The following is a 115,343-nucleotide window of genomic DNA, read 5'->3' as shown; positions in this document are numbered from 1 at the left end:
CCTGGCCCGTAGAAAAAAGTTTTGCCCTGCTCCACCACCAGATTGGCACACGGATTCGGTACAACATGCTGCCAATAGGAATCATTCTGTTCCAGATTCCACTGAACCATCCAGTAATGCTTGATAAAAGGCGACAATACCTCCGAAGCCGGATAACGTTCCAGCCGGAATTGGTCCCCTGCTCCATTTAATCCGAGAACGCCCATGCTGGGCCGGGTTTGCGGTTGGCTCATCCCTTCACTCCTGTTCCTGTCGCGTTTTTACAATACTTAGAAAAAGGCCTCATCTATAATGAGTTTACCACAAGCATAGAAGAACCTATTGTGGGAATTCTTTTTTAGGAGGATCACTTAAAGATGGAACTCAACTATGTATTCTATATTGACGCCTCGCCTGAGCAAGTGTGGCAGACGCTTGTCAGTCCCGAAGGAACCCGGAGCACCTTTTTCGGAACTGTCCTGAACTCTACCCTGGAGCCTGGCTCCTCCTTCGAATACGTTGGCCCCGGAGCGGACGGCGAGAATACGGTTCATGTATACGGCACAATACTGGAGGCGGACCCGGGCAAATCGCTCAGCTATCTGGAGCATCCGGGCCCTTCTTACAGGGACAACCATGACGAACTTGAATCCCGCGTGACCTTCACTCTGGAGACGGTAGGCTCTTGCACCAAGCTGACGCTCGTTAATGATCAGTGGACGCCGGATCACCCTTCCTTTGCGAATTCGAAAGAGCACTGGTGGATGATGCTCAGCAACATTAAGACGTACACGGAAACGGGTAAAACGCTCGACTTCGGCTGGTAATAAGCAAGCGTAAACGGCTGTATTCTCTAAAGCCGGCGAGAACAAGCATAGGACAAAAATAGGCTGTCGGGGAAACCCGACAGCCATTTCGCTATTATTTTGACAGTTTGCCCTTCCATGCGCTAATGCCGCCTTGCAGGTGGGCAAGATCGCTGTATCCGTTTTTGCGCAGTACTGCGGCCGCGTTTTTGCTTCTCATCCCGCTACGGCAGTAGAGCAGCAGCGTTTTATCCCGTGGAATATCGCCAAGTCGGCGGGAGAGCTGGGACAAGGGAATGTTCCGTGCGCCGGGAATAAATCCGCCCTTGAATTCTCCGGGCTCCCGGACATCAATAATCATCGCTCCGTATTTAACGCTTTCTTCCTTAAACACTTCCGCATTCAGGTTTCTCAAGCCTTTGGCCGGTTTCATGCGGGTATAGGCAAACCATGCGATCAGCACGATAATGACAATATTGATAAGGGTCCCCGTACTCATTAAACCAGCCCGCTTGTCCAGGCGTTTAATCCGCCCGTCATATTCACAACATTAAAGCCCTTTTCGCTTAATAATTCGCAAGCCAGTCCGCTTCGGTTGCCGCTGCGGCAGATCATAATGATCTCCGCGGAAGAGTCGAGCTCATGCAGCCGTTCGCCAAGCTGGCCAAGAGGAATATGCTTTGCTCCTTCAACATGGCCTGCCGCCCACTCGTTAGGCTCGCGGACATCCACCATACACAATGTCTCACCTTGCTTAAGCTTCTCGGCCACTTCTGCCGGCGAAATCGTTTTAGTTACTTGAAATGCCATAACGATTCTCCTTTTCTCATATTCGATCGGAAAGCATCAGCGGCTCTTTACCAGCAGCTCTACCGCTTCCTGTACAATTTTACTCGTATCCTTATTGCCTGCGGCTTGCTCAGCGAGAATGCACTGCTGCAGGTTCTCCGCGACAATCTGCGCAATCGCCTTATCCGATGCGTTTCGTATCGCAGACAGCTGCGATACCACGTCCTTGCAGGATTTTCCTTCCTCCATCAGACGAAGCACGCCTCTGATTTGCCCTTCAATTCTTCTTAATCTAGTTTTCATCGCATCTGTATAGTTGTAATCCATTTTCAATCTTCCTCTCTATATCATACCGGTATAGGTATAGTATAGAGCAAATTTCTTCTATACTAACACCTTTAAATGAAAAGATTTACTTTCGCATCAACCGCATCTCCGAGATAAGCCGCTACGCCTGCGTATTCCAGTCCGTCAATAAGCTCTTCCTTTTGCAGACCGAGCAGGTCCATCGTCATCGTGCAGGCGACAAGCTTAACGCCTTGCTCTTGAGCCAGCTCAATTAGTTGCGGCAGAGATAAGGCATTATGCTTCTTCATCACATGCTTGATCATTTGCGGTCCAAGGCCGCCAAAATTCATTTTGGACAACCCCAGCTTCCGGGCGCCTCGCGGCATCATCCAGCCAAAGGCTTTTTCCAGAGGACCTTTGCGCGTCTTGACGACCTCGTCTTTCCGAAGCGTGTTTAGACCCCAGAACGTGAAAAAGATCGTAACTTCATGATCATAGGCCGCTGCCCCGTTCGCTATAATAAAAGCCGCAATCGCCTTATCCAAATCGCCGCTAAACAAAACAATCGTCGTTTTTTCTGCCATGTCCTGATACAGACACCCTTTCGGTTTATTATTCTCTTATTATTCTCTCCTCATACCAATACCCCTATAGGTATTATAAATGCCGAAAAACCTCTTCTGCAATAGCTGCATTCGCTCCAATTACAGGATAGTCAACCACGTCTTCACAGCCGTAAACGCAATAAGCACGACCAAACCGTATCTCAACAATTTCACATTGATTTTTGAGCTCACCTTGGAACCAAGCGGCGCCCCGATCAGACTGCCGATTACGGTAAACACCGTAGGCCAAAGCGGGATCCCTCCGCCGGTTAGTTTGCCGGCTACTCCCCCAATCGCCGAAATGAATACAATGGCAAGTGAGGACGCTATAGTGGTTCGCGTCGGTATCTTCAGCACCGTTAGCATGATCGGAATCAGAATAAATGCCCCGCCCGCTCCCACAATACCGGACACAATCCCTACAAGGAATGAAGCTCCTACCGCGATAAACTTATTAAAGGACAGATCCCCTGCCTTTTCTTCCGTCCCTCTGCGGGGAATAAGCATAAGGATAACGGCAAGCACGGCAAGGATCCCGTAAATCAAATTAATCATGTTTCCGTCGAGCATTCCCGATAAGAAGCCGCCGATCAAGCTTCCTGCGAGAATGCTGCTCCCCATATAAGCAACAAGCCCTTTATGGAGAACCGCTTGCGCTCCGCCGCCCTTCTTGCGAAAGGCGAGTACGCCGGCAAGCGAGGCGAAAAACACCTGAAACATACTTATCGAAGAAACCTCATGGGCCGAAAAGGATGCGGCGCCAAACAGAGGCGGCACATATAATAACAGCGGAAAATTAATGATCGCGCCGCCGATACCAAGCAAACCTGAAAAGAAGGAGCCAACAACCCCAAGGGCTGCCATGATGATGTAGAGCAGAGTATCCATTGTTCCCCTCCTTCCAAGACAACGTTTTTTGCACAAAAACCTGTATACGCAGCATATAAAAGAAGCTATACTAATACCAAGTAATTTTATATGAAATGAGGTATAATGATGCTCAATAAAATAAAAAGCTGGTTTGAAGATAAATGCCCGGTTTGCGACGATAAGCTTCAAGCTGTGTCGAATACGGCCTGCACAACTAAATCTTGCCCGCAGGGACACTACAAAGAAGAAACCTACTGCACGCTTGGCGTTACCATCGTCTATGACGGCTTGAAATAAGCGGATGCGCAAAGGCGTATTCGCTTATTTCCTATCATTTAAATTTTTCGAACGTAAAATTTATAAATGCCGTTGTCTTCTTCGTGGCTGAGCAGCTCATGCTTCGTTTGCTTTACCCACGCTTGAAAATCGTTTACCGAGCCCTTATCCGTAGACAAAACCTCCATAACCTGGCCTACCTGCAGGCTATCCAATGCTTTCTTCGCTTTTACGATCGGCATCGGACATGCCATTCCCTTTGTATCTACCGTAAGATCTGTTTTCATGTTTATTTCCTCCCGGAATGAATGATTTTGTTGTTCCTTATTATTTATCATGAACGGCGCAGCGGTTAGGGCCAATTTCCATATCGCGCTGCTCGTCCTCGCTTGGATTTATTTTCCCCATATTCGTTTGACGGATTTGCTGATAAGCATTAGGCTGCGGAGGCAGATTCTCCGTTACCGTACGGCGGAATTCCGTTTCTTCCGCAATATTGAGACCGGGGTTGCTAAGGTACAAATCGGACAGCTTCGCCATGACTCTTCCGCCTTCTCCAAGCTCCGTGACTTTGCCGAAATGGGCAGGCAGAACCATCAGATCCTCCGACAAGGATTTATAACGCTTGTACAGCGTCTCCCGCAAATCGCTCACCCAATCCTCAGCTTGGCCAGCCAAATCGGGTCTGCCGATCGATTTGATGAACAAGATGTCTCCGGTTAACAGATATTGATCGTCAATGATAAAGGACGTACTGCCAATCGTATGGCCAGGGGAATAGACCGGCTGAATCCGGATTGTTGTGTTTCCGACCGTAATATCGCGGCCCTCTTCCAGCTTCTCGTAACCGAAAGTTACCTCTTCCGCATCCTTTGGCGGCAGCCAATACGTAGCGCCCGTTGTCTCGGCCAGCTTCCGGCCTCCGGATATATGATCGGCATGCAGATGCGTATCCAGCGTATGCTTGATTACAGCGCCCTTCTCCTTAGCGAATTGCTCGAAAACGTCCGTCATTCGCAGCGCATCGACCACCGCGGCTTCCCCATTCGATACAGCCATGTAAGACAAGCAGCCCTTGCCAATCCGTACGAACTGGTACAGCTCGCCGCCGTCCTTCAGATCGCCGATCTTTACTGGCTCCAGGTATTCGCTCCACGATTTCATGCCGCCTTCGAGATAAAATACGTCGCCGCGGCCAGCTTCCGCCAGCTGTTCAGCCACGAATTTCGAAGAGCCTTCCTTCGCGCAGACAACAAGAATCTTTTTGCCTACCGGAATGCGGGGAAGAATGTCGTCAACGCCTTCCAGCAATTCGAAATAAGGAATATTGATGATTTCAATGCTGTCGCCTTCGATTTTCCAATCCTGAAAATCCGTTTCGTTGCGCACATCGAGAATAAACAAATCCTGCTTATCGAGAACCATGCGGGTAAGCTCTTTCGCTGTCATTTTTTCAATTGTTGTATCCGTCATTATTGAAGCCTCCTTAGGAGAATATAAAATTAGGATTATGGTTTAGAAAGTCAAAGAAACGTTAGCGTCCTTGGCAAAGTCGAGGAAGGTAACGGCTCCTCCGACTTCGATTCCGTCTACAAAATCTTCTTTTTTCAAATTCATGACATCCATCGTCATTTGGCAGGCAATGATTTTTACGCCCATTTCCATCGCCATTGCAAGCAGCTCCGGAATAGCCGGAACATTGGCTTGCTTGAAGCCTTCCGCAAAATGCTCCGCTCCTGCCGGAAGCGGCAGCTGGCGATGCATCTCCTTGTGAATCAGGTTCAAGCCTTCGAAGGTGAAGAAAATAGCCACTTCTGCGTCCGTTGCCGCAGATGCCGTTGCAATGTTAAAAACCTTGTACGCGTCAAACATTCCGCCGTTGCTTGCGATAATCGCTACTTTAGTGCTCATATTAGATAACCTCCGTTTATTGGTTGTTTGTTTACAGCTTTTCCGTTGGTCCCGTCCATTCCGACATGCCCGGTATCACATTCTTTACTTGCTTGAAGCCTTTGCTTGCGAGCAGCTGACAGGCCAAATCGCTTCTGGCGCCAGTTCTGCAAACGACATACAGCTCATCCTCCGGCTTCAGTTCACCTAGTCTATATTCCAGCTCGCCAAGCGGAATAGATACGGCACCGGGTATGCGATTAAACAAATATTCGGCGGACTACCGCACATCGAGAATCGTTATGTTCTCTGCCGCTTGCAGCCTCTTCAAAAGTTCGTCGTTGGACGCCGTAAGAGGATGCTTTTTCTCTTCCTTCACTTCATTAGGACTTGATTTACGGAGATAATGCTTAAGCAAATCTCCCTCTTCGACAGTTCCCAAATATTGATGGCCCGTGTTTCTCGCCCAGCCTTGAATATCAGCAAGCGAACCTTTGTCCGTTGCCTGAACCTCTATCACTTGACCGGATTCAAGCTGATCCATCGCTTTCTTTGTTTTGACAATCGGCATCGGACATGCCAAGCCTTTGCAATCCAGCACCTGATTTACTTTAATATCAAGCAATGTTGTAGCCTCCTCAAAATGTAGGTTTTTTGCCACTATGAAAAACAAATATTGATTTGCTTTGCCCGCCGGGATGTAAATTTGAGTTTAATACGTATACCCCTATAGGTATATTACGTTCGGGATGATTTCTTGTCAACCGCTCGGAAGTATACTTATTTTCCCAGACTAATTAGCGGATAGATCATGTATCGCCTAGGTACTATATGAGAAAAGGTTATGTATTGAAAAAAGCAGCCTTTCGGCTGCTCTACAACAAAATGGTTATGAAGGCGACCAATACCTTCCGCCCTTAAGATCCGTATCCTCCAGTGCACCGTCTGCTTCCTGCAAGACAAACAAGTTCTCGCCTTCGGCACCCGCCCAAGCGATCCCCAGCAGCACCCCTTCATCCGAGTGGGCCAGGAACAGCACTTCGAATCTTCCAGGGTCGTCGCCGCCGTCTACCCGCCAAGTACCGGATTCGTTATAGGTTGCGGGGAAATCCTTGAACAGCACCTTGTCGTCATTGATGTAAGCGATGCTTGCCAGCATGTCGTCTCCGTCACGCTCGAATACAAACAAGGCTACCTTCTCTTGATCCGATTCGGAGAGTATGCTGCTCGACGTCACTTTTCTGCCCATTAATCCTTCCACGCGGGCTATCGTGTCGGCATCCGCTTGTTCGTATTGCCCGTCTTCGGCGCTGGTTATGTCAACGAGGGAATCTTGGCTGACGACGCCTTCCTTGGCGAGCAGATACGATTTATTCGGCATAAGTATCCCTTCGCCTTTTATCTTATAGATATCCCCCGCCATATTGTTGAAGTTGTCGATCGACTGTCTATTGGTATCCTGATCATTGGCCTCTTGTCGGCGGACATACTCGATCTCAACGCGATCCCCGCCGTTTCCGACAGCCGTGACAAACTGCTCGGGATCCTCGACTTCGTCCCCGTTTTCGCTTGGAATCGTAATCAACTGCTGCCCCGTTTCGTCCGCGAACGCAAATACGTTCTCCAGACGGCTCAGCTCCAATTGTCCGTTAACCGATCCGTCATCCGTTTCTACTGGCGTTTCTATGCTTGGCACCGGCGTTTCAGCAAGTTCACTAACCACTGGTGTTGGTGTTGGCGTGGGTTCGTTTGACTCCGAATTCGTGCATCCGGCAAGCAGCAGCAAGCCTATAGCCCCACCTATCCACATGCCCTTCTTTCTCATCATTTCCCTCCTGTTCATAGTGACCCCGTTCTTATGATTACCTTACCACACCTTGGAAAATATAGAAAACGGCCGTACCTTATTGCTAAGGGCGGCCGCATCGGATAACGAAACATAGTCAACGTAAAATAATTTAGCCGTACTCAAAAAATTCATTAACCACCTAAGCATTAAAACCTATTAAATATAGTAGTTTATGGTAGAATTAATATGGATTTTCATATTGACTCAGGGGGGATATTCGTGTATAAAAGGCAACTTGTCATTATTGCCGTTATTATTCTACTAATTGGAAATATGTTTACGGGCATAGGCTTTGCCAAGGAAGCTTCTGCAGCAGAAAGAACGAACGGAAACGGACTGCCGCTGGGCGATACGACATCGCTGGCCGGCGGACCTGACCGGATCGCACTCGCGGAACTGGATGATGCATACCGCCAGCCAAGCAGCATTGCGCAGTTGAAGGATGGATCTATATTGGCAGCGGATACCGCTAATCATGTCATTCGCCGCATTGCCGGCGGCCATAGCGAGATTTATGCCGGCGCTTCTTTGTCCGACAAGCGTGCGGACACCGGCCTTCCCGCTGGCGGTTTACTGGACGGACAAGCCAAGCTGGCGTTCTTTAACCAGCCTGCGGGACTTGCCGTTAATGCGGCCGGGGATGTATTCGTAGCCGACGCGGGCAATCATGCCATTCGAAAAATCGATGCAGCCGGCAACGTAACCACGATTGCGGGCAATGGCGTTCAAGGCTTGAAGGATGGCAAAGGCGGCGCCGCCTTCTTTAATCATCCGCAGGATGTCGTTGTTGCCGCGGACGGTACGCTGTATGTAGCGGATACGCTGAATCATGTCATCCGACGGATCAGTCCGCAAGGCGATGTGACCACAATCGGCGCTGCCTCTTCGCGCGCTGTAGAGCTTCGTTCCGGCGTTGCCTCGTTTGCCGGAAGCTACAAGAATGGCTCACTGGCTGAAGCCCAGTTCAATGAGCCGGCAGGACTGGCGCTTGATGGGAAAGGCAATTTGTATGTCAGCGACTCCGGCAATCAAGCGATTCGTTATATTGATTTCTCAAAAGGAACCGTAACAACGGCAGCGGGTCCGGGGCCTTCGGATTCCGCTTTCCAGCCTGGAGCGCTTTACGCCGGCTACGGCTTTGCGGATGGGTCGGCTTCAGCAGCGCGTTTCCATTCCCCACGGGGTCTTGCATGGTCCAAAGACTCCGGCCTTATCATTGCGGATGCGCTTAATCACGCGGTCCGCCAACTGAAGGATGGCCAAGTGACAACGATTGCCGGTTCATTAAGCGGACAAGCCGGCTTCTCCGAAGGTATTGAGAGCGAGGCTCTTTTCAACACGCCTTCGGATGCGGCCATTACGGCAAGCGGTAAGCTGTTGATTGCGGACACCAACAATTCGGCAGTCCGGGAGTGGACCAGCTATTCCCCTCCCGCTTCGTGGAAGAAAGGGTCCATTGCGGTCGCTTACGGCAATAAACTGCTTGCTTCGGACGTTGCTCCTCAAGTCAAGCAAGGAAGAGTTATGCTGCCGCTGCGGGCGGTTGGCGAGCTTCTTGGTTTCACCCTTGCTCCAAGCGATAACGGCAGAATTCAACTGAAAAAGGATAGCCGGACCGTGTGGCTTACTCCCGGAGACCGGAACGTTGTGATTGAAACGGCCGGAAGCGATAAGCGCGTTTTGACCGCGGATGTTGCTCCGTATATCGTGAAGAACAGAGTCATTGCGCCGCTTCGTCTAATGGCGGAAATCATGGGCAAGGATGTGCAGTGGGCAGGCAGCGACAAGCTCGTCATCATCCGGGATCTGAAGCATGCAACAGAGTCCGGCGCGGCTTCAACAGCCGGTACGAAGTACACTCCGCGCTTCTTCGAAATAACCGCCCTCCGGGGCGTGTCGAAGGTGAGCTTTGGCGGCCTGCTTACCGTTGATGCTTACGTAGGCATGAAGCTTGGGGAAGGCGCCGTACTCTCAACGGGGGCAAAAGCGACAGCCGAGCTGCGCACGCCGGATAAAGGGGATGTAATTAACGTTGGATCGGGTACCGTTCTGGCTGCAACCGAGCTGCGGGGCACGAACGGTAATAGGACTACGCGTCTAAACGTGCTTGCCGGACATATTTTCTCGCATGCAGCAACCCTGACTCATTCTTCTGACCGTTTCGAGGTCCAGACCGGTCTTGTAACAAACGCGGTAAGAGGCACTCAGTTTTATACTTCCGTTAATCCCTTAACAGGCATTGTTGAGGTAGTTCTTGCGAGCGGCAAAATAGAATCGGCTGGAAACTTTTCGGCAACGCAATTTACGATGCCGCAGTCGATACCAACGTTAATCCTGCCTGCTCAGCAAATTACGCTTGGCGCGCTTCCTCCTGCAAGGTCTATGAATCAGAATGTTAGCCAATTGAATATAAACGATCTGATACAAAATGCCTCTCCTGACGTTATTGCAGCCATCATTAAGGAGAAGGCCGCAATTGACGAAGAGAATGCTCAATACTTGGAAGAGTTGAAAAAGCAGCTTGCCGCCAGTTCAACTAACCCAAGCACTCCAAGCTTGACGGACCAAGAGTCGCTGGATAAGATCAAGAACAACTTGGACCAGCTGCTCGGCAATATCGCCAAGGATGCGCAGAATCAAAGCAAGCTATCCAACGACGAGTTAACCAAACTAATTGAAGAGGCCAACAAAAAGTCTGGCGGCAGCGGCAACAAGCTGGATCTTGGCACCGTGAAACCAATGGATCCAACAGCGGGTCTCGACCCTTCTTTGGAAGCAGAACGCCAAAAGGCGCTTCAGAAAATTCAGGAAGAACAGAAAGCAAAGCTTGAGGAGCAGCAAAAGCGCCAGGAGCAGCTTCAATCTCAGCTGGAGGACAGGAAAAACCAGTATGAAGAAACCAGCAAAAAACTGGATGAAGCGAACAAACAAGCGATGGAAGAGGCAAAGAAATTAGCGGAAGCCGCTTTGCTAAATACGCTTTCGGGCTTGCAGCAGACGGAATTTCAGAGAGCCCAACAGCAAGCGGAGCTGCTCATGAATATGCAGCAATCCGGGCAGCTCGTAACCAATGAAACAAAGCCCGTAGTCCCTCCTGCATCGCCGGTCGTTACGCCGCCTGCAACGCCGGAACCACCCTCAACGCCAAAGGTTGAGATTCATTACAGCGATGACGCGTCTACGGAGCTTCGAGCGGGCAGCGATAATTATGTCCAATCGCTGTATTTCGGAACCGAAAATATTGATCCGGATACCAAGGTTCAGGTCAAGGTGACGATGCAAAAGGATGGTGAGCCGGTAACCGGACTACCGGTGCAATTTAACGATTCGGTCGTTGAATCGAACTTTGAAGGAAGCTTTATTTTACGCAAATCCTATGATGAGAACTATACGCTTGCCGAGCTGCTAGATCGGGAAGACAGCTTGATCAGCTACAGCTCGTCATTAAAGGACGCCGGACAATATACCGAGAAGACCGAATTACTGAAGGTAACCGATGGAGATCCGGTTGTTCTCGGCAGCTTTACCCGTACGCTTACCGTTATTCCGGATGCCGCGTATGCTTTCAACTATGAGCAAGTGGAATTCTATCAGAATGTAGAAGGACTGTGGAGGTTCCAATCCAACGCATACGGTCTTGCGGATGAAGCTGAAGTCGGCTATCGGTTTTCCTTTACGGGACCGGATAACGAACCGGTTGCAGGCCAGGTGATGCGTATCTACGTTGGCCCGCATGTTGCGGAGGGAGAGCCTCAGCATGGAGATCCGGTTCTAATCGAAACAAACAACGAGGGATCAGCTTTGCTGCGATTATCCGATACGGGCACGGGTACGGCAGGCGGTTGGGATCTGGCAGGCCGCGGAATCGATATTTCGCTAATCAGTACGTTGACCGTTGAAGGAAATTATCAGATGTCCGTTCAGCTTGTTCAATTAAACGATAACTCGAGCATTGGCGATCCCCTGTTGTGGAGTTTCAACGTTTATCCTACTTCGTAAATCACATGCAAAAAAAGCAGCCGACTCGGCTGCTTTTTTCTATTTTGCAAGCATTAATCGAGAATAGCGCCTTGCTCTCTCACTGCCGGTCCTCCCCATGGTTCAACACGTTCGTTTGGGTTGATGCCCCCTATTGTACACGCTTTCTTTTTGAGGCGGAAGTGATAAATTAAGGGGCTTAATAATTAATCACGTGTGGATAAAACGACCTGTGGATATGTGGATGAAAGCTGTTGAAAGTCTAATTTTCCCGTGTAATCAGCCCGTTGATATGTGGGTAACTATGTGAATAACTTTACGAAACTTTAATGAACCTAATTCGGCAGGTCGTGTATATTTAACCAGACATGAACGGAAATCTTCCGAGAATACACAAAAAAACAGCGGTGCAAGGCACCGCTGTTTTTAAACGTTCTTATTTAAATACCAGCGTTCCAAAGCTGTCGCTGCGATGAAAATTAGGGGTATCCGACTGAACCGGCGACCAGCTCAAGTAATGAGGGGCCGGCGTCAGATCGCCGCATTTATAGAAATTGCCCTTCATCACGGCACCGGGCTCCGCCCGGAAATCCGGAAACCAATATTTAAGGAAAGCAAACGGGATACGCAGGTTAAGCTCCCAGTACATTCTCCGGCATTCGGGATTCCATAAGCCAAGGACCGTGCGTATGCCGAACTGGCTGGCGGCTTCCGGCAGAATCCGCTTGCGTTTCGAGCCGCCGCTCTCCCCTATCTCCAAGAGCAGCACACCGGCGGCGTTCAGCTCGAAGTTGAGATAACGCGAATCCCTGGCGGGCAGCGGTTGAACGAAAAACTCCACGCAGCTGTCCTGATAGACCGGGTCGCCATGCTGCCTGTGACGCATGACAGGCGATTCCTCGTAAACCCGGAACTGCAGGTACAGCGCCTCTTCATCGTATACGCCGCGAACCTCCGTCTCAGGTGGCTGCTCTATATGAAGCCACTGCTGATAAGCAACCTCGGCGGGCGGCAGCGCCTGCCATTCTTTATCCGTATAGCCGGCAGCGCCCGCTGCAAATGAAAACTCATGCTGTTTGCTCATGGCTTGGCGATCCTTTACGGTACGGCAATCCAAGCGCCGCGTTGATCCGCCGATTCCCGCTCCGCCGTTACGATCTCGATGCTGCCCTTTGTGCTCTCCGGAGTAGCCGTATCCAGCGGCAAGCCTTGAATAAGCGCTTCGATGAAATATTTTTGCTGATAGTAATAGCCCTGATCAGCCGGCAGCTCGGCCGTGAAGCCTGCTCCGTCATTCGGATTTACTTTGACGGAAGCGCCGTCGAACTGCACGTTGCCGTGCTCAAAGTTAACCTTGTAGCCCATCTCAAAGCCGAAGTCGCCATTTAACGTCCAGTCCACTTGGGCGGATACAATCTTGTTATCCGCATAACGGTAATGCGTGGAGACGATATCGTAGCCGCTTCCCGCGATCACGTTTCTGCCGTAGCACGATACCGCTTCCGGTTTCCCGAACAGCCAATTCACGACATCCGTGTCATGCACGTGCATATCGAGCAAAGCGCCGCCGCCCTTTTCGTTCACCAGTACCCAAGGTCCCCAGGATGGCGTGCCGCCGCCGCGGTAGAAGTACGCGCTAGTTACATCGCCGAACCTGTTGCTGCTGACGAGCTCCTGCAGGTAGACATAAGCCGGCCAGAAGCGCAGGCATTGTCCGATCATCAGCTGCTTGCCGCTTTCTTCCGCAGCCGCAATCATGACGTCACACTCTTCCGCATTCATAGCCATCGGCTTCTCGCAGAGAACATGAACGCCGCTGCTTAAGCATTGGGTAGTGACATCGCGGTGCAGGAAGGTAGGCAGCGTTATATCCACCGCATCAAGCTGCTCGCTCTCCAGCATCGCTTGTACCGACGTATATTTGTTGAAACGGCCGTAATCGATCGCGTTCTCCGAGGAAGTATCGATATTGCCGCCGCTGCCGCCGCCGTTCAGCTTCACTTCGTCCACGTCGCAAAGCGCTACGACGCGAATCGGCGCTCCTTCTCTTTCAAGGCGCAGGTAGTTCTCCAGGTGTGTCTTGCCCATAAAACCGAGTCCAATCAGTCCAATTTTAAGCATTAGCGTTCCGTCCTCCCCAAGATGGCATCCATTGCAGCCGAAGTGTTATACACGATTTGTTTCGTATGATGGGTGTATGGCGGGATCATCTCCGCCGTTACGTAATCGTTATAGCCTATCGCTTCCAGCGCTTGAATCACGACCGGATAGTCCACATCACCAGCAAGCAGATCCACAAAGCCGTGAAGTCCGCCCGCTTGTCTGCGGTAATCCTTGAAATGCACCTTCTTGATCCGTTTGTTCAGGATCGAGATCCAATGCTCCGGATAGCCGGAATAAACAACATTGCCTACGTCGAAGTAAGAACCAACGTACTCGGAGCCTACCGCGTCGATAAATCCACGCATCTCAAGCGGAGACAGCAGGAACTTGTTCCAGACGTTTTCGATGCCAACGGCTACCTTCACCGCTTCCGCTTCCTTCGCCAGCTTCGTGAAGAAAGCCAGCGCATTGTCATACGCCCGGTCATAAGGAACCACCGGCGCATTCGGAATAAAATCAACGCCGACCGCTCCAGGCACGATCAGCACCGAATCCACGCCCAGCGCAGCCGCGTGCTCAAGCTGCTTTCTTGCAACGTCAAACGCTTTCGCGCTCACTTGCTCATTCTCGCTGGTTGGCGGGTAGTCCCAATACAAGCCGCTTGCCAGGCTCGACAGCTCGATACCGGTGTTATCCGCAAATTGGCGGATTGCTCGTACTTCTTCCGTTGTACTTTCCAGGCTCAGCGGGCCTGTCTCGTTCAGCGACAGCTCGATGCCGTCAAAACCCGCATCCTTCGCCAGTTCAATACTTTCCTCTATACTCATGCCTGCCGGAAATGACCAAATATTAATCCCTTTTTTCAAGTTGGGCAGCCTCCTTTAGCTCTTTATATTGCCATTATAAAGCCCGCCGCCAGGCCCTTCTTTAGCAAATCAGCCGGACCTTTTGCACAGGGCGAAAAGGATTTATAATTAGTGCAAACGGACATGAAAAGGGAGAGAGCCGAAGGTGGAATTCACTCGCCATACGCTGAAAGAAATGCTTGCGGTACGCAAGCTGATTTCGTTCCATTACTTTGAATTTGCGAAAGGCTACGTGTTCGAGGGAGAGCAGCACGACTTCTGGGAGCTGCTTTACGTGGACAAGGGAACCGTCGAGGTAAGAGCCGATGAGCAGACGCATCAGCTCGAGCAAGGCATGATCATCTTCCATAAGCCCGGAGAGTTCCATACGGTGAAGGTCGGCAGCCAGCATAAGCCGCCTAATCTGTTCGTTCTATCATTCGAGTGCGCTTCCCCGTGCATGGAAAGCTTCGAGAACCGGATCTTGCAGCTGGGGACAAAAGACCGGAATCTGCTCTCATTACTTATGCAGGAAGGCTTTTATTCCTTTGAACCGCCTTACGACAAGTCGGATATCCACGAGCTTGTTACCCGGGAGGACGCCCCTTTCGCCAGCGAGCAGGCGATGCGCAATTACTTGGAGATCCTGCTCGTTCAGCTGATCCGGCAGCAAGAGGATTGCGACCGGCAATCCGCTCGCAAGCCCGCCTCCTTCCAGACGGAGAAAGCCGAGCAGCGGACGGCCGACCGGATTATCTCCTTCATGCGCGGACACTTGGGCGAGCAGTTGACCTTGGACAGGCTGTGCAAGGAGCTTCATTTGGGGAAAAGTCGGCTCAAAGAAGTATTCCACGCGCAGGCCGGCATTGGCCCGATGGACTACTTCAAGCAGCTCAAGATCGAGGAAGCAAAAACGATGATCCGCGAGCACCAATACAACATGACCGAGATTGCCGCCATGCTCGGCTATAGCAGCATTCATTATTTCTCGCGCGATTTCAAGAAGGCGACCGGCATGCCGCCGTCCGATTATGCCCGCACCGCCAAGGCCCGGGCGCAGAGGTGAGAAATCCCTTGGTTTATGTTGCACGATATGCAGTGTAATCGTACATTTGGGGCTCTCTAATAGCCATATCCTGCACGGAGTGCAGGATATCATGGGAAAAACGGTTTATCTGAGCTCCTTACGAACAATATACTGCATTCCATGCAGCCTATCTCATCAGCAGCCACTGTTTTGGGTCATTATCCTGCACTTCGTGCAACGTAACTCAGCGTTTGCTATAGCCAGGCGGAGCGCAGTTCTACTTGCAGAGTTCTATGCCATGCGCATAAAAAAAGGCGTCCCTTAAGCCATCAAGGATGACTTTAGGACGCCTTTACTCTTTTATTGCACGCTGCTGACGGCCGGCTGCTGAGACTCGGAAGAGCGGCGGTAGACCATCCGGTACGGAATCGTCATGCGCACCGGCAGCGAGTATTGATGATTTAAATAATCGAGCAGCAGCTTCACCGCGTACATCCCCATCTCGAGCTTGGGTACATGAATGGTCGTAAGCGGCGGCGAAGTGAACTCGGAAATTTCGATATTATCGACGCCGGCGACCGCAATATCCTCCGGGATGCGAAGACCGCGCTCCGAAGCGGCGCGCATTGCAGCAATCGCCATCATATCGCTGGCCGCGAATATGGCGGTTGGCGAATAGCCTTTTTTCTCGAATGCCTGCTTGGTCAACTCGTAGCTGAGGGATACATCCCACTTCACGTCGATGATCCAATTGTCGTTCAGCTCCAGCCCCGCTTCGCGCATCGCGCTTTGGTAGCCGAGGAATCGCTTCTCCTGACGGAAAGGATCGTTCAACTCCGGACCGCCAATATAGCCAATTTGCTTATGTCCCTGCTTGATCAGATGCTGCACGGCTTCCTTCGCCGCGGCTTCGCGGTCGTAACAGACGACCGGAATCGTTCTGTCCGCCAAATCCACGCCAACAACAGCCTTCACGTTCTGCTTGATCCACTGGTACGCATCCGCATCAATCCGCTCGACAATAATCATGCCGTCAATCCGGTGCTCCTTCACGAGGGACTGCAGCTGCTGGATATCCTGCTGATTCTCGATGCTGTATACAAAATCCAGCCGCAGGCCGGACTCCGTCAATGCTTTCTCGATACCCTCCAGAATAACGGAGAAATAAGGATTATTATATTTGTTCTGAGGAATGGCAACGACACAGCCGATATGAACCATCAGCTTGTTATCGGATTTGCCCAGCTTCTCCGCACGGTTCGCCTTGTAGCCGAGCTTCTCCGCAACTTCCCAAATTTTCTTACGGGTCTCTTCGCTGACGGAACGGGTGGAGTCATTCTTCATGACCCGCGATACCGTCGAGATCGATACCCCGACCTGCTCTGCAATATCCTTCAACTTGGCCATCATACGTTCCTCTCTGTTCCTATATCGAATATATGCTCTCTATAATTGCGGCAACAACGCAAAAGTTGCGGCAAATTCTATTGTATAGCCCTATTCATCAATAGTCAAGAAACACCGTCATTTCAGGCTTTCAGGCCTAAGCAAAAAAGGGAAAAGAAGCGACCAAACGCCTCTTTCCCCCGCTCTTTCCTTAACCCTCTTATTTCAGCTTGGATTCCAGATCCTTAATGGCCGCATCCACGTTGCCGTCGCCGGCAAGCGGATTCTTAAGCGATTGCTCGCCGTATGTCCAGACCAGATCCGTCTTCTTCACCGTGAACGGCGAAATGATGCCGAACTGCTGCGCGTCGAGGAAGATTTTATTCGCTTCGCCTGCGGTTGCGATATAAGCGTCGGATGCCGCTTTATTCGCCGGAATCGAGTAGCCTTGCTTCGCCAGCTCGGTTTGACCTTCAGGACCTGCCAGCCATGCCAGCAGCTTGTAAGCTGCCTCTTCATGCTTCGTGTTGCTCGAAATCGCGATACCGGCCGGTTGTACAACCGTTTTGTTTTCTTTGAATTTCGGGAGGTACGTAATGCCGTAATCTACCTTAGCTTCCTTGAAGTTGGTTGTATTCCAGTTGCCGCCCGGGTTCATCGCAACCTTGCCGGTTGTAATGCCGAGGTTCACCTGGCCGCCAAGACCTTCGATTTGCGCAGGCGTTGTATTGATTTTTTTCTTCGTTGCGTCAATAAAGAAGTCCAGTACTTCACGTGCTTCAGGGGTATTCAGGGCAAGCGATCCGTCATCGTTCACAAGCTTCGCGCCGTTGGACCACAACTCCGGCTCCAGGAACCAATCCATGGAGGAACCAGGCGATACGGACATGCCCCATTGCACGATGTTGTTGCCGTCAAAGCCGGCTTCGCCAGGGTTCTTGCCGTTCTTGTCGAGCGTCAGCTTGGTTGCGATGTCGATAATCTCATCCCAAGTTGGTTCAAGGGAAGGAACGGGCGCGTTCTTCGGATTTTTCTTCGGATCCGCAAAGATCGCTTTATCGTAATACCAGACGATAACGTTCGCGTCGATCGGAAGCGATACCTGCTTGCCGTTGTATTTATGTAGCCCGAGCAGGCTTGGGTCAATATTGTTCAGATCGAAGCCGTTGTCCGCAAGCGGACCGTCCAGTTCTTTGAATATGCCGAGCTCGGCATATTTCTCAATAAAGGCGTAGCTGGTTTTGAATACGTCGGGAAGCGTGCCGCCAGCGGCGTTAGCCGTCAGACCGTCCCAATAGCTGCCCCAGTCCTTGCCTTCCAGCTTAACGGTAATGCTCGGATTGGCTTCCATGAATTTGTCCAGAAGCTCTTGCGTACGCTGCAGCTCTTCCGCCGTTCCCCATTGCGAATACGTAATCGTAACCGGCTCGGCTGGCTTCTCTGTCTGCTCGGCACTGCCGTTATCGCTTTGCCCGCCGTTTGCCGCGGTGTTCGAACCGCCATTATTGTTGCTGCTGCCGCAGCCGGAGATAATCATCGTCATGGATAATACCAGCGTAAAAAGACCCAATAACCACTTTCTGTTTGTTTTCATATCCAGTTCCCCTTTAGATTATTTTGAAAACAGCAGTATTGAAAATCTTATGCCTGCCCGTGTTGTTCTCCCTATCGTCCTTACCCCTTCGAACCCGTGAGCACCACCCCCTCAACGATATAGCGTTGCGCGAACAGGAACAGCAGACCGATTGGCACAATGCTGATAAAAGCGCCGGCGGCAAGCGCCGGGAAATCCTGACTCGTCTGGCCGATGAGCAGCTGCAGACCAACGCTGAGGGTAAACATGTTGTTGCTCTTGATGTAAAGGAATGGTCCGAGGAAATCGAGCCATGAGTTCACGAAAGCAAAGATTACGGTCGTGACGACAATCGGTTTGGACAGCGGCATGATAACCTTCGTAAACACGGTCCAACGGTTCCCTCCGTCGAGATAAGTCGCTTCGTCAAGCTCTTGAGGGATCGTCATGAAAAATTGCCGGAACAGGAAGATGTAGTACGCGCCGCCAAGCCATGCCGGAACGATGAGCGGCAGCCACGTATCCACCCAGTGCAGCTTCGTAAAGAGCACGTAGGACGGGATCATCAGAATGGACGGCGGGATCATCAGCGTCATCAGGACGATCGGGAACAGCCGGTCCTTGTACTTGGTTGAAAAACGCGAGAAGCCGTAAGCTACGATCGAGCTGGACAATACCGCGCCAAGCACCACAAGCGCGGAGATGGCGAAGGAGTTCTGGATCCACCTCCACATCAGCGGCTGTACATCAAACAGCCTGTTGAACGCTTCGAAATTGAGCGATTCCGGCAGCAACGTCGGAGGAACCTTGTACGTTTCGGCTTTTGTCTTGAGCATCGTCGACAGCATCCATACGAGCGGTCCCGCGAACAGCACCAGCGCGGCTGTCAGAAGCGCGTATTTGCCGGTTTGCTTCATCACGCGTCTGTTAGACGTAGTCATCTTGTATCCCCCTTCTATTTCTCGCCTTCATAATAGACAAACCGCTTCGACAGCTTCATCAGAACAAACGTAACCAGCGAGATCAGCGCGAACAGGAAGATGGACTGCGTCATCGCCATGCTGAATTTCAAATCCGTAAATGCCGATTTGTAGATGTTATAGACAAAGGTGTACGCCGCGTAATTGGGCCCGCCCTTCGTCAGCAGCAGCGCTTCCGTAAACATCTGAAAGTTGTACATCGTCTGGATAATGACAACAAACAGAATGGAAGGACTGATCATCGGAAGCGTCACGCGGAAGAACGATTGAACCTTGTTAGCCCCATCGATGAGAACCGCTTCATACAGATGCTTCGGCACGTTCTTGAGAGCGGCCAGGAAGATAAGCACCCCGCTCCCCGAAATCCATACCTGCAGCAGGATAATAACCGGCTTGATCAATCCTTCGCTGCCCATCCAGTCGATCTTGCCGATCCCAAACACGGACAACCCCGCGTTCAGAATGCCGAATTCCGAGTTGAAGACCAGGCGCCAGATGATGACGGTCGCCACGATCGGCACCAGCGTCGGCAAGTAATAAAAGGTCCGGTAAAGGGCGATGCCTTTGACGTTCATATTGAGCAGCAAGGCCAGCAGCAGCATGCCCGCCGTTACGATCGGAACGCCAATGATGACGAAGTAGGCGGTGTTGCCCAAGCTTTTGCTGAAGATCGGATTATTGAACATGTCCACGAAGTTCGATAACCCGACGAAGTTATAGTTCGCCGCGCCCGGCAGGCGGGCATCGGTAAACGCGTAAAACACGGAAGTACCGAAAGGAACAAGGAAAAAGAGCGAGAATCCGATTATCCAAGGGGAAATAAATAAGAAGAAAATAAGTGTGTCGTATCTTCTCAGCTTGCTTTTCATCCGGGCACCCCCTTACTTCATTAGTTCGTTCACGTATACATAGCGTTCTTCCACGATGGATTTCTCCGCCGCCAGTGCAATCAGAAGCGCGTCTCTGCCGACATAAGCGGAGGCAAAAGGCTGCTTGCCTTCCTTCACGCTTTTCACGAATTCGATCCGCTGCGTTTGTCCGCCGGTATGTCCGCCCATGATGGAGTCCGAGGTAACGTCGATATCGAGATGATCGCGGGTAAAGTTTTGTCCGCCAACGATGTCGATCGTCTTGTCGTTCTTCGCTACCATCTGGCCGCCATTCTCGCCGATCAGTCCGATCTCAAGGCCGTCCCCCATCAAATTGCGAGGCTTCAGATACATGCAAAGGCCAAGATTCGCCTTGCTTCCGTTCTCGTATTCAATCGTTACCCAGGCATGGTCGACGATCGAGACATCTTCGATTGGCTTAGCCGGATAGTGGCTGTAGGAGTTCGTAATCAGGTTCGGCTGCCCCTGCTTCATCACGTGTTGGCCGCCGGTTGCGAATACCCGTACCGGCTTCGAGCCGATCATCCAGTTGAAAATATCAAAGTGATGGCAGTCCTTCTCGACCAGCGCGCCGCCCGATTTGTTCTTGTCATAGAACCATTCCGTCGGAGGGAACGGATCGCGGAACTCCTTGCACCACATCAGCTTTACGTCGCCAAGGCGTCCCCGCTCAAGCTCCTCGGCCATTCTCCGGTATACGTTGGAGTAACGGTACACGAGGCCAATCTGCAGAATGCGGTCGTTTGCCTCAGCTGCCTCAATAATCGCGTTGCAGTCCTCAAGGGTATGGGCAACGGGTTTTTCCAGAAAGACATGCTTGCCGGCTTCGAGAAAAGCGACCGCTACTTCACGGTGCAAATAGTTCGGCACGCTGATGACAACCGCATCGATGTCTTCTTTATGTAAGAGCTCTTTATAGTCGGCTACGATAACCGGCTTGCTGTTCTTCAGCTCCGCAAGCGTACGGTCCACGTTTGCCTGGTTCATGTCGCAAATATAATTCACCTTGCATTCCGGCAGCAGATCAAAACCGATGCAATGATGCGAGCCCATATCTCCCACGCCGATAAATGCCATTCTCAGTTTTTCCATGTCTACACTCTCCATCGATAATTTTGCGCCAAATATGATCCGGATCGTTACAACTCATGGCGAGTAGTCGTTTTCATGTTCTGATCATAACGCAGCCTTCACGACAAGTCAACAATTTTTGGGTAAAATACCTGACATGTTTGCGCCAAAATTTTTTTATTTGTTTTTATCAGTAATAACGCGGGTTTTTAGCTGAATATTTAAACATATCGCTCCATAAAATTTGGAAATATGACACCAATAAGTCAAGTTTCGTTTAATTATTTGCGCCAAATTAATCTCGCATTAAGCAAAATTCGCCAAGAAATTTCTGCCAAACATTCTTGGGGCAAAAAGAGACTGCCCGGTTTTCCGGGCAGTCTCTCGTGCACGCTCTTATTTCAACAGCATTTCCATCAATCGAAGCGTAATGACTGCCGCTTCAGCGCGCGACACGCCTTCCTGAGGACGGAACCGGCCGTCCTCATCGCCAATCATAAGACCAAGCTGCTTCGCCTTCATTACGCTGTCGGCAGCCCAATCGCTAATCTGTTCCGCATCCCCATAGCTTGCGTCTTCATGATTAGGTGAAGTTACCGCAGCTGCTTCCCCGGAAATCTTAGCGGCCACCCGAATCGCCAGAACCGCCAGCTCCTCCCGGGTGATTTCCGCATTCGGCCGGAACTTATCGCCGTAACCATTCATTAATCCCGCTGCCAAAACTTCCTTCAACTCCTCCGTATACCAAGCCTGTGCCGGAACATCCCGGAACGGCGTTTGCGTTCCGCCGTCCGGCACCGTCCCAAGCCCCAGTATTCTTGCAAGCATGGCGGCAAGCTCTACGCGGGTAACGGAACGGTTAGGCGCAAACCTGTCGCGGTCTACTCCCTGCATCACTTGCTTGGCCGCCAGCGCTTCGATGGCGTCCGCCGCCCAATGTCCTGCCTCGACATCACGGAAGACCTTCTCGTAATTCAGCCATTGATAGGTTCCCGGGGCTGTTATTTGCGCCGTTAATACCCCGCTACGGAAGCTCGCAGAGGCCGCTTTTAACCGTTCATTCTGAATACCGTAAAGATTAACGGCATTTACATCCGTCGAATCGGGCTTCAAGGACACTTTGACGGGCGTAGCCGCAAAATCAATCGTCTTCTCCCCCGTAGCCGTAGTTACCGCAAGCCCAAAGGAAACCGCCTGCCCGATCCCTTGCGCCGCAGCGTTATCCTTCGCCGCATAGGAAGCCAGATCCAAGCCGGGCTTAAACGTAATCGTCAGCCAAGCCGCGCCGCTTCCAGCCTTCTCCTTCGCCTTGGCCAGAAGGGAACCCGGCAGCTCCCAGCTTATTTTCCCGCCCGAAACAACAATGGACGGATTATCCGCGAGAGCCGACGCCTGAAGAGGCACCTCGAGTTTCTCTTTGCCTGTAAGCAGCGTAACAGCAAGCTTACCGTCCGTGAGAACCGGATTGTTCAGGCGCTGAACCTTGCCGTCATCCGCCGCCGGGGCCGAGCCGTTCCCGCTGCCCGTACTGCCGGATGAGCCGGTCACCGTCAGACTGCCAACCCCGTATCTTCCGTCCGGACGTTTCCCGTCAATCGCGAGCTCCATGCCCGGAGAATCCGTAGCCGGATCAATGACGGCAATAAGCAGCTTGTAGCTGCCTGCCGCCAGCGTACTTGGCAAATTCAGCTGCTGCTCCAGCACATGCCGGCCCGGCAGAAGCGTACGCAGATCGGTATCCTGCCGCTCTTTGTACACGATTGTTCCGTTGGCGTCGGCAAGGCTGTATTCCAGCTTCCAATCCTGATAGAACGGAGCAACCCCTTTATTATTTAGAACCGTCTCGAAGGAAACCGATGTTCCGTGCGCCGCGGAGTCCGAATGCTTAACCGCCTCGATAACATAGCGGTAGCCCATCATTTTCTGCATCGTCTCGATGTTGGACTGAATGTCGGTTCCGTAAGCCGTGCGCGCCGGGGAAGACGGACCAAGCCACGAGGTATGGCTGACCCGCATCTGGCGCAAAGATTCCATTACGGCATCATCGGTCAGCCAGCTTTCCGGGTTGCCGTTGGCAAACTCTCCGCCGGAGTACGCATACTTCCAAAAGTCCGGCATCGCCGAAGCCGCTTGCGCGGATGCCGCATCCGCCGGATTATCCACGAATTCTCCGATGCCCGACCAGCCGTTTTGCGTCCAGCCGACCCACTCGTCCGTGCTGGATTTGATGCCGAATACGTCGTTAAACAATCCGGTCCGCTGCTCGCTTGCGATCGGGAACGGCTTTCTCATGCCAATCTGCTTATGCTTAAACGCGTCCAGGTAGTGCTGAACGTACTGATCGGAAATACTCAGCTTCGGAAACACGCCGGAGCCGCTTGGCCACGTATGCCACTCTCCCCAGTGACCCAGGCTTCCCAATTGCACGAAAGCAATCCGCGGATCATTGTCATACCGCTCGGCTACATTGGCAATCATCCGCTCATGCTCGGCCAGCAGCGTCTCGCTGTTGTAATTCGGGCTAAAACCGGAGCCAACCTCCTGCGTATCGTACCAGGTGCCGGCATTCCCTTCCGCGGCAAGCTCGTCGTACAGCCAATCCGGAATATCCTTATGAGACGGGTCGGCCGTAGGCGTATCCATTACAATCCGCAGATTGATCCGTTTGCCCTGCGAAGCCCAATAAGCGAACTGATATTTCTGCTCGATGCCCGCCCAGTCGAACTGCCCTTTTACCGGCTCCAGCTCCCGCCACGAAATCCCCGCATACACCAGACTGTGCTGCTGCGGATACGGAGTGCCGTCCGCTTTGGAAGAATCCTTCGCCCAAGCCACCCATCCCATAAAAGGATTGTTCAGCAGCTCAAAGCTTTGGCGCGGGTAAAATACGCCCTCCGTCTCCTGCGTCCGCACCGCATTGTCCACGGTCAGCGGTGCGCTGCCGCCCATCGGCAGCTGCAGCATGCCGCGGTTAGCATAACCAAGCTTGATTGGAGCCGGTTCATCAAGACCCAGTTGATCCAGGTATACGTTAATTTCAATCGCATCGTCCGTTACGGCCAGATAAACCGGACCCTTCTCCTCCCAGGAGCCGTTCTGTTGGTTGTATTCGTACAACGTCCCCCGGTCGATTTTGTAATCGAAGCCTTCCTCGGTCCATAGGCCGGTTGACGCTCCCGTAGCGGAATCGCCATCCGTATTCAGATAATAGACGTTACGCAGATCGAGGTTCTTGCCCTTCACCCGGACGTACAGCTTGCGCTCGTCCTGCACCGCGTCCAGCACATAGGAGGAACCGCCAGCGGCGGCGCCAAGCTCCACCCCGCTCCAATCGCTGTCGTCCCCGTCTACCGTTATCGAAGAACCGCTGCTGCGGAGCTGGATAACAGCCGGATCGCCGCTTGCATCTGGCGCGGCATAGCTGTTGCTCAGAAATCCGGCATGAATGGACTGCTCATCGGTAATCCCCAGCTCGCTAAGCGGCACGGACCATTCAATCACTTTATGATCGCCCGTTCCCGCACTGACATAAGGGAATACCGCAGGCGTCTGATCCCAGCCGCCGCTTCCGTTCGAGGCGTACAGAATGGCCGTCTGAACCAGGTATTCGGCGCCGAGCTTGCCCGCCCACGCCCAGCTGGAGGTACCGGTGGAAGGATTTTTGTCCGTATCCAGGAACAGATGCTCCCACAGATTAGGGAACTCGGCATTATCGATTCGGCCATCAATGAGTGCAAATAACTTGTCGTCCGTCACGTATGTTTTCACCGTTGTCAGCCCGTCCGCCGTAACCGTCAGCGGCTGAATCCCCGTCCAATCCGAGGGATCGCCGTCCACCGTTAATTGCGGCTTCGCCATGAGGCTAATCTCCGCGGGATCACCGGCTGGGTCCGGCATGGCGTAATTATTGCTTAGAAAAGCCACATGAACCGACTTTGCGTCGCCGGCATGCAGGTCGGCAAGAGGCAGCGTCCATTCGATCGTCTTGGCATCTCCCGTTCCGGAACGGGCATAGCTCAGTCCGGTCGCCGCCTCCTGCCAGCCGCCGCTTCCGTTTGCCTCATAGAGAAGGCCGGATTGGACGAGATATTCCGAGCCCAGCGTGCCCGCCCATGCCCACATCGCATTGCCGGTGGAAGGCTTGCGGTCAACGTCGATCAGCAAGTGCTCCCACAAATCCGGGAATTCGCCATTATCGATACGCCCCTCAATCAGCATGTGCAGGGCATTCGCCGATACCGCGTATTTCACCGTTGTTTTCCCGTCTGCGCTGCGAAGCAGCTCAGGCACGTCAGCCCATTCGGCACTATCCCCGTCAATGGCCAGATTGGTTGGAGGCGGAGGAGCCGCTTGCGCCGCGCCGCCGGAGGAGGAAGGCTGCACCGGGACCATTAACTCGCCAAGCTCCGGCAGCATCGAGCCTTCCGACAACAGGCCCACCTTGATTTTGCCGGCAGGATCGGCAGCCGGAAGCGCCGTCAGGTCAATCTCGTATTCCGCCACGGTGTCGTTATCCTTCAGCACAACCTGTCCCCGCTGCACCCAATCTCCATTCTCGTACGCATATGCCGCATCGCCTTCGATCTTGTAATCAATGCCGCCAGAATCCTTCCATCCGGCTATATTCGCTCCCGTTGCCGCATTATTATCGGCATTTATGTACAGCGTCTTGGCGCGGTTCATCCCGCTTCCCTTCGCCATGACATAAAGCTTGCCGTCCTGATTAACGGCTTTAATGGATTCCATCCGGTTATTAGCCGTTGCCTGATTCGTGTGCCCGCCATTCCAATCCTCGAAATTCCCGTACAGCGGCGAGACACCGGAACCGGCTTCCGCGGCTGTCGCAGGCAGCCCGACAGCCGGAAGAGCCCCCATCATTGCCGCCAATGCCGTTAACGCTATCTTTTTCCCCGTCTTGCCCATCGTTTCCCCATCCCTTCGGTTTGTCCTTCCGTTTGAAGCGATTCTCGACGAACTCTCCCCTAGACGTTGCTCTGCCAATCGCAGCCTCCTTTGTTTGTATAAGCGCTAGACGCTTGTTGCCCCTCATTCTAGTAAATATTTACACAAATATCAATCATTTTTAGGAAAATATTTATATTGTTTGCGGCAAATATTTTATCTGACTAATTACTAATCATTTCATCCTTTAAGGGCACTAAACGTTGAAACAGTGAGCCTGTCTCTTGGGAAACTATGAATTTATTTGTTGTATTCCTGTAAATGCTCGATTATAATGGCCTCGTTGGTGCATGAGCATTTCATTTGTCTTGTTAATTTTCTTGATTTTTTGCGCCAAATTCATGCAAGGATTCAGGGGGTGATTTGTCCGAATTTTCCGACGAAATACAGTTCAAAAAAAGAGGAGTGACTATTTTGCTTACAGCCTTCCATCGTTTGGCTCGCCGAATGCTCACCGCATCCCTTGTCCTGCTGCTGTTGTTTCCGACATTCCGCGCTCCCGGCCTCGCGCCGTCCGCACACGCCGCCATCGGCAAAGATCCCTTGTACGGCAAAGTACCCGGTCTCAGCGAATACAGCCGGGTTATGATCTGGTACGGCACCAATACCGCTACCCAGACTCAGCTTGATACGTTAAAGACGTACGATCTTGTGATCCTCGAGCCTACCATCCGCATCATTAACGTCGCAAAGAACCAATTCTACTTCGAGACGTTCACCCCCAATCAGGTTAACGAAGTAAAACGGGGCGTTGACGGCATTCTCGGTACGGCCGACGACGTCATCGTGCTGGCCTATATGTCGGTTGGCGAGCTGGCTACCTCCAGCGTATTTACCGGTTTTACCGGCGATATGACGATTCAGAACGGCAAGGACGTCGGCCTGCTTCCGGCGGATTACAGCGGACCAAGCGGACCGCTGCACGGTCCTAATCCTTGGAATTACAACAGCTCCGGCAATTACATAAACGTGGAAGGCGGCGCAACGCCGGACGGCACTTATAATTCCGGTTACAACAGCTACGCGGGCATCTCGATTGCGAACGACTACTCCTCCACCGGCAATCTGCTCAGCTGGAGCAATAACGGTCTGATGCCTTGGTATCTGGATCAGCAAGGAACCTGGGTGAACGACTCCCGCTATATGTACGGAGGGTATTGGAAAACGGGGGACGGCGTTGCCGACAAGAACAAAACCTATGGGGGCGGCTATATAAACGGCGGCGATCCGACGTGGAAGAAGCTTATTACCTTCATGACCGACAAGCTGGAGCATGATGCCGGGTACGACGGCGTGTTCCTGGATACCGTCGATACGCCCGATCCGGTCGGCGGCGCAGGCCCAACCACCTCCTGGGGTCCGCGCGGCAACTTCGGTTTCACGGCCAAAGGCATGGTTGAGCTGGTCGAAGCGGTCAAAGCCGTTGACCCGACCAAGATTGTCGCGGCGAACCGGGGCTATTGGTATTTCAACCCGGACGAAGGCACCTCCCAATTCGCCGAGCGCTATCGGCATGCGATTAACATTTTCCTGACCGAATCCTGGTATTACAACCCCTACATCACGTCAGGCTCCAAATTCTATGACGAGAACGCGGCATTCGCGGACAACTGGAACACTAATTCCGCCTCTCCTACCTACCGCAGCCGCGACAACTTCGGAGGCTTCTGGAAAGACTACATGAACGCCCAGGCGAATCAGCCGGACGGCTTCAACATCATCATCTGCGACTTTACGATTCCTTCGGCAAGCACGAACAAATGGATGAACGAAATCGTGAATAACAGCCACTACATGGGTTACGACGTAAGCGGCGCCACCAATTTCACCAATATGTACCAAGACGCGAAAAACTGGCTGGATGCAAGCGGCCAGCCTTCTTCCTCGCTCGCCGGCATGCATCCGACCGATCTGCAGGGCGGCTTCAATGTCGACGGGCAGTTCTCGGACTGGGCCAGCGAAACGCCAATCTACAGCGATCCGGCGGGCAGCAACGCCAAAGGCATTACGAAGGTGTACGCCAAGTTCGCCGGCGATAAATTCCTGATGAAGATTGATGCCTTATCAGCGATAAACATGCAAGGGGAAATGCTCTACTTCGATTACGACAAAAAAGGCTCGACTGGCTGGCAGGGCGTGGCCTGGCCCATTACGCCGGATTCCCGCATCTATTTCGAGAACATGAACAAGGTGTACCTCGCCCCGCATGTAAGCGGGCAGGCCGACGTGTTCAAGTTCCCTACCACAACGGTGGGCAACAACGGATGGCCGGTCATTGCGAAGCAGTCCGGCAATTCGGTAGAGCTGATGTTCGACGCGGACTATATTTTCCCGGATTCGCTTGCCGGGCAGGACATCTGGATGTGGTTCCGGACAGCCAACTTTGGCGGCTCGTCGCTTAAATTCACCGTTCCGGGCTCGCCTGCCGTGCCAAGCGCTCCAACCGGACTTACGGCTTCCCCGGGCAATGGCCAGGTTGCCTTGAGCTGGAGCCCGAATTCCGAGTCCAATCTGGCTGGCTATAACGTCTATCGCGGCGGCACAAAGCTTAACAGCACCCTTGTAACCAGCCCATCCTATACCGCAACGGGACTAACAAACGGCACCAGCTACAGCTTCCAGGTCGCAGCCGTGAATGCAAACGGCGTCCAATCGGCGCTCAGCTCAGCCGTATCCGCCACTCCCGCTGCCCCTGTTGCGCCGTCTGCTCCTGCCGGATTGACCGCAGCCGCAGGCAACGGGCAGGCCGTCTTGAGCTGGACCGCCAATACGGAAGCGAACCTCTCGGGGTATAACGTGTACCGGAACGGCACGAAAGCAAACAGTTCACCGATAACCGGAACCTCTTACACCAATACCGGTTTAACAAACGGCACGGCCTACAGCTTCCAGGTATCCGCGGTGAACAATGCCGGTCAGGAGTCTCCGCTGAGCTCTGCCGTATCCGTAACGCCTAGCGGTACTACGCAAGCGACAATAACAATCGACGGAGCAGCCTCTGACTGGAGCGGCATCCCTGCGCTTGCTTCCGGCACCTCCGATGTGCAGGTGCTCAAAGCGTCCAATACCGCAAGTCAGCTGTACCTGCTTGTCCAAGGCAATAACCTGAATGTCAAAGGCCAGCTGTTCCTCGATACGGACAACAACCCGCTGACCGGTTATAACGCGGCCGGCTGGAACACCTCCGGCGCGGAAAGCGGCGCCGAATACATGATCGAGAACAATATCGTGTACCGCAACAACGGGGCAGGCTGGTCGTGGACGTCAGTTCGTACGCTTAGCACCGCCGAGTTCCAGCGCAACAACACTGTCGTTGAGCTGTCGATCCCGCTGAGCACGCTTAACCTCGCAAACGGAAACACCATCCGGGCCGGCTATATCAGCAACGACTCGGCGGTGAACCGGCTGCCCGGCAGCAGCGGCGTTCTGCCCGGCTATACGCTTGGCAGCGGCGGAACCGGCGGAGGCGGCACAACGCCGGATACGACAGCGCCTTCCGTCCCGGCTGGTCTAACCGCTTCCGCAGGCAGCGGCCAGGTCACGTTAACCTGGTCGGCCAACTCCGAATCCGATCTGCAGGGCTACAACCTTTACCGGGGGACAACAAAGTTAAATACGGCTCCCGTGACGGGAACCGCTTATACGGCTTCCGGGCTGACCAACGGCACTTCTTATTCGTTCCAGATCAGCGCCGTGGATACAAGCGGCAACGAATCCGCCAAATCAACCGCCGTGAACGCGACTCCGCAGGCAGCGACTACGATTACCGTTGACGGCAGCGCAAGCGACTGGGCAGCGGTCCCGGCGCTAAACGGCAGCGCGGGCGGAACCCTTACCGCCATGAAAGCGAAGAATGACGGCACCAACCTGTATCTGCTTATTCAGGGCAGCGGCTTGAATGTGAAAAGCCAGTTCTACCTGAACACGGACAATAACGCATCGTCCGGCTACAATCCGGCGAATTGGGCAACAAGCGGCGTGGATACCCTGCTGGAGAATCAGAATCTGTTCGCTTACAGCGGTACGAACAACGGCTGGACCTGGAGTCTGGCTTCTACGCTCAGCTCCGCCCAATATGTCCGCAACGATACGGTTATCGAAGTCGCAGTCCCTCTTTCTTCTCTCGGATTAAACGCAGGCAGCACCATTCGCCTGGGCTTCATTACCAATGATTCATCCGTAAACCGGCTTCCGGCCGCAAACGGAACGTTGTTAAGCTACACGCTGTCTTAACAGCCGGCTTGAACGACCGCCGCCGTAACAGCATCGCGGGCATGGAGGCAACCATCCCGAACAAACAAAGGGCAATCCCGTCACGGGATTGCCCTTTAAGTATTTTATCAGGTTAACATGAATGAATTAGAGCTACAGTGGATTTCATACAGCATTAAAAGTCAATTTTGGCTTGTCTAGAATCCAACGCAACCTCTACGTTCTACCCTGTCAGCCGCTTTTTATTGGAAGAATTCCAACGTACGAGATTATAGATAGTCATCTCTCGATGACCTCCTATCAAGCCGTTACCAACACTTTCGGGAAGTAACCGATTTTCACGGCATGATCCAGCATAGCCCCCATAAATCGGCTGTCCGGCGCGGCGCATGTCACGTTAAGCTCCTGCAGAATTTCATACGTGTATTCGCATCCGTAGCGGTACCCAGAATCCTTCGCGCCGTCCCCTTCCAGCTGGGCAATCGCCAGCTTGACGCCTTCCGCGTTTTTCGGAATGGATGAATCAAACAGCCATTTGGTATAAGCATCCGGCTCCAGAAGCTCTACGGCATAACCGTAATTGCGGATAAGATCCACCCATTTGGCATACGGGATGGTCTCCGGATTGCAAATATGGAACAATCGTCCCGAGTGAGCCGGCTGCAGCGCAAGCGTTACGATTGATTTACCGGCATAATTGATTGGGGTAAAGTCAACCTCCCACTGCACCTTTGGCGCCTTGCCGAGCAGCAGCATCGCCTTCAGCATGCGGTAGAACGAATTGCTGTCGATATTCCGCTGGAACAGGCCGCTCTCCGAATGGGAGGACAGATTGCCCGCCCGGTAGATGTTTACGCTCAGCCCTTCCTCGGCCGCGGACATCAGCGCTTTCTCCGCCTCCATCTTGCTGTTCGTGTACAGATTCTCTACCTTCAGATCAGGCCATAACGTCTGCTCGTTTAATACCTCTTCCCATTGCCCGCTCAACGCCAAATCCTCCGGAATGCCCAGTGTGGAAATATGGTGGAAACGAACCGGCTTCCCGCATGCTTTGGCCAGATGGATCAGGGCAAGCGTACCCGCGATATTCGTCTTCGCGAATTGCTCTTCTTCGCCAAAATGCCTTACGTCGGCAGCGCTGTGAATAATGGCATCCAGCGTACCCAGAAGCTCCTGCCGCGTCTCGGCCGAAATCCCCAGATCCTCTTGCTCCAGATCGCCTTCCACCGCGATCACCCGCTCCTCGATGCGTTCCTTGCCAGCTTGGCCAAAGAAATATTCCATATGCGCCTGAATGCGGGCCAGACCGGAGTCGATACCCGGACGGACGAGGCAATAGACCTTCGCATCGCTCTGCTCAAGCAGCTCATGCAGCAGATAAGCGCCAAGATAACCCGTAGCTCCCGTTAGCAAGAAAGCTTTAGGCTCAACGTATTCGCCATGCGTCGTCCATTCCGTTCCCCGTTCCGGGATCGGAGGCTCCTCATTAAGCGGCACAATCGGTCCGGTTGCCCGCTTCGCTGAGCTTTCCTCGCCTTGAGACTGTTCCGCCCGCAGCTGCTCAATCCGCAGGGATAGAGCTTCCACCGTCCGGAAGGTGAAGAAATCATTGATTTTCAGCTCCGGATATTGCGGTTTCAGCAGGACAAGCACATGAATAATCGCCAGCGAATCGCCGCCAATCGAGAAGAAATCATCATTCCGGCCGACTCGCTCCAGACGCAGTGCCTCCTGCCAGGATGCCGCAACGTCCTGCTCAATAGCCGTAGCCGGCGGCGCAAAGCCTTCATCGGCGGCCGCATTCTCCATATGATTAAAGCGCTGTAGACCTTTACGGTCGATTTTGCCCGTTGGCGAGATCGGCATCGCCTCCAGTTGAACGATCCATTTCGGAACAAAATAGGAAGGCAGCTTAGCTCCCAGCATCCGCTTGATAACCGCCGACGGCAGCTCGCTGCCGTCTTGGGTCGTGAAATAACCGACCAGCATATTTTGGCCGTCGGTATCCTTCTTGCAGATGACCGCTACGTCCTGCACGTTCGGAATTTTGGAGAAGCTGTCCTCGATTTCCCCGATTTCAATGCGGTGACCGCGGATTTTGATCTGGGAGTCGCGGCGCCCTACGTATTCGACCGTTCCGTCCGGCAGCAGCTTGGCGATATCGCCGGACTTGTAGATCTTTCCTTCGCCAAACGGATTATCGATAAAGGCTTCGGCCGTTTTCTCCGGCTGGTTCAAGTACCCTTTCGCGAGACCTACCGTTGAAATATATACTTCGCCATGCACGTTAACCGGGCACAGCTGATTCTCTTCGTTTACAATATAAACCTTGTAATTATGAATCGGCTTGCCGATCGGAATGCTCGTTACCTCATCCGGAATAAACCCTCTAACCGTAAACGTTGTCGTGCAAACCGTGCATTCGGTTGGGCCGTACACGTTAACGATATCGATCGCGTCATGGAATTTGCGCTGGAAAGCCCGCACCTGCTCGCCGTATAACGCCTCGCCCGCAACGGTGATGAGCTTGACGCCGGACAGCTTGCGATAACCTTCTTCCGATAAATACGCGGACAGCTGATTGAAGAATACCGTCGGGAGAATCGTTATAATAGTTGTCCCCGTTCTCTCGATCGCGCTTGCGAATTCCTCGACGGATACCCGCTCCTCCGATGACAGCAGATACAGATGCGCCCCGTAAAACAAAGCGCCAATCGTATCCCACACCGAAGCGTCAAAGCTGTAGGTCGCGAACTGCGTAAGCACGTCCTCCGGGCCAATGCCGCAATCCGCGCGGACCGTCTCGCCTAAGTTGACGACGCCTTCGTGCGCGATCAACGCGCCTTTCGGCCTTCCCGTTGAACCGGATGTGTAGATGATATAGGCCAGATCCTCCGGGGCAACCCCGTTCTCGATGTTGTAGATCCCTTCATAGACCTCGGTCATGCCGGAGTCTAACGCAATGATCTCTTTGACGGTGTCCACGCCTTCGCAGAGCAGGGCCGCTTGTGCTTCATAGGCGGATTTGGTCAGGATAAAGGCCGATGCGGTATCCGATAAAATATAGCGGTTGCGGTCCTCCGGGTGCTCCGGGTCAACCGGAACGTACACGCCGCCCGCCTTAAGAATGCCAAGCAGGCTGACGATCAGCTCCAGGCTTCGCTCCATAAAGATGGTGACGAAATCTCCTTTGCCAAGACCGCGGTTTAGCAGCATTCTTGCCGTGCTGTTCGCTCTCTCGTTTAATTCCTTGTAAGTCAGCTGACCGTAAACGGAAGAGACTGCGATACGGTCCGGGTAAGCTGCCGCCGCCTGCTCGAACATGCCGTGAATCGTTTTAGTCCTATCGTAAGGGTAAGACGTATCGTTCATGCGATCATAGACGGCCCGGTCTGTATCCAGCAGAATATCAACCGCGGCAATCAGGCTGTTCTCATCCGAAAGAGCCGCCTCCAGCAAGGCCATGAAATATTGCGCATACCTGCGGATCGTAGATTCGGCGAGCACCGAGCTGTCGTAATCCACGCGCAGCATCCACCGGCCGCCCTCATGAAGCAGCTGCCAGTTGAGCAGCTCCTGCACCGTGCCGATCGGCTGACCGCACGAGAACCGGGTATCGAATTGAAGCTCCGGCGAAGCGACAGCCCCGGCTGCTGCCTGATTGTTAATCGTCTCTTTCAGACTAGCGAAAGTCTGCTTCCGTTCGAAGCTTAGAAGAAGGGGTACCGGCGTCCCGCCGCCCGTAATCCACTCCGCCATAATGTCGGTTTCCCCGGATAAACGATACAGCAGCGCCATAAAAGCCGCTGCCGCCATTTGCTCTCTGCCATCCTTCAAAGCCAGCAGCTTCGCGTTTAAGCGGTCTTCGAAAGCTGCTTCTACTGTTAAGTAGGAATAAGTGCGGCTGTGACGTGATGAATCGAGCGGGATAAATAGCAGCAAATTCTCTGTTACCTTAGGGTGATGATTAATCTCCGTCATATCTCTCTTTACTCCTTCCGAGCAGTAAAAATGTCCCCGCATCGAATCCGATGCGAGGATGGAACAGGTTTAACCTTTAACCTGGAATTGGTTAAGAAGCTTCTGAAGTTTTTCCGAAAGAGCGGTAAGCTCCGTTGAAGAGTCCACGATGGCGGACATGCTTTCCTTCTGCTCTTCGACGGAATCGGATATTTTGGCGCTGTTTACGGCCGTAACGCTTACCGCCGACGACAGGCTTTCGGATGTTGCCGTAAGCTCCTCCGTACCTGCCGACAGCTCCTCTGTCGAACTCGACACCTCTTGAATTTGCATCGTTACGTTTTGCGTAGCCTGCAGAATCTCGTTCAACAGCTGCTCCGTGGCGTTCGTAATCTGAAGGCCGTCATTAACCTCGTAAGTCCCTTGCTCCAGCGCCTCTACGGCAATCCGGATGACGTCCTGAATTTCCTTCACCAGCTCGGAGATTTGCTTCGCGGACTGATCGGACTGCTCCGCCAACTTCCGGACTTCGCCGGCAACAACGGCAAAGCCTTTGCCATGCTCGCCTACGCGCGCGGCCTCGATCGCGGCGTTTAACGCGAGCAGGTTCGTCTGGCCGGAGATGCTCATAATCATCGAAACGATATTTTCGATCTCCTGCGAACGGCTGTCCAACAGCTTGATTGCACTCGTAGACTTGCTGACCACGGCCTGGATTTGCTCCATCTGCGTCATAACCTGCTTAACGGCCGAGTTGCCCTCGATGGATTTTTGCTCCATGTCGTAAGCCTCGTGAGCGACCTTCGAAGAGTTCTCCGCGATCGTCTGAATAACGGCCGCAAGCTCGGTCATCGCTCTTGCGGTATCCATGGTTGCCTGCTTCTGTTCCCCGATGCCACCCGAAATTTCCTGTACGCTTGCCGTGATCAGGCTTGTATTTTTACTGTTCAGCTCCGAGATTTCATGCAGATTCTTGGCAGAATTCGTAACGGCATGCGAGGTGTGCTGAACTTGAAGCATCATATCGTTAATCTGGCTAACCATTCCGTTAAACTTCTTGTTAACCGTTCCCAAATCGTCAAGACCGGTCTTCAGTTCCACGCTTAGATTGCCTGTGCTTACCTCTTCAATGCCGCGCACCAGCTCTTTAATCGGCTTCATCGCACGACGCGACACGACATATTGAATCAGGAAAATGATCAGCATGAAAATAACCATAATGGTAATGCCGTTCACAAGAAGCTTGTGCAGCCCCTCTGGAACCGCGCTGGCATCCACGTCGGCAGCGAAGAATCCAAGGCTGTTGCCCTGGCTGTCAACGATCGGGTAAAGAACCGACGTCCATGTTCCGAAGCTGTCGGAATAGAAGCTTGTAAAGGTCGGCTTGCCGGTCTTCAGCATCTTGGCAACGGCGCTTGCCATGGCGGACGGCTGCTCGTACATGTCGCCGATATTAATGTTCTCGGACGAGAACGCTTCTACGAGACTTGTAGGCATGGCGACCAGCGAGGTTTTATTGCCATCCGCAAGCTCCGTGCCGAATATGTAGGCTTGAGCAATGTTCGGGTTGTATTTATGAATTTGATCGAATAAAACCTGAAGCTTAGCTTGCGCCGAGCCTTGGTAGCTCTTCTGCTCGATCGCCTGCGCAACGACAGCCGGATCGATTTCTTTTGCCCACTCCTGCGTAATGGCGATAATTTGGCCGCGCAGCTGCTCAATCAGAATGTCTTTTTGGGTCATATAGCTGGAGGAGATTAGAATCGTGCCGATTAAAATAATGTTAATAAAGGCTAACGACAACATCTTGGTGAAAAAGGACATCCGTCTGATCAACAACATCTGTAAAACGCTCCTATTTATGATTTAATTGTCTATTTGGCTGCATTATCAAATCGAAATGTAATTAACCCCCCTTCCTCAAATGATGATATGGAATAATTTCTGAAAAAAGCGAATTCATTCTCGTAATGCTGCCAAATTTCGACATAGACTATTTTTATATTATCGTACTAAATAACTACAAGTTGAATAGCAAAAAGAAAAAAACTGTGTAAATAAATTATACATTTTGTAATAATTTCGTGAAAAAATTAAGATTAGTAGTTCTTTAGATCTAATTTACAGGAAATATCAGGATGTTTTTTCAACTCCTGTATCCTGCCGGCCTTATGTTTTGATAATAAAAAAGCAGCATTTCCGTAAAAGGAAATGCTGCTTTTTTCCGTTCTTTCTATCGATTATAAGCGTTCATTAATTTTAACCAACAATTCCTTTAAGGTTTGCTTCTCCTCTTCGGTCAGGACGTGAACGATTTCGTCTTCCACCTTTTGAAAGGACTCATTAAAATCTTCAATCAATTCAACGGCCTTTGGTAAAACATAAATATTTTTTTGCCTTTCGTTATTGGCTGGAATTTTCCGCTCGATAAATCCTCTTTGCTCAAGACCTTGAAGCATGCTTGTAATGCTGGCCCCGCGCAGATGAAACCGGTCGGCAAGATCCCTCTGAATTAAATCGGTTTCTTGATTCTCGTAGATATAGCCGATTATTTTTCCTTGTTGAGCGTTTAAACCTAACTCTTTTATGCTCTCGTCCGCTTTTTTCTTTAACTTAAGGCCAATAATCTGAAACAAATCCAGATAAGGCGTCTCCTTACGGGGCTTCATGACCGTTCCTCCCTTATTGTTAGAAAGCTAACTATAAGCAAATAAACTATACAGATAACCAGCTTCCCTGTCAAACGAATATTAGTTTATTGACAGTTAGATATCTAACAGTTATACTCCGAATTGATCCGAATACAACTTCAAGGAGGAACGCAAAATGAAAAATTCAGTCCAAAGCTCTTCTGTAGAAAAGGTTACCGCTATTACGAATGCGCGTATTTTCGATGGCGAAAAAGTAATCGAATCAAGGAGTATTGTCATCAAAGGGGAAAACATTATTGCGGTGGGCGGCGACATTCCGGCGAATGCAACGATAATCAATGCCGAAGGCGCAACCTTGCTGCCCGGCTTGATTGATGCGCATGTCCATACATCCATCGGTGGATTAAGGGATGCGTTAAATTTCGGAGTGACGACGGAACTCGAAATGAACGGTGATTTTACGGGGAGAGGACGCGCGATTCAATTAAAAAATGCGGATGACGTCGCCGATGTCCGCTCTGCAGGCACGGCAATCACCGCTCCGGGAGGTCATCCGGATGAGCTGCTGCCGGATGGAGACGAGATTCCGGAGTTCGTGTTAAAGGAATTGGAGAAGTTATCGGATGAAGACCGGGAAGCCATGCTGGCCGCTTACGCCCACGATCATGAAGAGGTGCCGCAAGTAACGACGGTGGAAGAAGCGATTAAACATGTGCATGCTCAGGTGGATAATGGCGCCGACTATATAAAAATCATGATTGAAGAAGGAACGGTCATGGGAGCCCCCGGCCTGCCTGTTTTAAGCGACGAGATTCTGAAAGCAGCCGTGGAAGAAGCCCATAAGTTCGATAAAATCGTCATCGCCCACGTCTTGACTGCCCATTCCTCGCAAACCGCCATCGACCTTGCAGTGGACGGATTGGGCCACCTGTTTATCGACAGGCCCGAGTATACGCCGGAGTTAGTGCAATCCATCGCCGATTCTGGCGCGTTTGTTACACCGTGCTTGGTGCTAAACTCATCCATTCTTGGGAACCCGGCAGCGGAATTGGCGAATGATCCCCGTGTTCGTTCCAAGCTAAGTCCGGAATGGATTGATATATTGAATTCAAGCTTCAATACTTTCCCGCAGGGCAAACTGGAAAATAGCTTTAAAAACGTGATGGATCTTCACAATGCCGGAGTGGATATTCTAGTCGGGACGGATGTCGCCCCCGTCCCCGTTCCGAATCTTGGCGGCCTTGCCCACGGTGCCAGCGTCCATCATGAATTGCAATTGCTGGTAAAGGCCGGGTTCACTCCGATAGAAGCTCTTCAGTCGGCTACCTCGAAGCCGGCCCGCCGGTTCGGTCTTATTGATCGCGGCCGTATTGCGGAAGGAGCGCGCGCGGACTTCATACTGGTGAATGGCGATCCTACAACCAATATCTCGGATACTTTATCTATTAAAGCCGTTTGGTTTAAAGGTGCGCAAAAACGGACTTAATTATTTCTTTTGGAAGGATATATTCAAAATTTCTTCATAAAAAAAGGGCAGCTGGCGAATAGCCAGCTGCCCTTATATTCAAATCGCAAGAACCAAGAGGCTTCATTGCGCTGTCTTGATGCCCACCGTGTAGATCTCGCACGGCCCAAGCTCCGCCGCGAACGAGCCGTTCGCGCCTTCGCCGGACGGCTGAAGGCGTTCGCCCGCCTGCTCGAGCACATCGCTCGCGTAAGCCGCCGCGGCAGAGCCGACGTTCGGCAGCGCCTGCAGCTTCGCGGCTTCCGGCCGCATGTTGAACCAGCGCAGCATGAGGTCGCCCGATGCTTCCGCAATTTTAGCCGAGGAGAACGCGATGCCTTCGCCTTCCCACGCAAGGAACGCGTGCTCCGGCGAAAGCGTTCCGCCGTGTACGCCGGTTTGCGCGAGGGTCCACGGGGCTTGGAACTGATACGCGGCCGCATAAGAGCCCGTCGCCGCGCCGTCTCCGCCATGCGGAAGAATCAAGAGCTCCACCGTTTGCTCGCCGAGGCATTGCGCTTCCGGCGTCGGGAAAACGCCCCAGTCGCCCAGTTCGGAGACGGAGCGAAGCAGCGTAACGGCAATCGTATTGCGGCCGTCGCGGAGCACTTCGTATTCATTCAAGCCCAGGTTCGCGATCGTGAGACCCTGCGTGCCGTCGCTGACATCGGCAAAGGCTTGCTGATGCTGCGCGTTGCTCGGGTTCTCCCATTCGGCGGCAGGCTCGTTATCGCGAACGGCTACTTCAAAGATCGCGTCTGCCCGATGGACGGACGCGGCCAAGTCTGTCGGGAACAAGGCGCGTACGCGATGGTCCTTCGCTTGGTTATTAAACGTCGTACGGATGCCTACGCCGCGCCCGGAACGCTCCAGGCTGACGACGGTGCGGATCGTGAATGGCACGTAGTTCGTCGAACGGCCGGCTTTGCGCTCGGGATAATAAACGGCTTCCTGCTTCTCCTGCTCGAACAGCTCGTCGGCGGACGCCGGAATCGACCAATGATGCACGATCTCGAACGATGCGCGGTACGCGTTGTCTTCGATGACGCGGATTTCGGCCGCTAGACCTTTAGTCGTGAGCGCCGGCTCGCCGTCCGGCTGCTTGAACATGTACTCGTTGCCGATATCTCCGGCATCTTCATAGATGAGCAGATCGCGGTACGTACGTCCGCTGGCGATATCCGTTACCGCCAAAGTACCGTCCTCGGCGATCTCGATGCTCAGGTTGCCGTTCGCAAGCGTACGGGAACCCGTCACCAGCGATGGCAACGAAGCGCCGCCTGCAGCGCCGAGCACCCAAGCGTAAGTCTTGAGGCCAAGCGCCGGCACGGCAGTCGCTTCGAACGTCAGCTTCACGCGGCGCGTCCAATACGGCTGGCGGAATTTGTCATCCGGCAGGTCGTAGCCGAACTGCAAGCCCAGATCCTTGAATGTATGTTCGACTGCGTTGCCGTCCGCGTCCACAAGCGTGCGTCCCTCGAGAGAAACTTCCTTCATCATGCGGATCATGTCATTTGGGGCGATGCCTTCGCGGAAATACACGCGAGCAACGTCCAGCTCGATTTCCACGACGCCGCTCCGAGTCCATCCCGTCGTATTAAACGCGACAAGCGGCAGCGCATCCCGACCGTAGTTCGCGAAAACGCTCGTGTCTACAGCACCGGCAACCGCAAGCTTGCTGTCGTCGACGATCGTCTCCGCCACATGGCGGCTCTTGTCGAACCGGGTGACCATCTCGCGATGCACCTCGTCAACGCTGCAGCCGCAGATGCTGTCATGCGGATGGTTCTGCATGAGCGTTTTCCAAGCGTACTTCAGCAGATGATGAGGGTACTTGGCTTTGCCCGTCATATGAGCGAACGCGGCGAGCGGCTCGGCGACCTTCTCGAGGATCGTCTGGCCGACCTGGTTCATCTGTTTCAGGTAGACGCGGGCGGACGCCGTATTCACGAGCGTCGACCAGCCGTCCGTCCGCTGGCTGCGCAGCTCGCCGCGCACGACCGACAGCTGCTTGTCTTCGAGCGACGACTTCAGCGACGCCAGATAATCCGGGAAATTCGAATGAACGAAATCCGTATCCGGGTATAGCTTGCGAGCAACGCGAATCGCTTCGGCCAGATCCGTCTGGATCGGCTGATGATCGCAGCCGTTCATGAAGAGCAGCTGCCCCGTCGATGCGTATTTGCCGGCATCGGCCAGCTTGCGGTCCCAGTATTCCTTGGCTTCCGCTTCGTCCACGGGTACCTCGTTGCCGTTGCTGTACCAGTTGGCGAACAGAATGCCAAGCACCTGCGAACCATCAGGCCCTTCCCATACAAGCTCCGAGAAGGACGACTCGTACGCGGAGTCCGACACCATGTTGTTGAAGCCCGTCGGCTTGACGCCGCGGCCGAACACCGCGTTGTCGATGCCCGCCTGCTTCATGAGCTGCGGCGCTTGGCCGATGTTGCCGAAGGTGTCGGGGAAATACCCGACCTTCGCGATCGTGCCGTACTGCGCGGCATCTTGGTGCCCGATCTGCAGATTGCGGACGTTCGCTTCGCTGCTTGTCAGGAACGCATCCTGCAGCACGTACCACGGACCGATATGAATGCGGCCCTCGCGGATCCATTTCTCCAGGCGCTCCCGTTGATCGGGGCGTACTTGCAGGTAGTCTTCGATGATAATCGTCTGGCCGTCCAGATAGAAGCTGCGGTATTCCTCGTCGTTCTCCAGCGTGTCCAGCAGCGTATCCATAAGCGCGATAAGCCGCACGTGATGTTTCTCGTAAGGCAGATACCATTCGCGGTCCCAATGCGTGTGCGAGATGATATGCGCAGTTTTTCTATGATCAGCGTTCGCCATGGCGATCGTCTCCTTTCGATTTCAAGCCTTATTCGGCCGGCAGCGCCAGCACTTCCACTTCGTCCGGGCGATAAACCTCCGTCACGCGGCCGGTCCGGTCGACGGCAAACAATACCGCGCGCTCCCGTTCCAGCATGAACGAATACGTTGTTCCCGTCGCGGCGGACTTCACTTCGATCTTCGCGTCATGCGCGTATTCGGATACGAATACGAAGAGCTCGCCGTCCTTGAAGCGAAGACTCCGCCCGTACACGCCGGCCAGGTCGCCGCCCTTCAGCCATTCCAATTCGCGGCGAGCGCCGGATGCCTCCAGCGCGTGCGCGTAAAGCGCCGCGACCGGCTCGGCGCGTTCGTTCAGCTCCACCGGCAGCGGACACCAGATCAGGCGTCCTTGTCCGTAAGCTGCTTCCATGACCTGATCCGCTCCCGCAGCGGCGCCGTAGCCAGCTTCCTTGAATACTTCGGCGATTCTACGGTGACCGTACGATACCGGATACGCCTTGTCTCCGATCGCGAGCCGTTCTTCGCGAACGACGTTAGCCGGCTTCCGCTGTCCGAACGTATCCGAGAGCCGATCCGCTTCCCGCCAGTAGGCATCGAGCCCAAGCGGACCCGTGAACAAGAGAGTGGCAGCCGTCCGGTCCACAATGTCCAGCAGCCGCGAGAACGCTTCGTCAGCGAAGTTATGCGCTGACGGAACGACGATCAGCTTGGCCGGCGCCGTCTCAAGCGCATCCAGATGGTATTCCGACACGCCGCGGAACGGCGTCTTCAGCTCGTAGCCGAGCACGCGCGTCAAGCGCGTCGTCGCGTCGAATGCCAGCTTGCGGTTGGAGAAGTCGTTGGAGTACGGGAATACGGCGGCGACCTCCTCCAGCTCGCGGTCCCGGAACAGATCGCGGATCCGCTCCATGAAGCTGCCGAACCGGTAGGAAACGTCCGCCTCCGGCTTCTCGGTTCCGTCGGCCCGAAGCGCGCCGATATGGGATTCGTTCGCGTTATCCATATAGAAATTGGTGTTCCAGATCCACTGCACGGCTCCGGCTCCGCCTGCCGCGAAGGCATACGCGTACTTGCGCTCCAGCATCGCCCGCAGCTCTTCCTCGGACCGCTTCGCGAAGCCCGCCGGCGTTTCCACGTACATGATTCCGGTCTCCTGCACGACGTTTGGCTTGTCGGCCGTCTTCGCGAAGATGCCGTCCCACAGCAAATGGTCGTTCAGCCACCAGGAATGCACGGTCGTGTAATCCACTTCTTCTCCGTAGAAGAACGGCGAAGGCCGCTGCGCGCCAAGCGCTTCGTCCTGGCCAACCGTCACGAGCTGCGAAGGATTGCTTTCCTTGATCGCATCGACGAGCTGTTTCGCCCAGCGGTTGTGCATATCCATGGAGAACAGCGCGTAATCCAGCCAGCGCGTCCCCCGTTTGCCCTGGTGCATGTCCTGCACGTCGAAGTTGATGTCCTCCGGCTCCGGTATGACAGCGGATGCGAAATCCGGCAGCTCGCCCGGGGTCATGCCCCAGCGTTCGCGCAGCTTCGCGATTGAACCGTGGCGCTCCGCCAGCCATTCCGCGTAAGCCGCCTTCTCGAACCGGTCGCGGCTCGAGCGCGGACCGTCGGAGAAGATGCGCGGCGGATCGAACATCGACGGTTCGTTGATCAGGTCCCAGTCGACGTTTGTCGTCTCGCGGTGACGGCTGACGATGGAACGGATGAACCGCTTCTGCGCCTCCACGCTGCGCGGATCGAGGTACGGGTTCGTGCCTTCCCACGTCTCCGGCGTAAAGGAGAAGAACGTAAACGTCACCTGCAGGCCGTGCCGCTTCGCGGTCATGAAGAACGCGTCGATCGAGCGCAGCACTTCTTCGGACGCATGCCCGTCCACCTGCATGATATTGCGGTACGCCGTCCAGATGCCCGTGCGGATCCAGTTAATGCCCGCTTTGCGCATTTGCGCCATGTCGCGATCCCATACCGATACGTTCGGCAGGAACAGGAACTTGCGCGCGACGTCCGAGGTCATGTACGTCATGCCGACGACAGGCATCGGCCGTCCGTCCTTCTCGAAATAGTCCCGGCCGCGCGAGAGCAGCCCGCCGGTATTAAGCAAGTCGGCGTCCATGCCCCAGAAGCCTTGGCGAAGCAGGCGCGTCTCGCCGTCCGAGGACTTGGCCACGCAATCCACAGAATAATAACCCGCTTGGATGTCGCCAAGCAGCGGAATGCGCTTCAGCTCCAGCTCGGGGCCGATTTCCGCCTCGTGGCGGTAGGCGGACACGTCGCCTGATCCTTCCGCGCGGCTGACTTTAATGTCGAACGTCCATTTCGTCTTGCCCGCCGGTCCGCGGCCGAGCTTCTGCGCCTGGAGCGTCAGCAGCGGCCGCTCATGCAGCTCGTAGGAAGCATAACCCGGCTTCAGCCACAGCTCGGTTACGCCGGCCGCGCAGAACGCCGCCCACGCCTCAAGCGCCTCGGTACCGCCGCGCGCGAAGAAATCCGCGCCAAGCGGCAGGTTGACGAAAAGCCAGCGTCCGCCGGCGAAATCGCCTTTCGTGTTCTCCCACAGCACGGCCGGTGCGGCAACTTCCCTCCCCTCGGCGGAGATGCCCTTCAGCACGGGATAAATATGCGCGTCCATCGGACCCGCCGAACCCATTTGCAGCGGCAGGTCGCTCGATTTGGTCACATGCGGCACGAGGTTCCACGTTTCCTTGACGTCAAGCAGCGCCTCTCTGCCCTTGAATAGAGGGATCTCTTCGATAGCGGCCAGCTTCAGGACGGGCTCCGCCTTCACAGGCAGCATCTCGTGAATGCGCAGCTGCCGGTGGAACGCGGTTTGCTCCGGCTCCGCAAGCCACTCGCCCGCTTCCTTGCGGACCGGCACGCGGAATGGCGCGCCGCCCAAGCTGATCAATCCGCCGCCGCGTTTCAAAAACCCGAGCAGCGCTTCCCATGCATCAACCGGGAAATAAGGCGCGTGCAGCGACACGAATACGCCGCCTTCCGCCCCTTCCAGCCTTGCCGCCAGCGCATCGGCGCCGCATACCTCGCCGACGCCCCGCAGCTGTTCCAGTTCAGCTCCGTCAATGGCAGAGGCGCCCGGAAAGGCGCCATCATAGAAAATAATCGTCGAATTAAGCATCGAGGAGTCCCGCTTTCATCGCTTTATAGACAAGCTGTGAGAACAAGCTGTTGGACCATGCGAACCATTTGCGCGTGAATACGGCGGGATCGTCCGAATGGAAGCCTTCATGCATGAAGCCGGTGTCGGCGTCCGTCGCTTCCAATACCGCGATCATGTCGAGCATTTCCTCGTCCGTCTTGGCCGTGAGCCCTTGCATGGACAAGGCCATATGCCAGATATAACCCGGAGGCGTGTGAGGGCTGCCGATGCCTTTCGCGGCCGTGCCTTCGTAATAGAACGGGTTTTCCTTGCTCAGCGCGAAACGGCGCGTATTCTGGTAGATCGGATCGTCTCCGTCCACGTAGCCGAGGTACGGAATCGAGATCAAGCCCGGCGTGCCCGCGTCGTCCATCAGGCAGTAGTTGCCGAAGCCGTCCGTTTCGTACGCGTAGATCGGCCCGAACTCCGGATGCCGGTAGATGCCGTACAGCTGAATGCCGTGGTTGATCTCGCGCTCCAGCTTCGCCATTTCCTTCTCGAACGACAGGTCGCGGAAGACGAATTCGGCAATTTCGCGCATCTGGCGGAGCGTGACAACCGCGAACATGTTGTCCGGAATGTTGTAATGGAAATCGCAGGCGTCGTCGCTCGGCCGGAAGCCGGACCAGATCATGCCCGTGTAATTGACCGGCATGCCGATGCCATCGTTCATGAGCGAGTCGGTCATGATGCCGTTGTCGCGCTCGAAGCGGTACGGCGAACGCTCGAAATGGTGCTGCTCCCGCTTCCACAGGTCGACCGCGGCGCGCATCGCAACCTTGAAGTCCGCGTCAAAGATGTCGGCGCGTCCGGTTTCCTTCCAGTACGCGAACGCGAGGCGCATCGAGAAGCAGATGGAATCGAGCTCGAACTTGCGCTCCCATACCCAAGGGGACATGTCCGTCTTGTCGTCGGTATTCCAGTGCCAGTCGTTCGCCATTTCGTTGAACGCGTTCGCGTACGGGTCGATGACGATGTTGCGCATGTGCAGCTTGATCAGGCCGCCGATAATCCGCTGGAGGTCGGCGTCGTCCTTGGCAAACGGAACATAATGCATAACCTGCTCAACGGAATCGCGCAGCCACATCGCGGGGATGTCTCCCGTAATGACAAACGTTGTGCCGTCGTCCAGCAGCTTCGTCGTTGTTTCCAGCGTATTCGGGAAACAGTTCTTGAACAGCTGAAGCAGCTTAGGCCGGTGCGCAAGGCGCGTCTCCGCCTCCGCCAGCACCGCTTGCACGGATTGCGGCAGCGGCAGGTTAGGCATATCGATTTTGGGCAATCTAAATTGTTCCATGGTTGTTTTCCCCTTTATCGTTACTTTATCGCGTTGTTTATTGCTTATGCGTCACAGCAAAAACGACCCGTCGGCGGTTGTCCGCGCCGCGGGCCGCTTGCGGTGTGAGATGTTCGTAATGCTGTTGATTTTTAGCTGAGTTAACCTTCGATGCTTAAGCGCATTACTCCTTCACGGCGCCAACCGTCAGGCCTTGCACGAAATAGCGCTGGAAGAACGGATAAGCGAGCACGATCGGCCCGGTCGCCAGGACGACCATCGCCATCCGCGACGTATCCTGCGGCATCGACTGCAGCACGGACGTCCCCAAGGAAGCGTTGTTGCTGTTGGCGAGAATGAACTGCATGCTGTTCTCGATCCGCATCAGCATCGATTGCAGCGGCACCAGGTCGGGATTCTCGATATAGAGCAAGGCGTTGAACCAGTCGTTCCAGTAGCCAAGCACGTTGAACAGCGCGATTGTCGCGAGGCCCGGCAGCGCGAGCGGAACGATAAGCCGGAAGAAAATGCCGAACTCGCCGGCGCCGTCGATTTTGCCGGATTCGATGATGGCGTCCGGGATCATGGTCGAGAAGAACGTGCGCATGATCATGATGTAGAACGCGTTGACCGCGAGCGGCAGAATAAGCGCCCACAGGGAATTCCCGAGGCCGAGCAGCTTCGTCGTCACGATGTAGGTCGGCACGAGTCCGCCGTTGAACAGCATCGTGAAGAAGGCGAGGAACGAGAAAAATTTACGGTATTTGAACCCTTTGCGGGAGATCGCGTACGCAAAGAGCGAGATAAAGATCAAGCTGATTACCGTGCCGACGACCGTAACGAGAATCGTCACGCCGTAGGAGCGCAATAGCTGGTCGCCCGCTTTGAACAGGTAGCTGTAGGCATCGGTGCTCCATTTTTTCGGAAATAACGAATACCCGTCCAGCGCAAGCGTCTTCTCGTCCGTGAACGAGATGACCATGACGAGCAGAAACGGAAACACGCAAGCCAGCGCGAACAGCCCGGCAATGACGTTGAAGATGACGTTCCAGGCCGGCGTCAGCCGGTGAAAGTCTTTGGTTTTCCTAAGGGATGCCATGATGATGCTCCTTTCTTCCTAAAATAACGCGTTGTCCTTATTGAAGCGACGGACGATCCAGTTGGACGTGATGACGAGCACGAAGCCGACGAACGATTGGTACAGGCCGGCTGCTGTGCTCATGCCGATCTCCCCGGTCGTTTTCAGGCCGCGGTACACGTAAGTATCGATAACGTTCGTGACGTTGTAGAGAGTGCCGGAATCGCGGGTAACTTGGTAGAACAAGCCGAAATCCGCGTAGAAAATGCGGCCGATGGCCAGCAAGGTCAAAATGGTCATGAGAGGCGCCAGCATCGGCAGCGTGACATTGCGGATCTGCTGCCATTTGTTCGCGCCGTCGATCATCGCCGCCTCGTACAGCGATTTGTCGATGCCCATGATTGCGGCCAGATAGACCACGCTGTTATAGCCGAGCGATTTCCATAGGAACACGATGACGATGATGAACGGCCAATACTTCGGCTCGGAATACCATTGCTGCGGATCCATGCCGAACGCCGAGACGATTTTGTTCATCACGCCGCGGTCGAAGCTGAGGAAGCTATATGCGAAATAACCGACGATGACCCAGGACAGGAAGTAAGGCAGGAACATTCCCGTCTGGTACCATTTCGCCAGCCGCTTGTTTGCGATTTCGGAAAGGACGATGGCCAAGGCCACTGCCAGAACTAGACCAATAATGATGAACACGATGTTGTACAGCAAAGTATTGCGGGTGATAACGTACGCGTCGTTTGTGCTGAACAGGAACTTGAAATTATCGAAGCCGACCCAGCGGCTGTGGATGATGCTGGAGAGAAATCCGCCGTGCACGCGGTATTCCTTGAAGGAAATCACGGTGCCAAGCATTGGCAGGTACGAGAAGAAAAGAAACCAGACGGTAGCCGGAAGCACCATCAGGAGCAGGGCTTTATTGCGATTGATGTCTTTGAAGAAACGCCCAAAGGCCTTCATGGGGTTCACCCTTTCTAAGCGAAGTCGGTTTGCAGCGCCAAGGGCCTGCGGCCATTTGTTCCAAGGTGAAACGGCTTCCCCATCCTTAAGGCGAGGTGGCGCGTTTCAATCCGGAGAATTCTAAGCCATGTCTATAAAAAATACTTATAGACTCTTAGAATTCAAGATGAAACGGCTGATGCCGTCCATTGGCAGCGGCGCAAGTTTCATCCCTTAGAACGAGAAACAACGTACGGTATCCCGTTCGTCTCTCTCTTTTTTGAAAAAAGGGCGAATGCCGAACATTCGCCCTTCGGTGCTATAAATGTTTTACTTGCCTTGCGAAGCTTTCCAAGCGTCGAGCTGCGTTTGCGCTTCGGCCATGATTTTGCCAAGACCCGCGTCGTTCAGCTTCTTGATCGCTTGCGGCAAGTATTTTTCCGGATCGACGGTACCCGTCATGAGCGGCGCCCAGAAGGATTCCTTCGCGTTTTGCACGGCTGCGATCTCGTTTGACACTTTCGTCGGATCGAAGTTGAAGCCGAGCAGTGCCGCAGGTTTGCCTGCATCGTTGTATTTCTTGAACTGTTCCCATTTGTCGGCAGGATCGCCCGGGTTCAGGTGCGTGATCATAATGTTGCCAAGCGCGAATGTTGGCATGTCGTAGTTCTTGGACTCGGGAAGGTTCTCCATGTAGTCGCCGTCGGTTACTTTGTAGTGCGTGCCTTCGATGCCGGAGTCGACCATGTTGCGAAGAACCGGATCGGTGTTCAGCAGGTTCAGGAATTCCATTGCTTTCTCTTTATGCTTCGAGTTCGCGGAGATCGCTTGCATGGAACCCATAACCGATGCATTGTAGATCAGCGCGTCGCTCATCGGAGTCGAAACGATCGGGTAGCCGTAGCTTGTCGACCATACGTTGTCCGCGAACGGCTGCGTTGTCGCCTTGTCGGCAAACCATTTGCCCGTTGCCTGAACGTCCGAGGACGATTCCAGCGTCGCGGCTTCCGTCGGAATGTAGCCGGCCAGGTAGTATTTGTGCATCGTTTCGAGTGCTTGCTTCATTTCAGGCGTTTCGAATACGTTTACGATTTTGTAGCTAGCGTCGTCGAGCTTCACGGCCAGCGGGAATTTCTCGATCAAATAGTCGTATGGAATGTATGGCGTGAAGGTCTTGTCCACTTGCAGCGGAGTCACGTCCGGGTTGTTTTGTTTAACTGTCTTGAGCAAAGGCTCGAGGCTTTCCAGGGTACGCACGTCCGTAATGCTCAGCTTATTTTCGTCAAGGATGTTTTTGTTAAAACGCCATACCTCGGATGTCGGAAGCTCTTTGTTTGCCGGTACGCCGTAGTTTTTGCCGTCGACTTTGGAACCGCTAAGGAAGGCAGGGTTCAGCGTGTCGGTAATGCCTTTGCCGTATTGCGTCAGCAGATCGTCGATTGGAGCGAAAGCCCCTTTACGCGCGTTTTGCACGTAATCGAATGCCCATGCCGCGGTGAACATGATGTCCATGTCCGCGCCGGAAGCCGTCAGCACTTGCATCTTCTGGTTGTAATCGCCCCAGTCGATCATCGTCATTTTGACTGTTGCGCCGATTTTTTCTTTCGTGTATTCGCTAACCGCTTCCATGACTTTATCAACGTCTTTCTGCGGTGTGCCGATTGTGTACCAGTTCAATTCGACCGGCTTGGCATTGCTGCCAGCGTTGCTGGAAGAAGTGTTGTTGCTTGCTGCTGCGTTGCCATTGTTGCCGCCGTTGCTTCCGCAGGCGCTCAGCAAGAGCATAACGGCCATCGCGGACGTCAGGCCGATCGATGCTTTTTTACGGATTCCCATTGTGTTGCCTCCCTTTTGTCTGTGTAGCATTCAGTAGTCGCGACTTCTTGCTATTTCATCTTAGAAGATGAAAACATTTTCAAAAATAATAGAAAACAAAGAATAAGTGTACAAAATAAAGAAAGGAACCGCGAATGACGCATAGGCGTCACAGCAGCTCCTTAAAATCGCCCGGAACCATCCCGACATGCTTCTTGAACTGCTTGTAGAAGTAGCCTGTCTCCCAGTACCCGACTTGTCTTGCGATCTCGTTCACTTTGAGCCGGCTGTCCGCCAGCAGTTCCTTCGCTTTCTCGATGCGAAATTTATTCAGGTAATCCGTGAACGTATCCCCCGTCTGCTTATTAAAAAGCTGCCCGAGGTAATTAGGATGAATGTGAAACTGCAGCCCAAGCGATTTGAGCGTCAACGGCTCCGCATAGTGCTCGTGGATGTAGCGCAGCGCCTGCTTGATGACGGGACTCATGTCTTCCCCGGAGAACGAATCGGCGACGAAGAACGCTGCCGTGCGCACGGCTTTCTCAACGCCTTCGAGCGTTGCCGCGGTCACCGCTTGGTCTAGCGCGCCTTGGAACACCTCCGCGGCATCCGCGCGTCCAAGCTTGTCGACTTCGAGCTTCATCAGAATCATGAGCTCGATGGCGGCGCCTCTCGCCCGGACCGGATGCAGGCTTTCCGCCATTCGTATAGCCGCGAAATCGCGGGCGATAACCTCCTCCAGCTCGGCTTTGTCCTTGGCGAGGATGGGCTTCGCATACGCCTCCCATTCGAACAGCCCCGAAGGAAGAGACGCCGTTTCCGCGGAAATATCCGCATAATCGAGCAAATGCCAGTCATGCCGCACCAGGAAAAATTGCTGCGCTTTGCGCGCCTCCGCATAGCTTGCGGCGGCATCGGCCGTCGCCACGATCCCGCCGAGCGCGATCTGCGGGCCAAGCTGCCTGTTCTCCCATTTGCCCGCCGCTCTTTCCAAGGCTTCCTTTACCTTAGCTTGATTCCGCATGCCCTCGTTTATGCAGCAGGCGGCGACCAGCTCGCCCTCCTCGTTGAGAAAGGGAACAAACGACAGGCCGTCCGTCTCCTGGGCCAAAAGATCCGCGATGCAATCGTTCGGGCCGTAACCCGCGACACCTTGTTCCGGGCGGAAACGGATGATCGCCAGCGCCGCATACGGCTTCGAGAGATCAATGCCAAGGAGGGCCGTCCGTTCCGCCAGCTCGGGCAACGCGATCCGCCCGTTTACCCACCGGGTCATGACGTTGTCCCGCAGGATGCCGATCTCGTCTTCCTCCAGCGGCTTTTCCGGCTTATCCACCTCCAGCTTCCGTACCGTATCCGTCAGCGTCGCCTCCAGCTCCCCGAAGTTAATCGGCTTGAGCAGGTAGTTCTCGATGCCAAGGCGCATGCCTTCCTTGAGATAATCGAATTCGTTGAACCCGCTCAGAATGATTACCTTCAACCGCGGCTGCAGCTCCCGTGCCTTGCGGATCAGTTCAAGCCCGGTCATGATCGGCATCGAGATGTCGGTGATGAGCAGGTCGACCGGATGCTCGCGCAGCCGCTCCAGCGCTTCCTCGCCGTCTTCGGCGCTGCCGACGACCTCCAGGCCGAAGGCGGACCAATCAACGGCGTCGCTTAAGCCTTCCGTTATAAACGGTTCGTCATCCACAAGCAATACTTTATACATCGCCAGCTTCCTCCTGTTGTTCAGCCGCGGGCCAGACCACCGTCACCGATGTCCCCTTCCCGGGCGTGCTTTCTATGCTTAACCCATAGCCGGGGCCGTGCACCAGTTCAATCCGCTCGTGCACGCTGCGCAGCCCGAAGGACTGCTGTTCCTCGGTTTCCGGCATCTTCAGCCGCCGCATAATGCCCGCAAGCTGCTCCGGCTCGATGCCTTTGCCGTTGTCGCGTACCCGGACCCGGATCAGGCCGTGCTCTTGCGTTGCCTCGATAGTCAGGCGATTGTTCTTGCGCCGGGAATCCATCCCGTGCACGATATAGTTCTCCACGATTGGCTGCAGCAGCAGCTTTGCAACCGGAACCCGCAGCAGCTCCTCGTCGCATTCGACCTCGTAGGCGAATTTGTCTTTGTAACGGATCCGGAACAGCTCCAGGTACAGCCTGCACATCTCAAGCTCTTCGCCAAGCGTGTTCTCCGCCTTCGCGCTGACCGAGTTGCGGAACAGCGCCGCGAGGCTGTAGATCATCTCGCCGACGTCGACCGCGCCCTGGGACATCGCCCGCATCCGGATAACCTCCAGCGTGTTGTAAAGAAAATGCGGGTTTACCCTCGCCTGCAGAGCGGCAAGCTCCGTCTGCTTATGCCTCAGCTCCGCCTTGTATTCCCGGTCGATATGCCGGCCCAGCTCGTCGAGCATCTCGTTGAAGCTCTGGGAGATCTGCCCGAGCTCGTCCTCGCGGGCATCCTGCAGGCGGGCGGTGAGATTGCCGCCCTCCACCTTCCGCATGAAGTGCACGATCCGGTTCGTCCGCCTCGAGATATTGACGATCACGATGGACGGAATGATGACCGCAACGACAATGCAGATCGTACTGATCAGAATGATCGTCCGCTTGAGGCCCGCGTACGCCTCGGCCATCACGCTCTTTGGCGTAATGCCAACGACGAAATAGCCGGCTTGGTTCTGCGTCAGCGTAGAGATATAAGATGGCTCGTCGAGCATGCCGGTTTCCTTCAGGGAACCGATTTGCTTCATGTACGGAAAAATCTGCCCGTAGTAACGGTTCGCGGAATCGGACAACACCTGCCCGTCCTGCGACAGCACCAGAATCTCGCCCTTAAGCGGAGTCCGCTGCTGGTCGAGCGACCGGTTCACCATGCCGGAATCGAAATATACGAGCAGCTGGCCGATATTTTTGAGCGTATTCTTATCGTTTACCTGGACGCGCATGGAATACAGCTGCGAGTTCCATTGGCCGATCAACCCGCGAATCCAGATGTTCGGCGCCGACGCGGCGGGCCCTTCCGCCGCCATGATCTCGGGAATGTACGAGCGGGTCGGATTGGTTTTGTACAGCCGCCGCGGGCCGTTCCGATTAAAAGCGTACAGCTGCTGCATGTCCGTGCTGTACAGCAGGATATTCTGGATGTCGGGATCGGAATCCATCCGGTCCGCGAGATAACTTAGAATATCGACCGCGCTTTCGTTGCCGCCCGCGTAATTCTGATCGAGCATATACTGCGCGTATTCGCTGTAGGGATGCCGCAAAAAGTAAGAGGCGTTGCTCGCGAGCAGACTGTTGCGGTAGATGTCCTGCACCGTGTTCTGCACCCAATCGTACTTCTGCTCCATATAGCGGTTCACCCGCTCCATGGCCTGCTTCTGATTGTTCAGCTCGCTGTTCACGATGGAATCGGATATGAGACCGAAGAGCAGATACGAGAGCGTGATGATCGTCAAATGCACGATAAGCGCAAAGACGAGAATGACTTTGACGAACAGGTTGTTCTGTATATAGTTTCGGTAGATTTTCCGGAATCTCAAACGCCCGTGCCCTCTCTCGTCGATAGTTAGGATTTGCCGCCATTATAACATTAAGCGCGGAGCCGCGCCTATTCCATCCGGCTGCCGGCGACAGGTCCGATTTTCAGCGTAAATCATAACACCGAAAGAAACAGGAAGTCCATTGCGTTCCGGAAGGTCAAGGTATGATCAAAATCAAAAAGCCCGTCTCGCCTTGCGGCGAGACGGGCTTTTAAACCATTGCACGCCAGATGGCTGCTTCACTTTTGCAAATAAACAATTATGTTATCCATTAATTCCTTTTTATTAGCTTCAATATAGACTGTTAAATGATCAAATACGTTTCCTTGATTAGCGTAAACATACAGCTTCTCTTCCGCTTTTTGTATGCGGTCGTAAAATTCGTCATCAAAAATTTGATGGGTTTGCGCAAAGACTTGGACTTCATATTGCTGTACTAGCTGTATATCATGATTTAGTATGTGCGTACTCGCACCATACTCTTTAAGAATATCTTTTATTTCTTGTAAAGCATTTGCATCATTAACGGCTCCAATGCGCTCCAATACTTTTATTGTCTCATCCAGGTATCGGCCCGATGAATTTTCAGCAAAACCTAATAGGCCATTCATATTTAACTCCGTATCCAAATCAATAAGCAGTATGATATCCTGAAGAACTTCCGGAAGCTTCTTAAAAACCTCTTTGTCGTTTTTATAATAGATTTCTTTGTTGTACCTATTCGTACAAACATGATCAATGAGATCGTTGGCAGAAATTCCATATAACAGTTCTTTTTTAGGTACTAGATGTTGCACTAATGCATGAAGATTGCTCATTCTTCTCCTCCTCGGTCTTGTTACTGCCTAATATAGGTCCCCCCTATGTCCATCAACCCTCTTACGAAAATACGCTTATGAGCTTTATCCCCTTTGTATTCGTACACCCATTCCGGCCAAATGTAATCGGTGATTCCTCTTTTCTCTCCCTCGTTGTATGCGATACCGATTGTTTTTCCAAGATGATCGGCGCTTGATCCTTCATAGACATAACGATTATCTTCAAATACGATGGCGTCGCCTCGAACTTCGTATTTATCCACCCAGACTCTAGTATTTAGAAAATAGAACGAGACTGCAAGCAGAAGCAGAATAACGGCAGGAATCCCTATTTTCCGTATTTTCATAGCTTAACGAGCTCAATCCTCTCTCAAAATAATCATTATACTCTTGCCCAAATAATACCATATAAAGGAATTCAAATCGGTGCTGTTATAAAAATAAAAAGGTACCTGCGTCCAATAAACGCAGGTACCCTATCCCCAATCAATCAAATCACAATCGTACGCTTCTCTTCGCTCGCGCGAATGACCGCGTCGATAATCTCCTGGTTGCGGTAGCCGTCCATAAACCCGGGCAGGCTCTCCGATGCCGTACCGTCCAAGAGCGACAGGAAGTCGCCGTATTGGGTTACCCGGCATCTCTCCGGCACGTTAATGATCGCTCTCGCCAGCTGGCCGGGAGCTTCCTCGCGAATCCAGACAATCTGATCCGGGTTCAGCGTAGACGCGTGCAGCGTACCGGCATCGCCGTAAATCGATACTTCATGCTGGTTGCCCGAGCCGATCGCATTCCGCGACGACTGGAAGATGCCGACCTCATCGCCGGACATTCGGGCCTGGAAGCTTACGAAGTCGTCGACCTCGATCTTCACCATCTGGCCGGTAGCCGGATCGGGACGCTCCGGAACCAGCGTGCGCATCAACGCGGACAGTTCCTTGAATTCCCCAAAGAGAAAACGAGCCATATCGATCATATGCGAGCCAAGATCGCCAAGCGTTCCCGTGCCGGTAATGTCCTTGTTGAAGCGCCAAATATACGGCGTCTGGTTCGGAACCGCTCCCCAGTCCTGCAGGTATTGGATTGCAAAGCTCCGCACCTTGCCCAGCTTCCCTTCCCGCACAAGCTCCCGCGCGTAACGGAATGCGGGCGTATAACGATAGCTGTATCCCACCATGCCGTTAACCGGCTGTTGCTCGTATAGCTCCAGCAGCTTAGCTGCCTCCTCGAATACGCGGGTGAAAGGCTTCTCCGCGAGGTAAGGTTTTCCGGCCTGAAGGCAGGCCCCAACGATATCCGCGTGGACGTTATTAGGCGTCACCGATACGACCGCATCCACATCCGGGTCGTTAATGAGCTGCACGAAATCCCCGTATCGTTTGTCAGGCGATATCCCCAGCAAATCGCCTTTCTCCGTTAACGCTGCTTCATTCACATCGCTTACCGCAATAATAGCAAAGCGGCCTTCCTCGGCCATCCAACGGATATGCGAATGCGACATGCCGCCAAGACCAATCAATCCGATTCGATACTTCTTCATCGCGATCCCTACTCCCCTCATGACTTAACCTTATGTCAGACCTTCACGCCAATCGGCTCAAGCGGCTGCACGTTGCCGCGTATAGGCTGCTCCCGCCGAACCGGCTGCGCCCATTTAACCGCGTTAACGATGACGCGCTGAATCGCCGGGTTATGGTAAGTCGGATACGTTTCATGACCGGGTCTAAAATAAAACACCTTGCCGCTGCCGCGCGTATAAGCGCAGCCGCTGCGGAAAATTTCGCCGCCCTCGAACCAGCTAGCGAAGATAAGCTCATCCGGCGCAGGGATATCGAAATGCTCGCCGTACATTTCCTCTTCCGGCAGCTCGATATATTCCCCGATTCCTTCGGCGATCGGATGTCCCGGAGCAACCACCCAGAGACGCTCCTTCTCGTCGGCTTCGCGCCATTTCAGACTGCAGCTTGTTCCCATCAGAGCTTTGAAAATTTTAGAATAATGGCCGGAGTGAAGAACGATAAGCCCCATGCCGTCCAGCACGCGCTGGTACACCTTGCCGACGATTTCGTCCTGTACCTCGTCATGAGCGAGATGCCCCCACCAGATCAATACGTCGGTATTCCCCAGCACTTCCTCGGTAAGTCCATGCTCCGGTTCGTCCAAAGTCGCCGTTCCCGCTTCCATCCCCGCTTCGGTCAAAAAGCGCGCAATAGCCTGATGGATGCCATCCGGATAAATCTCCTTGGCTTTAGGGTTCGTCCGTTCATGACGATTCTCGTTCCATACGGTTACTCGCAGTTTGTCAGTCATCTCTTGTTCCTCCCAGCATGTTCTATAAAAAAAGCTGCCCTGCAGTCCGTACGCAGGGCAGCAGCAAAACCTTATTTGATGTTCATGTAACGTTCATAAGCGTCATTATAAATCTTGATCAGCTTCTCCAGGCCCATATCGTTCAGCTTCTTGACGTACGCATCCCACTCCTGGTCGATGCCGCCTTTGGTCACCCATTTGGCGCGGGTGCTCTTGATGTAGCTCTCGATATCCGTAATAAGAGTTGGCAGCTCAGCGTATTCTTCCTCGGTGTACATCACGTCCGGGAACGGTTGCGTGACATATTCCTTGCCCAAGCTGTCGAGCTCAAGCTTCAGACCGTCACCGCTTGTTGGATCAAGCTTGATGTTCTTCTCGAACTCGGGACTGACGTATTTCGGTCCGAAATCCCGCAGGGAGCTATCCCAGTACCAAGCGTCCGCGCTTGTGCCGTCCGGCGGATCCATCAGCGTATAGGTACCGTCGGCGTTTTTCTCGATGGAGGTGCCGATCGCTCCCCAGAAGTTCTGGATACTTGCTTCTCCGGTATAGAATTGGTCTGCCCAACGCGCCGCAACCTCCGGATGCTCGTTCGAGGTTGTAATAAGCACCTCGTTACGACGGATGCTTAACCCGTTCGGATCGCCAATCTGATATTTCTTGCCGTCCGGCCCTGTAATCGGCGCGATGGTCTCATACTGCTTGCTCCATTGACCGAATACCGCGTCCGGCGTCCATTGGTACGAGAATCCAACAAGCGCGGCGTCCGGATTTTGCCGCTTGGCCGTCAGCATCGTATCGTCCTGCGTGAACGTTTCTTTATCGATCAAGCCTTCGGAATACAATTTATTCGCCCAAGTAATAGCTGCCTTATAGGCTTCCGATGTCGGGAAATATTCCGGCTTGCCGTCCTTCAGCACCATATGGTTGCCGCGGATATCCGTAATGCCGAACGGCGCGAACAGGTTCATGTCCAGATCCTTTTGATCGCTGTACGGAATCTCGTCAGCCTTGCCGTTGCCGTTGGGATCCTTCTCCTTAAATGCTTTCAGCACCGTATATAGTTCATCAAGCGTTTCAGGCGCCTTTAATCCCAATTTGTCCAGCCACTCTTTGTTGATAACCGGCTGTACGGATGAATAAGGCCGCGACGGCAGCCTTGCGGGCAGCGAGTAGATTTTGCCGTCCGGGAACGTGCTCAGCTTCTTCAGCTCCGGCATTTCGGCCATGGCCGCTTTCAAATTCGGCATATATTTGTCGATGTAGTCGTCAAGCGGACGGAAAATGCTCAGGTTATTCACGATATCGGAATCCCCAAACGCCAAGTCGCCGATGATAACATCCGGCATTTTTCCGCTTGCCAGCATAACCGATTTCTGGGCATCCCAATCGCTTGAGGAAATGACCTGCCAGTTGATTTTGACATTCGAATTTTTCTCCAGCTCCTGAAGCCAGGCGTTCTTCGTGAACGTATCTCCCATGTTGCCCCAACGAATCGTAAGAACGTCCAGCGTTACCGGCTTATCGACAATCGGAAGGCCTTCCGCATGGAAGTTGCTGCCTGCTTTGCCGTTGCCCCCGTTATTGGATGCGGCGGCATTATTGGTATCCTTATCGCTGCTGCAGCCCGCAAGCACCGTGGTGCCCAATACGGAAATCAAAGCAAGGCCGGACAGCATTTTTCTCGTATTTCTCTTCGAAATGGTTGTCATGTATAAATCCCCCTCTAAAAGGATAATGGCAGTTTCCTCAAAGCTTGCTTACTCCTTCACGGCGCCGATCATCACCCCCTTGTTGAAATGCTTTTGCACAAACGGGTAGATGCACATGATCGGAACCGTAGCGACGATAATGACGGAATATCGCAGCAGATTGGCAAGGCGCAGCGCGATTTGGGCCGCTTCCCCCGTGCCAAGCGCGGTCTGCATCTGATTGGTGACCAGAATATCTCTCAAGATCAGCTGCAGCGGGTATAAATTCTTATCCTGCAGATAGATTAGCGCGTTAAAATACGAATTCCATTGACCAACGGCAAACCATAAAGCCAGAACGGCAATAATCGGTTTCGAGAGCGGAAGCACCATTTGGGCATAAAAGCGCAGATTCCCGCAGCCGTCGATTTGCGCGGCTTCCCATAACTCCGTCGGAATGCCCGTCCGGAAGAACGTACGCGCCACGATAATATCAAAGACGGCAACCGAGAACGGCAGCACCATGACCAGGAACGTGTCGTACAGATGGAAATCCCGGATCGTCAGAAACGTAGGCACTAGTCCCCCGTTGAAGAACATGGTGAAAATAAAGAAGAGGGACAAAAACTTGCGTCCGACCAGATCCTTCCTCGACAGGGCATAACCCGCCGACACGTTGACGATAAGACCGATCAGGGTACCTACGACCGTATACACGATCGTGTTCCGGTAGCCGATCCATATATTCGAATGATTCAGTAATTCCTTATATCCATCGACTGTAAACCCTTTCGGAAATAACCATACCTTTCCGTTCCCCACAGCCGAAGGATCGCTGAAGGAAGCGATGATAATAAAGTAAAGCGGATATAACACAATGATAAGGACAATCGCGGCCCAAATATAGAGCAGGATCTCCAGCAGCTTATCGCTGTTACCCGATTTTTTCGGTTGCATGGCTAAATTCGCGGCAGCCTCCATAGCTGTTCGGCTCCTTTCTAAAATGAATGGCGAAAGCCATTCATACTTCGTAAGCATTGACTAAAATGAATTGCGAGCAATTCATACTTCGTAAGCATCCGCTTACCAGAGACTGTTCTCGGAGTATTTTTTAGATATCCAGTTGACCAGAATTAACAGGGTGAAATTAATAACCGTATTAAATAAATTGATAGCGGCCGAGAAGCTGTATTGGGAGCTAAGCAGCCCGATTTTGTACACGTAAGTCGAGATCACTTCGCTGCCGCCTATATTCAGGTTGTTTTGCAGCAGATAAGCCTTCTCGAAGCCAACGCCCAGCAGTCCGCCGATACGCAGGATCAATAAGGTGACCGCCGTTGGGATAAGCATCGGAATGTCGATGTAGCGGATTTTCTGCCATCGGCTGGCTCCGTCCACGGTTGCCGCTTCGTATAGGCTTGGACTAACGGAGGATAAGGCTGCGAGATAAATAATGCTGTCCCACCCCGTATGCTGCCAGACGTCCGACCATACATACAGGCTGCTGAACATACTGGCCGAACCCATCAGGTTTGGCGCCTCGGCGCCAAATAACCGGTAGATGTTGCCGATCAATCCGTTCCCTGGAGACAGCAGGATCATCATGAGACCCACGATTACGATAGTCGAAATAAAATGCGGCATGTACGTAATCGTCTGGAATACCCGTTTGAACCGGTTCTGCCGCAGCTGATTCACGAGAATGGCGAATGCAATCGGAAGCGGAAAGGTGACAAAGCTGTACAAGCTGATGAATACCGTATTCTTAATGGTGACCGTGAATTGGTAGGAATGAAAAAACTTCTCGAAATATTTGAACCCTACCCAGGGACTGTCCATAATGCCAAGCGCCGGTTTGAAATCTTTAAAGGCGATAATGACCCCGTACATCGGCTTATAAGTAAAACAGAGCAGCAGCACGACAGCCGGCAGCAAGAGCAGGTATAAACCCCAGTTTCTGCTGATTCTCGTTACGTAACGATGCAGATTACCGCTCGATGAACTGTTTATCAAGAATGTGTACCTCCCTTTGCTGTGTGATTGACTTCAGTATACGTGCTGGCGATAACGGGATTTGGACTTCATGGATGCAAATTCCGGACATTCGGAAGCCGGAAAACCGGATTGCAGCCTTAACGGAGGGCTGGCGCTTGGGCAGACCTACAATCCAGACTTTTTGCTGTCACTAATCGGACATTCGCTCTTTTAAGGGGTTGCAACCGGTTGCAATTTCGAAAGCCAAGGCTATAATTATCTGACACGTGATTTTGCTTTATTAGAGGTTGATAGCGGGGAGTTGCGGGGCACATGGCCAAACCGTCGGAGAACAAGCTGTATCCGATTCAGCATTACGTCAAAATCATTCTCGTCATTTCGTTTACCGCGCTGATTCTGGATTTTATCATCAGCTTTGCGTCGATCACGATCGTTAAGCAGCAGTCCGCAAGGGATTTGAGGGATACCGCTTATTTGTATATCAACCGGATTAACAGCGACTTTTCCTACATTAATCACTTCATGGGCTGGACGCTGGCGAACGACGAGAACGTCAAAATGATGGATACCCACGACACGAACGAAACGGAATTCATCAAAGCAAACGACGCGTTGTACAGGCGGTTCGTCGAGCTTCAGACCAGCTATGACAAGAGCTATAACTTCTTTATCTTTTTCAAGAAGAAGAACGTGATGCTCAACATTGCGCCTATGAGGGTGACCTACAAGGAATATCAGCAATTGCAGCAGCAGATCAATGTCTTCATCAAAGACAAAGTTATCTATGAAAAGTTCTATTCCCGATGGTCGACCATTCAGCTTGCCGGGAAATTTTATATCGTTAATATCGTGCCTTACCATGACAGCTATATGATCTGCTTAGTTGCCGCGGATGACCTAATCCGCCCGCTCCGCCAGATTAATCTGGGCGAGAATGGATACGCCTCCCTGCGTGCCGAGGACGGCAGTCTTGTAACCAGCCCCCTCTCGAATAAAGGCAAGCTGCTGAACATCGAAAAGGAGCAGGACCGCTCCTCCGTCATGAACACGCTCCAGACCCGAACGACGGTGAACGGCGAGTTCGATAACGCATCGTTCTACGTGAAGCTGGTCATTCAATTCGGAGCGTTTGAGAAAATCATGATCGTTCAGCTGCTGATTATGCTGCTCGCCGTTATTGTCGCCTGCAGCCTGAGCTTCATTATGCTGTACTTCAAGAACAAGGTGCTGCAGCCGATCAAGAGCTTCTCCTACAACCTCGCCTTCTGGGCGGAGGACGGGGAGCCGCTCGACAGTACGGGCAGCAAGATTGTGGAGCTGGAGAAGGCAAACAGGCAATTTGCCCAGCTTGTTAACCAGATTAAAACCTACAAGATCGATATTTACGAACGCGAGCTGGAGAAGCAGCGTATTCAGCTGGATTATATGAAGCTGCAAATCAAGCCGCATTTTTTCCTGAACTGCCTGACGACCATTCACAGCATGGCGCAAATGGATATGACCGAAGAAATCCAGCAGATGGCTTTGTCCACCTCGGTATACTTCCGGTATATTTTCCAGAACGGCCAGGACTTTGTCCGCCTGGAGGATGAAATCGAGCATGTACGGGTTTATCTCGAAATTCAGAGGAACCGCTACCGCAGCTCGTTCCTGTACCGGATTGAGCAGGACCAGTCAACGCGGGATGTCCCGATCCCTCCTCTCGTGCTGCAGACCTTTGTGGAGAATGCGATCAAATACGCGGTATCGCGGGATCATGAGGTTCTCATTACTCTGAAAGTTGAGCGGAAGATGGCGGAGGAGCAAGGAATGACCGTCATCCGGATTGAGGATACGGGGCCGGGTTTTACGCCGGAGATCTTGGAAAAGCTCCAAGAAGGAGAGCCGCTTGATCAGACGCTTGGCACGCAAATCGGCATTATGAATACCGTTCAGCGATTGAAATATCTGTACGGAGAGCTTGCGCGGATCCGCTTCGATAATCCGCCTAACGGAGGCGCCTCGGTGACTCTCTATCTTCCGGAGCTTCCGGCCAATTCGAATGAGACGGGAGTGTAGCTCATGAATGTATTGCTTGTTGATGACGATTACTTTGTAGTAACCGCGCTGGAGAAGAAGATCGACTGGGCTTCGCTTGGCATCGAGGGCATCTATACGGCTCATAATGTCGCCCAGGCTCGGGATATTCTGATGAAGCACAAGGTTCAAATTCTGATCTCGGATATCGAAATGCCGCAGGGAAGCGGACTGGAGCTCTTGGCGTGGATTCGCGAGGAGAACTACAACGTGCAGGCGATTTTCCTGACCAACTACGCGGACTTCAATTACGCGCAAAAAGCGATCGAGCTGCGCAGCTTCGAATATTTCCTGAAGCCAATCCAATTCGATAAGCTGATGCTTATTATCCGGAAAGCCGTTGAGCGGGCGACGGAACAGCAGCAGCAGGAAAAAGCCATTCAGGAGGGCTATTACTGGCAGCGCAATCAAGCGAAGATGCTGGAGCACTTCTGGCGCAAGCTGATCAGCGGCAGCGTCTCCTGCGCGCTTAAGGCTGCGGATATTTTGGCTGCCGTTGAGGAGCAGCATCTTTCTTACGACCGCAATGATCTCATTCAGCCCGTATTGCTTAATCTGTTTCCCTATGACGGCAGCATGGGCGTTGAGGAAAAAAATCTGTTCGACTTCGCGTTGCTTAACGTCCTATACGAGCTATTCCAGCATCCGCAATTTACGGTGGAGACGGTTCTGGAGTACAGCTTGAATAACTGGATTGCCGTGCTGAAATGGAAGGAAGTCCCCGATTCCCAGACGCTTGACGGGCTTTGCGCCGCCTTTATTCAGCAGGCGAACCGCTCGCTGAAATGCGATGCCTGCTGCATCGTCGCCATGTCCGGCCGGCTTGAGGGCATTAGCCCGGTCATCCGCCAGCTGCTGGAGCGCAATCAGGATATCGCCAAGCGGCGCAATCATATTTTTTTCGTGGAGCATGGTCTTCGGCAAGCCGACGAAGCTTATCAGCCACCGGATCTAACCAAGCTGGAAGAGCTGCTGGAACGGAACATGCCGGAGGAATTCCTGCGGGAGACAACCCGGTATTTAAACGAGTCCGTGCATCGGGATCATTTTTCCACCTCCGTCCTCAGCTTGTTCCGGCTGGATATGATGCAGCTCGTTTACGCTTTCCTGAAGTCGAAGGGTATTCAGGCGCATCAATTGTACACGGGGAAAACGAATGAACGGCTGCTTGCCCACTCCCTCCATTCCATCGAGGATCTGGAGGCTTATTTGAAGTATCTCGTTTACACGGCCATGGAATACCGCGATTTCGCCGAGCAGCCTAAATCCGTTGCCGAAGAAATCAAGCAATACATCCATGCCCATTACGGGGAGGATTTGACCCGCATCAGCCTGGCGGAAATCGTCTACCTCCATCCTGATTATTTGGCCAGACTATTCAAAAAGGAGACCGGCGTTTCCCTGGGTACTTATGTGATCAGCGCCCGGATTGAAGCCGCCAAGCAGCTGCTCCGCACGACCAATCTATCGGTCTTCGCCGTGGCGAAGAAGGTCGGCTATGCCAACTACTCGTACTTCGCGAAGGTGTTTAAGCAGGAAGTTGGCGTAACGCCTAACGATTATAAGCAGGATTGCTAGGGATTGCGTCCACAGCCATCGTAGTCAACTGAGCCTGCTGATTTCGGCGACTAATCAGGTTCCTTAACGATGTGGTTGCATCTTTAAGACTCCCATTTACTCTCTACTGGATCCGCTTAACGATGCGGCGCATCGTTAAGACAACAAAAAGGCTGCCAAATGTGGCAGCCTCTTTCAACCAAGCAACAATGCTATTCCTTAACTCCGCCAAGCGCTACGCCCGCGATAATGTAACGGGATAACAAGAAGTAAATGACGAATAACGGCAAGGCCGTTAGCGCAAGGCCCATATAGATCGAGCCAAACTCCGTTTTGTAAATATCGCCCCGAAGCAGGCTCACCATGACCGGCAGCGTATACTTTGATTTGTCCGTGAGCAGGATGAGCGGCATAAACAGGTTGTTCCAGCTTGCCACAAAAGCAAAGATGGCTTGCGTCGCAACCGCCGGCATCATAATCGGAATGATGATTTTGTTGAAGGTTGCGAACTCGCCGGAGCCGTCAATACGAGCCGCTTCAACGATCTCGAGCGACAGGGTTGCAAGCAGGTACTGGCGCATGAAGAACACGATGGCCGGCGCAGCGATCGCAGGCAAAATAAGCGGCAGGAAGCTATTTGTCCAATGCAGCTGATACATGAATTGATAGAAGCCAATCGCGCTTGCTTGCGCCGGAATCATCATGACGCACAAGATAAACGTGAAAAACGTTTGACGCCATTTCCAGTTGTACACGACAAGCCCATAGGCCGTCAAAGAAGAGAAATAAACGGCGCAGACGGTAGATGTAGCCGAAATAATGAACGAGTTCAGGAACCCTTTTAACGGATCAAAGCTTTTGCTGGTCAACACGTCCCAGTTGGTCTTGAGATGCGTGGAAGGAATCAGCGATAGACCGCTTTGAATTTCCGCCGTAGAACGCGTCGCATTCACGAACATCACCCAGAATGGAAGGATGCTAAGCAGCGCAAGGCCAATGCAGACAACATAGATAATGGTCTTGTTAATGCCCCGGGAGACCGTTGCTGTTCTCTCTATTTTCGCCATCCCTTACGCCCCCTTTGCCGCTGCTTTTGCAGCTTTCTGTTGCAGCTTCATCTGTTTCCTAAGCTTTGCCTCGCCGCGGTCGCGCATCAGATAGAACAGGACTGCGGACAAGACGGCCGCTATGAGGAACATAATCATGCTTGCCGCTGCGGCTTTGTTGTACATATAGGCTCCCTTGAACGCTTGCCCGTAGATAAATACCGATGTCGTTAAGGTCGCGTTGTCCGGACCGCCCGCTGGAGTGATGAACAGCTGCGGAATATCGAACATCTGCAAACCGCCGATCATGGACGTAACAAGCGAGTACAGCAGGATTGTCCGCAGGCTTGGCAGCGTAACCCGGAAGAAGGTTTGTGTCCCGCTAGCTCCGTCAATAGCCGCCGCCTCAAAGAGTGCCGGGTTAATCCCCATTACGCCTGCGATCAGAATAATCATCGTATTTCCGTACCACATCCAGAACTGGATGAACGAAACAATGCCCCTTGCCGTGTTCTTATCCTGCAGGAACTGAATCGGTGCGTCGCTCCACCCCAGTGCATGGAACAAGCTGTTGACAGGACCCATCGGATAAGCGAACAAGGTGCTGAAAAGCACAGCGATTGTACTCGCCGTGATAATATTCGGCATGTAGAGCAGAACCTTAAATGCGCCTTGCCCTTTAATATTGAGGCGTCTGTTGGTGAACCAGGCTGTAAGCAAGAGCGCAAGGCCGATCTGCGGAATGAAGTTTGCAATCCAGAGGACAAAGGTATTCACAAGAGACTGTTTGAACGAAACGTTGTTGAGAATCAGGTCTTTAAAATTCCCAAACGGATTATCCAGAATATGAACCTGCTTCGGAATAACCCCTTTCATATCCGTGAAGCCGATAAAGGCCGTGTACAGCGTAGGATACAAAGAGAAAATAAGGAACGCTAGTATAAAAGGAATACTGAAAATATAGCCGTATTTCGAGTAATTGACTCCCTTGCGGCGCATGCTCTCACCCCATCAATTGATATAAAGGGGCGGGATCATGCTCCCGCCCCTTGGCGCCTATTATTCGCTTTCGAGACCAAGCTGGTCTTTAACCGTTTGTTTGAAGTCTTTCAGTGCAGCTTCGCGGCTCTTGCTGCCGGAAGCGTAAGCACGGACTTGGTCACGCCAGATCAGGTTGATCGATTCGTCGTATTGCGTCAGGTTTTTGCCCGTTGCGTTTGCGTTAGCCGGAACAAAAGCGTCAAACATGTTTTGTCCGCCAAGCAACGCCACTTCGCCGTTCGACTTCGACATCACGACGGAGGAAGCTACGCTGTCCTTCGTGCCTTGCTCGCCTTCCTTCATCGTGCCGTTCGCCCAGTAGTATTGGAGACCTGTCTCGGAAGTGTCAAGCGTAACCCAATTGATGAAGTCCGCTACCGCTTTCTTCTTCGCGTCGTCCTTCGTTACGTCTTTGTTGGCGAGCAGCCATGTGCCGCCCCAGAAGAAGCCTGTTGGCGGTTCGGTAACTGCCCAATCGCCGTTTGTATCTTTAACTTGATCCTTCATAACGTAGTTAATAAGCCATGCAGGACCAAAGAAACCGAATACCGGTTTAGCGCCTGCGCCGGACATGTCCGCGTACCAAGCTTCCTGCCAGTCCTGCGTACCGTTGCTGTAGCCGTTGTCTGTCAGCTTTTTGGAGAAGTCAAGGAATTGCTCGCGTTTAGGGTCGATATGCAGCTTGCCGTCCACAACCCAGCCTTTGTCGGAGCTGTTCTCGATTGGATGCCAGATGTCGCCGTCGCCGGATACAATTGCGTAGCCTTTTGCTTTCAGCTTATCCGCTGCCGCGAAGTACTTGTCCCAGCCTGGGCCCACTTCGTTCTTGATGGCTGCCGGATCATCCGTTCCGAATACGTCCTTGGCAATCGAACGGCGATAGATAAAGCCGCCGCCGGTTGCTTGGTAAGCAAGACCTTTCAGTTGGCCGTCTTTCGAGCCGATATCAACGGAGTATTGAGCGATCCCCGCGTCTTTAACCATTTGGTCTGTCAACCCCAGATCCGCGTAGTTAGCGGCATAGGTGGCTGCGTCGCCTTGCGTATATTTCAGTACAAACGCCGCTTCCGCAGCGTAGATGTCCGGAGCGTCCTTGCCGCCGCCGGCCAGAGCCTGGTCAAGCGCAGGCTGATAAGCGCCGTCGGTTGTTGCGATTACCGTTGTTTTGAACTCTACGTTTGCGTCAGGATGCGTTTCGATGTACTTTTTGGTCATGTTCGGAATCTCGTCCGTGAAGCTCCAGAGGTTGATCGTGACTTTCTTTCCGTCGCTTTTTGCCGGTTCCGTTGATGCTGTCTCAGATGCTGTCGGGCTTGGGCTAGTTGAGTTTGAGTTCGAATTCGAGTTTGAATTTGAGTTTCCGCCGCATGCCGCGAGAGCCGTAGTCATCACAAGCAGTGTGGAGATCCCCATTAAAGCACGTTTCATTCGTTTCATACTTTGCCTCCCTTTTAATGATCCTTTGTTTTTTGCGCGTTGTTTTGTAACCGCATTCACAATTATATGACCAATTTCTTACAGGCGTAAGGAATCCATTATTGGGAAAAATTCCACTTTTATTGGTTTTTATTCCCAAAGTCATAGGTACGCGGTAACGGAAAAAGGCACCTTTCGTCGATTGACGATAGGTGCCCTGTCATTTTATATGAAAGCCTGCGATTCATTTTCGGGTTCCCATTCTTCTTTTAGCAGTCCATATACCACTCTATCCAAATACGTACCATGCAGCAACTCGTAGTGACGAATGACTCCTTCATTTGTAAACTTCAACCTTTCTGGAATCGCTCTGCTCTTTAGGTTGTTTGCTGCAACTCCAATTTGTACTTTATGAAGTCCCAATTCTTCGAAAGCATGGTTCATTAATAATTTGCATGAGCTTGTCGCTAAGCCTAGCCCCTCATACTCTTTTCCTAACCAATAACCGATTTCCGTTTTTTTATTTTTCCAATCCATATATAAAAAACCTATGGAACCTGCCAGTTTATTGCGATACCAGATCCCGGCCCAATAACCGTCGTTTTCTGAAAATCTTTTTAATGATCTGCGAATAAAAGCATCCGTATCCTCCACTTGATGGGTTAAGTCCGGAAATTCCAGCCATTCCCGAATACTTTCCCGACTGCTATCAATCAGTTGAAAAAGTTCCGTTGCATGCCTGGTTTCTAAAAGAGAAAGGTAAGTTTCGTTATTTATTGTTGCTTTAAACATAGACTACTCTCCTCCGGAGCGGTCACAACCCCCGTCCCTATTCAATTCCCACCATTGGCGTGAAGTTTTTGACATAATATTTCCTTATGTTTAACCGAAATCTTTACCAAATCGAACTCATCGCATTCGATTAATTTACTCATTTTATCTGCCTCTTCCCAAGCCAATTCATACAAACTTTTATCTATAATTCCGCTTGTTAATGCGTCCTCCAGCTCATCCGTATCCTTCCGAATCAATTCACCAGAGGGGAGCAAAATTAAATCCAGATATAAATCTTCCATCCACGGCACATTATTTTCCCCTATTCCGATCCGGGCACAGATATCGATATACCATTGTACGATTTGACCTGCGGTGTTGAACGTGGTGGTTACCGAATAATTACAGCCGATTGGAAAGTGCTGAAGCCACAGATACCCGTTGTCGGCAATGCAAAGCCTTTGATCCCCGTATTGAACAAACAGTGGATCTGCTACTTTCGTTATGTGCAGGAGAGTTACAAAGCCGGTGAATTCTTCCGATTCAATGAATGTTTGAGCATATTCTCTAGCCATGACACGCTGCCAGTCTGCGCGGTCTCCATACTTTCTCTTTAGCACGCGTTACTCCCTCCCCTCAGTTTCTGTTTCCTGTCACAGCCACCAAATCAACGGTATGCAAAAAAGCGGCGTCAGGATGCTGGACAGTCCCATGGCGAAAGCGCTGATGCCGCCTTGAATCTCGGAGTCGCGCATAATGCGCGCTGTACCGATGCCGTGCGCCGCCGTCCCCATTGCAGCACCAATCGCCAGATCGCTGCGGAACCTGAATAATTTAAGTATGGATGGTCCAATCATACTGCCAAGAAGGCCAGTCAGTACGGCAAACACGCCAGCCAGTTCAGGCGTTCCGCCCAGCAGATCCGCAACTTCTATCGCAATAGGCGTTGTAACCGATTTAGGAAGCATCGTGAGCATGATCTGCTTAGAACCGTGAAGAAGACTAACGATTCCCCATACCGCCAGCAGTCCGCATATTAATCCCGCGCCGACGCCTATAACAATGGGCATGAGCTGATCTCTCAGCTTTTGAAAGTTTTTGTAAAAGGGAACCGCTAAAGCGACCGTAGCCGGTCCAAGGAAAAAGGTAATGATATCTCCACCCGCTTTGTAGGCCTCATAAGGAATATCGCCAAGCAGCAGCAGAAGGATAATGCCTCCCGAAGTAACGAACAAAGGGTTTAACCATTTATAGCGGCTATTAAGGAGCTGGGCTCCCACATAAAATAATACGGTGATCGTAATGCCGAACAACGGCTGTTGAAACCAGGCTTCATTCATAGGTACGTTCCTTTGCCTTTCCGGTTTGCCATGCCGTAACGCCGGCTGTGACTAGGATGACAATCATTGTGGAAACAGCCAGCGCAACCGCTATGACCAGCCACTGGTCTCCTATTAAGCCAAAGAACATCATCGTGCCCACGATAACGGGAGCAAAAAAAATCATCATATGCTTCAGAAAAAATTGTGCCGTCTCCTCAATCCAGGCCAGCTTCACCCAGCCTGCAAACAGGCTGATGACAAGCAATACCATTCCGATTACGTTCCCCGAAATCGGTACGGACAGCAGGGAATGTATTGCGTTGCCCAATAGCGTGTACCCCAGCAATATAGCTAATCCTCTCATAGGTTGGTTCCCCTTTTTCGTATAAGTGTTAGTTACTAGCTTACCAGCAAGGTGTATAACGATAAAGAGCCCGCCGATAATTATCGGCGGGCTCTTGCGTTAATCTAATATTTATTTAAAGGCCAAATATTTCGCCCTCGTTTCCGGCGTGATCATATTGGGACTTCTTTCGAGCAACAGATCAGCATCCTTAAGAGCCTCGGGAGGCAAGTTCCCGGAATTAACCTCGCTGATAATTTGAGACATTTTGGTGTACTCTTCTTCTGTAATAATATGATATCCCATTTCTTTTATATATTTTTCTCTATCGGAGAAAGATAATTTTTCTATCCCTCCTTCTCTTTTAAGTATTGGCTCAGCGTCTTTTAGAGCAGAAAAGGGAAGCTCTCCTTTGTTAAATGAAATAATAACGTTGATCATTCTCTCATAATCTGTTTTTGTTATCCTGGTCTCAGTAGGAATCAACTCCCCTTCAAGAACAGTCTCATAATCATCTACAACAAGCTTCCCTTTCTTCTTAACAAAAGTGACAGCTTCCACCGTCTTATAATAGGCCGGTTCGCTGGTTAACGTGACATAGGTAATAACGGCATTCATTCCGTCGATTCTACTCCTGTAATCAATCACCCAAGGGCTCGATACGCCTATATTGTAATTCCAGTCCTCACCGCTCCTGATGATCTGTTCTTGCACGAACTTTTCTCTCGCCTTTGCGGACATCATCTCATAACGGGGTTTCCCGTCCCGCGACTTAAGCGCATCCGCCCAAATCGCAGTCAGATTTTCTATCGCGGCATCAGCTGTTAGCGTGGCTTCCTCCTTTTGCTTTCCTTCCGAGCTTGCATTGGTTAATGCAGTACCTCCTACTAACAAGAGAACTACAACGCCAACCAGAGACCACCTATAGGAGTTTTTTACGGGTGAGGTGATCATCATTAGTCTCCTCTTAAGCTCTTTTTTACTCCCCAAAATACTTGCAGCTCCTGCCAGTCGAATGGGTTTAGCAAATAGCTCCAACAATTTGATTATCGTTAAGGCGTACTCCTTGGATTCCTCCGGCGTGACTCTCGATAAAGCCAACGCGTCGCAGGCTAATTCCTGGTCTATCCGCATTTTGCGATAGGCATACCAGAGAAACGGATTAAACCAATGCAGTGCCAGCAAAAGGCTCATAACCCCGTTCAAGGCGATATCCTTTCGGCGTACATGCGACAATTCATGCAAAAACACATACCGCAGCTGCGCCTCGCTTAACGCTTCTAGAGCCATGCCGGGCAACAACAGCTTCGGTTTAAATAACCCGAACAAGGTAGGACTGGATACTCGATCCGTCTGCATTAACCCGATCCTTCCACGCAGGTTTATTTCTTCTTTACAGCTTTCAAACAAAGCAGCGATGCCTGGATCCATTATGGCCCTTTCGCCTTTTATGCTCCTAGCAAAACGCAGATTGGCTGTAAACATCATACCAAGGAACGCAACGGCACCAACCAGCCACACGATTGAGGCGACTTGCAGAGGCGCAGCCGGTGTGGCCGATTTTTTAATCGCCGAATCCCTTTGAACCGCTGCTAATGCATCTTGAGGCGACTGAATTAATTGCGTTGTGTTTACTCCTTCCATTTCCGGCTTCACTGCAGGAGTAATTATCGTCTCGTTCCCGGCTGCGAAGTGATTCTTTTCTCCAAATAGATGGGAGATATTATATACGCTAAACGAGCTTTCTGGCGCCCACGGGAGCACGAGCCGCAGAATCAAGAGGAGCCACAGCAGATATCCCCATCTAGGCTTTAATTTATCTCGCAGCAACCCTTTCGCACCTAAAATAAATACGATCAGAACGCTGGCCATCAGCGAGGTAGACAAGATCCAGGCAAAAAAATCGGAAAGCCGAACGGTCATCTGTCTTATTCCTTTCTTTCATCCAGAATGCTTTTCAGCTCATCAATATCCTCTTGCGACAATTTCTCGTGTTTCAGAAAGTTAACCAGCATCGGCTTTAATGCAACGCTTCCGTATAATCGTTTCAAAAAAGACTCCGTCTCGGCCCTCGTTGTTTCTTCTTCTGTAACCAATGGAGTATAGACGTAGGGTTTGCTGTGTGAATCAAAGGTTATGACTTCTTTTTGAACCAGTCTGGTAAGCAGGGTTCTAATGGTTTTGGGGCTCCAATCGTTAACACCTGCTAAAGCCTCAATCACCTCGCTTGCGTTCATGGGCGATTTCGCCCATAACACCTTCATGACTTCCCATTCCGCGTCGGATATGCGGGACATCTCTTTCATAGGCTCATGCCTCCACTCTATGACTACATATGTAATCAATATTACAACTGTAGTCAATACTACAATTGTAATCAAGCCTTGTCAAGCCATTATGCGATGCATGTAAGCAAACTAAGCTTCTATGCCATTAACATTCAGCCCCGTAAATAAATCGCGTAAAAAAAGATACCTATCGTAAAATAACGATAGGCATCTTATGTTAACTTCGGCTAGAAGCAGCTTATTTCCCTTCCACCACGATCCCTCTGTAGATTCCGCCTTTCAGGCGATGCTGCAATGCTTCTTGATATGCCGGGCTGTAATACCATGCCTTTGCTTCATCCATGCTAGGGAATTCAAGAATAGCAGCTCCTTCCGCATCCGGTCCTTCCAGCACTTCATAATGACCGTACATGGCAACCGGTTTAACGGGATGTCCCTCCAGCCCGGCCGGGGCTTTCGAGGCATAAATCTTTAATTCATCCGGATCAACCGTCTTCTCCCGGATAAAAACAACGTAAGCCTTCATGGAATTATCCCCTCTCCTCAATTTCCTCTAATCAGGATAACTCCACAAGGGATAATCGTAAAATTTGTATATTTCATCGTTTTCATAAATGAAATTCATATAGAAGCTATCTAAGCCCCAAGCTCGCCTTACGGCTTCATTAATAGAATGGCAGGCTACTTACTCATTCATAAATTTTATTCATTAAAACAATTAAAAATATGAATTTTATTTATTTTAATATGAAGCGTAGACTAAAGCAGGTAGAAGAAAGCTTGCCTAACACAAGGAGGATATAAAAAATGAACTTTTCATCTTATGATAAGGAATTCCAAGGAAAACGGGCTCTAATTACGGGAGGAACGCAAGGCATGGGGCTTGCGATTGTCAAAAGATTGGCCGGTGCTGGCGCTACGGTGTTAACGACTGCAAGAAATTTTCCAACTGATTATCAGATTCCGAACGTGCATTTTGTACAAGCAGACATAACAAAGCCCGAGGGAACCAAATCTATTGTTAATGCCGTAAAAGAAAAGCTCGACGGAATTGACATCATAATTAACACGGTTGGCGGCTCCAACTCACCCGCAGGCGGAGCATTGGCGTTAACCGATGAGCATTGGCTTGAGGAGCTAAACATGAATCTGCTTGGTTCTGTTCGTTTGGACCGCAGCTTGCTTCCGATCATGCTGGAGCAGGGCAAAGGAGTCATCATTCATGTCAGCTCTATCCAAAGAACGCTTCCCTTATACGAATCCACTCTGGCCTATGCCGCGGCAAAAGCCGCTTTGGCCACGTACAGTAAAGGCTTGTCCAACGAATTCGCGCCAAAAGGAATCCGCGTCAACGCTATCGCTCCCGGCTTTATTCAGACCGAAGCGGCCAACCGTCTCATCGACCGCCTTGCCGTTACTGCAGGAAGCCGCGAAGCAGCGCTGAATCAGCTGATGGATTCCCTTGGAGGCATTCCGTTCGGCCGTCCGGGATTGCCCGGAGAGGTCGCCGAGCTTGCCGCATTCCTTGCATCCGATCGCGCAGCCTCTATCCACGGCAGCGAATATGTCATTGATGGCGGGACGATACCTACCGTTTAATCTTCCTCAAGGAGGTTCATTCTATGATCATAGTGTCAGTTGTCGAAGGAAAATAAAGGATTAGATTGGCCGCGAAAATAGAAACAGCGATAGCCATGGACTGAAAAAAGTCTTAGACTATCGCTGTGCCAATTCCAATCGCGGCAATCCCTTACATATTCCTCTCAAACAATAAACCCAGTTGTTCAGCCAATGCATGATGAGTGATCGGTTTATCATTCATAATCCACCATTCCAATACCCCGACGAATGCGGATGCTACAAACCTCACGATTACCTCATCTTGTAATCCCTGGTTTTTCCCCTTGGTAACGTCCACCTCTTGCTTAAATTCTTCGATAAAATAGTTAAGGAACCGAGTGCGGAAATAAGGAGCTCCTTTACTTGCTAACATCAAAGAAAAGAAAGAATAATTTCGTTCAAAATATTCGGTCCATAGCGTTGCGCCCCTAAAATAGTCCACATCTGCATCCCTGCAAATTTCCCGGAGCTCATTGATATGCGACTCGACAAGCTTATCGAGTAAATCAAATTTGTCTAAGTAATGAAGGTAAATGGTCCCCCGACTCACATTGGCCTTGTCCGATATGTCTTGAATCGTAATGTCGTCGAAATTCTTTTTAGACATCAAGTCAATAACCGCGTTCTTGATTGCTTCTTGCGTTTTACCTATTCTTCGATCCACTTTAGACATCAAAGTCACCAGACCTTCAAGAAATAATAAACAATGATCTAACCTTTGTTCACTAATTAACAAATTGCGCTGATCTAACAATTGCGGGTTTTCGGTACCGGAATATAATTATATACATGTTCACAAATATATCAATGTCTATTAATACACAGCTGTTAACTTTTGAGTAGCCAATCAAATTAAAAAAAGTATGGAGGAATTATGCATGCAAAATGACATGAAAATGGACGTAACATTCGAGAGTGCTGGAGTGAAGATTGCCGGCCATCTATACACCCCAAAAGGAGAGGTTGGCGGTCTGCGCCCTGCGATCGTCGTGGGCCATCCCGGCACCGCCGTAAAGGAGCAGAGCGCTGGACTCTACGCGAAACGCCTTGCTGAGCAAGGCCTCATCACACTTACCTTTGATGCGGCCTATCAGGGAGAAAGCGGAGGCGAGCCACGGGGGGTGGAAGACCCGGCCCATCGAGTGGAAGACTTCAAAGCCGCCGTCTCGTTCCTTAGCACACTTAACGAAGTCGATCCGGAGCGCATCGGCGCACTTGGCATCTGCGCCTCTGGCGGTTACGTTATTCCGGCCACGGTTACCGACCACCGCATTAAGGCCGTTGCCACTGTTAGCGCGGCCGACATCCATCTTCAATTCCGGAAAGGAAGTGACGGCAAGCAGGACCCTGCTGTTTTCAGGGGCATGCTCGATGCTGCGGCGAAGGCTCGCACTTCGGAAGCCCGCGGAGAAGGAATCGGCGTGTTTCCGATCTTTCCTGAGACCGAAGACCAAGCTCGCGCAATCGGTGATCTGCACGCCTTCGAGGGATGGGAATATTATTGCACCGATCGCGCGCAACACCCACGCTCGGCTAAGTATTTTACCTGGAACAGTATTGACCGAATCGCCTATTTTGAAGCGTTCCGGTTCATTGACCAAATCTCTCCTCGTCCGCTCCTCATGATCGCCGGAAATCAAGCGGTCACGTCGTGGATGACGACCGAAGCCATCGCGAACGCAAAAGAGCCAAAGGAACTGTTCTGGATGGATGGCGCCACCCATGTTGATACGTACGACAAGGATGAATACGTAACGACTGCGGTTTCGAAGCTTGCGGAGTTTTTCCGTACAAATCTGTCCTAACAAAAAACGGAGGTGTCCCTAAGTCATGAAAATGACGATGGGACACCTCCGTTTTTATCTGGTCGTGCTCTAAGCTATCTAAGCTTAACAGGCAGGCCGGTTCTTGCGGATTCATTGGCTGCCATCGTTACGCGATGCGTCTCCCAAGCATCCTCGTAGCTGGACAGAATCTGGCTCCTGTCGCCTGTTCGGACGGCATGAAGGAAAGCTTCGTTCTCCCGTACGTACGGATTATTGGAGGATTTGTACTCGGTCTTCTTATCGGCTTCGATATCCGCAAGAGCTTCGCCCGTAACCTGCAGTACGCCCGTGTTCGTGTAGATTTGAAGCCCGGCATGGCCCCCGGCCGGAATCGCGCATGTATTGCTGATCGTGGCAACGGCCCCGCTCGCCAGCTTGATTGTTACCGTACCCACATCCGGCACCGTAACGCCCTCTTCCACCTGAGCCATATGTCTACTGCCATACGCCGCGTAGACTTCATTGACTTCGCCCAGCAAATAACGGGTCAAATCCACGATATGCGTCGTCTGCTCCACGAACTGTCCGCCGGAGGTCTCCATCTTGCGCCACCAGTATACGCCCGGCATCGAGCCCATCCATTGCCCCAAAGCCATCAGCGGCGTGCGGTCGGCAAGAAGCTCCTTCGCATGGTTTGTGCTGTCCATATAACGGAAATGATAACCAACCGATGTAATAAGTCCTTTATCTGCAATCGCCTGACGGATCCGGGAAGGTGTCTCCTCGTCTACGCCAATCGGCTTTTCGACGAGGAAAGGAATCCCCCGCTCCGCAAGCGCTAATTCAATCTCGCCATGGGCAAAAGGCGGCGTGCAAATATAAACCGCATCCAGCTTGCGGTCCTCAAGCATCGCTTCAATCGTGTCGTACCCGCGAGCGTCGCTATAAGGCCTTGCTGCCGTTTCCGCCTTTTCGAGGCTTGTCCCGCAAAAAGCGCTGACGCTTACCCCTTCCATCGCAGCAAGCTTTTCCGCATGCATCCGTCCAAACCAGCCCGTTCCCGCAATACCAATTCGAAGAGTCACTCTACATTCCCACCTAACATCGTAGTTTTATGCCTTCCCCCTAATGTTTACTTGCGTCCCGATGGATGTCAAGGAGATCTTTGCCGCCAAGCGGCAGCTCGACCTTAAACGAGGTTTTCCCTTCGGCACTCGCTGCGGAAATCTGGCCATGATGCAGCTCGACAATATTCTTGGCGATCGCGAGGCCAAGCCCCGAGCCGCCGGTATTCCGGGAACGGGACTGCTCGCCGCGATAGAACCGTTCGAACAATAACGGAATAACCGAAGCCGGCAAAGACTCTCCGTAATTCGCGATCTCAACGACGGCCAGCCCCCCCTCGCTCCATATCGCGATATCGATCTGCCTGCCTTCTTTTCCGTATTGAATGGCATTAACGACCAGATTCTCGAACACCCGGACCAGCTTGTCTCCGTCCGCATCGACGAGGATCGAATGATCCGGAAGCGCCAACCGGCACTTCACCTCCGCCTGCTCGAATTGCAACCGGAATTGGGCCGCCAATTGGCCAATCATCTCTACCAGATTGATGGGGGACAGCCGAAGCCCTATTCCGCCGCTTGTCCTCGTATATTCAAATAAATCGTCGATCATTGACTTCAGACGAGTCGATTTCTCGTAAGCGATTTGAACGTAATGCCTCAGCTCCACCTCATCCCGGTAACGGTCTTCTTCGATCAGGCCCAGGTACCCGACAATAGACGTTAGAGGCGTGCGCAAATCGTGGGATACGTTGGTCACAAGCTCGGCTTTTGTCCGTTCCGTGCGCCGCTCCTCCTCGATGGAGAGCTTAAGCTGGGCTGTCATTTTATTAATATTTTCCGCCAATGCCCCAAGCTCGTCTCCGCCTCGCACCGGCAACCGGGATTCGAAATCCCCGCCGGCAATCCGTTCGATTCCTTGCGAGATTCTCATTAAGTAACGGATGGTCGAACGGCTTAAAGCAAAGAAATAGATGAAGAAAAAAACAAGGCTGACGGTAATATACATCGTTAAAATTCCAAATTTATCAAAGACCTCCCTCAGCAGAGGGGAAAGATAAAACATATCGATACTGTACGCGGCGATCGCGGTCAGATATAGCAGCCCCGTCGTGAAGAACGAGGCAAGCACGCTTAGCCCGAACAGATACAGCATTTTAAAACGAAGGCTTTTCCACGGTTTACGGCTCAATTTTGTACCCTACTCCCCATACGGTCTGAATCAGCTTAACGCCGCCCAGCTCGCTCTCCAATTTATCCCGAAGCTTGCTGATATGAACCATTACGGTGTTGTTGGACTCGAGGAACTTGTCCTTCCATACCGCTTCAAAGATGGCCTCCGCGCTAAACACCTGCCCGGGATGGCTCGCCAGCAGGTACAAAATATCAAACTCCGTAGACGTCAGATTAATCCCCCGGTCCTCCACCGTTACGGTATGCGATTTCTTGCTTATTTTAAGCGAATGCAACTGGATGATGTCTTTATCCTGATCCTGCGCCGTTTGAAGCTGCGTATTCAAATAAATGGACCTGCGGAGCAGCGACTTCACCCTTGCAATCAGCTCCAGCGCGTTAAACGGCTTCACCATGTAATCGTCCGCGCCTGTCGTCAGCCCCATGATCTTGTCCATGTCCTCCGCCTTGGCGCTTAGCATCAGGATTGGAATGCCGTACTCCGCGCGTACCGCCCGGACAACCTCGAGACCGTTCATCTCCGGCATCATCACGTCGAGGATCATTAATTGGACGGATTCCTTGGCGATCAGCTCCATGGCCTCCCGGCCGTTGCCCGCAATAAGCACTTGGTATCCTTCATTGGTTAGATAGATTTTGATCAGCTCCGCGATTTCGAGGTCATCGTCCGCGATCAGAATTTGAATGGTATTCATGAGATCTCCCCGTCTATTTGGTTAATGAATGTGGCTATAGTGTATCAGAAATATTCTCCAGAGCGGACAGCCCCAATCACAAATAAGAAATTCTTAAGGTTTCCTTCAGGATGTCTTACGAACCTCCGCGGCCCTGCGCGTTATCTTGGATATAGAGCAACGGACAAGAACAATACCCGGAGGTATGAATAGATGAAAACAAAGCTATACGTGCTATACGGTGGCAAATCCGTCGAACATGAAGTGTCGTTAAAAACAGCCGTCACCGTCCTTCATTCCATTGATGAAAGCCGCTACGAGGTTTATCCCGTCTACATTACCCGCGAAGGCTTGTGGTGTACGCAGCCCGGGCCTATTGCCAAGGATGAGCTAACGATTGAACGGTTGATTGCAACGCCTACGTTTCCGGACCCCGCCCGTTCCATCGGCGAGATTCTGTCGGGCATCATGGCGCTGCCTGGCCCAAAAGTCGTTTTGCCGCTCCTGCATGGTCCCAATGGAGAAGACGGTACGGTACAAGGACTGCTGGAACTCGTGAACGTTCCTTATGTGGGGAATGGCGTGCTATCGGCTGCATTAACCTTGGACAAGGCAATGTCGAAACAGGTGCTGGCCCAAGCCGGCATTAACCAGACGGAATATAGGGTGTACCGCTGCGAGGAGTGGACAACGGATGAGGCAGCCGTATTACGCAAGGCGGAGGATGCCATTGGATATCCGTGCTACGTGAAGCCCGCTTCCCTTGGCTCCAGTATCGGCATCAGCCGGTGCACGGACCGCGGAGAGCTCCTATCTGGGATCCGCGAAGCCTTCTCTTACGATAAAAAGATAGTCATCGAACGCGAAGTAAACGGCAGAGAAATTCAAGTCGCCGTTATCGGCAATGAGAGTCCGCAGGCCTCGCTGCCCGGCGAGTTTATTCATGATCATGTTTTCTTCGATTACGAATCCAAATACATGGACAAGCGGCTTACCATGCAGATTCCCGCCAAGCTGGCGGAAGGCTTGACTTCGCGAATCCGCGAGCTGGCGGTCCGCGCCTACCAAGCCCATGGCTGCGAGGGCCTTGCCCGCGTCGACTTCTTCCTTGACGGAGAAGGCCAACTGTACCTGAACGAGATAAACGCACTGCCCGGTTTTACGAATTTCAGCATGTACCCGGTTATGTGGGAGCGCACGAACGGCACGGCTTATTCCGCGCTGATCGAACAATTAATCGGGCATGCGGTCGCCCGCCATCAAAATAAACAAACGCTTCAATATACCAAATAAGCGAGCGAGGTGAGCCGTATGTTAAGAGATACTTGGGCTGAAATTAGTTTGAGCCGTATTCGGGAGAATATGCTGAACATTCGCTGGTCTCTTCCCGGTTCGGTGAAGCTGATGGCTGTCGTCAAGGCGAATGGCTACGGGCATGGCGACGTCGAGTCGGCCAAGGCTGCGATGAAGGCCGGCGCGGATTATTTGGCGGTTGCCTACCTGGAAGAAGCGGTTCGGCTGCGCAATGCCGGATTACAGCTGCCTATTCTCGTATTAACGCCTATCCGGCCGGAGCATGTGCCATTGGCTCTGAAGCATGACCTCTCCTTAACCGTAACAAGCGCCAAATGGTTTTGCGAGATGCGGGCTTTCAAGCCTTGCGGCTCCGCTGGCAAGCTGCGTGTTCATGCAAAGATGGATACGGGGCTTGGGCGAATCGGCATCCGGACCAAGCAAGAATGGGATGAGCTTGTCCCTTGGCTGCACGCTGAGGATGTTGAGATGGACGGCTTTTACACGCATTTTGCGACGGCCGGACAGGAGGATACCCGCTTTCTGGAGCAGCAGGCTGCCCGCTTCCTTGATATGAAGGAATGGGCACGCGCCTCCGGGCTTGCGATTCGTCATTATCATTGCGCGGGCAGCATTGCGGCGCTGAGATTTCCTCATCTGGCAATGGATATGGTGCGGATCGGAGCGGCGATGTACGGCTTTTACCCTGCAAAGCTTGCTTGTCCGGTTAAGCTGGAGCCTGCTCTAAGTCTTCACAGCCGTCTGATTCAAGTGAAGAAGCTGGCTAAAGGGGAATATATCGGCTACGACAATTCCTATCAGGCTAAGGAGGAGGAATGGATCGGAACGGTGCCAATCGGTTATGCCGACGGCTGGGCGCAGCGGATGCAAGGCACGGATGTGCTGATTGGCGGCCGTCGCGCTCCTATTGCGGGCAAAATCTCCATGGACCAGCTGATGATCAAGCTTCCCGGACCATTCGAGGAAGGAACTCCGGTTACCTTGATCGGTACCCAAGGCGGGCAGCGTATTACGTTTGCCGAGCTTGCCGCCCATATCGGAAGCGTTGCGCAGGAAGTCTCCGCTTCGCTTGGCGTCCGGGTAACGAGAACCTATAAAGATATCGAGGAGGTACGTGCAAGATGGGACAAAACAACTTGGCCGGACGACATCAGTCAGGCCGTCATATAACGTTTCACACAACCATTCAAACCGCCAATTCCGGCGTTCATAAAGGACATCTGGTCTTGATTAATCGTGAAAATCCAATCCGGCAAATTCCTTCTTCCGACCGTTTGGCGCCAATCCGTTCGTTCCCGGCTATCCACACGCTGAAGGATGGCATGAGGCTAGAGCGAACCTGCTTGCGCCAGTTGGCCGAGCTTCTTGAGGCCAGCGAAGGGATAGACGATATAATCGCGGTCAGCGGCTATCGGACCAAGCATGACCAAGAGCAGATTTACAGCTCCTCATTAGCCGATAACGGCGCGGATTACACGGCGCGTTATGTCGCGTTGCCCGACCGGAGCGAGCATCAGACGGGGCTGGCTATCGACGTCGGCCGGCTCAGCAAGGAGATTGATTTTATCGCACCGGCGTTCCCGGACACGGATGTCTACAAGACCTTCAAGCAGCTTGCCGCACAATTTGGGTTCATTCAACGTTACAAGGAAGGCAAGGAGGCCTTGACTCAAATCTCGTGCGAGCCTTGGCATTTCCGTTACATCGGTTATCCCCATGCAGACATCATGGAGGCGAACGATTGGTGCCTTGAGGAATATATCGACGTACTTAGAAGCTATGTCTACGGCAGCGAACATCTATTATTCGAGGATGATCATTCCTTGGCCGAAATCTATTTCGTGGCGGCAGACACGGGAGCTTCGACGTCCATTCCCCTTATCCCATGCGATCGCTTCAGCTTGTCCGGGAATAACGTTGACGGCTTTATCGTGACCGCGTTCAAGGATAAAAGCAGGCAATCCCATGTCTAGAACGGAATATGGCGGACTCGATTGGCTCAAATTCGCAGCCGCTCTGCTCGTTGTTGCCAATCATACCAGCCCGCTTCTGTCATACAGCGCTGCCGCCGATTTTCTTGTAAGCAATCTGCTTACGCGTATTGCCGTTCCCGTCTTTTTTATGACAGCCGGATTCCTGTTGTTCCGCAAGCTGCCCGGCAATCCGTTAACGGATCGAAAAACTGTTCAAGGCTACCTGCTGAAAATTGTAAAGCTCTACGCCATTGCCATTGTCCTGTACATTCCGCTGAACCTATATACCGGTTATTTCTCCGAACCCTTAACGGCGTATTCCGTCATCAAAGACATCGTGTTTGACGGAACCTTTTATCACCTATGGTATTTGCCGGCGTTAATAATCGGCCTGTTGATAACTTATTCGATGGTAAGGTTCCTTCCGATGAATGCGGTGCTGGCTTCTGCCGGAGTCTTATACACTATCGGGCTGCTTGGGGACAGCTACTATGGCATTGCGCAAAACAACGCAGGGCTGGCCTCTATCTACGAAGCGATGTTTACGGTGTTTGATTACACCCGCAACGGGCTTTTCTATGCCCCTCTTTATCTGGCAATGGGAGCTTGGGCAGCCAAACAGCCTCCTCCGGCCCGAAAACCGATCGCGAATGCGGCTTTGTTTGCGGTTTTTCTTGGACTCATGTTCGCCGAAGGGATGCTCCTTCACTCCTCGGGAATTCCGCGGCATGACAGCATGTATGTGTTTGCGGTTCCCGCGGTCTATTTCTTATTCCAATGGTCCATGCAGTGGAAGGTTCCGGCCAGCAAAAGGTTCCGGGAGTGGCGGACTTGGGTGTATATTCTGCATCCCTTGGCCATTGTGCTTGTCCGCGGAGCAGCCGAAGCCGCGCATCTGGAGCGGCTGTTTATCTCGAATAGTCTGCTTCATTTCGCCGCCGTTTGCTTGCTGTCGATTGGGTTGTCCGCGCTTATCGCATGGCTTTTGGAAACCATCCGTAAATTACGAAATCCTATCCGGATGTGGATAACAACTCCTGTGAATAAGTGGATAACACTTCGAAAATGAACAGTTGTCCGATAGAAAGCGCTCTTAATATGTGTATAACTTTGTGAATAACTGTGGACAACACGTATGTTGCATAGGCTTATTTGACTACGTTCGTTTCCAAATCGCATCACGGTAGGCCGTTGGCGTCTCCCCCATACGATTTTTAAACGTTCGCGTAAAAGCATACAAAGAGGAATAACCGGTCGTATAAGCAACCTCCGTAATGGAGGCATCGGTCTCCGCAAGAAGCCGCTTGGCAGATTCCATCCTTACCTGCGTGATGTAATCGCTTGGCGGCATTCCAGCCTTTTCCGAGAAAGCAACGGAGTAATACGTCCGGTTCATTCCCGCTGCCTTGGCTGCCTGCTGGACCGTGATTCCTTCCGTGGCATGCTGCCGGATATAGGACATGCTTTGCTTGACCCAATCCGTGGCATTCAGGGCATAAGCGGGGGGACCGTCCGGCATAAGGCTGCCAATAGACGGTACAGCAGGCTTTGCATTTCAAGCGATCGAATATGTGCGCTCTCCGTCTCCCCGCTCCTCATCATATCAAGCAAGCAATTAAGGGCCCGCTCCGCCTCTTGCGTCCATCGGTTCTCCAAAAACGGCCTTTCGTAACTTATGCCGGTGAGCGCCAGCATCTCTGCCGCGCGTGGACCATCCATCACAATCCAGCTCATCCTAGGCGGCTTTTCCCCTTCAATCGCATAGTACGCACAGGTACGCGCAGGGAACAAGCAGAACAGATCCCCGGCAGACAGTGTTACGCAATTCCCCGCATCCCACTCTACCCGAACAAAGCCTTCCTTTACGATATGCAGGCTGTAGCTCTCAATCCTTTTGGGTCCGGCACCGTAGCCTTGCCTGGTCTCCGTTATGCCCCCTCTCACGGGCCATATCGAACATTGCTTGTCCAGCTCGCTTATCGCATGAAACAGAAACTCGGCGGTTTCGAAGCCTGCCGAACTATTGCCATTCATCACAATCCGCCCCCTACCTGACAAATTGGTAAATCAACCATACATGATGCTATTTTATGACTGCCTCCTATCCATTACAATGATTGGCATGGAGGCGATTTTCTCTTGAAAAAACCAAACATTTTGTTGATTACAAGCGATCAGCAGCACTGGAATACGCTAGGTTATTTCAATAACGAATTAAGCACGCCCAATTTAGACCGGCTTGTTCAGTCCGGCACAACCTTTACGAGAGCCTACTGTCCGAATCCGACCTGCACGCCAAGCCGTGCATCCATTATTACTGGCCAATACCCAAGCCAGCATGGCGCTTGGACGCTCGGAACCAAGCTTCTGGAAGACCGGCACTTCGTCGGGGAAGATTTTCATTCAGCCGGCTACAAAACCGCGCTGGTCGGCAAAGCCCATTTTCAGCCGCTGTCTTCAACGGAGGAATACCCGTCGCTTGAGGCTTACCCGGTCCTTCAAGATTTGGAGATGTGGAAGCAATTCAACGGGCCTTTCTATGGCTTCGAGCATGTCGAGCTCACGCGCAATCATACCAACGAAGCTCATGTAGGCCAGCACTATGCCTTATGGATGGAGGAGAAAGGCTGCGTCAATTGGCGGGATTATTTCCTTCCTCCAACAGGCAGCATGGATCCCGCCATCACGTACAAGTGGCCAATTCCCGAAAAGTACCACTACAATACCTGGATCGCGGAGCGCACGAACGCGCTTATGGAGCAATACGCCGAAGAAGACAAACCGTTCTTCCTCTGGTCCAGCTTCTTCGACCCGCATCCGGAATATCTGGTGCCAGAGCCGTGGGATACGATGTACGATCCGGATTCCCTGACGATTCCGGATATCGTGCCAGGCGAGCACGACAAAAATCCGCCTCATTTCGGACTCACGCAAGAGGACAATCCGGACTTCTCCCCTTGGGCGGAAACGGGCAACGGCATTCACGGGTACCGTTCGCACCATTACTATGAATACGGCGAGCGGAAGAAGCTTACCGACTACGACAAGAAGAAGCTGGTCGCCGTCTATTACGGCATGATCAGCATGATGGACAAATATATCGGCACGATCCTCGATAAGCTCGAAGAGCTTGGCATTGCGGACAACACGGTTGTCGTTTTTACGACGGATCATGGCCATTTCTTCGGCCAGCACGGCCTGCAGGCCAAAGGCGGCTTCCATTACGAGGACCTGATCCGCCTGCCGTTTATCGTGCGTTATCCGGGGCAGGTTCCGGCGGGAGTAACGTCGGACGCGATCCAATCGCTGGTTGACCTTGCGCCAACGTTCCTGTCGCTCAGCGGCATTCCGATCCCGCATGCGATGACCGGCGTCGATCAAAGCGAGGTGTGGAAAGGCACGGCATCCGCTGCGAGAGATCATGCCATCTGCGAATTCCGTCATGAGCCAACAACCATTCATCAGAAAACGTACGTCGACCAGCGTTACAAAATCACAGTCTATTACAACCAAACCTACGGCGAAATCTTCGATTTGCAGGATGACCCAAGCGAGCTCAACAACTTGTGGGACGATCCGGCATACGCGGCGCTGAAGTCCGAGCTGCTGCTCAAGTACATCTGGGCGGAGCTTGGCAAGGAGCCGATGCCGATGCCGCGTATTTCGGGCGCGTAGGCTGAATAATAGGAAGGGTTATCCCCGTCATAAAGCGACGCGGAATAGCCCTTTTTTATTGCTGCATTTCCCCATGTCCCTCTCTCCGCATGAAAAAGCGCCACGTTGGATTCCCAGCTTCCATACCTGTTATGACCGCAAAAAACCGGGCCTGCACGCTGCAGACCCGGTTTTCTTAAGTTGGCGTGAAGGCAGATCAGCCCAAGTTAATGGCCCGAATCTCCTCCAGCGGAATCTTCGGCTTGCGGTCCTCCGTGAGCAGTCCGTTAATCTCCTGCTGCACGTCGGCCACCTGCGTATAGCAATAGCCGCAAATATAATCGACGGACTTGATGGCTTGCGTAAGTCCCTTGAAGCGTTCCGTAAAGGCCTCTACCGAATCCACCTGCTCCCCGTAGCCCCAGCCCTTGTCGGACTGGAACGCAATACCGCCGAATTCGCTGATGATAATCGGCTGTCCCCGGTAGCCGTAGCCCTCGGCAAAGGCATATTTCCAATGGTTGCAGGTCGTCTCGCGCGACATGATAGCATCCTTGTTATCCCGGTACCGCTTCAGGAAGCCGTCCCCGGTCTGGACGTAATCATGCAGCGTCACGATATCCGATACGGTATGCTCCCAGCCGTCGTTGACGATAACCGGGCGATTCGGATCGAACGACTTCGTGAGATGGTAGATGCCTTCCGTGAACTTCTGCTGCCGCTTGTCGCGAAGGATGTTGCCAATCCCCCACGATTCGTTGAACGGCACCCATGTAATGATGCTTGGATGGTTATGCTGCTGCTTGATAATTTCAAGCCATTCTCTCGTGAACGCCTCGACCGCGCGGTCATGGAACTCGAAGGTCGCCGCCATCTCCGACCAGACGAGCAGTCCCTTTACGTCGCACCAATAGAGAAAACGGGCATCCTCGATCTTCATATGCTTGCGCACGCCGTTGTAGCCCATCGCCAGGATCAGGTCGATATCCCGGGTCAACGCTTCTTCGCTTGGCGGCGTCAGATGGCTGTCCGTCCAGTAGCCCTGGTCCAAAATAAGCCTTTGGTAGATTGGCGCGTTGTTCAGCAGCACTTTTCCGTTCTCGATGGATATTTTCCGCATGCCGAAATAAGAAAGCGTACGGTCGACGACACGCCCGCCCGAGGTCAGGACGAACTCCACGTCGTACAAATTCGGACGGGCCGGCGTCCAATACGCCCGCTTCCACGGTCCGTTTGCTTCGTGGTGAAGATCAACCTCAACCGTGAGGCACGGACGATCAATCCCCAGCGCAACCCGCTTTACGGGCTGCCCTTTGAATGACACGATAGCCTCCAGCAGCAGATCGCCGCCGGGACGGACGCCGTTTACCTCGTAATCGAACCGAACGACATGGCGGTCGAGATCCGGCGTTATTTTGACCGACTCCAGCCGCTCTTCTTCCACGTATTCCACCCATACCGTCTGCCAGATGCCCGTCGTTTGCACGTAGAAGCATTCAAAGTTGTCCGGCACCCAGCGCTGCTTGCCCCTCGGTTGATAGCAGCTGTTGCTGTCCGTTACTTTCACCGCTATCCGGTTATCGGCTCCGAACTTCAGATACGGCGTCATGTCGATGGAGAATGCCGCATAGCCGCCTTGATGACTTCCGGCCAGCTCGCCGTTAATCCATACTTTGGCGTCGTAATCTACCGCCTGAAAATGCAGGATCGCCCGCTCGCCCTCCGCTTCGGCCGGAACGGAGATCACTCTGCTGTACCACACATAAGGATGAAAGCTTTCCTCGCCAATGCCGCTGGCTTTGGTTTCGTACGTAAACGGTACGTTAATCCGGTGCGTTGCCTCGAATGCCTCCTGCCACTTCTCGCGCTCGCCGGCATTTGCGTCGTCGAAGCGGAAGTCCCATTCGCCGTTCAGATTATGCCAATCGCCGCGCACGAGCTGGGGTCTAGGATAGTCCTTGCTATATGATTTCGTCGTCATGCGTACCTCCTGCTCCTATACCTTGCCTTGGAATACCGCTGCATAGATGGAAGACGGGCGAAGAGGAACGCCATGCTGCCACTCATCTGTCGGAACGGTACGATTGCGGCAGATGATGTTCTCCGGCTCGAACACATTGTTGATCTCGTCGTAACCCTCGCCGGTGATTTCGTACAGCACCATCTCACCTTCTGCTTCGAAATCAGCCAGATTCAGCACCGCATTTACTTCATTCAGCCCGCGGTTAACGATAAATACCGTAACGGTATCGCCTGCTCCGTTAACTCCCGCCGCGATGTCCAGCTCCGGCAGCCCGTTCAGCTCTACCGGCGTCTCCTTTAGCGACGGCACGGCAAACGTCGCGCAATCCGCCCGCACGGGAAGCATATGCTGAAGGTCGCGGTTCGCGTACAGCTTCATGACCTCGTAGGTCGGCGTCCCGTACACGTCAAGCGGCCGATTGCTCCAGCCAGGCAGCTTGCCGCAGTATTGGTCGGCATAACAATCGCCCACCCGGATGCAGCCGCCGAGCCACCCGTTGACCAGATCGGAGAAGCTGCCGATATGCACCATGTCGCTTGAACGAAGCATTTCGTTCAGATTGGCGGCATTGGCAACGGCCGCGCCAAGCGTATGCTCGTTCGGCAGCCCTTTGCGGATCGTATTCGGATAATACATGGTGTTGTATTCCGTAATGGCGATTTTGACATGGGCGTGCTTCGGATTTGCCTTGATGCTGTCCGTCGTCTCCCGCAGGTAATGCCGCGTGAACTCGGGATAAGCCGCAATGGCTTTATACCGGTCCTCCGGAGGCGTGCTTCGGTTCATGCCGAAAGGTCCGTAGCCATGGTAGATATGCAGGGTCAAATAGTCGATCAGCTCGCCGGCCTGCTCGAGCACCGGCTTGTTCCATGCCTGGTCGTAATGGCCGCAGGCCAGAAGCACGATGGAAGGGTCCGCCGCTTTCATCGCTTGAGCGAACGATACTGTGCGCACCGCGAACTCCTCGGCGGAGCAGGTTCCTACCTGCCAGCCTCCCCATACCTCGTTGCCAATTTCCCAATATTTCACGCCGTACGGTTCGGGATATCCGTTTGCGGCGCGCAAAGCGCCCATCGGCGTATCGGCCGCGCCATTGCAATATTCGATCCATGCCGCCGCCTCTTCCGGAGTGCCGGATCCGTCGTTCACGCAAATGAGAGGCTCAACCTGCAGCTCCCGGCAGAAGGCGATAAATTCGTCCGTACCGAAATATTTGCTCGTCCAGCCGCCCCATGCCTCGTTGTACATAACGGGTCTTTCCAGCACGGGACCAACGCCATGCTCCCAATGGTAGGCGCTGATGTAGTTGCCGGCCAGCCTCATCATGCCGGCGTTCAGCTCTCTCGTCATATCGACGACCTCACGCTTCACCAGGGCGATATTGTCTGCTGCAAGCAAGGATACGTGATCGAGCCATAGCATGCCGGTCGACACGTGATCCGACCAGCGAGGATGGTCGCCCGGGATATAGACGCGAAGCTCGGCGTCGGCGCAAGCGCGGGAGACGGCTAAGTCGACTTCGTATTCCCGCCAGTTATGACCGGCGAGCTCGATAACGACTGAACCAAGGTTTTCCTCCGTATGCCGGTCCACCGCTTCCACCACCAGCCGCTTCAGCTCAATCGACGCGCGGGCAACGACTTTTACCTTATAATCGGCAGGCCCTTTGAGGGCGGCCTTCTGCGCGATTCCGGCATAGGCCTCATCATCGCTTAACAAACGGATGCGCTGCGCCCGTCCGGAATGCTTAGGCGCGGGCGCCTCAAGTGCGTATTTCGTATTGCGGCCGTTCGTATAGGCTTGCCAGCTTCCGGATATTTCCCGCTTCGTTTCAGACTCGCTCTCGAAGTCCATATCCTTTAGCGGGAAGGCCAGCATGGCTTCCATATGATCGCGGATATCCTCGACAAAGTGACCGAACAGGAACGGGTTGACGGCATGCCGACTCGCTCCGGCGCAATCGACGGTTATGTTAGCTTTGTTAGTCAAAATGAACCTCCATAGAAATCGTTAGTATAGTCAGAATCGCCTATCCCTTGATGGAGCCAATCATGACGCCTTTGACGAAATGCCGCTGCACAAAAGGATACATGACCAGCACGGGCAGGCTGGACACAATGATAACCGCGAATTTAATGCTCTCCGACAGCAAAATTTGTTTTTCCAGGCCAACGCTCCCGCCGTCCGTTTGGGCGGATTGGCTGATCAGCAAAATTTCGCGGAGCACAAGCTGAAGCGGATATTTGCCTTCGTCGCGGATATAGATCAATGCGTTGAAGAAGGAGTTCCAGTGGCCAACCGCGTAGAACAGCACCATGACGGCCAGAATCGGCTTTGAGAGCGGCAGGATGATGCTGACGAGCAGTCTCCAGTTGGAGCAGCCGTCCATGTGGGCCGCCTCCTGCAGCTCCCAAGGAATACTGTTCTGAAAATACGTGCGCATAACGATAAGATTGTACGTCGCGATAGCGCCAGGCACGATCAGCGCCCACATGGTGTCGACCATGCCCAGGTCCTTGACCAGCAAATAAGTCGGAATAAGACCTCCGCTGAAAAACATCGTCATCGTAATCAGGACCATAATCCCGTTGCGCAAGGGAAGATCGGGTCTCGACAGCGGATACGCCGCGAGAATCGTCATGATAATGTTAATGACGGTTCCGATGACGGTGTACATAATCGAGTTGCCGTAGCCGGTCCAGATCTTGTCGTTCTGCAAAATGTTGGCGTACGCCTCGACATTGAGGCCTTGCGGCAGCAGCCACACGTCGCCGTTTAATACTTTGGCCGGGTCGCTGAACGAGGCGCTGACAATGAACAGCAGCGGATACAATACAATGACCATAATAATAGCGGCTATGATATATACGACTGCGTCGAACAAACGTTCATTCGACGGACTTATGCTCTTTTCCATAAGCGGTTACCTCCTTACCATAAGCTCGTCTCCGACGTCTTGCGGGCAAAACGGTTTACGAGCAGCAGCAGCATAAGGTTGATCACCGAGTTGAACAGGCCGATGGCCGCCGTGTAGCTGTACTCGCCCTTCAAGATTCCCGTCGTATAGACGAACGTGGAGATGACGTCGCTGGATTCCAGATTCAGGTTGTTCTGCATGAGCAAAATTTTCTCGAAGCCGATGTTCATGAAGTGGCCGATATCGAGAATGAGCAGGATGACGATAACCGGCATAATGCCCGGCAGCGATACGTGCCAGATGCGGCGGAGCCGCGAAGCGCCGTCCATCTTGGCCGCTTCGTACAGCTGGGGATTGACCCCGCTGAGCGCCGCGATATAGATAATGGATTGCCATCCCATGCTTTGCCAGATGTTCGAGCCGATAAAGATCGGCTTAAACCAGGCGGCTTCCTGCAGGAAATTAATCGGCGTGCCGCCAAACGCCTCGATCAGCTGGTTGACGGGTCCCGTCTTCGGCGACAGAAACACGTTCAGAATGCCAACGATAACAACAACCGAAATAAAATGCGGGATGTACGTAATATTTTGCAGCCATTTGCTGTAGGCCCGGCTTTTGATTTCGTTCACGAGCAGCGCCAGCAGGATCGGTACCGGGAAGGCGATGAGAAGCGAGAACAGGTTGATGGATACCGTATTCCACAGCAGCCGCCAGAAGTAATACGAGTTGAAAAATCGTTCGAAATGGCCGAAGCCTTCCCAAGGGCTGCCGATAATGCCTTTGGCCGGATTGAAGTTTTTGAAGGCGATCTGCAGGCCGTACAGCGGCCCGTAATGGAAGATTAAATAAAAGGCGAGCGGCGGCAGCAGCATGAGATACAAATCATACCGCTTCGCCATTTTTCTCAGCAGCCCGTCGTTCTTCCTCTTGCGGCCGGGAACGGGGGCCGCCCCCGCGTTCTCGATCATGCTGTCCATGAGCAACCCCTCCCTCTCTTCGCGTCATCCCATTTATTTAGCCATTTTGTCATAAGCATCCTGGTAAAGCTTCTCAAGATCGGCAATGTTCATTTTCTTCAGCGTGGACTGGAATTCGTCCCACTTGTCAAAGCTGAGCGCCCCAACGATAAACTTGGTGCTTTGCTCTTCGAAATATTTGTCGATGTCATTGCGCAGCACGTTAACCTTCTGGGCAGTCGCTTCGTCAAACAGCGGCGGCGCATAGCGGATTTTCGGCAAATACGGCTCTAGCTGCTCGTAAGCCTCTTGCACTTGAGGCGGGTTGATGAACGATGCTACTTTGTCGCTGATGAGATGAGGCGCGCCGCCGCCGGCGTATGGGGTGATTTTCGCCTGGGCGCCCGCTACGTTCAGAAGCTCTTCCTTGTAGTACGGGATACCGTCCTTCATCTCGTAGTGCTCGCCTTCCCGGCCGAAACGCAGCAGCGTTGAGCCTTCGTCGCTGTAGAAGTAATCGATCCAGCGCATGGTCGCTTCCGGATATTTGTTGACGGACGTAATGGCGAATGCTCCGTAGTCGCGCGGCACCGGAGCGACTTGGCTTTGCAGACGGTCGCCATTAGGACCTGCTTGAGGCGCAATGCCGATATACTGATCCTGAATGGTCAGGAAGTTATTGTTCGTTTGATCGAAGAAGTAGCCCGTATTGCCTGTTCCTTGCTTGGCAAGATATTGCGCTTCCGTGTGGGAGAAAATCTCCGGGTCGATCAGCTTCTCCTTATATAGCTTGTTCAAATACATGAGCAGCTCTTTGTACTGCTCGTCGCCGCTCCAGATATGCACTTTATCGTTCTCGACATTAATGTTGTAGCCGAGCTGGGAATCAAGCCCGAATGCTCCCGCCATTTGATAGACGATTGGCATGCCGATACGCGCGGTCATCGGAATCTCGTCCGCTTTCCCGTTGCCGTTCGGATCGCCGTCGCGGAAAGCCTTCAGCACCTCATACAATTCGTCGGTCGTCTCAGGTACCTTCAGGCCCAGCTTATCCAGCCATGCCTTGTTGATCCATCTCTTGTCGGTCCGGGCGGAGCCAAGCGTAACAATACCCGGGATCGCGTAAATATGTCCCTCCGGCGTCGTGATGCCCGCGCGGATCTCCGGATATTGATCCATCAGGCTCTTCAGGTTCGGCGCGTATTGATCAATCAGATTCTCCAGCGGGATCAGCTGTCCAGCGGCTCCGTAGCGGACCGTTTCCAGCTGCGTCAGACCCGAACGGTACAAGGCATCGGGGAGCTCGTTGGAAGCGAACAACAGGTTCTTCTTCTCCGCGAAGCCGTCGGTCGGCGCCTCGATAAAATCAACATGGATGTTACTCATCTTCTCGTAATCCTGGAAGACGGGCATATCCTTGAACGGACCGTTTACGGGCGCGACGCGCGTGAACATCTTCAGCTTGATCGGCGTATCCACGATCGGGAATCCATCCGTTTTCACCGCATTCTCCGCCGAGCCAGACGATTTGGAATCCCCCGTATTGCCGGCTTTTTCATTGCTGTTGCCGTTGCCGCCGTTGCTGCAGCCGGATACGATTAATCCGGTAACAAGCATCGTGGCGAAAGCATATCTCCCCCATGTTTTTCGCATGTTTATATACCCTCCAGACTTTCAATTCACCGGTTCTTGTAAGCGTTTACCGCCGGTGTTACTCGATTATAAAATACGGCCGGTTACGCCGAGTTACACTTATATGACTATTTACTCCACATATTTTACGGATTCTTTTGTCGCTGCCTTCCCGTCTCCGAGACTGTTCCAATACGCCTGCGGCGTCATGCCCGTCACTTCCTTGAACACCTTGAAGAAATAGTTGTGCGTGGAAAAGCCTACCTGGTCGCTGACCTGCTTGATGGTATATTGGCCGCTTTCCAGCAGCCTGCGCGCCGCGTCGACCCGTACCCGGTTCACGTATTCGGAGAACGTCGACTGCGTCTCGTCCTTGAAGATCCGGCTCAGATAGGAGGCGTTTAAGCCGATGAAGCCTGCGGCAAGCTCCAGCGTCACGATATCGGAATACCGCTCCAGAATAAAACCGATCGCCTGGGACACGTGGCGGGAATAGCTGCCTGTCGCGTGATGCTCCTTAAGCAGAACGAGCAAGACGCCATAGAACGACTGAAGCCATTTCTCCAGCTCGCCGACGCTTCCAAGACGGTTAAGCTCGCCGCGCGATGGCAGACGATCGGCATCCTTCGTTGTCCCAAGCGGGGACCGGTTCCCTTTTTTTAACGCCTTATCGCCGATATGGAGCAGCTCGCTGACCGTCATCTGCACCGCGTGCGAATGCAACGGCAGCCTGCGAAGCGGTTCGAATACCGAAGCGATCAGACGCTGCGCGCCTTGCCCGTCCAGCCGCTCGATGGCAAGCAGCAGCTGCTTCTGCTCTTCGATCGTTAGCGCGACGCGGCTCTCGCGCGTGCCTTTTCCGCGCTGCTCCGGATTCGGATGAGCGGTCTGAGCGTTAGGGTCAAGCGCCCGCTCCGCGGAGGCGTAGCTTGCCCCAAGCTGCGACAGGCTGTTGCATACATGCCCAACCGCATAGATCGATTTCAAGTTCAAGTACATCTCAAGCGCATGGCCAAGCTTGCTCATGCTTCTGGCCGCTTCGCTTGCGGCCGCGTGCTCGCTCCGCTCCCGTATGGCAAACACGACGGCGATCCGCCCGTCCTCCACGTAAGCGGCCGTGCGCTCGCGCGCGTCTCCCAGGCTTTGCTGCATAAGCTCGACAACCTGCTGAACCAGCCGGTTCGTCTGCACGTCGGTATTGGACTCCGTCAGCAGCAGGAACGGAACGATCTGCAGGACCGCTGCCGCATACAAATCCGCCTGCGGATACATGCCGTAACGCCTGATGCTGCCTTCAAGCTCCCTTGCGGCTTCCGCCTTGCCTCTTGCCAAGTCGGCGATTTGGCTCCGGACCAACTCGGCATTGAAGAGGGACGATTCTTCGGCTTCGCCCGCGGCCTCGGATAATTTACCCGCCTGAACCGCTTTTTCAAGCATCGCCAGCAAAGTCTCCTTGTCCAGCCGGTGCTTCAGCAAATAATCGACCGAGCCGTTCTTCAGGCAGTCCCGGACGTAGTCGTAATCGTCATAGCTGCTGAGCATAATCGTCTGAACGGCGGGATACCGCTCTTTGATCATCCGATTCAAATCCACGCCGTTCATTCCCGGCATATTGACGTCCAGGATCGCCACGTCGGGACGCTGTTCCCCAATCATATCCAATGCCGACTCGGCGCTTTGAGCCTCTCCGCAGATCTCGAAGCCATGGGCGCGAAAATCCAATAAAGACCGCAGATCGTTGCGAACGAGCGGCTCGTCGTCTACCAATAACACGCGATACATCATTAGCTCACCTCTTGCTCGGAGCCCGCCCGGCCCCGCAGATTGGGAAAACGAATTTCGACTTTCGTATACAAGCCGGGCTCGCTATACAGCCTGATGCCGTAGGGAGCTTCAAACGAACGCACGATTCTCTCGTGCACGTTGCGCACGCCCATTCCGCTGAACCGGGAAGAAGTCGGCTTTGTGACCGTTCCGCCCAGCAGTTGCTCCATCTGCTCCGGCGTCATCCCTTTGCCGTTGTCCGTCACCTCGATCATCAGATCGCGGTTATCCTCGTATACCCGCATCGTAACGAAGCCGCCTTGCTCCCGCGAGCCGATTCCGTGCAGAACCGCGTTCTCCACAATGGGCTGCAGCGTCAGCTTGAGCACGCGGCTATCCAATAGGGACGGATCTTCAATCTCCTCGTGAACGATGATTGGCTCCATGTATTTGTATTTGACGATAGAGATATAGCTTCGCACGTAGTCCAGCTCCTCCCTTACCGTCAAATATTCGTTGGAGTTGCCCAGCACGCCCCGCATCAAATCGATTAAGGAGCCGGATACTTCCTCAATGTTTGGAGTCCCGTTAAGCTTGGCCAAATATTTGATCGTATTCAGCGAATTGTAGAGAAAATGAGGGCGTATTTGCGCTTGCAGCGCGGTCAGCTCGGCCTCCCGCTTCTCCTGCTCGCTTACGCGTATCCCTTCGAATAACCGCTTCAGCTCCTCCACCATGCCCATAAACACGTGGTACAGCTGTCCCACTTCGTCCTTTGCAGCGATCTCCTTCTTCGGTAACGTCAGGTTGCCGTCCTTCACCAGCATCATCATGGACTTCAGACGCCGGATATTAATCGTAATGCGCGACGACACCTGGAGCGAGACAATGAGGACGACCAGCAGGACGATCGCCGAAGCTTCAATGATCAGCTTCAGCAGGCGAGCCGATTCGCTGAGCAGCGAATTCGTCGGGATAAGCGCCAGCGTCGACCAGCCCGTATGGTCCGATTGCCTGCTGACCACGATATAGGACCTGCCGCCGATGACCTTCTCCTGCACGTCGCCCTCAGCCTTGCCAAGCTTCGCAAATTTGCGCTTCATGTCGACGATTCGCTGATCGGATGGCGCAAAGCTTGGCGTGTGATCCGACCGGTACACGAATTCGTCCTGCTGATCAAGCACATACAGCATACTGTCTGCGGTTGGCCTAACGCCGTATGTCTTGCGGATAAAATCGTAATTCAGATCGACCATCACCAAGCCAATCGTCTGGCGGTTGTAGCGGATTTCGCGGCCGACAGTAATCGTCTCCGTGACGCCCGTCTGCTTCAAATAAGCGTGACGCGAGCCGTTGCGCAGCATATAGTCCATCATGGGCGTTCCGAGTACGCTTCGGTCCAGCCACGGACCGCCGGTGAAAAACACTTTGCCGCTTAGGCCAACGACGGCAATCCGCGCAATATAAGGCTTGTTCGCGACTAAAGACGACAGAAACTCCTCAATCCGCTTCTGCTCCTGGAACCATTCGTAACTGATTTCCTCCGAGGGACTAAGCAACGTATCGATCACGGTGTTTTTATTCGTAACCACAATCGTATTGAGCCGGTCAATCTCCTCCAGCATAATGTTGAGCGACTCGTCGGCTTGCCTGATACTATCCGATACCGAGGTTACGGCGTTGGACTTGATCGTCTCCCGCATGTTGAGATAAACAATGACGGAGATCGATACGATAGAGAGAAGAGCGACAAGGCTGAACGCCAAAAAAATTTTGCCTTGAATGCTGAGGCTTGGCGATACCCAACGTCTTAGGGTGGACAGCTTCATTTCGGACAACTCCTTTTGAGGAGATATTATGCAATCGCTTACATGAGTGACAGGAGGGATTCGCCTAAGCCTCTGCCTTTCTTAAAGCCAGCGGAGATTCCTTGAAGTACATTTTAAAGGCCCTTGTAAAGGTATACAGATTCGGATATCCAAGAGACAATCCGATCTCCGTCACCGAAGCATGGGTATCGATTAAGAGGCGTCTAGCTTTCTCCATCCGAACCTTCTGCATATATTTCATCGGGGGCATCCCCATCTGTTCCGTGAATACTTGCGTAAAATAAGAGCGGTGTACGCCCGCAAATTCAGCCACCTGCTGGACGGTAATTCCTTCAGTCGCATGGAGCTCCATATACTCCGCGCATTCGTGGATCCAGCTTGCAAGCTCCGGGCCCTGCCCGGCCTCTTCCAGCATCAGGGCCGAGAGCAGACCGTATAGATGCCCTTGCAGCTCCAAGGCGACTGCAGGCGCCCATCGCTGAACCCGCTCCAGCGCATCGATTGCCCGGTCTGCGGCAGCTTCAATCCGCGAAGAGACGGTACCTCTGCGAAATGGCTCTTGCTCCGTAAGACCCGCCAGTTGAAGCAGTGCCTCTACCCGGTCTCCGTCGATAGCCAGCCAGCGCATCTCGAGCGGCCGTTCGGCAGGGAGCATGTCGTAATAGTACGTTCGGTCCGGGAATAGGACGAAGAGGTCTCCCCTTGCAAGCTCCACCTGCCGGCCTTCATATTCGAGTCGCAGCCTCCCTTCCCGCACCAAATGAATGCTGTAGCACTCGATTCGTTTTGGCCCAACCTTATATTGGGGCTTGGCGAGGCATCTTCCCGCCCTTACCGGCCACAGCCGGCCTGCCTTGTCCAGCTCGCCAGGCGTATAGTAGATAAAGTCCGCATATTCGTAATCGTACTCCCTCATGTCCGCGATCTCCTCACTTTAAGCTAACAAAATGACAACAGATATTTCCATTTGATGTTTTAAATCACTATATAACTAAGCATATTATGAGAACTTCATTTCGTAAACCTAACATAATGATATATTTTGCATCGTCTGCTCGAGGCAATAAAAAAAGGCTGCTCTGAGTATCAGAACAACCTTGCGGGACCTATTAGTCGCATCAATTAATAACCCCAATTACAATCGCTTGCGTTAATTACTTTTCCCACAGCTCGATGAGCCGGCCATCCGGATCTTCAATCCAAACAAACTGTCCGAATTCGCTGCTTTCTTTTTCCCTTGCGAGAGGTACGCCAACCTGTTCAAGATGCTTAATCGTCTCGTCCAGATTATGTACTTGGAAGTTCAGCATCACTTGTTGATTTGTCGGGAAATAAGGGTCAGCCTCGGTAAAAAGAGAGAAGATCGTTTCGCTCTCCGATTCGTTTTTTATCATCGTCCCATTCCAATCCCCTATTTCAAGCTGCAGTGCTTCGTTGTACCATTTTTTAATCGCTTCAACATTTTTGGTTCTCCAAAATACTCCTCCGAAACCTTTGATCATCGCAGCTATCCCCTGTCCGTCATTCGATTTATTTCCCGTTTGGTTTTCATTTCACTAATGCTTGTTGAGCCGCCATCTCGTAATGAAATTCTAATGCCTCTAATTCTTCGCGCGGTAACGTAAGGTTAAGTTTTTCAATCCGCTCATTGAAGTTCTCCCCAGTAATCCAAGGATAACTGCTAGTAATTTTCACCGCGATAATAACGGTCAAGCTTATGCTCTAAGTGAGCGAGCTGCAGCTTCTTCTCCTCGATATCGTCCAAAAGCTTTTGCTTCTGTTCTTGAATGAGCTTAATTCTTTCAGGAAGAGTGGCGGTTCCGGCTTTTACCATGTCATAGTATTGCTTAATGTCTTCCACGCTCATTCCGGTTTCGCGAAGACATTTGATGAAAACCAGCCAATTCAGATCTTGCTCGGTATAAAGTCGATTATTTTGTTCGTTCCGCGCGGCCGGTTCCAACAGCCCTTTTCTTTCATAGAAGCGAATTGCACCTATATTCAATCCGGTCTCCTTCGCTACATGTCCAATTGTAAACATACTTGTCCTCGATAGATAGAATTTTGGATGTTGACCTACACTAAGTGTAGCATATTAATCTATAAATCAAGAAACGAAAAACAATCCATGAAAGAGGGATTCTAATGAAAAAGACCGCATTTGTAACGGGAGCGAATAAAGGAATCGGATTTGAAATCGCCAAACAGCTGGGAGAAAAAGGCTGGCGGGTGGTCCTCGGCGCCCGCGACGCGCAGCGGGGCCAAGCCGCCGTGTCCGAACTGTCCGCTCAAGGATTGGACGTGGAATGGATTCAAATCGACATGACTGATATGGCAAGCATTGAGACAGCTTCGCAAGCAATCAAGACAAAATATCCGGCGTTAAAGCTTCTGATTAACAACGCCGGCATGCCAGGCGCTTTTTCCAGTTCCTTTACGGATACAAAAGAAGAAGATCTGCGTAACGCTTTTGAAGTAAATTTCTTCGGTACCTATCGCTTAAACCAGCGCTTGTTTCCATTGATCAAGAATAACGAAGGCACGATCGTCAACGTATCAACCGACATGGCGTCCCTAAACCATATGCAAAACGCCGAATTCACGCTAAACGCCTTCGATTACAACTCGTCTAAAACGGCCAACAATGCCATGACCTTATCGATGGCCTATGAATTAAGAAACAGCGGTGCCCAAGTATTCGCTGTAACGCCTGGTTTCACGACAACCGATCTGAACGGCAATGCGGAAGGCGGTAAATCGAAGGCAGAAGGTGCTGCCATTATCGTAGGATACGCGACGGACGGTAAGCGGCATAACGGTGAATTTCTGAATGAGCAAGGCGTTATCGCGTGGTAATCCAATTCGTACAGCAAAAAAGCCAGCAGCCCTTCGGCCGCTGGCTTTTCATTATTCTTATTCCACCGTAACCGACTTCGCGAGGTTACGCGGTTTATCAACATCATGGCCAAGTGCCAGCGATGCGTAATAAGAGATCAGCTGCAGCGGCACAACCGACAGGGCTGGTGCCAGAAGCGGCAAAGTTTTCGGAATCGCGAACAATTCGTCAACCGATTTGCCAACCTCCGCTTCGCTGCCTGCATTCGCAAGACCAAAGACATGCGCGCCGCGTGCTTTTACTTCCTTGATGTTGCTCAGCGTTTTTTCGTACAGCTCTTCTTGCGTGACAAGCGCGATGACCGGAATACCGTCCTCGATCAAGGCCAGCGTACCGTGCTTCAGCTCGCCCGCCGCGTACGCTTCGGAGTGAATGTACGAGATTTCTTTCAGCTTCAGCGAGCCTTCTTGCGCAACCGCATAGTCAACGCCGCGGCCGATGAAGAACAGGCTCTTATGATGCGAGATCGACTCTGCTACTTGCTTCAGAACCGGAGCGTTTTCGAGAATGCTCTCTACTTGCTCGGGAAGCTCATTCATTGCTGCAATGAGACCGGTAACGGTTGCTTCGTCTTTTGTGCCCAGTATGGTAGCCAAGTGCAGACCAAACAGATAGAAGGCAATCAGCTGCGAAGTATACGCTTTTGTCGATGCTACCGCAATTTCCGGACCTGCCCAAGTAACGAGCACATCGTCCGCTTCGCGGGCAACCGAGCTGCCTACAACGTTCGTGATCGCGAGAACGCGGGCACCGTTGCGCTGCGCTTCGCGAAGCGCAGCCAGCGTATCCGCTGTTTCGCCCGATTGGCTAACGACGATAACAAGCGTGTCAGGCGTAATAATTGGCGAACGGTAACGGTATTCGGATGCTACATCCGTCTCAACCGGAATGCGTGCGAGCGATTCGATAACCGTTTTGCCAACCATGCCTGCATGATAAGCCGTACCGCAAGCAACGATATGCACTTTGCGAATCGACTTCACGTAATCCGCCGTCATCGTCAGCTCTTTCAGGTTTACGGACTTTCCATCTTCCGCAATGCGGCCCAGCATGGTGTCACGGTAAGCCTTCGGCTGCTCGTAAATTTCTTTCAGCATAAAATGATCAAATCCGGCTTTCTCCGCTGTCACAAGATCCCAATCGACATGGTATATTTCCTTGGAAATAAATTCGCCTTCTGTCGTCATGAGTTCGACACTATCACGTGTCAATACAGCCATTTCGCCGTCGTTCAAGATGTATACATTTCGAGTATGCTCCAAAATTGCCGGAATATCCGACCCGATAAAGTTCTCGCCTTCGCCGATGCCGATAACAAGCGGGCTTGCAAAACGAACCGCAACCAGACGTTCTGGTTCGTATTCAGTCAATACGCCAAGCGCAAACGCGCCGCGCATGCGTTTTACGGCACGTTGTACCGCTTCGACAATATTGCCGTCGTATTCGTCTGCAACGAGGTGCGAGATAACCTCCGTGTCCGTCTCCGACACAAAACGATGTCCTTTCGCCATCAGCTCATCTTTCAGATCCAGGTAGTTTTCGACAATGCCGTTATGCACGACCGAGAACTTCGCCGAGTTATCCGTATGAGGATGCGAATTAACGTCCGATGGCTTGCCATGAGTAGCCCAGCGCGTATGTCCGATGCCAACCGACCCGGCGAGCGGCTCATCACGCAGTTTATCCTCCAAGACAGCCAGACGGCCTTTGGATTTCTTGATCTCCAGTCCGTTCGTTGTGAATACCGCAATACCGGCGGAGTCGTAACCGCGGTATTCCAGCTTCTTAAGTCCTTCGATCAAAATATCCTGAGAATCACGTTTACCAATATATCCTACAATACCACACATATATAAAGACCTCCGATAATCAATAGTAGTCTCCCCACTATGACTATGGCTGCCAGCCTATATGCGGCACAGGCGTTATTTTCCCTTTTGCCCGTGCCAACCTCTCAGGCGGCACCATAGACATACGGGAGCATGTTTGTAAAAAACCTCGAAATGAACAAAATGATCAATAAGTGCAGCCTGCCGAACGTTTGTGAGATCGGTCGCCCAATCTTTTTGCGTATCGGCTTTCGGTTGGCTTTGCGATAACCGGAAGGTCCCCGCCGAATAATTCGAACACCTTCACCTCGTCAGCTTCCTCGTGTGACCCTCTCCGATCTTGTATATAAGATTGGAAGGCGTCATCCCCCTTGAAGCTCTGGCGCTTATAAAACGTTAATTTTAACCTCTATCCTCGCTTTCCTGCTTGAATCATACTTCCTATCATATTCACTTTCGACTTGTTTCGCAACCTGAACTTTAGGCGCAGGACGAACAACGCCCTTATTTTCCCCTAACAATATACGCCTTCTCGTCCGAATTGCCCAAGCCTAGTCCTGCATTTGCCCAAACTTCTCAAGAAAATGAATTCCCTTACATTACCTATATATTCATTGGCCTAGCCGCGCATGTAAAAAGTCTCCACGGAATCGTGGAGACTTTTTACATGCGTATGCAAAGGCTTTAAGCCCGCTAATGTTTAGCCTAATTGCTCTTTCACGACGTTTACGATTCGTGCCACATACTCCTCGATCTGGTCCTTATCCGGGCCTTCCGCCATAACGCGGATCAGAGACTCCGTACCGGAAGGTCGAACAAGCACGCGGCCGTTATCGCCAAGCTCCTTCTCAACCTGCTCTACGGCGTTGCCAATTGCTTCATTTCCTGCGTACAGGCTCTTGTCCGCTACGCGAACGTTCACCAGCACCTGCGGATATTTGCTCATCAGCGTTTTTAACGCGCTTAGCTTCTTACCGGATGCCACGAGAGTATCAACCAGCTGCAGAGCCGTCAGAATACCGTCTCCGGTTGTGTTGTAATCCAGGAAGATTACGTGGCCGGACTGTTCGCCGCCGAGGTTAAAGCCGCCGCGGCGCATTTCTTCCATCACGTAACGGTCGCCGACAGCCGTTTGCGCCGTATTCAGATCAAGGCGCTGCGTCGCTTTGAAGAACCCGATGTTCGCCATAACGGTTGTCACAATCGTATCGTTATGCAGCTTGCCGGCCCGCTTCATCGCATCGCCGCAGATGCACAGGATGTAGTCGCCGTCTACTTCTTCGCCTTCATCGTCGATCGCGATCAGACGGTCGGCATCGCCGTCAAACGAGAGACCAAGGTCCGCGCCATGCGCCAGAACCTGCTCGCGCAAATATTCCGGATGCGTCGAACCAACGCCCGCATTGATATTGCGGCCGTCCGGCTCTGCGCCCACGGTAATAATCTCCGCGCCAAGCTCGCGGAATACTTTCGGCGCCAGCTCGTAAGCTGAGCCATGCGCACAGTCGAGAACGATTTTGAGGCCGCCGAAATCGCCTTTAATCGTTGTTTTCAAGTAATCGAGGTAACGGAACTTGGCTTGATCGTCGTTCGTTACCGCACCGATATCGCCGCCGATTGGACGTGGCAGCTCATCCACTTCGGCATCAATCAGACGCTCGATTTCAAGCTCCGTCTCGTCGGACAGCTTGAAGCCGTCGCCGCCAAAGAACTTGATGCCGTTATCCTGAACCGGGTTATGCGAAGCCGAGATCATAACGCCCGCATCCGCTTTAAGTTCACGCGTAATGTACGCAACCGCAGGCGTCGATACAACGCCAAGACGAATCACGCTTGCGCCAATCGACAGAAGACCCGCAATAAGAGCAGCCTCCAGCATCGGACCGGAGATCCGCGTATCCAGTCCGATAACCACTTTAGGCTTATCCGCCTGTCCTGTTAATACGTAACCGCCGCAGCGGCCGATTTTATAAGCAAGCTCCGGAGTCAGCTCCTGATTGGCAACTCCGCGCACTCCGTCCGTTCCAAAATATTTCCCCATCGTTTCTCATGCCCCTTTTGTCGTTAAATCTGCTGCTGCAAATGGCCTATTCCATATCCTACTCCATCTGAGGCTGCTTTTGAACTACTATTAATTACCGCTTTTCCCGCTTCCATGCTTCCATTCCTTAATGGCCGGTATCCGGATCGGCCTCGGTGTCCGTGCTCGAAGAAGGATCAGGACTGGAGCCTGTATTCGTGCCCGAACCATTTCCGGAGCCATTTCCGGCACCGTTTCCTGCTCCCGTATCCGTCGGCGGCGGCGAAGGCGTATCCTCCGGCTGACCTCCGGCCGGGACATCCCCGTTGCCATTATTGCTGCCGCCGCCGGCCGTGTTATTCCCGCTAGGGGCGTTTTTGTCCGCAATATCAAGCGTCACCGTATATTTCTGCGATTCATCGGCCAGGTCGATAAACCGCGGCAGCTTCACGAGAAGCGGAAACGTCGCTTGGCCAATCTTGGCATCGCGCAGATCCGCTATAAGCCGGACATCATTAGCTTGAATAGCCGCAAGCATATTTGGCGCGCCGCGAACCGTTATCGAGATATGTCCGTTTGCCGGATCCTTAAAGGCAGTCTTCAGCCCATCGGGCAAATCATTCAAGATTACGCTCCGGTCCAATGTCAGCGTCTGGGAAGGCACAACCTTAACCTCCACATCGATCTCTGACGGCTCAACCATCTTCACGTCGCCAACTGCCGTTACCTTTGCTTTGACGGTACCGGATTCCTTGATCTTCGACAAATCAACCGTCACGCCGCCGGTATAAGTATCCATGGAATCCAGCAGCTTCTGATCCCCGTATACGGCGACTTTATCGATATCCGCCTTTATCGAACTGACGCTTAGTCCATTCGGAAGACTCCCGGTGTAGCTGATCTGCAGCGGCATTGTTTTGAGCGGAGGAGTTACCGGTACCTCGACCTCTACCGTAGAAGGGCGTATTATCGCATGCTCCATTGCTTCGCCTTCCGTATCGTAGACAACCACCTGCGCTTTTTTATTCACAACGTTCTTCTCCGAGCCTTCGATATCAACGGTTGTACGCACGGCCCCGACAAGAGCCATCTCGTCCTTCGGCAGAGTAACGTTTACGATCGTTCCCGATTTCACCGTTGGCGTACCGGCAATATAACCGTTCGCAGGCGTCCCTTCCGTTGCGACCCCAAGCTCGAACGTCTTCGTCTCGATCTCTACAATATCCACTGTAGCGGAACGCGGCGACATTTCAATCAGACTAATGCCCTTGGGCAAATCATAGGTCAGCGGCACCACATGCTCGCCAGGCGTTACGTGGCTTAAATCCAGATGAACCGCGTAATCCTCGTCCTTCATCGTCAACAGATTAGCTTTGCGTCCTTCGACGACCAGCCGGACAACAGTAGGTTCTACATTTACGAGTGCGTATTTCGTTTCGTCCAGTCCGGTCGGAATAACCGAGGCGGCCTCAATGACTTTTGTATCCATCGTGGAAGTCACCGTGGCCGGGGTCGATTCCGGGTCAAAATGGACCATAGCCCATAGAAGCAGCGCAATCGCCACGGAAAGAATCTTAAGTATCGTCGGATGACTTAACCACTTATCCATCGCGGCCTCCTTTCCGCTTCCAGAACGAAGAGAATGAGAACGAGGACACGGCTGCCCGCTCCTTGCCGTTTGTCTGTTTCGGCGTCAGCTCTTCGAACAGCTTGGAAATAAGCGATTCTTCCTTAATATCGCGGACAATCATTCCGTTAATCGCGAGGGAGACTTGTCCCGTCTCTTCCGACACGATAACCGCGATGGCGTCACTCACCTCGCTTACCCCGATCGCTGCGCGATGGCGCGTCCCCAGCTCTTTGCTGATAAACGGATTTTCCGATAGCGGCAAATAACAGCCCGCGGCCATAATCTGATTACCCCGGATAATCACAGCCCCGTCGTGCAGCGGCGTATTCGGCGTGAAAATATTTATGAGCAGCTCCGACGTAATCCGCGATTCCATCTGAATCCCGGATTCGATCAGCTCGCTGACTCCCGTATTTCGTTCAAAAACAATCAATGCCCCGATGGTCCGCTGAGCCATATGCTGAACAGCCTTCATTACGCTCTCGACCTGTTCGGCTATAAGATCCCGCTCCAGCGTAGACGTACGAGCAAACAGCTTCCCGCGTCCCAATTGCTCAAGTGCGCGCCGAAGCTCCGGCTGGAAAATAATAAATACCGCCAGGACGCCAAAAGTAAACATCTGGTTCATCAGCCATTTCAGCGTATACAGATTAAACCAGGTACTTATCGCCCAGGTGCCAACCAGGACCAGAATCCCTTTCAATAGCTGGACTGCTCTTGTGCCTCTCACCAGCAAAATCAATTTATAGATAATATAACTGACGATGCCGATATCAATGATGTCCTTTATCCAGCCATTCCAAGTCAAATCATTGAAGTAATTCATAGATCAACCCCCAAACTGCCGACGACAACTCATCATTTAAGTAAGTATAAGATTTCTCTATCTTCCGCCTATATTTCACCCGCGAAACGTACGACACTCCATCATGCGTTTTTTCGGACTCAACTTTATTCTTTTCTAGAATTGCACTTCGAAACCCTTTTTTTCATAAAAAAAATAACCGCCTCTCTGCAAGAGAGGCAGTTCGTCCTAAGAAGCCAATCCGCTGAACGTTTCCGTCACTTTGTACCAGAACCAGTCTAGCGCCTGATCAATGGTCCGGCTTTGTCCTGCAATGTACCCCGTTGATGCCAGGTTGAGGCTGCCGTCGATGACCGTTACGTTGCCTTCCACTTCGCCTTTCACATCGGCCGTTCCATTCTCGACAACCAGATTCCCCTTCACGTGGGCGCCTTCCGGTACCGTAACCGTGTTTCCGTTAATAACAACCTGCTGCAGATCTTCTCCGGATACAATCAGCTTGGAATCCTGTTCCCATATCGAAGTGAAGCTGCCAAGCATGACAAGCACGAACAACGCGGCAGCCGTAAGACCCGGATACTTGTAGATGAACCGGAGCACGCCGCGACGCTCTTTTGTTTTTGCCGGTTTTGGCAGCTGCGCCATAATACGGTCAGTCAGAGCTGATTTATCATAATCGGGAATGGAAACGGTATGCTCTAGCGTACCCAGCATCATCGCTTCCGTTTTCTCCAGCTGTTCAAAGCGGGCCAGGCAAGCGGGACATGAGTGCAAATGACTTTTTAGTTCTTGCGCATCTTCACGCGGCAGATCGCCGTCCAAATAATCATGCATCCATACAACCGCGACGTTGCAATTCATAGCAGCCAGTCCTTTCTTTCGTTTGCTCGCGCATAAGCTCTTCACATTTATAGAGTACGTACAGCTCGCATCAGATGTTTCACTTTTTTTAAGCTATAACTTGTGTTCCAGCTTTTTCCGCAAAAACTCCCTGCCGCGGTGGACACGCGTCTTGATTGTCGTGACCGGCATGTCCAGAACATCGCCAATCTCCTGCAGGGACATCTCCTGAATATAGCGAAGCATCATAATCGTCTTATACTTTGGAGGAAGCGATTCGATGGATTCGTGAATAATCCGTTGAGTCTCCGACAGCAGAAGCTCGGATTCCGGCGTACGGTCATCGCTCGGGATCATGGAATAGCCATCCAGGCCCTCATGATCCGTAGACTCCGCATCCAGCGAATAAGAAGGCTTCCGCTTCCTCAGACGGTCGATACAGAGATTCGTCGCAATCCGGTAAATCCACGTTGAGAATTTGAGCGACTCGTCGTATCGTTCCAGATTTTTATAGACGCGCAGGAACGTTTCCTGAACGACGTCTTCCGCCTCCTGGCGGTTATATAACATTCGGTAGGCCATATGGAACAGCTTGTCCTGATACAGACCTACAAGCTCAGCAAATGCCCGCTGGTCGCCTTTCAACGCTAATCTGGCGAGACGGGCTTCCAATACATTCACTATTCATCCTCCTACAAAGAATTAACACGCGCATTTCGTGTTAATTCTTACTTCGTAAGCATGGTCCAATTACGCGCTCGTGTTAATTCTTACTTCGTAAGCATGGTCCAATTACGCGTATGGTCACGCAGCTTGCCGCCGTACGCGCGCACCGTATTCGGCCACCATGATACCGCCCAGTATAAGCAATATGCCCGCTGTACCGATTAACGTTATCGGTTCCCCTAGAATCAGCCATGCGCTTACCACGGCAAAAGGCAGCTCCGTCGCTCCAAGCATGGAAGCCAGCCCGCTTCCTACCCGGGGAATACCGGCATTAAAGAAAACGGTCGGCATGACCTGCCCTAGCAGCCCGAGCACGAATCCCCATTCCAGAAGCCCCCATTGCTGGTCAACGCCATCAAATGCCTTATAGCCGTACAACACAAGAATCACAATAAATCCGAATGACATCATAAGAGCTGACTTATAGACAGGATCATAGCCAGGAGCAACCCTGCCCGCCAGAAACAGAAACAGGCTGTATGAGAACGCCGATGCCAGTCCATATCCAACACCAGCCCAATCCATATCCGTAAGTTTATTCTGGAGCAGTCCGGCAGCCAGCACCGTTCCTGCCATGGCCATAACGATAGCCGCCCATTGCCATTTCGTCGGCCATTTCCGGCCCCGCAAACTTTCTAGCAAAATCGTAATCCACATGAACTGAAAAAGCAAGACAATTGAGAAGGAAGCATCCAATCTCTCCAGGGTTTGATTATATAATACGGTTGTCATGCTTAAGCCAAAAATACCGGTAAACGCTAAAGCCGCCCAATGCTTCAAACTGAATGCCAGCTTGCTCCATGAGCTTGGCCGTAGAAGGAGAAGAACCCACAGAAGCGCCGCACCCATTCCGACCTGATGCACCGTAATTTGCTGAAAGGTATAGTCATGTCCGTAGGCAAGCTTTAGCATTGGCGACATGATTCCGTAGCATGCCGCAGCGATAATGACCATAACAACGCCCGTCCAATAGCCAGATGAAGTTTTCACCGAACAAAAACCTCCATTCGCATCTGATCTATTATATCGGTTCTCCCCCTTCAAAAGCAAAAACAAAACGAAGAGGCGCGCAAGCGGCCTCTTCGTTTCCTAAACCTTATAAATGGATTATGGCATTATGCACTACGGCCAAGCAATTGCTTCAGGGTTTCTTGAATCGTGCCGGTTGGAATAGCAAATCCGATGCCTTGCGCTTCCGCATTTACGGCTGTATTAATACCGATAACCTCGCCTTTTGCATTCAACAGCGGTCCGCCGGAGTTGCCCGGGTTGATCGAAGCATCCGTTTGCAGCAGATGCTCGTATTGATGCTTGGTGCCATCGTCTTCGCTAATTGTAATCGGACGTTCCTTCGCGCTGAGTACCCCGACGGTCATCGTGTGGTCGAATCCATACGGATTGCCAATTGCGATAACCCAATCTCCAATAGCGGTTTGATCGGAATCGCCAATGGCTAAAGTCGGGTATGCTTTGGAGCCTGTAATTTTCAAAACGGCCAAGTCCTGATCCGCATTCTCGCCTACAACCTCTGCCACAAACGGCTCATCGTAACCTTCTACTTGCACCTTCACTTGCGCGGCTCCCTCAACAACATGATCATTGGTCAGGATATAACCGGAGGATTCGAAAAAGAATCCCGTACCCGTTCCTGCCAGCTGCAAATTCGAGCTATCCGTGGAGTCGGATTGGCCGCTCCCGCTTGGGGACTGCGGTGTTTGGCTAAATCCTTGCCAGCCTCCCCCTCTGCCGCCGAAGCCTCTACCGGTGCTTTGAACCGGCTCCGTGTAATTCTCGATTTTGACTACGGCAGGAGATGCTGCTTTATATACATCAGCGATAGAAGCATCGACGCTTACCGATGCCGTTGTTACGCCTGCCGACTGCTGCGCCGTATTGCTCGCCAGCGTGGTTGCCGCCGTAGGCTGCTGATTACCGGTGAACAGATTTGTTTTATCCGATGCGTACATAAACCCGCTGATTACTACAGCGCCAACAAGGAAAGCCGCAACCATCGCTTTGGCCTGCGATTTCTTTCCCTTCTTCTTGCCGCCGCTGCCGTATCCGCCATCGGAACCATCCGTCCCCATCAGCTGCAATTGATTCTCGTAAGCCTCGCGAAGATTCGCTGCCGAGCGGCTAGGTCCGTAAGTATAGGTGTAGGGCTTATGTTCAGTTGTAGATTCCGTGTTATTTGTATCGTTTCCGTTAACTTGGTTATTTTCGAATTCGTTATGGTTCATCGTAATCGCTCCTTTGTCATTACAATCGCTATTTCGTTCGCAATTGATGTCGCTTGCTTGATTACTATCATGAGGGTTGTACCTTAAATCAAACTTAAGCGCATTTTAAAGGAGGATAAATAATAGGCGAAAACGAAAAAACCGGGAATTCGGCTTGTAATAAGCCGAATTCCCGGTTATAAAGTCTGCTGTTAGCCCGTGTTTCTCAGGCCGGCAGCAATGCCGTTTATGGTAAGAAGTACTTCGCGGAGCAGTTCAGGATCGTCTTCTTCCTTCGCGCGCAGCTCTCTCAGCTCTGTCAGAAGCTGAACTTGCATGTAGCTGAGCGGATCCACGTAAGGATTACGCAGACGAATCGATTCCTGAATAACAGGTACGTTGTCCAGAATCTCGTCTTGCCCGGTGATGCTCAAGATCATTTCCGAAGTCAGCTTATATTCGTTCTCGATCTGCGTGAAGATGCGGTCACGAATCGTGCTGTCGGAGATCATATCCGCATACTCCTTCGCAATCGTCAAATCTGCTTTAGCCAATGCCATTTGCAGGTTGTCGATCAGCGAACGGAAGAACGGGAATTTCTCGTACATCGTCTTCAAGGTTTCAAGACGCTGCGCATCATCGCCGGTATATTGCTTCAGGGCAGTACCTGCAGCATACCATGCCGGCAGCAAGTAACGGCTCTGCGTCCATGCAAATACCCAAGGAATTGCGCGAAGGTCTTCAAAGCGGTCGCTGTTTTTCCGTTTCGATGGACGGGAACCGATGTTTAGCTCGCCAACCTCAGGAAGCGGAGTAGACTCTTTGAAGTAAGTCAGGAAGTCCGGATCGCGGAAGATCAAATCCTGGTATTTGTTCAGTGCCGTTTCCGAGATCGAACGGGAAATCTCTTCCCACTCTTTCAACACGGCATCGTCTTGTGCTTGCGGGTATTTCGCAAGACGGGCGGCCGTAACGAGCGCCCATGTTGCCTGCTCCAGGCTGCGGTAAGCAATGCCCTGCATCGAATAACGCGAGGACAATACTTCGCCTTGCTCGGTAATTTTAATGCCGCCGCCAACCGTATGAGGCGGTTGAGCCAGGATACTGCGGTTAAGAGGCATACCACCACGGCCAAGCGCACCGCCGCGGCCATGGAAGAACTTCAGCTTAATGCCGTATTCGCCGGCAGTTGCCGTAATATCGTTAAGCGCTACGCGCAGCTCCCAGTTCGCCGTTACCGCGCCGCCGTCTTTATTGCTATCGGAGTAACCCAGCATAATTTCATGCAGGTCTCCTCTTGCGGCTACGGCTTGACGATAGATTGGCAGCTCGAAGAGCAGCTTCATGATGCCAGGTGCAGCATGAAGGTCGTCAATCGTTTCGAAGAGCGGCACGGATTGCAGCGTGCAACGAACGCTGCCGTCTGCTTCCTTGCGGAACAGGCCAACCTCTTTCGCGAAGACCATAACCTCCAGCATGTCGCTGGCGCCTTGTGTCATACTTATCAGATAAGTCGAAATACATTCCGGTCCGAACTCTTGTTGCGCTCTGTAGACCGTGTGATACACGTCCAGGCACTCGCGGGTCGATGCCGAGTAATCCAGATGGGAAGAAGTAAGCGGACGCGGGTCCTCCAGCAATTTGCTGAGCAATTCAATCTTCTCTTCTTCCGACAAGGAACCGTAGTTCTCAGCGATATTCATCTTCGCCAAAATTTCAGCCATCGCATTCTCATGCTCTTGGCTGTGCTGACGGATATCAAGCGTAAGCATATGGAAGCCAAACAGCTCCACTTGGCGTACAAGCTTGCCAATATGCGTATCCGCTACGTAATCGGCAAAATGTCCGCGCAAGCTGCGGTCGATAATGTACAGATCCTCAAGCAGCTCGCTTGCGCTGTTATAACGCATTGCAGAGCCTTTGAGCGATTCGTCGCGCGTATTAGCCAGCTTCTCCAGCATAAAGCCCAGCTTAATGCGGTAAGGCTCCTTCGCATTTCTCCACAGGTCGATACACTTAAGCTCAACGTGCTCGCGGTCTTTCTTAATCGAGTTGATCAGCTCTTCGGATACTTCAACCAGGTTCGTGCTGAAGCTCAGAATGCCAACAAGCTCATGCAGCTTTTCTTCGTATTTCTTAATAGCCAGCTGGCGGTTAAGCGTCAGCGTCTCCCATGTGACCTTAGCGGTTACGGACGGGTTGCCGTCGCGGTCTCCGCCGATCCATGAGCCAAAGCGCAGATAGCTTGGTACATGCCAGGACTCGCCCGGATAATATTTCGTAAGATTGCGTTCCAGTTCTTCGTATACGTTAGGAAGCACCTCAAACAGGGTTTCGTCGAAATAATACAACCCGTTGCGCACTTCGTCGATAACAGTTGGCTTACGGTCGCGGAGCTCATCGGTCTGCCACAGAATAAGCACTTCGTTCAGCAGCTTGTCCCGAAGGATCTCGCGTTCGCGGTAAGTCAGAGTCGGATTATCAAGCTCCATTACGTCTTCGGCAATCCGCTTGTGGATATCAAGCACGGCACGACGCGTCGCTTCCGTCGGATGCGCAGTCATTACGAGCTCGAGTGAAATGTTGCTCAAAATTTCTTGAACGCCTTCAACATCGATGTTGCGCTCTTTCAGATCGGAAATCGCGCTCTCAATGGAACCTCGTTGTACACTTTCCCCTGCGGAACGCTCGTAGTCGCGTTTACGGCGAATACGGTGGTTCTGCTCTGCAATGTTGACCAATTGGAAATAGATCGCGAATGCACGAATCACCTGATGGCGAATTTCGGGACTTAATGATGCAATTGTCGTCTTAAACTGTTCAAAAAGCTCAGGTACAAATTCAGCGCGTAACGCTTTACTTGTTTCACGAATTTGCTCGACGATATCCAGCAGTTCGCGGCCGCCTTGATGGACGAGCACTTCCCCAAGTATGTTGCCTAGGAAACGGACGTCTCTGCGCAGCAAATTGTTAGCCTGCGGCCGGTGTTGTGCCGATAAAGTCGATGTTACTTGGTCCGACATACTGATCCTCCTGTACTTTAACGCATTTTCAACTTCTAATCATCATACTACAAAACGGCGCTCGGTTGAAGCCCGAAGCGCCCACTTTCTTTTCAGAAAGCGCGAAAGGCAGCCCCCGCGGGGGCTGCCAATATAAGGGTATAAAATATAAAAACTCCTTCCGGAGAAGGAGATTGTTTGAAAATCTGGAGCGGGTGATGGGAATCGAACCCACGCTATTAGCTTGGAAGGCTAAAGTTCTACCATTGAACTACACCCGCGTATTAAATGGTCGGGATGACACGATTTGAACATGCGACCCCCTGGTCCCAAACCAGGTGCTCTACCAAGCTGAGCTACATCCCGACAAGTATAAGTAAGTATTGATAAAGAATGGCGCGGCCTAAGAGATTCGAACTCCTGACCTTTTGATTCGTAGTCAAACGCTCTATCCAGCTGAGCTAAGGCCGCACATTATGGAGCGGAAGACGGGAATCGAACCCGCGACCCTCGCCTTGGCAAGGCGATGCTCTACCGCTGAGCCACTTCCGCATGTTACTTTCGCTGTCGTTCACGTTTCGTTATCATCGCGGCGACAAGTAATAATATATCACCTTCAAAAACAAAATGCAACTGTTTTATAAAAGTTTTTTCAAGAAAAGTTTTGAAAAGAAAAAGCCGCGCTTTCCGGCACGGCTTTTCGTTACAATTACGCTCCTGCGGCTGTCAAAATACGTTCAGGTTTTGTATCGGCCATTACTTTATCGGCAGCCGGTTCTCCAGCCAATGCATATGGCAGGCAAAGCGGCACGCCTGTACGCGGATCGGGAACGATGTCTGCTTCGATATTAAATACTTCACGCAAAACATCCGGTGTCATAACTTCGGCCGGAGTTCCTTCGCCTACGACAGTACCCTTCTTGATGGCAACCATGTGATGCGCGTAGCGCGACGCATGGTTCAAATCATGGACAACCATAACAACCGTACGGTTGTTCATCTCGTTAAGCTTCTGCAGCAAATGGAGAACCTCCAGCTGATGGGCCATATCGAGGAAGGTCGTTGGTTCGTCGAGGAACAAAATGTCCGTCTCTTGCGCAAGCGCCATTGCGATCCATGCGCGCTGGCGTTGACCGCCGGACAGTTGATCAACCGGGCGATCGGTGAATTCTCCCATGCCTGTCGCTTCAATGGCCCAATGGATAATTCCTCGGTCTTCCTTCGTCAAGGAACCAAAGCCCTTCTGATAAGGGAAACGGCCATACGATACAAGCTCGGCAACGGTCAGGCCGTCCGGAGCTGTCGGATTCTGCGGCAAAATCGCAAGCTGCTTCGCCACTTCTTTTGTAGACTGCTTGTGAATCGATCTTCCGTCCAAGAGAACGCTGCCTCCAGATGGATGCATCAACCGCGCCATCGTCTTCAGGATGGTTGATTTACCCGATCCGTTAGAGCCGACAAGGGCTGTAATCTTGCCTTGAGGGATAGCAATATTTAAATTTTGAACGATGAGTCGATCATCATAAGCAATGTCCAGATTCGAAGTCGCAAGACGAATCATTTGACCTGCACGCTCCTTCCGATGCCGTAAGGCAGATCGTGTCATTTATTATGCGCCTGCAGCGCGTCCGTGATAACAATTATCAATTAACTAGGTATAATGATAATCGTTCTCAGATGCGTTGTCAATGACAGAAATGTGATACTTGACCAATCGACATTTGGATTAACCGATTTAATGTTTAAAGAGCTTAACCTTACTCGAGCTTAAATCCTTGCTTCTCTAAAAAGGAGCGCATGTGAATGCGTACCGGACCCGCTTTGCCGGCCATTGCCTGTGACCATGCTCTATTGGCCTTCCCGTTCGATCTTGCCTTCATATAAGCGCTTAACGTTTCATCGTAGGTATCGATAGCAGAGTCTATGGCGCACTGTTTGTAAGTATTCTCGAAATAGACCGCCTGGCGCGGCAGACGCGGCCGGTTAAGCGGAGATTGATCCGGCACGCCAATACACATCCCAAACACCGGGTACACATGCTGCGGGAGCTGTAGAAACTCAGACACCTGCTCCGGCTGATTTCGGATCCCCCCGATATACACAATCCCAAGTCCGAGAGATTCAGCCGCTATAGCTGCATTCTGCGCCGCTAAGGCCGCATCCACCGTACCGATAATAAAATTCTCCGTCGTGCTTGGCATCTCGTCGTCATAATGCCGTTTAGCTGCTTGCTCCCAGCGGTACAGGTCAGCGCACCAGACGAGGAATACGGGGCTTTCCTCGATATAAGCCTGGTTACCCGCAAGCTTAGCCAGTTCCCTGCGTAGTTCCATATCCGTAATCCCAATGACGGAATAAGCCTGCATATTGCTTGAAGTAGACGCTTGCTGCGCCGCCGTTAATATGGCATCAAGCTGCTGTTCCGTTACCGGGTCCTTCGTAAATTTGCGAATAGAACGGTGCTGCTTCAATAAAGCTATCATTTCATTCATTATCGATATCTCCTTTGCCCTAATAATGATATGGCTACAATGTAGCACAAAAAAACCTTCAGGACATCTCCTGAAGGTTTGGATGGTATGTATGGTGCGCGTAGAGGGACTTGAACCCCCACGGTCGCCCGCCAGATCCTAAGTCTGGTGCGTCTGCCAATTCCGCCATACGCGCATGGGTGAAACTTATTAAGAAAAGTGAGCCATGAAGGACTCGAACCTTCGACACCCTGATTAAAAGTCAGGTGCTCTACCAACTGAGCTAATGGCTCGCAATAAAATGGCTGGGGATCAAGGATTCGAACCTTGGAGTGACGGAGTCAAAGTCCGTTGCCTTACCGCTTGGCTAATCCCCAATGTTGTAATGGTGGAGGCTGAGGGGATCGAACCCCCGACCCTCTGCTTGTAAGGCAGATGCTCTCCCAGCTGAGCTAAGCCTCCACAGGCAATAAAGATCCACCGTTTAAGTATATATGGTGACCCGTAGGGGATTCGAACCCCTGTTACCTCCGTGAAAGGGAGGTGTCTTAACCCCTTGACCAACGGGCCTTGAAAAGTGCTTCTGGAGCTCTCAACCGGGATCGAACCGGTGACCTCATCCTTACCATGGATGCACTCTACCTACTGAGCTATGAGAGCGAATGGCTCCCCGAACAGGACTCGAACCTGTGAC

At 52.4% G+C, this 115,343-nt stretch carries 91 protein-coding genes, 10 tRNA genes and 1 pseudogene (1 of these 102 running past the window's edge); 17 read left to right on the top strand and 85 right to left on the bottom strand.

Going from position 1 to position 115,343, the window contains the following annotated elements:
- Window positions 1-233 carry the beginning of an AraC family transcriptional regulator gene (locus tag CFI03_RS19090; protein ID WP_248758626.1) on the bottom strand. It extends 577 nt beyond the left edge of the window, so the window shows 233 of its 810 coding nt (coding positions 1-233); the start codon lies at window positions 231-233; its stop codon lies beyond the left edge, outside the window.
- Window positions 234-356: 123 nt separating this feature from the next.
- On the opposite strand from CFI03_RS19090, the gene CFI03_RS19085 reads away from it, so the two are divergent.
- Complete coding sequence (locus tag CFI03_RS19085) at window positions 357-806, top strand: SRPBCC family protein (RefSeq protein WP_248758625.1); 450 nt, start codon at window positions 357-359, stop codon at window positions 804-806.
- Between the two features lie 94 nt (window positions 807-900).
- Here CFI03_RS19085 and CFI03_RS19080 read toward each other — a convergent pair whose 3' ends face one another.
- From CFI03_RS19080 to CFI03_RS19060, 5 genes are all read right to left on the bottom strand, one after another.
- Window positions 901-1,284, bottom strand: a complete 384-nt coding sequence (locus CFI03_RS19080) for a rhodanese-like domain-containing protein (protein ID WP_248758621.1) — start codon at window positions 1,282-1,284, stop codon at window positions 901-903.
- A complete protein-coding gene (locus tag CFI03_RS19075) occupies window positions 1,284-1,595 on the bottom strand; it encodes a rhodanese-like domain-containing protein (RefSeq protein WP_248758619.1) in 312 nt (103 codons plus the stop codon). Before CFI03_RS19075 ends, CFI03_RS19080 begins: the two co-directional genes overlap by 1 nt.
- 36 nt (window positions 1,596-1,631) lie before the next feature.
- Window positions 1,632-1,901, bottom strand: a complete 270-nt coding sequence (locus CFI03_RS19070; protein WP_127492559.1) for a metal-sensitive transcriptional regulator — start codon at window positions 1,899-1,901, stop codon at window positions 1,632-1,634.
- Window positions 1,902-1,972: 71 nt separating this feature from the next.
- A complete protein-coding gene (locus CFI03_RS19065) occupies window positions 1,973-2,446 on the bottom strand; it encodes a DsrE/DsrF/DrsH-like family protein (protein ID WP_127492556.1) in 474 nt (157 codons plus the stop codon).
- Window positions 2,447-2,566: 120 nt separating this feature from the next.
- Window positions 2,567-3,355 carry a sulfite exporter TauE/SafE family protein gene (locus CFI03_RS19060; RefSeq protein ID WP_248758618.1) on the bottom strand — a complete coding sequence of 263 codons (789 nt, stop codon included), beginning with the start codon at window positions 3,353-3,355 and terminating at the stop codon, window positions 2,567-2,569.
- A 105-nt stretch (window positions 3,356-3,460) separates the two neighbouring features.
- Here CFI03_RS19060 and CFI03_RS19055 point away from each other — a divergent pair, with 105 nt between their 5' ends.
- Window positions 3,461-3,634 carry a hypothetical protein gene (locus CFI03_RS19055; protein ID WP_248758616.1) on the top strand — a complete coding sequence of 58 codons (174 nt, stop codon included), beginning with the start codon at window positions 3,461-3,463 and terminating at the stop codon, window positions 3,632-3,634.
- Between the two features lie 38 nt (window positions 3,635-3,672).
- Here CFI03_RS19055 and CFI03_RS19050 read toward each other — a convergent pair whose 3' ends face one another.
- The 5 genes and pseudogenes from CFI03_RS19050 to CFI03_RS19030 form a co-directional block, all read right to left on the bottom strand.
- On the bottom strand, window positions 3,673-3,900 hold the full coding sequence (locus tag CFI03_RS19050; RefSeq protein ID WP_248758614.1) for a sulfurtransferase TusA family protein: 228 nt from the start codon (window positions 3,898-3,900) through the stop codon (window positions 3,673-3,675).
- A 40-nt stretch (window positions 3,901-3,940) separates the two neighbouring features.
- Complete coding sequence (locus tag CFI03_RS19045; RefSeq protein ID WP_248758612.1) at window positions 3,941-5,086, bottom strand: MBL fold metallo-hydrolase; 1,146 nt, start codon at window positions 5,084-5,086, stop codon at window positions 3,941-3,943.
- A 42-nt stretch (window positions 5,087-5,128) separates the two neighbouring features.
- A complete protein-coding gene (locus tag CFI03_RS19040) occupies window positions 5,129-5,524 on the bottom strand; it encodes a DsrE/DsrF/DrsH-like family protein (RefSeq protein WP_127492548.1) in 396 nt (131 codons plus the stop codon).
- A 31-nt stretch (window positions 5,525-5,555) separates the two neighbouring features.
- Window positions 5,556-6,128 (bottom strand): annotated as a pseudogene (locus tag CFI03_RS19035) (sulfurtransferase TusA family protein).
- A gap of 264 nt (window positions 6,129-6,392) precedes the next feature.
- The gene (locus CFI03_RS19030; RefSeq protein ID WP_248758611.1) at window positions 6,393-7,331 is read right to left on the bottom strand and encodes a hypothetical protein; all 939 of its coding nucleotides are present in this window, start codon (window positions 7,329-7,331) and stop codon (window positions 6,393-6,395) included.
- Window positions 7,332-7,571: 240 nt separating this feature from the next.
- Between CFI03_RS19030 and CFI03_RS19025 the strand changes: the two genes are divergently transcribed.
- Complete coding sequence (locus CFI03_RS19025) at window positions 7,572-11,351, top strand: stalk domain-containing protein (RefSeq protein WP_248758609.1); 3,780 nt, start codon at window positions 7,572-7,574, stop codon at window positions 11,349-11,351.
- A 415-nt stretch (window positions 11,352-11,766) separates the two neighbouring features.
- On the opposite strand, the gene CFI03_RS19020 is transcribed toward CFI03_RS19025, so the two are convergent.
- Genes CFI03_RS19020 through CFI03_RS19010 form a run of 3 tightly spaced genes read right to left on the bottom strand, consistent with a single transcriptional unit; the run spans window position 11,767 to window position 14,299 of the window.
- Window positions 11,767-12,414, bottom strand: coding sequence for a carbohydrate-binding family 9-like protein (locus CFI03_RS19020; RefSeq protein WP_248758605.1), 648 nt, complete (start codon window positions 12,412-12,414; stop codon window positions 11,767-11,769).
- Between the two features lie 14 nt (window positions 12,415-12,428).
- Window positions 12,429-13,451 carry a Gfo/Idh/MocA family protein gene (locus CFI03_RS19015; protein WP_248758601.1) on the bottom strand — a complete coding sequence of 341 codons (1,023 nt, stop codon included), beginning with the start codon at window positions 13,449-13,451 and terminating at the stop codon, window positions 12,429-12,431.
- Window positions 13,451-14,299: a sugar phosphate isomerase/epimerase family protein gene (locus CFI03_RS19010; RefSeq protein ID WP_248758600.1), complete on the bottom strand. Its 849-nt coding sequence runs from the start codon at window positions 14,297-14,299 to the stop codon at window positions 13,451-13,453. Before CFI03_RS19010 ends, CFI03_RS19015 begins: the two co-directional genes overlap by 1 nt.
- 145 nt (window positions 14,300-14,444) lie before the next feature.
- Between CFI03_RS19010 and CFI03_RS19005 the strand changes: the two genes are divergently transcribed.
- Window positions 14,445-15,344: an AraC family transcriptional regulator gene (locus tag CFI03_RS19005; protein WP_248758595.1), complete on the top strand. Its 900-nt coding sequence runs from the start codon at window positions 14,445-14,447 to the stop codon at window positions 15,342-15,344.
- Between the two features lie 321 nt (window positions 15,345-15,665).
- Here the strand turns inward: CFI03_RS19005 and CFI03_RS19000 are convergent, their stop codons facing one another.
- The 6 genes from CFI03_RS19000 to CFI03_RS18975 form a co-directional block, all read right to left on the bottom strand.
- Window positions 15,666-16,715, bottom strand: coding sequence for a LacI family DNA-binding transcriptional regulator (locus CFI03_RS19000; protein WP_127492534.1), 1,050 nt, complete (start codon window positions 16,713-16,715; stop codon window positions 15,666-15,668).
- Between the two features lie 196 nt (window positions 16,716-16,911).
- The gene (locus tag CFI03_RS18995) at window positions 16,912-18,285 is read right to left on the bottom strand and encodes an ABC transporter substrate-binding protein (RefSeq protein ID WP_248758592.1); all 1,374 of its coding nucleotides are present in this window, start codon (window positions 18,283-18,285) and stop codon (window positions 16,912-16,914) included.
- Between the two features lie 80 nt (window positions 18,286-18,365).
- Window positions 18,366-19,205: a carbohydrate ABC transporter permease gene (locus CFI03_RS18990; protein ID WP_127492530.1), complete on the bottom strand. Its 840-nt coding sequence runs from the start codon at window positions 19,203-19,205 to the stop codon at window positions 18,366-18,368.
- A 14-nt stretch (window positions 19,206-19,219) separates the two neighbouring features.
- On the bottom strand, window positions 19,220-20,113 hold the full coding sequence (locus CFI03_RS18985; RefSeq protein WP_127492528.1) for a carbohydrate ABC transporter permease: 894 nt from the start codon (window positions 20,111-20,113) through the stop codon (window positions 19,220-19,222).
- Between the two features lie 12 nt (window positions 20,114-20,125).
- Complete coding sequence (locus CFI03_RS18980; protein ID WP_127492526.1) at window positions 20,126-21,226, bottom strand: Gfo/Idh/MocA family protein; 1,101 nt, start codon at window positions 21,224-21,226, stop codon at window positions 20,126-20,128.
- A 375-nt stretch (window positions 21,227-21,601) separates the two neighbouring features.
- Entirely contained in the window at window positions 21,602-26,206 is a 4,605-nt protein-coding gene (locus CFI03_RS18975) for an S-layer homology domain-containing protein (RefSeq protein WP_248758591.1), read from the bottom strand.
- 375 nt (window positions 26,207-26,581) lie between these two features.
- Here CFI03_RS18975 and CFI03_RS18970 point away from each other — a divergent pair, with 375 nt between their 5' ends.
- Window positions 26,582-30,400, top strand: a complete 3,819-nt coding sequence (locus tag CFI03_RS18970; protein ID WP_248758590.1) for a fibronectin type III domain-containing protein — start codon at window positions 26,582-26,584, stop codon at window positions 30,398-30,400.
- 279 nt (window positions 30,401-30,679) lie between these two features.
- Here the strand turns inward: CFI03_RS18970 and CFI03_RS18965 are convergent, their stop codons facing one another.
- The 3 genes from CFI03_RS18965 to CFI03_RS18955 all read right to left on the bottom strand — a co-directional run bounded on the left by CFI03_RS18965 (window position 30,680) and on the right by CFI03_RS18955 (window position 37,008).
- A complete protein-coding gene (locus tag CFI03_RS18965; RefSeq protein WP_248758586.1) occupies window positions 30,680-34,360 on the bottom strand; it encodes a non-ribosomal peptide synthetase family protein in 3,681 nt (1,226 codons plus the stop codon).
- Between the two features lie 69 nt (window positions 34,361-34,429).
- Window positions 34,430-36,181, bottom strand: a complete 1,752-nt coding sequence (locus tag CFI03_RS18960; protein ID WP_248758578.1) for a methyl-accepting chemotaxis protein — start codon at window positions 36,179-36,181, stop codon at window positions 34,430-34,432.
- 398 nt (window positions 36,182-36,579) lie between these two features.
- On the bottom strand, window positions 36,580-37,008 hold the full coding sequence (locus CFI03_RS18955; protein WP_248758577.1) for a MarR family winged helix-turn-helix transcriptional regulator: 429 nt from the start codon (window positions 37,006-37,008) through the stop codon (window positions 36,580-36,582).
- A gap of 157 nt (window positions 37,009-37,165) precedes the next feature.
- On the opposite strand from CFI03_RS18955, the gene CFI03_RS18950 reads away from it, so the two are divergent.
- Window positions 37,166-38,476: an amidohydrolase family protein gene (locus CFI03_RS18950; protein WP_248758576.1), complete on the top strand. Its 1,311-nt coding sequence runs from the start codon at window positions 37,166-37,168 to the stop codon at window positions 38,474-38,476.
- 102 nt (window positions 38,477-38,578) lie between these two features.
- Here CFI03_RS18950 and CFI03_RS18945 read toward each other — a convergent pair whose 3' ends face one another.
- The 15 genes from CFI03_RS18945 to CFI03_RS18875 all read right to left on the bottom strand — a co-directional run bounded on the left by CFI03_RS18945 (window position 38,579) and on the right by CFI03_RS18875 (window position 59,986).
- On the bottom strand, window positions 38,579-41,338 hold the full coding sequence (locus CFI03_RS18945) for an alpha-mannosidase (RefSeq protein ID WP_248758575.1): 2,760 nt from the start codon (window positions 41,336-41,338) through the stop codon (window positions 38,579-38,581).
- Between the two features lie 28 nt (window positions 41,339-41,366).
- Entirely contained in the window at window positions 41,367-44,480 is a 3,114-nt protein-coding gene (locus CFI03_RS18940) for a beta-galactosidase (RefSeq protein ID WP_248758574.1), read from the bottom strand.
- Window positions 44,473-45,798, bottom strand: coding sequence for a glycoside hydrolase family 125 protein (locus CFI03_RS18935; protein WP_248758573.1), 1,326 nt, complete (start codon window positions 45,796-45,798; stop codon window positions 44,473-44,475). Before CFI03_RS18935 ends, CFI03_RS18940 begins: the two co-directional genes overlap by 8 nt.
- A 163-nt stretch (window positions 45,799-45,961) precedes the next feature.
- Complete coding sequence (locus CFI03_RS18930; protein WP_248758571.1) at window positions 45,962-46,876, bottom strand: carbohydrate ABC transporter permease; 915 nt, start codon at window positions 46,874-46,876, stop codon at window positions 45,962-45,964.
- A gap of 18 nt (window positions 46,877-46,894) precedes the next feature.
- Entirely contained in the window at window positions 46,895-47,830 is a 936-nt protein-coding gene (locus tag CFI03_RS18925) for an ABC transporter permease (RefSeq protein WP_127492504.1), read from the bottom strand.
- Between the two features lie 309 nt (window positions 47,831-48,139).
- Window positions 48,140-49,645 carry an ABC transporter substrate-binding protein gene (locus CFI03_RS18920; protein ID WP_248758569.1) on the bottom strand — a complete coding sequence of 502 codons (1,506 nt, stop codon included), beginning with the start codon at window positions 49,643-49,645 and terminating at the stop codon, window positions 48,140-48,142.
- 148 nt (window positions 49,646-49,793) lie between these two features.
- The gene (locus CFI03_RS18915) at window positions 49,794-51,332 is read right to left on the bottom strand and encodes a response regulator transcription factor (protein WP_248758567.1); all 1,539 of its coding nucleotides are present in this window, start codon (window positions 51,330-51,332) and stop codon (window positions 49,794-49,796) included.
- Window positions 51,325-53,154, bottom strand: coding sequence for a cache domain-containing sensor histidine kinase (locus tag CFI03_RS18910; RefSeq protein WP_248758566.1), 1,830 nt, complete (start codon window positions 53,152-53,154; stop codon window positions 51,325-51,327). The genes CFI03_RS18915 and CFI03_RS18910 overlap by 8 nt, the downstream gene beginning before the upstream one ends.
- Window positions 53,155-53,393: 239 nt before the next feature.
- The gene (locus CFI03_RS18905; protein WP_248758565.1) at window positions 53,394-53,972 is read right to left on the bottom strand and encodes a DMP19 family protein; all 579 of its coding nucleotides are present in this window, start codon (window positions 53,970-53,972) and stop codon (window positions 53,394-53,396) included.
- Window positions 53,973-53,992: 20 nt separating this feature from the next.
- Window positions 53,993-54,319 (bottom strand): hypothetical protein, encoded by a 327-nt coding sequence (locus CFI03_RS18900; protein ID WP_248758564.1) that lies wholly within the window; start codon window positions 54,317-54,319, stop codon window positions 53,993-53,995.
- A gap of 143 nt (window positions 54,320-54,462) precedes the next feature.
- Window positions 54,463-55,512, bottom strand: a complete 1,050-nt coding sequence (locus tag CFI03_RS18895; protein ID WP_248758563.1) for a Gfo/Idh/MocA family protein — start codon at window positions 55,510-55,512, stop codon at window positions 54,463-54,465.
- A 35-nt stretch (window positions 55,513-55,547) separates the two neighbouring features.
- Entirely contained in the window at window positions 55,548-56,282 is a 735-nt protein-coding gene (locus tag CFI03_RS18890) for a ThuA domain-containing protein (protein ID WP_248758561.1), read from the bottom strand.
- Between the two features lie 71 nt (window positions 56,283-56,353).
- Entirely contained in the window at window positions 56,354-57,994 is a 1,641-nt protein-coding gene (locus CFI03_RS18885) for an extracellular solute-binding protein (protein ID WP_248758559.1), read from the bottom strand.
- Window positions 57,995-58,042: 48 nt separating this feature from the next.
- A complete protein-coding gene (locus CFI03_RS18880) occupies window positions 58,043-58,954 on the bottom strand; it encodes a carbohydrate ABC transporter permease (protein WP_248758557.1) in 912 nt (303 codons plus the stop codon).
- 102 nt (window positions 58,955-59,056) lie between these two features.
- Window positions 59,057-59,986, bottom strand: a complete 930-nt coding sequence (locus CFI03_RS18875) for an ABC transporter permease (protein WP_015847137.1) — start codon at window positions 59,984-59,986, stop codon at window positions 59,057-59,059.
- A 70-nt stretch (window positions 59,987-60,056) separates the two neighbouring features.
- Here CFI03_RS18875 and CFI03_RS31125 point away from each other — a divergent pair, with 70 nt between their 5' ends.
- The 3 genes from CFI03_RS31125 (at window position 60,057) to CFI03_RS18865 (ending at window position 63,622) form a co-directional block, all read left to right on the top strand.
- Entirely contained in the window at window positions 60,057-60,182 is a 126-nt protein-coding gene (locus CFI03_RS31125) for a hypothetical protein (protein ID WP_283094611.1), read from the top strand.
- Window positions 60,183-60,280: 98 nt separating this feature from the next.
- Entirely contained in the window at window positions 60,281-62,026 is a 1,746-nt protein-coding gene (locus CFI03_RS18870; protein WP_248758555.1) for a sensor histidine kinase, read from the top strand.
- 3 nt (window positions 62,027-62,029) lie between these two features.
- Window positions 62,030-63,622, top strand: a complete 1,593-nt coding sequence (locus tag CFI03_RS18865) for a response regulator transcription factor (RefSeq protein ID WP_248758554.1) — start codon at window positions 62,030-62,032, stop codon at window positions 63,620-63,622.
- Window positions 63,623-63,813: 191 nt separating this feature from the next.
- On the opposite strand, the gene CFI03_RS18860 is transcribed toward CFI03_RS18865, so the two are convergent.
- The 10 genes from CFI03_RS18860 to CFI03_RS18815 form a co-directional block, all read right to left on the bottom strand.
- Window positions 63,814-64,668, bottom strand: coding sequence for a carbohydrate ABC transporter permease (locus CFI03_RS18860; RefSeq protein WP_127492480.1), 855 nt, complete (start codon window positions 64,666-64,668; stop codon window positions 63,814-63,816).
- Between the two features lie 3 nt (window positions 64,669-64,671).
- The gene (locus CFI03_RS18855; RefSeq protein WP_248758553.1) at window positions 64,672-65,646 is read right to left on the bottom strand and encodes a carbohydrate ABC transporter permease; all 975 of its coding nucleotides are present in this window, start codon (window positions 65,644-65,646) and stop codon (window positions 64,672-64,674) included.
- Between the two features lie 60 nt (window positions 65,647-65,706).
- Entirely contained in the window at window positions 65,707-67,125 is a 1,419-nt protein-coding gene (locus CFI03_RS18850; protein WP_248758552.1) for an ABC transporter substrate-binding protein, read from the bottom strand.
- 204 nt (window positions 67,126-67,329) lie between these two features.
- Window positions 67,330-67,896 (bottom strand): GNAT family N-acetyltransferase, encoded by a 567-nt coding sequence (locus CFI03_RS18845; protein ID WP_248758550.1) that lies wholly within the window; start codon window positions 67,894-67,896, stop codon window positions 67,330-67,332.
- Between the two features lie 41 nt (window positions 67,897-67,937).
- The gene (locus CFI03_RS18840; protein ID WP_248758548.1) at window positions 67,938-68,498 is read right to left on the bottom strand and encodes a ribonuclease FAU-1 family protein; all 561 of its coding nucleotides are present in this window, start codon (window positions 68,496-68,498) and stop codon (window positions 67,938-67,940) included.
- A gap of 33 nt (window positions 68,499-68,531) precedes the next feature.
- Entirely contained in the window at window positions 68,532-69,218 is a 687-nt protein-coding gene (locus CFI03_RS18835) for an LrgB family protein (protein ID WP_248758546.1), read from the bottom strand.
- Entirely contained in the window at window positions 69,211-69,564 is a 354-nt protein-coding gene (locus CFI03_RS18830; RefSeq protein WP_248758544.1) for a CidA/LrgA family protein, read from the bottom strand. Before CFI03_RS18830 ends, CFI03_RS18835 begins: the two co-directional genes overlap by 8 nt.
- Window positions 69,565-69,675: 111 nt before the next feature.
- Window positions 69,676-71,466 carry a M56 family metallopeptidase gene (locus CFI03_RS18825; RefSeq protein ID WP_248758542.1) on the bottom strand — a complete coding sequence of 597 codons (1,791 nt, stop codon included), beginning with the start codon at window positions 71,464-71,466 and terminating at the stop codon, window positions 69,676-69,678.
- A 5-nt stretch (window positions 71,467-71,471) separates the two neighbouring features.
- Window positions 71,472-71,849, bottom strand: a complete 378-nt coding sequence (locus CFI03_RS18820) for a BlaI/MecI/CopY family transcriptional regulator (protein WP_127492464.1) — start codon at window positions 71,847-71,849, stop codon at window positions 71,472-71,474.
- 220 nt (window positions 71,850-72,069) lie between these two features.
- Window positions 72,070-72,357 carry a DUF1330 domain-containing protein gene (locus CFI03_RS18815; RefSeq protein ID WP_248758540.1) on the bottom strand — a complete coding sequence of 96 codons (288 nt, stop codon included), beginning with the start codon at window positions 72,355-72,357 and terminating at the stop codon, window positions 72,070-72,072.
- 281 nt (window positions 72,358-72,638) lie between these two features.
- Here CFI03_RS18815 and CFI03_RS18810 point away from each other — a divergent pair, with 281 nt between their 5' ends.
- The gene (locus CFI03_RS18810) at window positions 72,639-73,430 is read left to right on the top strand and encodes an SDR family oxidoreductase (protein WP_248758538.1); all 792 of its coding nucleotides are present in this window, start codon (window positions 72,639-72,641) and stop codon (window positions 73,428-73,430) included.
- A 151-nt stretch (window positions 73,431-73,581) separates the two neighbouring features.
- On the opposite strand, the gene CFI03_RS18805 is transcribed toward CFI03_RS18810, so the two are convergent.
- Window positions 73,582-74,124, bottom strand: coding sequence for a TetR/AcrR family transcriptional regulator (locus CFI03_RS18805; protein WP_248758537.1), 543 nt, complete (start codon window positions 74,122-74,124; stop codon window positions 73,582-73,584).
- A 205-nt stretch (window positions 74,125-74,329) separates the two neighbouring features.
- On the opposite strand from CFI03_RS18805, the gene CFI03_RS18800 reads away from it, so the two are divergent.
- Window positions 74,330-75,256 (top strand): alpha/beta hydrolase, encoded by a 927-nt coding sequence (locus tag CFI03_RS18800; RefSeq protein WP_248758535.1) that lies wholly within the window; start codon window positions 74,330-74,332, stop codon window positions 75,254-75,256.
- 74 nt (window positions 75,257-75,330) lie between these two features.
- Here the strand turns inward: CFI03_RS18800 and CFI03_RS18795 are convergent, their stop codons facing one another.
- Genes CFI03_RS18795 through CFI03_RS18785 form a run of 3 tightly spaced genes read right to left on the bottom strand, consistent with a single transcriptional unit; the run spans window position 75,331 to window position 78,170 of the window.
- Entirely contained in the window at window positions 75,331-76,302 is a 972-nt protein-coding gene (locus tag CFI03_RS18795; RefSeq protein ID WP_248758533.1) for a Gfo/Idh/MocA family protein, read from the bottom strand.
- A gap of 40 nt (window positions 76,303-76,342) precedes the next feature.
- A complete protein-coding gene (locus tag CFI03_RS18790; protein WP_248758532.1) occupies window positions 76,343-77,473 on the bottom strand; it encodes a sensor histidine kinase in 1,131 nt (376 codons plus the stop codon).
- Window positions 77,463-78,170 (bottom strand): response regulator transcription factor, encoded by a 708-nt coding sequence (locus CFI03_RS18785; protein WP_201007830.1) that lies wholly within the window; start codon window positions 78,168-78,170, stop codon window positions 77,463-77,465. The genes CFI03_RS18790 and CFI03_RS18785 overlap by 11 nt, the downstream gene beginning before the upstream one ends.
- A 192-nt stretch (window positions 78,171-78,362) precedes the next feature.
- On the opposite strand from CFI03_RS18785, the gene CFI03_RS18780 reads away from it, so the two are divergent.
- From CFI03_RS18780 to CFI03_RS18765, 4 genes are read left to right on the top strand one after another with little or no spacing between them, the layout of a single operon-like run.
- Window positions 78,363-79,442 carry a D-alanine--D-alanine ligase family protein gene (locus tag CFI03_RS18780; protein WP_248758530.1) on the top strand — a complete coding sequence of 360 codons (1,080 nt, stop codon included), beginning with the start codon at window positions 78,363-78,365 and terminating at the stop codon, window positions 79,440-79,442.
- Window positions 79,443-79,460: 18 nt separating this feature from the next.
- Window positions 79,461-80,633, top strand: coding sequence for an alanine racemase (alr, locus tag CFI03_RS18775; RefSeq protein ID WP_248758529.1), 1,173 nt, complete (start codon window positions 79,461-79,463; stop codon window positions 80,631-80,633).
- Window positions 80,585-81,436 carry a D-alanyl-D-alanine carboxypeptidase family protein gene (locus tag CFI03_RS18770; protein ID WP_248758528.1) on the top strand — a complete coding sequence of 284 codons (852 nt, stop codon included), beginning with the start codon at window positions 80,585-80,587 and terminating at the stop codon, window positions 81,434-81,436. The genes alr and CFI03_RS18770 overlap by 49 nt, the downstream gene beginning before the upstream one ends.
- Window positions 81,429-82,505, top strand: a complete 1,077-nt coding sequence (locus CFI03_RS18765) for an acyltransferase (RefSeq protein ID WP_248758523.1) — start codon at window positions 81,429-81,431, stop codon at window positions 82,503-82,505. Before CFI03_RS18770 ends, CFI03_RS18765 begins: the two co-directional genes overlap by 8 nt.
- 87 nt (window positions 82,506-82,592) lie before the next feature.
- On the opposite strand, the gene CFI03_RS18760 is transcribed toward CFI03_RS18765, so the two are convergent.
- Together CFI03_RS18760 and CFI03_RS18755 are read right to left on the bottom strand one after the other, a co-directional pair.
- Entirely contained in the window at window positions 82,593-82,898 is a 306-nt protein-coding gene (locus CFI03_RS18760) for a helix-turn-helix domain-containing protein (RefSeq protein ID WP_248758521.1), read from the bottom strand.
- A 26-nt stretch (window positions 82,899-82,924) separates the two neighbouring features.
- Window positions 82,925-83,470 carry an AraC family ligand binding domain-containing protein gene (locus tag CFI03_RS18755; RefSeq protein WP_248758520.1) on the bottom strand — a complete coding sequence of 182 codons (546 nt, stop codon included), beginning with the start codon at window positions 83,468-83,470 and terminating at the stop codon, window positions 82,925-82,927.
- Between the two features lie 105 nt (window positions 83,471-83,575).
- Between CFI03_RS18755 and CFI03_RS18750 the strand changes: the two genes are divergently transcribed.
- A complete protein-coding gene (locus tag CFI03_RS18750; RefSeq protein WP_248758519.1) occupies window positions 83,576-85,111 on the top strand; it encodes a sulfatase family protein in 1,536 nt (511 codons plus the stop codon).
- Window positions 85,112-85,307: 196 nt separating this feature from the next.
- On the opposite strand, the gene CFI03_RS18745 is transcribed toward CFI03_RS18750, so the two are convergent.
- The 10 genes from CFI03_RS18745 to CFI03_RS18700 form a co-directional block, all read right to left on the bottom strand.
- Window positions 85,308-87,071 carry a glycoside hydrolase family 2 protein gene (locus CFI03_RS18745; protein ID WP_248758517.1) on the bottom strand — a complete coding sequence of 588 codons (1,764 nt, stop codon included), beginning with the start codon at window positions 87,069-87,071 and terminating at the stop codon, window positions 85,308-85,310.
- Window positions 87,072-87,086: 15 nt separating this feature from the next.
- Window positions 87,087-89,102, bottom strand: coding sequence for an alpha-L-arabinofuranosidase C-terminal domain-containing protein (locus CFI03_RS18740; RefSeq protein ID WP_248758516.1), 2,016 nt, complete (start codon window positions 89,100-89,102; stop codon window positions 87,087-87,089).
- A 40-nt stretch (window positions 89,103-89,142) separates the two neighbouring features.
- The gene (locus CFI03_RS18735; protein WP_201007840.1) at window positions 89,143-90,030 is read right to left on the bottom strand and encodes a carbohydrate ABC transporter permease; all 888 of its coding nucleotides are present in this window, start codon (window positions 90,028-90,030) and stop codon (window positions 89,143-89,145) included.
- 14 nt (window positions 90,031-90,044) lie between these two features.
- Window positions 90,045-91,007: an ABC transporter permease gene (locus CFI03_RS18730; protein WP_127492433.1), complete on the bottom strand. Its 963-nt coding sequence runs from the start codon at window positions 91,005-91,007 to the stop codon at window positions 90,045-90,047.
- Between the two features lie 33 nt (window positions 91,008-91,040).
- The gene (locus CFI03_RS18725) at window positions 91,041-92,639 is read right to left on the bottom strand and encodes an extracellular solute-binding protein (protein ID WP_248758514.1); all 1,599 of its coding nucleotides are present in this window, start codon (window positions 92,637-92,639) and stop codon (window positions 91,041-91,043) included.
- 111 nt (window positions 92,640-92,750) lie between these two features.
- On the bottom strand, window positions 92,751-94,403 hold the full coding sequence (locus CFI03_RS18720) for a response regulator (RefSeq protein ID WP_248758513.1): 1,653 nt from the start codon (window positions 94,401-94,403) through the stop codon (window positions 92,751-92,753).
- The gene (locus CFI03_RS18715) at window positions 94,403-96,211 is read right to left on the bottom strand and encodes a cache domain-containing sensor histidine kinase (protein ID WP_248758512.1); all 1,809 of its coding nucleotides are present in this window, start codon (window positions 96,209-96,211) and stop codon (window positions 94,403-94,405) included. The genes CFI03_RS18720 and CFI03_RS18715 overlap by 1 nt, the downstream gene beginning before the upstream one ends.
- 64 nt (window positions 96,212-96,275) lie before the next feature.
- Window positions 96,276-97,127, bottom strand: coding sequence for a helix-turn-helix transcriptional regulator (locus CFI03_RS18710; RefSeq protein WP_248758511.1), 852 nt, complete (start codon window positions 97,125-97,127; stop codon window positions 96,276-96,278).
- A gap of 238 nt (window positions 97,128-97,365) precedes the next feature.
- A complete protein-coding gene (locus CFI03_RS18705; RefSeq protein WP_248758510.1) occupies window positions 97,366-97,713 on the bottom strand; it encodes a VOC family protein in 348 nt (115 codons plus the stop codon).
- Between the two features lie 179 nt (window positions 97,714-97,892).
- Window positions 97,893-98,252: a MerR family transcriptional regulator gene (locus CFI03_RS18700; protein WP_283094610.1), complete on the bottom strand. Its 360-nt coding sequence runs from the start codon at window positions 98,250-98,252 to the stop codon at window positions 97,893-97,895.
- Between the two features lie 104 nt (window positions 98,253-98,356).
- Between CFI03_RS18700 and CFI03_RS18695 the strand changes: the two genes are divergently transcribed.
- On the top strand, window positions 98,357-99,067 hold the full coding sequence (locus CFI03_RS18695; RefSeq protein ID WP_248758506.1) for an SDR family NAD(P)-dependent oxidoreductase: 711 nt from the start codon (window positions 98,357-98,359) through the stop codon (window positions 99,065-99,067).
- A 57-nt stretch (window positions 99,068-99,124) separates the two neighbouring features.
- Here the strand turns inward: CFI03_RS18695 and glmS are convergent, their stop codons facing one another.
- From glmS to CFI03_RS18590, 21 genes are all read right to left on the bottom strand, one after another.
- Window positions 99,125-100,957, bottom strand: coding sequence for a glutamine--fructose-6-phosphate transaminase (isomerizing) (glmS, locus tag CFI03_RS18690; protein ID WP_201009144.1), 1,833 nt, complete (start codon window positions 100,955-100,957; stop codon window positions 99,125-99,127).
- A gap of 679 nt (window positions 100,958-101,636) precedes the next feature.
- Window positions 101,637-102,977 carry a phosphoglucosamine mutase gene (gene glmM / locus CFI03_RS18685; protein WP_248758504.1) on the bottom strand — a complete coding sequence of 447 codons (1,341 nt, stop codon included), beginning with the start codon at window positions 102,975-102,977 and terminating at the stop codon, window positions 101,637-101,639.
- 127 nt (window positions 102,978-103,104) lie between these two features.
- Window positions 103,105-104,565, bottom strand: a complete 1,461-nt coding sequence (locus tag CFI03_RS18680) for a CdaR family protein (protein WP_248758502.1) — start codon at window positions 104,563-104,565, stop codon at window positions 103,105-103,107.
- Window positions 104,558-105,412 (bottom strand): diadenylate cyclase CdaA, encoded by an 855-nt coding sequence (cdaA, locus tag CFI03_RS18675; protein ID WP_248758500.1) that lies wholly within the window; start codon window positions 105,410-105,412, stop codon window positions 104,558-104,560. The genes CFI03_RS18680 and cdaA overlap by 8 nt, the downstream gene beginning before the upstream one ends.
- 207 nt (window positions 105,413-105,619) lie before the next feature.
- Window positions 105,620-106,252 carry a zf-HC2 domain-containing protein gene (locus CFI03_RS18670; RefSeq protein WP_127492409.1) on the bottom strand — a complete coding sequence of 211 codons (633 nt, stop codon included), beginning with the start codon at window positions 106,250-106,252 and terminating at the stop codon, window positions 105,620-105,622.
- Between the two features lie 93 nt (window positions 106,253-106,345).
- On the bottom strand, window positions 106,346-106,912 hold the full coding sequence (gene sigW, locus CFI03_RS18665; RefSeq protein WP_015847179.1) for an RNA polymerase sigma factor SigW: 567 nt from the start codon (window positions 106,910-106,912) through the stop codon (window positions 106,346-106,348).
- Between the two features lie 123 nt (window positions 106,913-107,035).
- Window positions 107,036-107,947, bottom strand: a complete 912-nt coding sequence (locus CFI03_RS18660; RefSeq protein ID WP_248758498.1) for an EamA family transporter — start codon at window positions 107,945-107,947, stop codon at window positions 107,036-107,038.
- A gap of 125 nt (window positions 107,948-108,072) precedes the next feature.
- Entirely contained in the window at window positions 108,073-109,197 is a 1,125-nt protein-coding gene (locus CFI03_RS18655) for a S1C family serine protease (RefSeq protein ID WP_248758496.1), read from the bottom strand.
- A 191-nt stretch (window positions 109,198-109,388) separates the two neighbouring features.
- Complete coding sequence (ppc, locus tag CFI03_RS18650) at window positions 109,389-112,199, bottom strand: phosphoenolpyruvate carboxylase (RefSeq protein ID WP_127492403.1); 2,811 nt, start codon at window positions 112,197-112,199, stop codon at window positions 109,389-109,391.
- A gap of 186 nt (window positions 112,200-112,385) precedes the next feature.
- Window positions 112,386-112,459 (bottom strand) — tRNA-Gly (locus CFI03_RS18645).
- An 8-nt stretch (window positions 112,460-112,467) separates the two neighbouring features.
- Window positions 112,468-112,544, bottom strand: a tRNA-Pro gene (locus CFI03_RS18640).
- A gap of 28 nt (window positions 112,545-112,572) precedes the next feature.
- Window positions 112,573-112,649: transfer RNA gene (locus tag CFI03_RS18635), tRNA-Arg, on the bottom strand.
- Window positions 112,650-112,655: 6 nt separating this feature from the next.
- A tRNA-Gly gene (locus CFI03_RS18630) sits at window positions 112,656-112,730 on the bottom strand.
- A gap of 157 nt (window positions 112,731-112,887) precedes the next feature.
- A complete protein-coding gene (locus CFI03_RS18625; protein ID WP_248758494.1) occupies window positions 112,888-113,739 on the bottom strand; it encodes an ABC transporter ATP-binding protein in 852 nt (283 codons plus the stop codon).
- A 196-nt stretch (window positions 113,740-113,935) separates the two neighbouring features.
- Window positions 113,936-114,670 (bottom strand): oxygen-insensitive NADPH nitroreductase, encoded by a 735-nt coding sequence (gene nfsA, locus CFI03_RS18620; protein ID WP_248758493.1) that lies wholly within the window; start codon window positions 114,668-114,670, stop codon window positions 113,936-113,938.
- 92 nt (window positions 114,671-114,762) lie between these two features.
- A tRNA-Leu gene (locus tag CFI03_RS18615) sits at window positions 114,763-114,845 on the bottom strand.
- Between the two features lie 24 nt (window positions 114,846-114,869).
- A tRNA-Lys gene (locus CFI03_RS18610) sits at window positions 114,870-114,942 on the bottom strand.
- Window positions 114,943-114,951: 9 nt separating this feature from the next.
- Window positions 114,952-115,026 (bottom strand) — tRNA-Gln (locus CFI03_RS18605).
- 9 nt (window positions 115,027-115,035) lie between these two features.
- Window positions 115,036-115,111: transfer RNA gene (locus tag CFI03_RS18600), tRNA-Val, on the bottom strand.
- A gap of 33 nt (window positions 115,112-115,144) precedes the next feature.
- Window positions 115,145-115,219: transfer RNA gene (locus CFI03_RS18595), tRNA-Glu, on the bottom strand.
- 14 nt (window positions 115,220-115,233) lie between these two features.
- Window positions 115,234-115,309 (bottom strand) — tRNA-Thr (locus CFI03_RS18590).
- Window positions 115,310-115,343 lie beyond the last annotated feature (34 nt).

It is taken from the genome of Paenibacillus sp. ATY16 (assembly GCF_003399985.2).
Lineage (GTDB): Bacteria > Bacillota > Bacilli > Paenibacillales > Paenibacillaceae > Pristimantibacillus > Pristimantibacillus glycanilyticus.
The sequence above is the reverse complement of the archived record's forward strand: the minus strand, read 5'-3'. Positions and strand labels throughout refer to the sequence as shown.

Bases quoted from the DNA above. Each gene is read 5' to 3' on its own strand.
- CFI03_RS18770 (WP_248758528.1), top strand. From the start codon at position 80,585: ATGGGACAAAACAACTTGGCCGGACGACATCAGTCAGGCCGTCATATA.
- CFI03_RS19080 (WP_248758621.1), bottom strand. From the start codon at position 1,284: ATGAGTACGGGGACCCTTATCAATATTGTCATTATCGTGCTGATCGCA.
- CFI03_RS18735 (WP_201007840.1), bottom strand. From the start codon at position 90,030: ATGGAAAAGAGCATAAGTCCGTCGAATGAACGTTTGTTCGACGCAGTC.
- ppc (WP_127492403.1), bottom strand. From the start codon at position 112,199: ATGTCGGACCAAGTAACATCGACTTTATCGGCACAACACCGGCCGCAG.
- CFI03_RS18960 (WP_248758578.1), bottom strand. From the start codon at position 36,181: ATGTTGTTGATCAGACGGATGTCCTTTTTCACCAAGATGTTGTCGTTA.
- CFI03_RS18825 (WP_248758542.1), bottom strand. From the start codon at position 71,466: ATGACCGTTCGGCTTTCCGATTTTTTTGCCTGGATCTTGTCTACCTCG.
- alr (WP_248758529.1), top strand. From the start codon at position 79,461: ATGTTAAGAGATACTTGGGCTGAAATTAGTTTGAGCCGTATTCGGGAG.
- CFI03_RS18955 (WP_248758577.1), bottom strand. From the start codon at position 37,008: ATGAAGCCCCGTAAGGAGACGCCTTATCTGGATTTGTTTCAGATTATT.
- CFI03_RS18860 (WP_127492480.1), bottom strand. From the start codon at position 64,668: ATGGCGAAAATAGAGAGAACAGCAACGGTCTCCCGGGGCATTAACAAG.
- CFI03_RS19075 (WP_248758619.1), bottom strand. From the start codon at position 1,595: ATGGCATTTCAAGTAACTAAAACGATTTCGCCGGCAGAAGTGGCCGAG.
- CFI03_RS18945 (WP_248758575.1), bottom strand. From the start codon at position 41,338: ATGGCGAACGCTGATCATAGAAAAACTGCGCATATCATCTCGCACACG.
- CFI03_RS18760 (WP_248758521.1), bottom strand. From the start codon at position 82,898: ATGTCCTATATCCGGCAGCATGCCACGGAAGGAATCACGGTCCAGCAG.
- CFI03_RS19015 (WP_248758601.1), bottom strand. From the start codon at position 13,451: ATGCTTAAAATTGGACTGATTGGACTCGGTTTTATGGGCAAGACACAC.
- CFI03_RS18785 (WP_201007830.1), bottom strand. From the start codon at position 78,170: ATGAATACCATTCAAATTCTGATCGCGGACGATGACCTCGAAATCGCG.
- CFI03_RS19065 (WP_127492556.1), bottom strand. From the start codon at position 2,446: ATGGCAGAAAAAACGACGATTGTTTTGTTTAGCGGCGATTTGGATAAG.
- CFI03_RS18985 (WP_127492528.1), bottom strand. From the start codon at position 20,113: ATGAAAAGCAAGCTGAGAAGATACGACACACTTATTTTCTTCTTATTT.
- CFI03_RS19085 (WP_248758625.1), top strand. From the start codon at position 357: ATGGAACTCAACTATGTATTCTATATTGACGCCTCGCCTGAGCAAGTG.
- CFI03_RS18745 (WP_248758517.1), bottom strand. From the start codon at position 87,071: ATGACGACGAAATCATATAGCAAGGACTATCCTAGACCCCAGCTCGTG.
- CFI03_RS18885 (WP_248758559.1), bottom strand. From the start codon at position 57,994: ATGACAACCATTTCGAAGAGAAATACGAGAAAAATGCTGTCCGGCCTT.
- glmM (WP_248758504.1), bottom strand. From the start codon at position 102,977: ATGGGGAAATATTTTGGAACGGACGGAGTGCGCGGAGTTGCCAATCAG.
- CFI03_RS19040 (WP_127492548.1), bottom strand. From the start codon at position 5,524: ATGAGCACTAAAGTAGCGATTATCGCAAGCAACGGCGGAATGTTTGAC.
- CFI03_RS18655 (WP_248758496.1), bottom strand. From the start codon at position 109,197: ATGAACCATAACGAATTCGAAAATAACCAAGTTAACGGAAACGATACA.
- CFI03_RS19000 (WP_127492534.1), bottom strand. From the start codon at position 16,715: ATGATGGCCAAGTTGAAGGATATTGCAGAGCAGGTCGGGGTATCGATC.
- CFI03_RS18895 (WP_248758563.1), bottom strand. From the start codon at position 55,512: ATGAAGAAGTATCGAATCGGATTGATTGGTCTTGGCGGCATGTCGCAT.
- CFI03_RS18900 (WP_248758564.1), bottom strand. From the start codon at position 54,319: ATGAAAATACGGAAAATAGGGATTCCTGCCGTTATTCTGCTTCTGCTT.
- cdaA (WP_248758500.1), bottom strand. From the start codon at position 105,412: ATGAATTACTTCAATGATTTGACTTGGAATGGCTGGATAAAGGACATC.
- CFI03_RS19045 (WP_248758612.1), bottom strand. From the start codon at position 5,086: ATGACGGATACAACAATTGAAAAAATGACAGCGAAAGAGCTTACCCGC.
- CFI03_RS19060 (WP_248758618.1), bottom strand. From the start codon at position 3,355: ATGGATACTCTGCTCTACATCATCATGGCAGCCCTTGGGGTTGTTGGC.
- CFI03_RS18715 (WP_248758512.1), bottom strand. From the start codon at position 96,211: ATGAAGCTGTCCACCCTAAGACGTTGGGTATCGCCAAGCCTCAGCATT.
- CFI03_RS18915 (WP_248758567.1), bottom strand. From the start codon at position 51,332: ATGTATAAAGTATTGCTTGTGGATGACGAACCGTTTATAACGGAAGGC.
- CFI03_RS18810 (WP_248758538.1), top strand. From the start codon at position 72,639: ATGAACTTTTCATCTTATGATAAGGAATTCCAAGGAAAACGGGCTCTA.
- CFI03_RS18940 (WP_248758574.1), bottom strand. From the start codon at position 44,480: ATGCTTAATTCGACGATTATTTTCTATGATGGCGCCTTTCCGGGCGCC.
- CFI03_RS18705 (WP_248758510.1), bottom strand. From the start codon at position 97,713: ATGATCAAAGGTTTCGGAGGAGTATTTTGGAGAACCAAAAATGTTGAA.
- CFI03_RS18835 (WP_248758546.1), bottom strand. From the start codon at position 69,218: ATGAATGAAGCCTGGTTTCAACAGCCGTTGTTCGGCATTACGATCACC.
- CFI03_RS18800 (WP_248758535.1), top strand. From the start codon at position 74,330: ATGCAAAATGACATGAAAATGGACGTAACATTCGAGAGTGCTGGAGTG.
- CFI03_RS19030 (WP_248758611.1), bottom strand. From the start codon at position 7,331: ATGATGAGAAAGAAGGGCATGTGGATAGGTGGGGCTATAGGCTTGCTG.
- CFI03_RS19020 (WP_248758605.1), bottom strand. From the start codon at position 12,414: ATGAGCAAACAGCATGAGTTTTCATTTGCAGCGGGCGCTGCCGGCTAT.
- CFI03_RS18920 (WP_248758569.1), bottom strand. From the start codon at position 49,645: ATGGGAATCCGTAAAAAAGCATCGATCGGCCTGACGTCCGCGATGGCC.
- CFI03_RS19070 (WP_127492559.1), bottom strand. From the start codon at position 1,901: ATGGATTACAACTATACAGATGCGATGAAAACTAGATTAAGAAGAATT.
- CFI03_RS18805 (WP_248758537.1), bottom strand. From the start codon at position 74,124: ATGTCTAAAGTGGATCGAAGAATAGGTAAAACGCAAGAAGCAATCAAG.
- nfsA (WP_248758493.1), bottom strand. From the start codon at position 114,670: ATGAATGAAATGATAGCTTTATTGAAGCAGCACCGTTCTATTCGCAAA.
- CFI03_RS18765 (WP_248758523.1), top strand. From the start codon at position 81,429: ATGTCTAGAACGGAATATGGCGGACTCGATTGGCTCAAATTCGCAGCC.
- CFI03_RS18850 (WP_248758552.1), bottom strand. From the start codon at position 67,125: ATGAAACGAATGAAACGTGCTTTAATGGGGATCTCCACACTGCTTGTG.
- CFI03_RS18855 (WP_248758553.1), bottom strand. From the start codon at position 65,646: ATGCGCCGCAAGGGAGTCAATTACTCGAAATACGGCTATATTTTCAGT.
- CFI03_RS18995 (WP_248758592.1), bottom strand. From the start codon at position 18,285: ATGAAAACAAACAGAAAGTGGTTATTGGGTCTTTTTACGCTGGTATTA.
- CFI03_RS18930 (WP_248758571.1), bottom strand. From the start codon at position 46,876: ATGGCATCCCTTAGGAAAACCAAAGACTTTCACCGGCTGACGCCGGCC.
- CFI03_RS18830 (WP_248758544.1), bottom strand. From the start codon at position 69,564: ATGAGAGGATTAGCTATATTGCTGGGGTACACGCTATTGGGCAACGCA.
- CFI03_RS18890 (WP_248758561.1), bottom strand. From the start codon at position 56,282: ATGACTGACAAACTGCGAGTAACCGTATGGAACGAGAATCGTCATGAA.
- CFI03_RS18720 (WP_248758513.1), bottom strand. From the start codon at position 94,403: ATGATGTATCGCGTGTTATTGGTAGACGACGAGCCGCTCGTTCGCAAC.
- CFI03_RS18935 (WP_248758573.1), bottom strand. From the start codon at position 45,798: ATGGAACAATTTAGATTGCCCAAAATCGATATGCCTAACCTGCCGCTG.
- glmS (WP_201009144.1), bottom strand. From the start codon at position 100,957: ATGTGTGGTATTGTAGGATATATTGGTAAACGTGATTCTCAGGATATT.
- CFI03_RS18980 (WP_127492526.1), bottom strand. From the start codon at position 21,226: ATGGAAAAACTGAGAATGGCATTTATCGGCGTGGGAGATATGGGCTCG.
- CFI03_RS18780 (WP_248758530.1), top strand. From the start codon at position 78,363: ATGAAAACAAAGCTATACGTGCTATACGGTGGCAAATCCGTCGAACAT.
- CFI03_RS18820 (WP_127492464.1), bottom strand. From the start codon at position 71,849: ATGAAAGAGATGTCCCGCATATCCGACGCGGAATGGGAAGTCATGAAG.
- CFI03_RS18925 (WP_127492504.1), bottom strand. From the start codon at position 47,830: ATGAAGGCCTTTGGGCGTTTCTTCAAAGACATCAATCGCAATAAAGCC.
- CFI03_RS18870 (WP_248758555.1), top strand. From the start codon at position 60,281: ATGGCCAAACCGTCGGAGAACAAGCTGTATCCGATTCAGCATTACGTC.
- CFI03_RS18730 (WP_127492433.1), bottom strand. From the start codon at position 91,007: ATGGACAGCATGATCGAGAACGCGGGGGCGGCCCCCGTTCCCGGCCGC.
- CFI03_RS18965 (WP_248758586.1), bottom strand. From the start codon at position 34,360: ATGACGGAGATTAATCATCACCCTAAGGTAACAGAGAATTTGCTGCTA.
- CFI03_RS19055 (WP_248758616.1), top strand. From the start codon at position 3,461: ATGATGCTCAATAAAATAAAAAGCTGGTTTGAAGATAAATGCCCGGTT.
- CFI03_RS18845 (WP_248758550.1), bottom strand. From the start codon at position 67,896: ATGTTTAAAGCAACAATAAATAACGAAACTTACCTTTCTCTTTTAGAA.
- CFI03_RS18625 (WP_248758494.1), bottom strand. From the start codon at position 113,739: ATGATTCGTCTTGCGACTTCGAATCTGGACATTGCTTATGATGATCGA.
- CFI03_RS18865 (WP_248758554.1), top strand. From the start codon at position 62,030: ATGAATGTATTGCTTGTTGATGACGATTACTTTGTAGTAACCGCGCTG.
- CFI03_RS18670 (WP_127492409.1), bottom strand. From the start codon at position 106,252: ATGAATTGCAACGTCGCGGTTGTATGGATGCATGATTATTTGGACGGC.
- CFI03_RS18880 (WP_248758557.1), bottom strand. From the start codon at position 58,954: ATGGAGGCTGCCGCGAATTTAGCCATGCAACCGAAAAAATCGGGTAAC.
- CFI03_RS18990 (WP_127492530.1), bottom strand. From the start codon at position 19,205: ATGACTACGTCTAACAGACGCGTGATGAAGCAAACCGGCAAATACGCG.
- CFI03_RS18755 (WP_248758520.1), bottom strand. From the start codon at position 83,470: ATGAATGGCAATAGTTCGGCAGGCTTCGAAACCGCCGAGTTTCTGTTT.
- CFI03_RS19050 (WP_248758614.1), bottom strand. From the start codon at position 3,900: ATGAAAACAGATCTTACGGTAGATACAAAGGGAATGGCATGTCCGATG.
- CFI03_RS18815 (WP_248758540.1), bottom strand. From the start codon at position 72,357: ATGAAGGCTTACGTTGTTTTTATCCGGGAGAAGACGGTTGATCCGGAT.
- CFI03_RS31125 (WP_283094611.1), top strand. From the start codon at position 60,057: ATGGATGCAAATTCCGGACATTCGGAAGCCGGAAAACCGGATTGCAGC.
- CFI03_RS18905 (WP_248758565.1), bottom strand. From the start codon at position 53,972: ATGAGCAATCTTCATGCATTAGTGCAACATCTAGTACCTAAAAAAGAA.
- CFI03_RS18680 (WP_248758502.1), bottom strand. From the start codon at position 104,565: ATGGATAAGTGGTTAAGTCATCCGACGATACTTAAGATTCTTTCCGTG.
- CFI03_RS18725 (WP_248758514.1), bottom strand. From the start codon at position 92,639: ATGCGAAAAACATGGGGGAGATATGCTTTCGCCACGATGCTTGTTACC.
- CFI03_RS18700 (WP_283094610.1), bottom strand. From the start codon at position 98,252: ATGTTTACAATTGGACATGTAGCGAAGGAGACCGGATTGAATATAGGT.
- CFI03_RS18950 (WP_248758576.1), top strand. From the start codon at position 37,166: ATGAAAAATTCAGTCCAAAGCTCTTCTGTAGAAAAGGTTACCGCTATT.
- CFI03_RS18695 (WP_248758506.1), top strand. From the start codon at position 98,357: ATGAAAAAGACCGCATTTGTAACGGGAGCGAATAAAGGAATCGGATTT.
- CFI03_RS18710 (WP_248758511.1), bottom strand. From the start codon at position 97,127: ATGAGGGAGTACGATTACGAATATGCGGACTTTATCTACTATACGCCT.